The organism is Pseudoalteromonas sp. Angola-4 (assembly GCF_028599265.1).
Taxonomy (GTDB): Bacteria; Pseudomonadota; Gammaproteobacteria; order Enterobacterales; family Alteromonadaceae; genus Pseudoalteromonas; species Pseudoalteromonas atlantica.
On record NZ_JAQREK010000002.1, the window covers coordinates 173015 to 288357 of the forward strand.

The following is a 115343-nucleotide window of genomic DNA, read 5'->3' on the forward strand; positions in this document are numbered from 1 at the left end:
ATAATTGAACACGCTATAGGTAAAATGGTGAGCTTTAAACTGCCACAAAATAGCCAAACCATAATAAAGGTAAAACCAATGGCAATAGCAAAAAATAGCACCACACCTTTTGCCCCCTGAGCGATATCGCCGGCCATTTTGGCAAATCCAATAATATGAATACTGACTTTATCTGTACTTAAAGGCTCTCTTACTTGCGTTTCTAACTTATCTGCAAATGCCAGTGTATCTAGCTTTTGCTGAGTTTGCGGGTCGGTTTCTAGTAGCTGCGCGGTCACCATGGCACATGAGTAATCGCTGGCAATCATTCGCCCTACTACTTTTGCTTTTTCAATGTTTTCTTTAACTACCGCTAAACCTTTTTGGTCAGCTTTAAAGTTTGCAGGAATAATTGGGCCGCCAGCAAAACCATCTTCAACCACTTCGACAAAACGCGCACTGGGCGCAAAAATAGAGTTAACTAATGGGCGGTTTACACCAGGAATAAAATACAGTTGATCGTGTACTGCTTTTAATTGGGTGAAAAATTCGGGGTTAAAAATGTTACCACTGTCATCACACACCGAAATTAAAATGCTATTTGCTCCACCAAATTGTTTTTCGTGTTTGGTGTACACTTTCATGTATTCGTGATTTAGCGGAATATTTTTGTTAAACGAGGCGTCTAGTTCAATGTGAGTGGCTTTATAGCCTAAAAAACATGTGATTAGCGCAAAAGCGATCAACATGATAGTACGGTGTCTAAACACTGCCTTTTCTAAAAAATCTAAAAACGTATGCATTAAGGGTTCAACTCCTTCACTTTAATGCCATCTTCTGTTGCCATGACCAATTTATTATTAATTATTACGCCATCTAGAATAGCTTTACCATCGGGGCGTTGTTCATGTGTAAGTAAGCCGTCTTTTAAATGAAAGATCACACCACTATTTGCCAGCAGTAACCAATGCTCATTATTATAATTTATGATGTTATTAACCGTGGCCGTTTTAACATTTTCAAAATGCTGCCATTGTTGTTCATTTTTATTTTTAGCAAATACATTTCCTCTGAGCCCTGCCACAATCTCTTGCTGCGCATCTGATGCTACCGCAAAAAAAGAACCCGGGTAAATTTCATCAAGGCGTTGCCATGTTTGACCATTATCACTGCTTTTGGCCATTAACCCCATTTCACCGACTAACATCAAACCACTGTCTGTTTTTTCAATACGGTTAAAATGAGGCAGTATAGATGCTGTTTCAGCCTCGTAGCCTTGAGGGTCATTTTCTTTTAACTCATTCAAATACTCTCTGTCTTCACTAAACAGTAAAGAGTCTAAAAAGCGTTTATGCCAGTGCTTGCCGCCATCACTGGTTTGATAAAACATGCCATAAGCGCCAACAGCAAAACCATTTGAGTCATCTTCAAAGTAAATATCTAAACACGGCTTATCAAGCTCTGGCTTTGCTTGTTGTAATTGCCAATTTAAACCACCATCGGTGGTATTAATTATTGTGGCATCGTGCCCGCACGCCCACCCATGAGTTTCATTAGAAAAATCGACAGCCGTTAGCAATACCTGTGTAGGGACGCTTTGCGCTTGCTGCCATTGCTCAGCGTTTTTGCTTGTTATTACCGTACCGTGCTTACCTACAGCCACTAAACCTGCACCTGTATTCGTAATATCAGTTAGTAGGGTTTTATTTGCGTTGATTGCGCTAATAGCATACTGAGGAGCATCTTGTGCAATACTCGCACCGCTTATGATCAGGCTGGCATATACCAAATACTTCATAAATTTTAATCGCCTTGAACTGAAGAATTGTTTGTCTGTTTGCTGAGGAAAATCCTGCGTGTCGTATAGACAAACGCGATGAGAAAGAAAAAAGCAGCTAACGGGCTGTTAGCTGCATATTACGTTGTTATCTACCTTCACGGCGTAATGCGCTTGAAGTAAATTCGTTATCGTTAAACGACTCTGAAAAGTCGTACATTTTTTCTTGGTTATCTAAACCAATAGCTAAGTAACGGCGCGAATTTAAATCATGATACACTTCTAAGGTACTCCACTGCGTAGGTACTTCGTAGTAGTTTAAGCCATATGCCATTGCTACACGATAAAGCTGGTCGCGATTATCATAAATATCGGTCACTTGTACTTGCCAGCTATCTTCATCAATATAAAACACGCGTTTTTTATAAATATGGCGTGTATCATCTTTTAAGTTAGCTTCAACCACCCATACACGGTGCTTTTCATAACGCGTATGCTCTGGGTTAATGTGGCCTGGTTTTAAAATATCGTCGTACTCTAGTTTATCACTGTGTAACTTGTAGCTATTGTACGGAATATATAGTTCTTGCTTACCTTTTAACGTCCAGTTGTAACGGTTAGGTGAGCCATTAAACATATCAAAATCATCAGTAGTACGTAAGCTATCTGCGGCTGTACCTGGAGCGTCATATGCAACATTTGGTGCACGACGAACACGACGCTGACCCGAGTTATATGTCCACGCTTGGCGAGGCGTTAAAATTTGATCCATGGTTTCGTGTACAAGTAGCGCTGTACCGGCAAGGCGTGCTGGCTCTGTCACCTTTTGCTTAAATTTAAACAAAATGTTTGAGTCTTGAAGCTCTGCAGGGGTCGCTTTAGGATCTGAATATTTAACCAATAGTTGTTCATCAAAGCCTACATAGTTATACGAACCCGATGCGGTGGGTGCAGCTTGTCCACCAAAACGCTCTATTGATTGTCCACGATAGCGTAATAAGTGATTCCAAATAGCTTCTAAGCCAGATTTAGGAATAGGAAATGGAATACCAATTGCGGTATTTTTTATTCCGTTGCCACCTTCAATAAGCTCAGCCGTTGCAGCAAACTCTTTTGTTGCATCGTATACAAACTGTGGATAAGACGCAGAGCGGCGCGTTTCATAAACAGGCATTTTAAACGTATCTGGGTATGCTTCAAATAAAGCAATTTGACCAGGGCTTAAGTTAGCTTTGTACTTATCAAGGTTTGTTTTATCAATGGTAAACAACACTTTGTCCGCAGAATACGGGTCTAAATGGTGCATGCCTGGCTCATAACCTTCAGGTGCAGATGTAATACCGCCATTCCACGCTGGAATTGACCCATCAGCATTGGCTGCTTTTTCTGCGCCAAATGGCGTTAAGTCTTGTCCTAAACGTGCAACTTCTTCAGCGCTCATTTTTGCCATTGCCGCTGAACTTAAAAACATGCTACACAAAGCGGTAGCGATGAGGGTAGGTTTTTTAATCATACTAATATTACCCCTAAATTGAATATTTTAAATTGAAAGAAACGTAGTCACGATCTGAGAAAGTATTAATATCGCCACCACCCCAAAATGAGTTGTAGCTCACATCAAGTGACCATGCATTTTGGTAATTAAAGTTCATTGTTACACCCAACGATTTACGGTCTTCAATAAACAAGAACATAGGATCCGGGGTGTTACCGTTTACATCATGAGAAAATACAAATCGTGGAGAGAAGTTAATACCATTGTAAAGGTTAAAGTAATCACCTTTAGCAATTAAGCGGTAACCCCAAGATGAGGCCGTTGCAAACGACTTTTCTTCTGGGCCATTAGAAAGGCCTAGTTGTAATGTTGTGTAGTCAGTAGTGCCTGGGCCTGTGATCACACCGCTTCGACCTGTACCCGACACATTTAAACGCATTTCGTCGTAATCAGGCATATCATGAATTTTCACAGCACCTACTTCACCTACTACAGCCCAGCTATCAGCACCTAATGACGGGCCAAATAAATGTGTTGCAGTAAACTGAATTTGTGATGTGTCGCGTTCAATATAACCTTGTGCAACTTCACCTGCCGCTACAGAGCTAATCGCATCACCAAAACTCATTTGCGAAATACCCGCAAAGTCTGGGCGAATACCGGCAAGCGCCAATTGTTCAGGCATGGCGGTATAAAGTAGCTCTACATCATCAATTTGTAACGGTTCGTCTTTACGAAATGCAAACTCACCAGCAAACGCGGTTTCGCCAATTGTGGTGTTAAAGCTTAAACCGTAAAGTTTAATATCTTCTGGGTAATCATTTTCTGCTTTTGAAAACGCAACTAAATCTGCCACGTTGTCATCTGTAATTTCTGTTGTTGCAATCATCGCTAAATCTTGTGCGATGGCAGCTTGAGAAAAGTTAGATACACGACCAGAAATTAGCGGACGTCGACTATGGTAGTTAACGTGGTATAACGCCACTTCTGTGTCGTTCCACTCTGGTAAAAATACACCTAAACGTAAACCATATTGGCCGCCGTCATCTGGCTCTGTTTTACCGTTATCGCCTTTACCTTTAAGCGCAACTTTAGTTGGATGAGCTAAATACATGTTTGCAAGCAGGGCTTGGCCTTCAGCACTTGTTGGGTCAATACCCTGTGCAGCGGCTACCTGAGCAAAATTAGTATAAAGGTTATTAAGGCTGTCGGTTAAAAAGGCCATATCAATGTCAGGGTTTGAAGTAAAACCTAACTGTACATTTTGCTGATAGCCGTTTTCTGCTGCAAAGTCATTGGTAGAAAAATAAGTACCCGCAGCCGGTAGGCGTGTTTCATGCCATTGGTACTGATAAAAACCTTCTAAAGTAATATTTTCAGTGATCCCTAATGACGCCCAAAGCATACCTACAGGAATAAATGCTTCTTTAAGCTCAGCACCTGGCGCTTTTAAGCGGTCAATATCGACCGGGTTTACGTTAATACCATGAGAGATAAGTGTACTCTCACCCCAGTTAACTACTTGTTGACCAAGGCGAATTGACAGCGGGTTATTACCATCGTTTAAGTCAAAATTTGCCCAAACGTAGGCATCTAATAAACGAATGTCGGCACAGCTTTGCTCTTTTGTGTCGTCATCATCACATGGATCTACGCCTTGTCCTGAGGTTGGGTTAACGTAGGCTCTATCACCATCCATTAACTCAAAATCGTAAAAGTACATAAAACGTGTGAATAAGCCGTAGTTATCTTTACTAATTGAAAGGTCGTGTGTTCCTTTCAATAATTTTGAAAACGAATCACCGCTATCAAAATTAAGATTACCTGCATCGCCATTATTAGAGTAAGAGCCTGGTTGAGCCCAAACATCTTGAGAAGAATAAATTGTATTTAATGAAGGATTATACCCAGTCCAATCAAATGCAGGATTATTGCTTTTACCAATAATGTCGAAATCTCTGTCTTCAACACGGACGCTTTGACCATAGGAAAAAGTTGAGTCGAAGGTGACATCAAAGCCCCCTACCTCAAAATTTGCTGCATTCGCTGCTGCAGATAAACCTAAGCTTGCGGCTGCTAAACCTATAGCTATTTTGTTTTTAACAAAAAGCGATCTTCTTATCATTGTGTATCCCCCCTGTCGTGGGTAATTATGTGTGATCAAGTTATTGTTTTTAGTGTAATCTTAACGATAGAAGCGATTATAAAAAATTACAAATGGTCGCGTTCAATCAATTATTATATTTTTTGAGCTGACGTTTACGTATTGGTAAGACGTCATACCAGATAATTTATACACGTAAATTAACAATAGAACAAATTGAAATTAACAAAAAGATAATATTTTTATGTATCTATAACATAAAAACAGCAGGTTAGGCGATACGTTCGAGGCGAATAAATTTATTCTCGGGGGTAAGTAAAAGTCTAAAACGCCCTCTTATTCCTATAGATGAAATGTAAGGGCGTAAGTGCGAGGCGGCAAAACGTATTGTTTTACCGTTATCCTCAACCACTTGTACTGAGCTAAAACGACCATGGTAGTAGTCCATGCATTTGTTATAGCTCAGGTGTAAAGAGAAGTAATACTCAATCATTTAATTAAGCGCTTTTTCAACCTTTTCAAATAAATCAGCACTTAATCCTTCAAGGTTTGCTAAGCGTTGCAACTGTGCTTTCATTGCTTGAGCACGGGTTGTGTCAAAGCGTTTCCACGACATGAAAGGCGTTAACATTCTAGAGGCATTTTGCGGATTAATCGCGTTTAGCTTAATAAGTAAATCACCTAATAATGCGTAACCTTCACCATCTTTTCGGTGAAATTGTGCGGTATTAAAATGACTAAAGCTGCCCACTAATGCCCGTACACGATTTGGATTTGAAAAATCAAAGCTAGGATGCGCGTACAACGCTTTTATATTCTCAATAGCATCATCACCAGATTGCATAGCCTGCAGCGCAAACCATTTATCCATAACTAAAACATCATGACGCCACTGGCTATCAAAATGATCTAACAACGTTGTTCTTAATGGGTGTGATGCTTTTACTACCGCACTTAATGAAGCTAAAACATTGGTCATATTCGGTGAATCTGCCGATTCTTTAATAAAGCGGTCAACTTGCTCAGAAGGTATTTTAGCTAAGTAATGTAAACAAACACCTTTAAGCGCTCTTATAGCCACTGCATCTGCATTTATACTGCCATCATCTACTAACGAGCTGTAACAATGTAAAAGCTCATCAGATAATTGCTCGGCAATCTGTTGCTCAAACAACCTTGTGATCGTAATGATTTCGTCAACAGGAATTATGTCAAACTCAGTGGCAAAGGTGTCAAAGCTTGGCAGTTTTATAAGCTCTGCTACCAGTGCTAAATCGCCACTTTGTGTGCTTATTAACACACGGAGTGCATTAATAACGTTTTCACTTAATGTTGCGTGTTCAGGTGCATTAACTGCTTGCTTAACTGCATTAATAAATAATTGCTGCTGCGCATCCCAACGCGAAAAATCGCTGCGCGCAAAACGCATAATATGCAGTAAATCAGGTTCTGAATTTTGCTGGCTTAAAATACAGGGCGCAGAAAAATCTTCAAGTAGTACAGCCACTGGGCGAGCAGGTATTTGATCAAAGTAAAACGTTTGCGTTGGCGCAGTTACGTTAAGCACGTGGTCGCGTTTTTCACCTTGATAAGTAAGTGAAATACTTTGCCCATTTTCATCTAATAATTCGATGGCAAATGGAAGGTGAAGGCTCTTATTATCTGGCTGATTTAGCGGAGCTGATTGCTCAATTGTTAAAGTATAAAGTTGCTTATCGTGATCATAGTGCTGTGTTGCATTTAATCGTGGTGTACCAGATTGGCTATACCAACGCTTAAATTGCGTTAAATCTATGCCTGAAGCATCACTCATTGCAGCAACAAAATCATCACAGGTAACCGCTTGACCATCATGGCGTTCAAAGTAAAGCTGCATCCCTTTTTGAAAGTTAACCTCACCTAACAGGGTGTGCATCATGCGGATAACTTCAGCCCCTTTATCGTACACCGTTACGGTATAAAAGTTATTCATTTCGATAACTTTTTCAGGACGAATTGGGTGCGCCATTGGCCCCGCATCTTCACTAAACTGATGTGTGCGCATTACTTTAACGGCATCAATGCGGTTAAGTGCGCGTGAGCCTAAATCGCTACTAAATTCTTGGTCTCTAAATACTGTGAGCCCTTCTTTTAACGATAGCTGAAACCAGTCTCTACAGGTAACACGGTTTCCCGTCCAGTTATGAAAATACTCATGACCAACAATCGACTCTATCGTGTGATAATCTTTATCGGTGGCGGTTTCTTGGTTAGCCAATACGCATTTACTATTAAATACGTTTAGCCCTTTGTTTTCCATTGCTCCCATATTGAAAAAATCTACGGCAACAATCATGTAAATATCTAAGTCATATTCTAGGTTAAAGCGTGTTTCATCCCAATGCATGGCTTTTTTTAATGAGTTAATTGCATGTGGTGTTTTAGATAAATTGCCTTTATCAACAAATAACGCAAGCTCAATTTCGCGCCCACTTTTTGTTGTGTAAGTGTCTTTTAGTACATCAAAATCACCCGCTACTAATGCAAATAAGTAACTTGGCTTTTTAAATGGGTCTTGCCATTTAGCAAAATGGCGACCATCAGCTGTTTCACCGCTGTCAATTTGGTTACCATTTGACAGTAAATGCTTAAAGCTTTTATCAGCAATAATCGTCACATCGTACGTGCTTAGTACGTCAGGGCGGTCTAAAAAGTAGGTTATTTTTCTAAAACCTTGTGCTTCACATTGCGTGCAATACGCTCCACCAGATAGATACAAGCCTTCTAAAGAGGTATTTGTATCAGGAGAAATTTCTGTAACAATTTTAAGCTGGCATGTGTGAGGTAAATCATTAATGATTAGGTGCTCACCTTCAATCTTATAATTAGTATAAGCAACATTATCTACTTGCAGCTCCACTAATTGTAAGTCTATGCCATCTAACACAAGCGCTGAGTTTTGATTTGTTGTTCTTTTAAGTGTTAGAAGCGCCGTCACTTTTGTATTTAGTGGTTGTAAGTCAAAAGTGAGTTCAGTGTGCTCTATAGAAAAATTAGGCGCAGTGTAGTCTTTTAAGTATTGCACTTTTGGCTTTGCTGAAACAGTCATAGTTACTCCAACTAAAGCTCCTTAAAAAAGGAGCTATTTAGATTTAAGCAGGTTGCTTGGGTTCAATGCGTAAAATTTTAATGCCTACGTACGCATAAATAATGGCTAAGAAAGGGTTTATTAAATTAAAGAAAGCATACAAGGCATAGTCAAATGGGTTTATTAATAAAACGCTTTGCATGTACGCACCACAGGTATTCCACGGAATTAGCGGGCTTGTTATTGTGCCGCCATCTTCTAAAGTACGCGATAAATTAACGGGCTTTAAACCACGCTTTTTATATTCTTCTTTAAACATACGACCTGGCACTACAATAGCAATGTATTGATCAGCCGCTATTAAGTTGGTGCCCACACAAGTAGCAATGGTTGATGTAATAAGCGAGCCTGTGCTTTTTGCTATTTTTAAAATGCTCTTAACAAAAATATCTAATAAACCGGTTTTTTCCATAATGGCACCAAACATAAGAGCTGTCATGATCAGCCATGTTGTAGTTAACATCCCTGCCATACCGCCACCACTGAGCAATGAATCCATTTTGTCATCACCCGTGTCGATGCTAAAACCATCGAAAAAAGTCGTCCAAATAATTTTAAAATAACCAACCAACTCACCCTGAGAAAGGTCAATTTGTGTCGCAATTAAATCAGACTGAAACAACATTGCCCACACAGCACCAATTACAGCGCCAATTGAAATTGCCGGAAACGCTGGCATTTTTTTAATAGCTAAAACTAGCAGCACAATTAATGGAATTAACATTTCAAAGCCAATATTAAAGTTTTGCTCTAAAATCGCTGTTATTTCGTCAATCCTGCCGGCTTCGTTAGAAGCCGTTGCATTGAAGCCCATAAATATAAAAATGATTAATGCAATGACAAAGCTAGGAACAGTAGTCCATAACATGTGATGGATATGTTCAAATAAATCAGCTCCAACAACAGCCGGTGCTAAGTTAGTAGTTTCAGAAAGCGGACTGAGTTTGTCACCAAAGTAAGCCCCCGAAATAACTGCACCTGCCGTCACAGTTTGATCAAGCCCTAACCCGGTGGCCACCCCTAAAAGCGCCACACCTATGGTGGCAGCTGTGGTCCAAGAGCTACCTATACTCATTGCAACAATGCCACAAATTAAGCAGCTTGCGGCGTAAAACCAGCTTGGGTTAATAACCTGTAAGCCATAATAAATGAGCGTTGGCACGGTACCCGACAACAGCCAAGTACCAATTAAGGCACCCACCATTAATAAAATTAAAATAGCCCCCAATGATAAGGTAATACCTTCAATCATGGCTTCTTCAAGCTTTTTCCACGTATAGCCATTTTTTAGCCCTATTAATGCCGCAGCAAAGGTGGCAAATAATAACGCTATTTGGTTAGGACCTGATGACGAGTTATCGCCAAATAAATATACCGCTGCGCCTAAAAGGCAAATTAAAACAGTGATAGGTACAAGTGCATCAAAAAACGAGGCGGGTTTAATCGGTTTTTCTAAAGGCTTCAAAATAGTGACTCCTGCACACCACATATCGTGGCGTGGTTATTTATTATTTTTAGCGTATCAGTGCTTTTTTTAAGCCACAGTAATGTAACTCAATTTAGTAATTCGCGATTATAGCAATTTAGCGAAATTTAGGTAACAAAAAAGGCGCAAAAAGCGCCTTTTAAACGGGGTAAACACGTGTTTATTTTTTAGCGATGCGGCCAAAGTTAATGTAATCTTGAGTGATCAGTGCTGCCTCTTCTAAGAAAGGGTCAAGCTCTTCAATTACCTCAGGTACATCATCTAGGTTTTCTATTGGCTCTTTACCTAAACGCTTTAAACGCTCATTAGTGCGCGCTAGAGTACGTGCTTCATTTTCATCTTTTTCTTTAATACGGTCAGCTTCAACTAAAGAAATAGTTTTGCGGTCTTTCTCTTCATTGTAACGGGCAATATCATCAAATACGTAACCAAACTCTGGCTCTGACTTAATACGTACTTCGTGCTGTTTTTCAAGATAAGTGATTACAGGCGTTAAATTACCCTGCCTATTGTACTTAGCTCGTACTATGCTATCCCACGGCAATGCATTATCTTGCTTGCTCTCGCCCCATTCTGCTGGGTCTATCGCCGAAGGGAATGAAATATCAGGAATAACCCCTTTATGCTGAGTGCTGCCGCCGTTTATACGGTAAAACTTAGCAATAGTGTATTGTACGCTACCTAAGTCGTTGTCGTATAAATCGTACGCACGACCTAAGCCTTTGTGCTGCTGAACCGTTCCCTTACCAAAGGTTTGCTCGCCTATAATTACTGCGCGGCCATAGTCTTGCATTGCGGCGGCAAAAATTTCAGAGGCTGAAGCACTGTAACGGTCAACTAAAACAGTTAATGGGCCATCGTAGTAGGTAATTCCGTCACGGTCTTTTTGCTCTTCGATACGGTTATTTAGTGTATGAATTTGTACAACCGGACCTTGGTCAAAAAACAAGCCTGATAGCTGTGTAGCTTCATATAATGATCCACCGCCATTTTGGCGCAAATCAATAATAATACCGTCTACGTTTTCTTCTTTTAGTTTAGCTAATTCAACTTTAACGTCTTTTGAAAGATTGTTGTAAAAGCCTGGGATCTCAATAACACCAATTTTTGAAGTTAAATTTGAATAACTCGCTTCAAATACTTCAGATTTAGCAGCCCTATCTTCTAAGCGAATTTTATCACGGGTGATTTCAACTACTTTAGGCGTGCCATGTGCATCAGAGCCTTTAAGATACTGTAAACGTACCTTAGTGCCTTTAGGGCCTTTAATTAAATCAACTACATCATCTAAACGCCAGCCAATAACATCAACAAACTCTTTTTGATCTTGGGCAACACCAATAATTTTGTCGTCAGCTTTTAGCTGCTCTGTTTTATCGGCAGGTCCACCTGGTACTAAGCTACGAATAACGGTGTAATCTTCATCTGGGCTTAAAACGGCGCCAATGCCTTCAAGCTCTAGGTCCATATCCATCTTAAATTGTTCTGCGCGGCGCGGCGATAAGTACGACGTATGCGCCTCAATGCTTCGCGCTAGCGAGTTCATTACAATTTGAAATGCATCTTCTGAATTTGTTTGCACTAAACGTTTTTGTGCATTTTTATAACGCTTAGTAAGGACCTCTTTGATCCCTTCCCAATCTTTGCCTGTCATTTTTAAACGCAAGGCATCGTATTTAACGCGTTCACGCCAAATTTCATCAAGCTCAGCTTGCGATGCTGGCCATGCTGAATCTTCACGGTCAAAAAAGTATTCATCGTCTTTATCAAACGTCATTTCTTTATCGAGTAGTGATAAAGAGTAATCATAACGTTCAAAACGGCGCTTTAAGCTTAAGTTAAAAATATCAAACGTAAAGTCAAGCTTACCGGTGGTAATAGCATTATCAAAATCGTTGCGGTATTTTTCAAACGCTGCAATGTCGCTTGCTAAAAACACACTTTTGTTAAAATCAAGGGATTCGATATAACGATCGTACACTTTGCTAGAAAGCCCATCGTTAAATCGAACCGGTGTATAGTGTGAACGAGCAAATAAGTTAGCCACTCGTTTGCTGGCAGTGCCATGTTGACTTTCTTGTTTAAGTACAGGCAAGTCTTCAAGTTTTGCCGCTTCTACAGAAGCGAATAAAGAACCCGAAAACAGGGCAGCAACTAACGGAATGAGCGTAAACTTTTTACTCATACACAACTCCTTAATTTATTTACAACTTAAATAATGTATAAGCTGTCAGCTTTGGTTTTAACTTGCATGCCTGTTACTAATTCAACATGAACTTCGTCTTTGTTTACTTCAGTAATTACCGCATTTACAAGTGCTTGGCCAAGTTTAACCTTAACCTTGTTATTAACCTTGACCTCACTTGCAGGTAAAGGTTCAACTTTTCCTGAACGTTTAGCTGGGGCTGCTTTAGCTGGTTTGTTAGCTTGTGCATTGTTTTTGCTAGCGTGGGCTGGTTTTTTCTTGAAAGATTTAGAATCTGAATCTTGGCGTGGACGCTGTTGTTTTTTGCGTTTTGCCATTTTAGCACGGCTTTCTTCTAGTGCTTTTTGAGCGTGGTCAATGTGCTCTTGCTCAACTTTTTCACCTTGATTGCCATCAAGATCAATACGAAACTCTGACTTAGTCACAGCTTCTAAATAACGCCAGTTAGACGTGTATTTTCTAAGCGCTTGACGTACTTGAGTCTTACTTACTTTTTCAGACCCTTCGATACGCTCGGCAATATCTTTAAAAATACCGACTTTAAGCGGTTTAATACCGTCTTTTTGTTTAAAACATTGTGGAAATTCTTGATAAAGAAATTCCAGCACTTCATTAATATCTTTTAGCTTGTTTGTGGTTTCCATTTTAGAACCTATTTTTCACATCTTTTCATCAAGGGACGAGTCAACGTAGTGTATTACCCAGTCGATTAACTCTTCGAAGTCGGCTTCAAGTACAGCCAAATCACCTCGAAGGTGTTCCCAAATACCATTTATTATTTCATCGATTGATTCACAATCTAAATCATCTGGAAGTTTATCCCAGGCTATGTGAATCAAATCATTGAGCGTTTCCGCTACATGTTCTTCTTCCCCTTCCCAATCGCCTACATCTTGTACTGCGAATAGGTAGTCTTGAACATTTAGCAAGTCTTTCATTATAAGCTTGCCTCTAAGCATTTAACTAATGCTTCAAGACCTGCTTGGTCATCAGTATCAAATCGACCAATAGTTGGGCTATCGATATCAAGAACAGCAACTATTTTATCATTTTTCATGATAGGTACAACAATCTCAGAGTTAGACGCTGCATCGCAGGCTATGTGGCCATCGAACGCATGTACATCTTCGATTAGTTGAGTTTCTAACGTTGCTGCAGCCGTACCACACACCCCTTTACCAACAGGGATACGAATACACGCTGGATTACCTTGAAAAGGCCCAAGCACTAATTCACTTGGCGAATCCATAAAGTAAAAGCCCGCCCAATTTACATCTTCTAATGAGGTAAATAATAGCGCACTTACGTTAGCCATATTAGCAATGACATTAGATTCACCAGCAATTAGTGATTCAGTTTGCTTAACTAATGACTGGTAAAAATCGTGCTTTTGCATACCAAACTACTTCTTATTAAACAGACAGTAGCTAAAGGTACTCTTTGTCGTGAAAAATTGAAACCTTTTACAGGCAAAAAAACAGAAATAGCGCCGTTTTTCAGCACGCTTGATTAATATTTCTGCAATTATTTTTTTGATGTTTTACGCAGGCCAAATAAAAATAGTCCTGCGGCAAAAGCGGCCATTACACTATTAATTAAAAATATCTCGCCTGTTGTAGCACTGAGTAAATAACTAAATATTGCGCCACCGAGCAGCCCAAGAGTCAGTACACCTGAATAATTCACTTTTGCATACTTAAACATAAGCAAATAACCCGGTACGACAAAAGCGGCCATAGTAAGGCCAACAATATGTGCGTTCGCGATTGCACTCATCAGTAGTTGTAAAAAAATGGTAACCGCATCGCCATTCATAGTGAGCCCATAATAAAGGCCAAGTAAACTACCAACAATCACAGGGGATAATAAAGAAAGCGCGACACTTTTGGCTAGTTGATGTTTCATATAAGTTCCTAATTACACACTACAAACATTATCTTAAGCATGCACCAAGTTCTTAAGGTTAGAAACAGAGACTATGGTCGTAATTTATGATGGGAAAACAAGCACTCTTTAAACTGCTGTAACTAGGCATTTTAATTTTATAAAAATATACCTTAGCGTTTCTAGTAAGGGTATTTAACCCCCTTTGCAAGGTGTGATAATTTGAAGATTTAGTTTCTGCTGCGCTGTTTAATGAATGGTTTAATAAATGGTTTTGCTAACTAAAAGCAAACACACATTGAGCTGCCAGCCCACACTTACTTTGAGCTGCTTAGTCGCCTATAAGACAAAGTTCACTACCTTATAGGCGCAATCGTCAATAAAACCTAACCTTTAGATTGCAATATTAAGTACGTTCTTCAATTAATGACTGATTTACGCATAGCCAGCGTCGTAGGTATACAGCACAGCAAAGCTGCAAAAGTGATGATGTATAGTTAATTGTGTCAAAAGGTTGGAATACAAATAAAACAAACAACGTTATCCATGAGCATCATTGCACGATAAACAATAAGTTTTCTTGAAGGTAAATCATCCTTGAGCCACAACATACTATTTTAATTACCAATTTTAAAATCTAAAAAATAAAAGTAGTACATCAATACGTTAATAGCGGCTGATAGCAAACCAAAATGGGCAAATAAGCGAGGAAGCCTAAGGTGGCCTGATAATAAAGCGTAAAAACAAAAAAGCCCGCTAAAAAGCGGGCTTTAATATAATGGTGGAGAGATAGGGATTTGAACCCTAGATGGGCTACAAACCCATGCCGGTTTTCAAGACCGGTGCATTCGACCACTCTGCCATCTCTCCGAAAGTGCTATAAATTACAAGTAAGAGTGTACTCATAATTATTGTAATAAGGTGGTGGAGAGATAGGGATTTGAACCCTAGATAGGCTACAAACCTATGCCGGTTTTCAAGACCGGTGCATTCGACCACTCTGCCATCTCTCCGCACGGCCTGCATAATAGGGAAACCCATTGGCTTTGTGAAGCTTTTTTTTAAAAAAATTGTTTAAGTGTTTAAAAAACAATTAATTTGTTTAAAGATAAAACAAATAATTTCTTTTTGATGCTTTAATGAACTTTAATTAAAAAATAACACTCTATTGATCTACAAAGGTTTGCCCAAACATATAAGAGTTGGTAATCTAATTTTAGTTAAATTATCGAAACAAACATGTTTCACTTAAAGGAGCTCTACAATGGCATTTAATCATTCGTACAATACCGCTAAACCGGTAATGTCGACCATTGAAACAAACAAGGTACTTAAAAACACCTATTTCTTACTGGCCATGACATTAGCATTTAGTGCTGTTACGGCGGGTATTTCAATGGCATTACAATTACCTTACTTTATGGGAATTGTGTTCACACTGGTTTCGTTTGGTTTATTATTTGTTGTAAACAAAAAAGCAGACTCAGCCTCAGGTGTGTTTTGGGTGTTTGCTTTTACAGGCTGTATGGGCGCAGGCCTTGGCCCACTACTTAACTATTATGCGGCTATGCCTAATGGCCCTATGCTCATTATGCAGGCGCTTGGTTCTACTGCATTAATATTTTTTGGTCTATCGGCTTATGCATTAAACACTAAAAAAGACTTCTCATTTATGGGTGGTTTTTTAACAGTAGGCTTACTAGTGGTTATTGTTGCAAGCATAGTTAACATCTTCATTGGCAGCTCGCTAATGTTTATGGTGCTTAACGCTGCTGTTGTGTTAATTATGTCTGGCTTAATCTTATTTGATACTAGCCGTATTATTAATGGCGGCGAAACTAACTACATTCGCGCGACGGTCGCTCTATACTTAAACGTATATAACCTATTTACTTCTTTACTGCACCTTCTTGGCGCAAGTGATGACTAATTAAATAGTTCTGTTAAAATAGCCCCTTTATTGGGGCTTTTTTATTGGAATTGTTTTGGCGCGATTTGTTCTTTCTTTACATACTCCTCCTTCAGATCATGACTCAACGCAACGTATTATAAAGTTTGCGAATGCATGTTTAGCACAAGGCCACACCATAGATGCGATATTTTTGTATCAAAATGGGATTTATCACGCGTCAGCTCACTTTGAGCTAGCCTCTGACGAGCTGCAAATTCCTACGCAATGGCAACAACTTGCAGATAAAAACGTCAACTTAATGCTATGTATTACTGCAGCAGAAAAACGTGGCTTAAACACAAGCCAAACAGGTGTGTTTACTGTAGCCGGGCTTGCAGAATTTGCCATGCTAGCGAGTGATGCAGATAAATGGATACAGTTTAAATGAAAAACGTTTTAGTAATGAGCCAATCCAGCCCCTTTGATGAGCTTAATACCCGCGATGCCCTAGACATGGCACTAATATTTGCCGCAGTTGATCAAAATATTAGCTGGCTATTTAGCGGCCCTGCTGTGCTTGCTTTAAAACATAATCAATCAACACAGCAACTTGGTGTAAAAGATTTTTTTAAAAACATCAAAACGCTTGAAATCTATGAAGTAGAAAACATATATGTATGTGAAAAATCGTTACTCGATTATAACTTAAGCAAATCTCAATTAATTATTGATTCAACCAGCCTCAATTACACTGAGCAACAGCAGCTGATCGGCCAGCAAGATTTTGTGGTGAACCTATGAGTACATTACACATTTTTTCAAAGCCACTGGCTTATTACGACTCTACTCAGCTTGAAAACTTAATTAAATACACCGATAAAGTACTCCTTGTTGGTGATGCCTGTTATGCCGCTAAGCAGTATTTTCAATTAAACGATTCGCTATTGTTGCTTTTAGAGGATGCGCAGGCACGCGCAGTTAAACTAAGCTCAGGCCAAACACTTATTAATTACGATGAGTTTGTTGCCCTTACTCTATCTACTAACCAATCTATTACTTGGTAATCCATGCTTGAATTTAATAATCAACAAATCGACACTGATAAACAAGGCTACTTGCTAGATTACACCTTGTGGACAAAAGAGTTAGCCCCCATTATCGCCGAGCAAGAAAACATTATCTTGAGCGAACAACACTGGGAAGTGATTAATTTTGTGCGCAATTTTTACTTAGAATATAACACCAGCCCAGCAATAAGAATGCTTGTTAAAGCCATGGCTAAAGCGCTTGGCGAGGACAAAGGCAATAGTATTTATTTGTATAAATTATTTCCCAAGGGGCCTGCAAAACAAGCCACAAAAATTGCCGGCTTACCCAAGCCCGCTAGGTGTATTTAATGGCGAACAAACCAATGCATAATCGCGCAAGTAAAAGTACCACTAAACGAACCACGGGTAGAACTTACTCACGCAGTGCGCTCACTAAAAAATGTACAACTTCGCGTGAAATTAAACCCGCTATAGCGCCTAAAGATAGAAAAATTGTTTTATTTAACAAGCCTTACGATGTGCTTTGCCAATTTACAGACGATGCCAATAGAAAAACCTTGGCTGAATTTATTCCCATTAAAGATGTATACGCTGCAGGCAGACTCGACCGTGACAGTGAAGGCTTGTTACTTTTAACAAACTGCGGAAAGCTTCAAAATACCCTTACCGCACCGAATAAAAAAACCAATAAAACCTATTGGGTGCAAGTAGAAGGCGAGCCTAGTGAAGAGGCCATTAATGCCCTGTGTAAAGGTGTTGAACTAAAAGATGGGATGACCTTACCCGCAAACGTAAAAATTATTGACGAGCCAAAACTTTGGCCTCGCGTGCCGCCGGTAAGAGAGCGAAAGTCGATTCCTACAACGTGGTTAAGTATTACAATTAATGAAGGGCGTAATAGGCAAGTTCGCCGTATGACCGCCCATGTTGGGCACCCTACATTAAGGCTTATTCGCTACAGTATTGGCAATTACACGCTAGATGGCATAAACAGCGCACAGTACTGTGTTATAAAAGGTGAGGTAAATGCATAAACCCCATGTAACGGTGGCTGCTGTAGTAAAAAAAGGAGAGCGTTTTTTACTGGTAAAAGAGCGAGATAAATTTACTTCTAATATTTGTTATAACCAACCTGCCGGCCATTTAGAAGTAAACGAAACACTGGCTCAAGCAGCCAGTAGAGAGCTTTTTGAAGAAACAGGTTTGTCTCTAACGCCCACTGGCTTAATCGGTATTTATAACTTACATGCGGCTAATGGGCTGCATTACTTACGCTTTTGTTTTATGTTTGATGGCACTCAAATCACCACTGAGCCCTGCCCAAAAGATGCAGATATAATTAGTGCTAACTGGCACAGTTTAGGGGACATTAAAGCACTGCCTCTAAGAAGCCATTTAGTTTTAAAATGTATTGAAGACAGCCTAAACCGCCCTATTCAAGACGTAGACTTTATTTACGAGGATAATTAAACATCTGCGCTTTATATAATTCTCAAAGCTATATAAATAGTCCAAGGCTATAAATTAACTTAATGCTAAACAATTTCGTCCTTGCCTTTTTGAATAATAAAGTGCGCTGTCGGCGGCCTTAATAAACTCTTTTTGATCGCAACTATCCTCTTTATTAATTGCGTGAATACCCATGCTCAGGGTTAAGTAGCCGGTAAAGCTGTCTTCATGAGGGATGTGCAGCTCTTCAATTGCCTTTTGAATATGCTCAGCAATAAATAAGGCCCCTTGTTTATCGGTTTGAGGCAGCAATACAACAAATTCTTCTCCGCCATAACGCGCCACAAAGTCCTCTGTGCGGCTTACCGTACACGCTATTGCTTGCGCCACGTTATACAAACATAAATCACCTTCAACATGCCCGTAGCGGTCGTTAAAGAGTTTAAAGTGATCAATATCGATTAAAATAATTGCCAAATCGTCACCACACTCAACGGCTTTTTCGAACTCTTTACTTAGCTTTTCATCAAAACGACGTCTATTTGCTATTTGTGTTAGCGAATCTAAAAATGCCATGTCGCGTAAAATATTTTGATCTTCTAAACGCTTGGTCGCATCATTAAATACAGCTATATATTCATCGCCCAAATTGATTCCAGATACTTCCATAGTAATTGTATTACCGTTTTTACAAGTAACATGGTAATCATGCGCGGGGATGTCTTGCCCTGTTTCATTGCCAATTTCTAACGCCGATTGCCACGTTTTTTTCACGGCCTCTCGATAGTGAGGATCTGGGTATGCATTAACCCACCACTGCTCTAAGTTAGGTAAGTCATCAACGGTATAACCAAATACATCTATAAAGCGCTGATTAACTCTAATAATATCACCGGTTTTAGCACACACATTAGAGATAGGCATAGGCAAAATAGTAAATAAATGGGCGTAGTGGCTCATCTCGTGGCGCTTCATAGGATGATGCATTTTTTTAGAAAGGAAACTGTATGGCGCATCTTCTTTTTCGTGAGAAAGCGAATGCTCCATAGTTAATACAAAGTACCACTCGTTCCACCATTTTTGTGTTGTTTCAACTAACGCCACTTCAGATTGGTTAATTAAATCTAAAGATGCAGTAACTGAATCAAAAATAGCATCAACGGGGCTAGTCTGTTGAGAGTCTACGGGTACGCTGTGTTTAAATATTTCATGAAAAAGTTTGTAGGCAGATTGCTTAAACTCACTCGTCGGGTTTTCAAGTAACTGCTTTACATGAAAGCTTGAGTTAGTCGTATAAAACGTAATTAGGGTCGTAAGTTTTTTTACCTGAAAGGCGTAATTCATATATTCATTCCGTTGAAAATATTAAGGCAATAAAATGCAAATTTAATACAAAAATCTTGCCTGTTCCTTAATTGTACAACAAACACAAGGTAATACAGACGCTATTATTATGCGCTCAGACAATAATGGCACCGAAATATCTTTTTACAATGGCTTATTTAAATTTTTCATCATTTTTTATGTTAAATGCGTTTCAGTCTTATTTGCTATTTATTATATGAATAAAATAACTACAAAATCGTGTGTTTGCACCACTCCTCCCTTTAAGCAAAAACAAAATGCGTGCTATAATCGCGGCCTTTCCAAGTTAACAGCAATCTGTATAAGCGAAATTATTCATGAGCGAAAATAGTCACATTAAAGTCATCGTTGGTATGTCCGGCGGTGTTGATTCTTCTGTATCTGCATATTTATTACAACAACAGGGCTACCAAGTAGAAGGCCTGTTTATGAAGAACTGGGAAGAAGACGACAATGACGAATACTGTGCAGCCGCTGAAGATTTAAAAGATGCACAAGCAGTGTGTGACAAATTAGGCATCGAGCTTCATACCGTTAACTTTGCAGCCGAATACTGGGATAACGTTTTTGAGTACTTTTTAGAAGAGTACAAAGCGGGCCGTACGCCAAACCCAGATATTATGTGTAACAAAGAAATTAAATTTAAAGCATTTTTAGAATTTGCAGCACAAGCACTTGGCGCCGATTATATTGCAACAGGCCATTATGTTCGTCGTGAACTACGAGACGACAAATACGTTATGTGCCGAGGCTTAGACGATAACAAAGATCAAAGCTATTTCTTATATACCTTAAGCCATGAACACATAGGCCAAACGCTTTTCCCAGTAGGCGATATAGCTAAACCAGACGTACGCCGTATTGCAGAAGAGCAAGACTTAATCACCCATGACAAAAAAGACAGCACCGGTATTTGTTTTATTGGTGAGCGTAAATTTAAAGACTTTTTACAAAAGTTTTTACCTGCTCAACCAGGTGTGATTGAAGATACTGACGGCAACAACGTAGGTGAGCATGAAGGGCTTATGTATCATACACTTGGCCAGCGTAAAGGCTTGTTAATTGGTGGCATGAAAGAAGGCTCTGGCGAGCCATGGTACGTTGTAGATAAAGACGTTGAGCGCAATGTGCTCGTTGTCGGACAAGGTAAAGACCACCCTCGCCTATACAGCAATGGCCTAAACGCCAATCAATTACATTGGGTAGACCGTGTTGGTCCTCAAGGTACAACGCGCTGCACCGTTAAAACCCGTTACCGCCAAGAAGATATTAATTGTACCCTTCTCGTTGGGGAAGATGGTATGGCACGCGTATTATTTGATGAACCACAAAAAGCCGTTACACCAGGTCAATCAGCTGTATTTTATGCCGATGATGTGTGTTTAGGTGGCGGTATTATAGATTCGGTGATTAAGTAATGAATCAACACCAAGTCATGGCGCTTGCCGCCATGTGCCAAGTGGCTAAACAAGTACAAAAAATTGCGCAATACGGCAGCGCAAACGATTCAGACTTAGACGTGCTATTTACAAGTATTGTACAAACATCACCCGCATCGCCGGTTGATGTTTATCAAGGTACGCATAACTTGCGCGACGGCTATAAAACATTAATGGCGCAGCTTACTGCTGGCGCTCAAAAAGATGTTGAAATAGTTAAGTACGTAGGTGGTTTAATGCAGCTTGAACGTATTTTAAATAACGAGCCAAAAAGCTTAGCTGAACTTGGCCGTCGTATCGACGACATTCATCGTCGCTTAGATCACTTTGCCATAACCGATGACACCGTAGTTGCCGGTTTAGCAGATATATACTCGTCGGTGCTGAGCCCCCTTGGGCACCGAATTCAGGTTTATGGTAAACCCGAGTTATTAAAACAGCAGCAAACGCAAAATAAAATTCGTGCCCTTTTATTAGCAGGAATTCGCAGTGCTGTATTATGGCGACAAATGGGCGGTAAACGCCGTCACTTTTTCTTTGCAAAAAGAAAAATTCTCGCTATTGCAAAAACAAACATTTAATTATCGTTCAAAACTAAAATTTAGGAGTTATTATGGAGCTTTCAGCGTTAACCGCTATCTCTCCAGTGGATGGTCGCTACGGCAGCAAAACCACTGAACTACGCAGTATTTTCAGCGAATTTGGCTTAATCAAATACCGCGTAACCGTTGAAGTGCGTTGGTTGCAAGCCTTAGCTGCAGCAAGCGATATTAAAGAAGTACCTGCATTTAGCGAACAAGCCAATGCACTTTTAAATGCCATTGTTGATAATTTCAGCGAAGCAGACGCACAGCGTGTTAAAGACATTGAACGCACCACAAACCACGATGTTAAAGCGGTAGAATATTTACTAAAAGAAAAAGTAGCCGATAACAGCGAAATTAACGCTATTAACGAGTTCATCCATTTTGCCTGTACATCAGAAGATATTAATAACCTATCTCATGGTTTAATGCTAAGCGAAGCTCGTGATAATGTGCTCCTTCCATACTGCGACCAACTACTTAACGCTATAAAAGAAAAAGCCATTGAGTACAAAGCAGTACCTATGATGACGCGTACCCACGGCCAACCAGCTACGCCTTCAACAATGGGTAAAGAGTTTGCTAACGTATACATGCGTTTAAAACGCCAACGCGACCAAATCGCACAGGTAGAAATGCTAGGTAAAATTAACGGTGCTGTAGGTAACTACAATGCTCACCTGAGTGCTTACCCAGATTACGATTGGCATACGCACGCAAACAACTTTGTAACTAGCCTTGGTTTAACCTTTAACCCATTCACTACACAAATAGAGCCGCATGACTACATTGCCGAGCTATTTGATGCTATTGCTCGCTTTAACACTATTTTACTTGATTTTGATCGTGACGTTTGGGGTTACATTGCCCTTAACCACTTTAAGCAAAAAACCATTGCTGGCGAAATCGGCTCTTCAACAATGCCGCATAAAGTAAACCCTATCGACTTTGAAAACTCAGAAGGTAACCTAGGCTTAGCAAATGCTATATTTGCTCACCTTGCACAAAAACTGCCTGTTTCTCGTTGGCAGCGTGACCTTACCGACTCAACCGTTTTACGTAACTTAGGTGTGGGTATGGGCTACACGCTTATCGCGTATCAATCTACACTTAAAGGCGTAAGCAAGCTTGAAGTAAATGAGCAACGTTTACTTGATGAGCTTGATCAAAACTGGGAATTACTTGCTGAGCCAATTCAAACGGTTATGCGTAAATACGGTATTGAAAAACCATACGAAAAACTTAAAGATTTAACGCGTGGTAAACGTGTAAATCAAGAGATAATGGCCGACTTTATCGATGGTTTAGACCTGCCAGAGCACGCTAAAGTAGAAATGAAAAAACTAACACCTGCCAACTACATTGGCCGCGCTGTTGAGTTTATTGACGATTTAGTTTAAATACTAAATTGCGCATATAAAAAGCGAAAGGATAATCCCTTTCGCTTTTTTTGTACTAAAAATTATAGGCCAACTCTATGTACCAATTAAAAATAAACAACCTCTGTGAGCAAGAATTTTTAAACCAATACTGGCAAAAAAAACCGCTATTAATTAAACAAGGCTTTACAGACTTTCAAGACCCAATAGAGGCAGAAGAGCTTGCCGGTCTTGCTATGGAAGAAAGTATAGAGTCGCGAATTGTTACCAACCACAATGACGATTGGCAAGCATACCAAGGCCCATTTGAAGACTTTGAAAAATTAACTGAGCAACACGCTACTTTATTGGTACAAGCGGTTGATCATTGGCATAGCGATGCAGCACAACTGCTTCAGCCATTTAGGTTTATACCTAACTGGCGAATAGATGATTTAATGATCAGCTATTCAACCCCTAAAGGTGGCGTTGGTCCGCACCTAGATCAGTACGATGTATTTATTATTCAAGGCCAGGGTAAGCGTCATTGGCGTGTTGGCCTGCCTGATCCAACACTTAAACAATTTGCGCAAAATAAAAAACTACTGCAAGTTGAGCAATTTGAAGCCGTTATAGATTGTATTTTAGAGCCCGGCGATATTTTATATATACCACCTGGGTGCCCTCACGAAGGCTATGCAATAGAAAACGCCCTTAACTACTCGGTTGGATTTAGAGCGCCTAATCAACAAGACTTATTTTCTAGCTTTGCCGATCATGTTATTGATACCGACAGCGGCCAAAAACGCTATACCGATCATACTTTAGCCCTTAGGGACTCTAAAGGTGAGCTTTTACAGAGCGAAACCGATAAAGTTAAAACCCTTATGCAAGCGCTACTTAATAACGATGAGCTATTTAAGCATTGGCTTGGTAATACCTTAAGCCAAGCCAAGCACGAAATGGACTTAGCACCGCTCGAAGAGCCTATAACCTGCGAGCAAATGAGTGATTTAATAGCAAATAATGCAGAAGAATTTGAGCGTTTAGGCGGCGTACGTGCTATCTATCAGCAGCTAGAAGACACCCTATTATTAAGTATTAATGGCGAAAACTACCCGTTACCACTTTGCGACTTAAATGCCGTTAAACTATTAACAGATCATGATTATGTTAATACCGACGATTTAAACGCAGCGCAACCCAGCCTAGTTTTTATTCAAACCTTTACTACACTAGTTAATCAGGGGTTGTGGTTTAATTAGAGGTGCGCTATGGGCTATCAAATTAATAAGGTCGAGTGGGATAGGCAAAAAGACCAGCTACAACAAATACGTGAAAAAGTATTTGTGTATGAGCTACACATACCCAAACGAATAGAATTTGATAGCCAAGACAAACTAGCACACCATGTGCTAGTTACTCACAACAGTAACGCACCCGTAGCCACAGGTAGGCTGTGTACAGATGGCTTAATAGGCCGAATAGCCGTTTTACCCGCACACCGTAATCGCCACGTTTATACTTCATTACTTACTTTTATTGTTAATCTTGCCGCTAACGATGGGCACCAAGTTATCAGTATTAATTGTATTTTAAACGAAGTTGAGCGCTTTAAACGAAACGGCTTTATACAACAAGGCGGTGTTTTTATGGAAGCAGGTATACCTAGGCAGCGAATGCAATGCCAAGTGTCTGAGTTTGTCACTAAACCATTTACATTAGTACATTAAAAAGGGCCATTAATAGCCCTTTTTTACGTTTATACGAGCAATACCTTATTTTGGTTCATTAGCCCAAAGTTGCTCGTTTTCATGCATTTCGTATAAGCCGTGAGCACGGTTTATAAGTAAGTTAGCAAAGTCGACCTGGGTTTTATCACGCGCGCCAACACTCATTATTTGATCTGCTTTTAACTGCCATTGTAATGAAAAATAACGCATAGCATCGCGCGCATCTTTTGCTGCACTTACTTCTGCATGATCAGTAGGTAAGCGCCCTGTTATTACCCAGTAGCTCTTGCCATTTTGCGCTTTAAATTTCCACATAGCACACAATGGCGCTAAAAAGCGGCTGTCTTTGTCTATTACTGATTTAGGCATAATGCCTTTTTCTGCTAAGTATTTTTGGGCGTTTTGAAAACACTCGCGTTGCCAAGCAACCCGTTGTTGCTCTATTTGTGCTTGCTCTTGCGCTGTTAATGGTTTTTTTTCTTCTTGCTGCATTTTGTTAACCTTTACTGCTTTTTTTCTACACTCTAAGTGCATAACAAATAAGGTGCAAGCATAAAACACCTGCTTTGCACCTTAAATACACCATTTGATTTGTTTTTAATCACAATTGCGCTTAAGCAATAATAAATCGCTGTTATTTTATATTGTGATCAAACGAGCCTACATCACCTGGGAACACCACAGGCGATTCAATCCCGTCTTTGCTTATCGCTGCAACACCAAAATAGTAATTATCAATAACCACGTTTTTAAGTGTAGCTTTACTTACATTGCCCACATCTTGGCTAAATTGCCATTGCGGCTCACTGGTATAGCGCCAATAAATACGATAACCGGCAATATTATCATCATCTGAACTTTGCCACGAAAGCGTAGTGTCGGCCTTAACCGCGCCTTCAATTTTTACCTGCTTAGGGGGAGCTGGCGCCCAAGCCATTGAAGCCATTGTTACTGCGTTCAATGATGTAAGCTTTGCTGTGTAGTCAAAATCAACGCCATCTATGGTATCGCCATAGACCACACCATTTTCTGTACGTAAATCTTGATGTTGTCGGTCGTAATGCTCATTAGTTTCCATAATTCTGACTGCTGCAAAACCCGCATCGTTAAATGGTCTATGGTGCCCGCCCCGGCCAAACCTATCTAACCTGTAAACTAACATTGTATCTAAATTTGGAATATACCTATCGGCAATTGTATCTATATAGCGCGCTAAATTACGGCTCGCCGAATCGACTTCACCACCTGTAAAACGGCGCGTTCTTGCTTGTTGTTTCGTTTCTACTACACGCGTGCCTTCTGAGAAAATACGCGCCGTTGTATTGTCGGTAACGCCATTAATACCGGTAATGTTGCCAATCATGTCGTTATTTAAAACGCCATGTACTTGCCAATTGTGCTCTTGCGCATACGCTGTGAGTATTTTACCGCCAAATAAACCTTGCTCTTCGCCTGACAACGCTGCATACACAACTGAGCCATTAAATTTATGCTTGCTTAGTACACGTGCAGCTTCAATAACCCCTGCCACGCCTGAAGCGTTATCATTAGCACCCGGTGAATCACTGGTAAAGTCCATTACATCGCTCACCCGCGAATCAATATCACCCGACATAATAACCATTCGGTTTGGCTCAGTACTACCACGCTGAATGGCCACTATATTTACCACTTCAACAGGATTAGGAATTCGTTTTTCACCTGATATTGTGTCTTTAACTTCAATAACTTCTAGGCAACCACCACATTGCGATGATATTTTTTCAAACTCTTTTTTGATCCAACGCCGTGCAGCACCTATGCCCCGTGTATCTGACTTAGTTTCAGAAAGCGTATGGCGGGTACCAAAATCCACCAGCGTTTGTATGTCGCTCTCGATACGTTTAGCTGATACCTGCGCTGCAATATCATGTAGCTTTTGTTGTTCTTCATATTTTATGCTGGCATGAGCCTGTGCTGATAATCCTGCCGTACAAGCAAAGGCTAACGTACTCAATTTAATAAGTTTAGTGGTAATAGAAAAAGGGGTTTTGCGCATTATAAGCTCCTTATTTTTTACCTTACCATTACTCAACAACCTATTTAGTGCAACTATTTTGAGTTAAAGCTTTATACAAGTAAGCTCAACTGTAAAAATTAACCACCCTTAAGTACTCCTCTCTTTTAAGCAACCGAGCGTATTACAAACCTTGTTACATAAATACGCTATATATATAGCGTGTTTTCGTGGCAAACTAATGGGGTGTTTTATTTGTATTTGTAACCTATGCGCCAGCTTAAAGCCGACACTGTCTCTGCCAATTTAATAGCCTCTAGTAACAATCAATATGGGCCTATTTGTGTTTATCAAAATGCTGCCTATCGCTGGTTAACACTTGCCCAAAATGCGCAAAGCGATATCACTATTCAAGGGGTGATGAGCCTTAATAAGAATGAGCAATTACTGATTGCGGTTAATCAATGTATGCTGTTATTTTTACTTAAAACAGCTGAGCCACTACGGGTTTTAAATTTAGGTTTAGGTACTGCGGGCATTGAGCGAGCCATTCATTATTTACATAACAAAACGGCTTATATAAATAACTTAGCTGTGTTTGACAGTGTAGAAATAAACCCCGCGATGATAAGCGTTGCTAAGCACCATTTTAACTTGCCCGCTAATCATACAGTGCACTTACAAAATGCAGAGCTGTTTGTTGCAACGTGCACGCGCACATACAATGTCATTACAATTGATATTTTTAGTGGCGATGTACATCAAGACTTTTTATCTAACAGCGTATTTTGGCAAAACATACGTCGCTGCAGCGGGCTAAATGTGCAAATTATTATAAATTTAAACCCTAAAACAGGAAAAGAGCTCCAAGCTTTACTCGTCTTGTTTAGGCAACACTTTAGCTGTATTGCCCTTATAGAGTTTAACGAATACAAAAATATTGTCGTGATGCTTTCTCAGCAAAGCTTAGTGCACATTAATAAAGAAGAAATAGCCCATTCGCCATTATTTAAAACGTGGGCGCCCAGCCTTCACAGCGACATAAACAGCATTTACCACATAGAGTAATTTAGCGACCTGGTTCGTGTTTTTCATAGCACGGCAAATGGGTTTCTAATTGCTCCCAATTGGCTTTAGAGGTAACAAAATTATGCGACATTACCTGTTCAGCAATATCGTCATCTATCAACCCTAGGCGTATTCGCAAGCGAGATTTATCCTCTGCATTAGCACTGTAAATAGGTGAGCCACATGTTTTACAAAAAAAGCGCGCACGCCCAGGTTTGAAATTAAATTCAGTTAAATTATCTTCACCTTTGGTAAGTGTAAATTCGTGAGTGTTTACAAAACCATTAGTGGCAAAAGCAGTTCCGCTGTTTTTTCTGCATAGTGAGCAGTGACAATGAATAATTTGAGAAATAGCCCCTTTAATTTCAACACTTACCGCTTTACATAAGCACGTTCCAGTATACATATAATCCCTTTAATTATTTTTAATTGCGTGTTGTTAAGTATTTTACGCGTTTAAAATATAAACGTCAGTAGAATAGATAAAACACAATATTGGTTGACTAATTTACACCAAATTGGTTATATAGATTTTTAGCTTTAAAAATTAAAAGCCATATATTGGTTTACCAATTTATACACCTATACTTACATTAGTAAAAGAGGGATTATGCGCGTTAAATACAGCTTACTGTTAGTAGCCTGCTCAGGATTATTAGCCTGTAGCCAAAACAATCAAAACGCCCCCTCTGCAAAGTGGCTATTAGTAGATAACTTTGAACAACCGCTAAAAGGCTGGACAAAGGTTGACACAGACAATCAAACTCAACCTTATGTTGCTAACCCACAAGTAACTAAAATAGAAGTTGAGGACACAGCCAAAGGGATTAACCATTTTTTAATTAAAAAGCCTGCCGAAAATGGTATTGTCGGCAACCGCAAAGCCCTCAGCTATAAAAAGCTTCCAAAAACAGTGCCCGTTGGCGAAACCTACACTTTTTTTACCCGTATTAACGTTGCCTCTTTTCCAAATAACCATGCTTTTGGATTAAGTAACTTAGAGCCAGAGCAAATAAACGTTCATGGCTACGATGCCTTCGAAGCCACTCTACGAGTCACCGATAAAACCGAATCAAATGGGTTAGTCAATACCGGGGCGCTAATGGTCAAAACTGATAAAGGCTATAGTAATATCCAAAACTATGCACAAGCGCAATCGGCTAAACCACTTGATACAAACAGTTGGTACAACATTTGGTACGTTGTTAATAATGCATCGGTAAAAATGCAAGGCCAGCAATATAATGTATATGTACAAGGCGGCGAATTTAAAAACCAAACCTTAGTTTATAAAAATGCCACCTTTAGAATGAAACGCGAACGCCCACTTAGCTATTTTTTAGCTAACTGTAATACGGGCCCACATAAAAAGCCCTACGGAAATGGCGGTTTACGCTATGACGACATTTACATGATTAAAGGCGTAAACCTCACAAACCCTATTCGATAAAAGTAGCAGTGTAAATTAGTCGCTAAAGATCTACAGCGCGCCACTTAAATGGTATGATCCTTTTCTATTATTTGTCATTTAAGTTTATAAAATGTATCGATTATTCGAAAAAATGACCAGCGCATTTCCTGAGCAAAAGCCAACGCAGCCGCCCTCTACCTTATTTGCGTTTTGTCGTCATTACACTAAAGGTATGGAGCTGTCGTTAGTTTTAATGTCTGTTAGTGCTGCCCTGCTTGCCATTTTAGAAGTATCGTTATTTAGCTATATGGGCCAATTGGTTGATTGGTTGGGCACCTACACACCGCAAACCCTGTTTGAAGAGCAAAAAGCCGAACTTATAAAAATGGCAGTAGTGCTTTTAGTGGTATTGCCTATTGTGGTGTTTTTTCACTCGGCTATTTTGCACCAAGCATTACTGGGTAATTACCCTATGTCGATTCGTTGGTCGGCGCATAGATACTTATTACGCCAAAGTGTTAGCTTTTATCAAAACGAGTTCGCAGGGCGTATTGCCACAAAAGTAATGCAAACATCACTGGCCGTACGAGAAGCCGTAATGAAACTGCTCGATGTACTAATGTATATTGTGGTTTATTTTGGCGCTATGGTGTTTTTAGTTGCAGAAGCTGATTGGCGTTTAATGCTACCGCTTTTAGTGTGGGTAATTATTTATGCCGCCATTCAAATGTACTTTGTGCCAAAACTTAAAAAAATTGCCAGCTCGCAGGCCGATGCGCGCTCTGAAATGACCGGCCGTATAGTCGACAGCTATACAAATATATCGACCATTAAGCTTTTTTCGTACACACAACGTGAAGAGCAATACGCTAAACAAAGTATGGATGTATTTTTACAGCCTGTTTATAAGCAAATGCGTTTAGTAACCAGCCTTAACTTTGCTATTAATAGCCTAAATTACTTATTAGTATTTAGTGTGGCCGCACTATCCCTTTATTTATGGTCGTTAAGTGCAATTAGCGCAGGCGCCATTGCTGTTGCTGTTAGTTTATCGCTTAGATTAAATGGCATGGCGCAGTGGATCATGTGGGAAATAAGCAGCTTGTTTGAAAACATTGGTACCGCCACCGATGGCATGAAAACCTTATCTACGCCCATTAAAGTAGATGACAAACCCGATGCAAAAACGCTTAACGTTTCTAAGGGCGATATCGCTTTTTCAAATGTTCACTTTAACTACGGCAAAGCCGCTAACGAAACCAATCGCGGCCCGGTAATGAATGGCCTAAACCTACATATAAAGCCCGGTGAAAAAATTGGCTTAGTGGGTCGCTCTGGCGCTGGTAAATCAACATTAGTTAATTTACTGCTGCGCTTTTACGATACCGATTCGGGGACGATTAAAATTGATGGCCAAAACATTACCGATGTAAGCCAAGAAAGCCTTCGCCGCTATATAGCCATGGTTACGCAAGACACTTCCCTGCTTCACCGCTCTGTAAAAGATAATATTTTATACGGCCGACCCGATGCCTCAGAAGCCGAAATGCTCAGCGCTGCCAAGCAAGCTAAAGCACTCGAGTTTATAAGCGATTTAGAAGATAGCAAAGGCAATAAAGGGTTTGATGCTCAAGTAGGCGAGCGCGGAGTAACCCTCTCCGGTGGGCAACGCCAGCGTATCGCTATAGCGCGGGTATTACTTAAAAATGCACCTATTTTAATACTCGATGAAGCTACCAGCGCGCTCGACTCAGAAGTAGAAGCCGCAATACAAGCAAGCCTAGATGATTTAATGACAGGTAAAACTGTGATTGCCATTGCTCATAGGCTATCGACCATTGCGCAAATGGACAGACTTATTGTACTTGATGAAGGACGCGTTGTAGAGCAAGGCAGCCACGAAGCGCTCATTGCGCAAAATGGTATTTATGCTGGCCTTTGGGCACATCAAACCGGTGGGTTTATTGGTGTAGATTAAACTAAAAAGCAAAAGGGCTAATTACAGCCCTTTCGCTTTTTTATACTAACGGTTTAATAGCCTTTAACCGCATGATATTAAGCCATTAATCTTAAACCAATTAAAATTAGCATGACAATATTTGCTATAAAACTGATTAAAAAGAAGTACGTGCGTGGGCTTGGGTTTTTCTCTGTGGCTATAACGTAATACAGCGCCATATGAATTAATCGCGCTATTACATACACCCAAACACACATGGCAAATATAGGGCTTTGGTAATTTATAACAAATGCGAACAGCACAGTACCAATAAACAGCGCGCTGTTTTCTAGTGTGTTATGAAAAGTACGATGGGCTCTAAATATAAAACTGTCGTGCGATAAATCATCGCTAATTTTACCCGGTACAGCATTAGGCTGTTTAGCTTTGCTAAAGGTAGCTACCGACCACTGTACCACTAACATTATTAAGTAAACGTAAAACGCCATATAGGCAGAAAGCGCAACTTCAGTCATTTTTATGTCCTTAAAATTGTTTTAACTCAGTAGTTACAGCAAGTTTTAAGCCTAAAATAAGTTTATTATAATTAATAACTTATAATTTATAGGTTCAATAATAATGTAAAAGCTGCAAACCTATTTATAAATGTTACCCACGTATTAACTCCTTAACGTTAGCGTAATTGATACCACTGCGTGATCGGTTGTTAAATCGTCTCGTTCGTATTCTGGGTTTATTAAATGCCTGTCGTATGTATGATAATCACTCACTTCATAAAAGCTATCATCGTAACTTGGGTCAAATTCACACGAGAGTAAAATATAATCAAGTACCGTACTACTTGTTCCATAGTAATGGGTAGGGCTGCGATTTAATAACGGCGCCGAGGGGCCATTACTTTGTTGAGCATCTGCATGGCTGCCAGCGTTTTGCTGTGTATTGTGCGCCGTAAATTGGCTCATTTTTAGTGTTTTAAATAACTGCCATGCGTCATTTAAACAATATTTAGCAAGGTATGTTTTAACATCAAACGCTGGGGCAAATCGCAATGTATTCGTTAGTAAATGGCTCAACACGCCATCGGCAAGGTCGTTATTAAAATCGCCCATTAGCACCATAGGCTGTTGTGTAGTTTCGCGTCGAGCAATCATTTCTATCATTAGTAAAGTGGCTTCACTGCCGCGCTGAATGGTTGAGCCCCACGAGCCGGCCACATTTGCTTTTAGAGTGTCTATTATGTTTTTTTCGCTTGAGGGTGGCTCGGTTTTGGCTGAGCTAGTAGTACTTTCATCACTTTCAATCATGGCTCGTTTTGACTTGAAATGCACTACATAACAGTCGGTATTACCTACATGGGGTAATTTAATGGTGGCTCTTAACACCTTACGGCTAAACGTAAAATTACTATTAAGGCCAAGCATTTCAACAAGCTCGGTATTGTGCTTAACCGCAGTTATATCAACAATCTCAAATTTAGACGCTATAGCCACTACCGGGCGCTTAAAAATAAAATCATCAATCACCTCTGGCGTATCAACCACAGCAAAATATGTATAGCCTTGCTGCGCCATTAACGCCTTTAGCGATTCAATACTAAATACTTCTTGAAAACCTACTACATCAGGCACGTACTCATTTAAATAATCCACAATCCAGCGCTGTTTGCGTGCCCATTGCTCTGCGGTATAAATTTTTTCAAAATCGTAATACGCATTAGGCGGCTCAAGGTAGTTAAATAAATTAAACGTGGCTATTTTAAATTGCGTGTTTTTTACCACAGGCTCGTTTAAATCAGCGGCAGGTTCAGCCTCAAGCGTAGTGTGATGTAAAGTCGATTCAAAATTACTGATAACAATAGCCTAGCGAATAAAAGTGCATTAATTATACCCTAAAGGGTTTAAAGTTCTAAACCGTGAATTATTCTCAACATGCAAATAAAGCCCTTTATTTGCGCTATACTGCCCTCCTCGTTATTAGCGCACACATAGGTATTATGAACTACTCAAATTTTGGTACTAAATTTACACAACCCAACGGAATAACGCAGCTTATGGAAGATTTAGGCAGCGCTAACGCAAGCAATAATCCAAATATTGTTATGCTAGGTGGCGGTAACCCCGCACACGTACCACAGGTTAATGCCGTATTTTTAGATGAATTACAAAAGCTAGTAGCCAGTAATAAAGTATCGCAAGTATTTGGTTTGTACGACGGGCCAACTGGCAATGACGAATTTAGAGCGGCCCTTGCTAAACAGCTCAATAGCGAGTTTGACTGGGGCTTAACACCACAAAACATAGCACTGGGTAACGGCAGCCAAGCTAACTTTTTTGTATTGTTTAATATGCTTGCGGGCAAAATGAGCGATGGCACTAATAAGCGTATATTGTTTCCGCTTGCGCCTGAATACGTAGGTTACGCCGACCAAGGTTTATCTGATGATATGTTTGTGGCAATCAAGCCCGACATCGAAATTTTAAATACACCCAGTGGCTCTAAGCAGTTTAAATATGTCATTGATTTTGACGCGGTAGAAAACGTATTAGCCAACGATACCAGTATTAGTGCACTGTGCGTATCGCGCCCTACCAACCCAACTGGTAATGTCATTACCGATGAGGAAGTACGCCATCTAGACGCCCTTGCACACAAGTACAATATTCCCCTAATTATTGATAACGCCTACGGCGACCCTTTCCCGGGCTGTATTTACACCGATGCAAACCTTACGTGGAACTCAAACATTATATTGTGTATGTCGCTTTCAAAATTGGGCTTGCCAGGCCTGCGCACTGGTATTGTGGTTGCCAATAACGAAATAATTAAAGCCATTGGCCGTGTTAACGGCTCTATGGTGTTATCGCCTAACGCTATTGGCCCAAGCTTAGTAACCCGCTTAATTAACGAAGGCGAACTACTGCCTTTGTGTAAAAATACGGTATTGCCTTTTTATAAAAATAAAGCAGAGGTAGCCATAAACCTGTTTGATGAAATTTTTGCAGACTTGCCTGTTTATTTACATAAACTAGAAGGCGCGTTTTTTATGTGGCTATGGTTTAAAGACTCAAAAATAACCAGCGAAATGCTTTATCAAAAACTCAAAGAGCAAGATGTATATATAATTCCTGGGCATAACTTTTTTATTGGCATTGAAGATAGCTGGGAGCACAAACACCAGTGCGTACGCATTAACTACGCTAACGATGAAGCTACTCTCAGAAAAGGCCTAGAGGCTATTAAGTCGCTTATTATGTAGCGCTTATTATATAGCGCTTTAATTAACGGTTTACATCGTATTTTAACGTGGTGGTTAACGCTTAGCGTTAGCCACTGAGTTTTTTATTTAACCTACTGTTTAGGGGCTAACGCCTTGGTTAATAAGGCAAACAGCAAGCCACCTAAAGCACCTGCTAGTAACTGCAAATAAAATCCCCATCCACGAGCGCCCGCTATAATATGAATATTCATAATCGACTCAATCGCCACTAAGACCACGGCAAAAGCAGTGATACCCGATGCCACAAATAACGCCATGCTGTATTTTTTAAACTTTTTAACAAGTAACACAACAGCAAAAAAAGCGATAGCCAAAGCAATGGCAATAATAGCGCCATAGGTAGGTAATAGCCCTAACCAATCATCTAGCGTTAAATTAATACGGTCGCTTAAGCTGACCACTACACCCACATCAACTAATTGATTGACAACGTATTGGCTATGAAACAAGCTAGCAAGCGTAAAGGTAAATAACCAAGAAACTAAAAATATAGGGAGTAAACGTGTTAAAAATGGCATGGTTATCTCAACTTAAAGTAAAGCTTTTTTCTTACAGTAGCAAAGGCTTGCAATGTAAACAACGACTCTCTCAATTAGCGCTATGGCTGTTTGTAGGGCTTTTTGCATCTACCGCCAGTGCTGCTGAATTACCTAAAGAGCAATACAGTACTCACACAGTCGCTACAAAATTAAATTCGCCGTGGAGCATGGTTAAGCTACCAAACGGGTCATGGCTAATTACAGAGCGCGACGGCCACGTTGTTATTGTAAAAAACAATCAGCAAACTAGAGTAAATTTAAACCTTGAAGGTTTATACGTTGCAGGCCAAGGCGGCTTACTTGATATAGTGCTCTCGCCTAATTTTAACACAAGCAAAGAAGTTATATTTACCTACGCACAGGGCACAGCTGAGGCTAATCGCCTAGTAGTTGCAAAAGCCACGTTTAATGGTATCGGCTTTTCAACGCCTGTTATTATTTACACAGTAGCGACTGATAAAAATACCCCACAACACTACGCTGGCCGCGCCCTCTTTTTACCCGACAACACTCTACTGTTTTCAACTGGTGATGGCTTTGATTTTAGAGAGCAAGCACAAGTAATAACCAGCCAACTTGGCAAACTATTACGCATAAACCTAGATGGCACTATCCCAAAAGATAACCCATTTATTAATCACAAAAACCCCAATGCACACGCTGTTTACTCGCTCGGTCACCGAAACCCACAGGGCTTAGTGTATGATTACGATACCGAGCAAATTGTTAGCCACGAGCACGGCCCCGCCGGTGGCGATGAGTTAAATTACTTAACGCCAGCTACCAACTACGGCTGGCCGGTGATCACCTACGGTGACGATTATTCACAAGCACGTATATCTCCTTTTAGAGACTACCCCGGTATGCAAAAGCCAAGCGTAGATTGGACGCCATCAATTGCCCCGTCAGGCATGGCGTATTACGGCTCTAAACACGCCGCATTCCCTTTACTTGCACAACATGTGCTCATCACGACGCTTGTAGATAAAAAGCTCTACAGCGTTAATCTGGCTAATGGCGAATTCACCCAGTCACACATATTTCCAGAAGCAACAGGCCGATTAAGGGATGTGTATGTAACCACTGAGGGTAATGTAGCGATATTAATGGATGGGAAATATGCTGAGATGATGTTGGTAAAGCCAGAGTAGTTCACAAAGGGGATTAGAGGCGCTTCGCTATAATAGCGGCTTAAGGGAGCCGCTTTAATCACTCACAATCAGACAATGGTTCACTAATTGTCAGTGTATTAGTACCAAAATCTAATATAGCTTGGTATTTTCTAAAAAATGGAGAGCCTAATAATCCATGTATTGTATCGCCACCACCAGCGGCCTGTACATGGTCTAGGTTGAGTGATACAAACTCTGTACTTTGATACAATTGGCCTGCCAGTTCAAATTTTAAAACGTCTATAAAGCCCATTTCATGTTCGGCTGTACCTAAACCTGCGGCATTTTCTTCACTTACTTCTTCTTGTATTCCAAGCTTTTTAATACATGTTCTATCCAAAACAGATGCACCCGCCGCTGTATCTAAAATTAAACATACTGTATGCCCATTTATTTTAGCCTGAATAATTTGATGGCCTGTTTCTGTTACTTCAAATTGCAAGCTTGTGGTTTTAGCTAATTCCATAATGTTCCTTATTTAGGTTAATTGAAACACACTCTACTACAGTTACCTTCTAACACAACCTTATAAATAGTAAGTCGCTAGCTTGCACTTACACCCTTTTGTAGTTAAAACATGGCTGATATTTCTGAAGCTAAAAATACAAAAACTAATTTTCTTAAAGCCAATTAATTCACAAAGAGGGCTAGAGCCGCTTCGCTTTTAGAGAAATATAATAGCTTAAATAAAGGTGTTTTGAGCAAATTGCGACTTGATGTCTGAAGTCAAGATTTGACCCCTTTGTTTCCTTAAATTAGGTGCGCCGTAGGCGTCACCAAGATTTACTTGTTAAATGGCTGTGCAATGTGCTCGCTGGAAAGATTTAGGCAGCACTGGATTATTTTCGTACTTTTTACTATTTTTCCTAAGCTACCGAGCGAGTGTATTGCTAATCTTTTTGAGAAATCTAATAAGGTATCTGCGTAATCAACAGAATATTTTCTTCTCATTTCGCCGTTACTAAATTGATATTTAAATTGTTGGGTTCCTGAGTGAGTTAAACTATTTAAGCCCTTCCAATGATTCTTTTTAAAGTCACTCAACGATCCATTCAAGTGAGGCATTTCTTTTTCGATGTCAGAAATCATTTCTTGAAACGGAATATTTTTTTTAGGGTTTATTCTTGATTTAACACTGTCCTTTTTGTACTGCTGGACTTGTTTGTCTGTAGCACATGCAAATAACCATATTCCTCTAACATGAGCTTCAAATAATACGCGTAATAAAGCAGAAGCAGGGGTCAAGTGACCTAGCTGAACAAGATCAAATATTGCTCGTTGATTATCAAAAACAACATCATGGAGCATAACGCTTAATAACACGCGATCAGAACCTTCGACTTTCATCCCGTCAAGTACTTCCGAAATCTTGGTTCCTATTATATTTTCCATAATTTCCTATAACTCAGATGTATGGAGCCATTTAACGCCCATTTAAGGGGCTGATAATTGTTTGCTAAAATGTGCAGCGAAGAGGAACCGAGCGAACTGTTAGCAGCGCAGTCACGCTTTAAATTCTTGTTATGTTGTTACTCACAATACGCGTAAGTTTTCTTGGGTAGAGTACTTAAATATTTGCCTTTTTTATGCATGATTTTATTAAAGTATGGAAAGCTACTTTTAAAGAAAAGCTCTGAGCTATACCACCGATAAATTACGTCCATGAGCTGACCTATATTAGAATAAATGATCCTTAATTCAACATTACTTTGCAATGCTTCATAACAAACCAATTCAATTTGTTCAGCGATTCTAGCTGTTGCGCCATCATCGTCAGCGCCTTCACAAAATAAGTGGTCTAACGGAATTTGTTGTTCGATATTGGATGTAACATAATGACCTTTTTCGGCACCTGTAGATTCACTACTAGCTCGAAAAATTGATTTCCAATTATCGATATCATTTTCATTTAAGTTTTTATGGAATAACTCGAGTAGCTTTAAGCTATTTTCTAATTTTTTTTGCTTTTGGCTAGATTTATAAGTGAATAAAGCAATTGTAGCTCCAACACTAATAATACCTAAACGAACCCAATCAATTACTTCTACAGAAGCCATGATTACTCCATATTCGAATTAACAACTAACAACTTTGTATCCGACATTTGTCGCTTTATAAACCTACAAATGTCCAATTATTACTAATCATCTAATTTAACCAGCGAATAGACACATGTAAACAACTAGTTAGCTATCATCTAAATATACTGGATGCGAGAAAACACCAGAATGGTAGAAAACAGTAATATTGGACAAAAGGGTAATACACTAATAAATAACAAAACTTAGACTTTTTTCTTTCGCCTTGAACCTTTTACCTTTAAGTTTTTACCCACAAAAAAACCGCTGTTCGTTAAAACAGCGGCTTTTCTACTTATAGCTGATAGCTAAAAACTTACAGCTTGTATTTTAAGCTTTGCCAATCACTTCAAGGCCACCCATGTATGGGCGTAATACTTCTGGTACTATTACTGAACCATCGGCTTGTTGGTAGTTTTCTAGTATGGCTACGAGTGTACGGCCAACGGCTAAACCTGAGCCATTTAGTGTATGTAGTAACTCTGGCTTTTTAGCACCTTCACGGCGAAAACGTGCTTGCATACGGCGCGCTTGGAAATCGACCATATTTGAACAAGACGAAATTTCGCGGTAGGTATCTTGGGCCGGTAACCATACTTCTAAGTCGTATGTTTTAGCTGCGCCAAAGCCCATATCGCCCATACATAAAATTACTTTACGGTATGGTAGTTCTAGCGCTTGTAAAATTTGCTCTGCGTGGCCTGTTAGCTCTTCAAGCGCTTGCATTGAATCTTCTGGTTTTACTAGTTGTACTAGTTCAACTTTATCAAACTGGTGCTGGCGAATTAAGCCGCGTGTATCGCGACCGTAGCTGCCCGCTTCACTTCTAAAACACGGCGTGTGCGCAGTTAAGCGAATCGGTAAATCGCTTTCTTCGTAAATCTCATCGCGTGCGCTATTAGTAAGCGGTACTTCTGCTGTTGGGATTAAGCTAAAGCCAGCTTGTTGTTCACCGTCGTCGTTTACTAGGCCTAATGTATGGAATAAATCGCCTGCAAATTTAGGTAATTGGCTTGTACCGTAAAGGCTTGCGCTATTTACTAAGTACGGTACATACATTTCTGTATAGCCGTTTTTATCTGTGTGGGTATCTAGCATGTATTGCGTAAGTGCACGGTGCATACGCGCTACTTGGCCGCGCATTACTGTAAAACGTGCGCCACTAATTTTAACGCCCATTTCAAAGTCTAGGCCGTTTAGGTCTTGGCCAACGTCTACGTGATCTTTTGCTTCAAAGTCGTACTTTTTAGGCGTGCCCCAGGTAAGTATTTCAACGTTGTCGTCTTCATCAGCGCCTTCTGGTACTGATTCGTCTGGCAAGTTTGGTATTGCTAAAGCAATGTCGTTAATGGCGTTGAGTACTTCATCTTGCGCTTTTTTAGTTGCGTCTAATTCGCTTCCTAAATTTGCCACTGCGTCTAGTAGTGGTTGTGCGTCTTCGCCTTTTGCTTTTGCTTGGCCAATGGCTTTAGCACTGGCGTTACGTTGACTTTGAAGCTCTTGCGTTTTTACTTGTAATGTTTTGCGTTGTTCTTCAAGTTCTGTCACTTTTGCAACATCAAGCTCGTAGCCACGAGCCGCTAAGCGTGCTGCAGTTTGCTCAACGTCTTGTCGTAAATATTTAGAATCTAACATGTTAGTTTTTTAACCTTTTTGCATTACCAGCTGAAGGCCCAGCCAAGCCATAAAAATACAGATCATCACATTTAAGATGATATTGAGGGCCATTTTAATAAAGTGACCTTGTTGTAATAACAACAACGAGTCCATTGAGAATGTTGAAAAGGTGGTTAACGCACCTAAAAAGCCAATACCAATAAGGGTTTTAGCGGGGCTTGTGGCGATAATTTCTTTCTCTATCAAACCGTACAAAATGCCCATTAACAATGAACCCAGAATATTAACCGTCAACGTGCCAAAAGGGAATCCCCTACCAAGGAGTTTTAGCATGGTTTCGCTAATAAAAAAACGTAAACAGGCTCCTGAGGCGCCGCCAAGGGCGATCATCATATAAAGTTTAATCATTTTCGTATCGTTTAAGTGGGCTTTGCGCGTCGCGATCTTTTAAGTAATCAAGCTTTTGCTTAATTTTTTGCTCAAGGCCGCGATCGCTCGGTAAATAATAGTGTTTGTCTTGAATTTCTGGCGGTAAATATTTTTCACCGGCGGCAAAGGCGCCCTCTTCGTTATGTGCGTAGCGATACTCGGCGCCATAGCCTAAATCTTTCATTAGGTTTGTGGGCGCGTTTCGTAAGTGCTCTGGCACTGGGTAGCTTGGCTCGTTTTTGGCATCAGCTTTTGCTTGGTTAAATGCCATATAAACCGCATTACTTTTGGGTGCGCTGGCTAAGTATAAAGTGGCTTGTGCAATGGCGCGTTCGCCCTCGCTTGGGCCTACACGCTGAAATATATCCCATGCGTTTAACGCCACTTCCATTGCCCGTGGGTCGGCGTTACCTATGTCTTCTGTGGCAATGGCAAGTAAACGCCTTGCTACATAAAGTGGGTCGCCGCCACCGGCTAAAATACGGCAATACCAATACAGCGCGCCATCGGGTGAGCTGCCTCGTACTGATTTATGAAAAGCCGAGATTAAATCGTAAAATTCATCGCCGCCTTTATCGTATTTAGCTAAATGGGTTGGCAGTACTTGGCTTAATACGTGCTCGTCTACGTTGTATGTGCCGTTTTGCTCACTCGTTAAATCAACCGCTTGCTCAAGCAAGTTTAATACTTTGCGGGCATCGCCGCCGCTTGCTTGGCAAAGCGCCTGTTTGGCGTTATCGGCAATAACAATGTTTTTTTGGTTTAGTTGCTCATCTTGCTTAAGTGCGCGCTCTATCACTGTGTATAGGTCGCTCTCTTGTAACGACTTTAAAACATACACGCGTGCACGCGACAAAATAGCGTTGTTAAGTGCAAATGAGGGATTTTCGGTTGTCGCGCCTACAAATATAAAAGTGCCGTCTTCTATGTGAGGTAAAAATGCATCTTGCTGCGATTTATTAAAACGGTGTACTTCATCCACAAACATTAAAGTGCGTTGCCCGCGGCTTTGTAGGTTATCGTGCGCTTGCGTTACGCTGTCGCGAATATCTTTTACGCCTGCAGTCACAGCCGACATTTGTATAAGTTCGGCATCGGCGTGATTTGCAATAATTTGCGCAAGAGTGGTTTTACCCACCCCTGGCGGCCCCCACAAAATTAAGCTGTGGCAACGCCCTGCAACAATGGCTTGGTGCAAGGGTTTGTCGCTACTTAGTAAATGCTGCTGACCTATGTATTCGTCAAGCGTTGTTGGGCGCATACGTGCCGCAAGTGGGCGTACATCGGGCCCAAAGTTAAAGCCTAAATTATTCACCGTTACTCTGATCGTCTATTTCTACACCCTCTGGTGGGGTAAATTCAAAGGTGCTTGTATCAAGCGCGGTATTTACTTGTGCATTGTTAAAACTAAACGATGAAAGCTGACCAGAATTATCCGTCACAACTAACTTAGCAAGGCCTTGCTCGTTACCTGCAAAGGTAATATCAAGTTGCTCTACTTGGCTCTCTACGCCTTTATTTGGGGTTACACTAAAGCCAGAGTCTGTGGCTTGAACGCTGTATTTTTCCCACTGTGCGGGATCTTTTGAAGTAAGCAGTACAAACGGTGTTGAATCTATAAGGCTATGGGTATCCATAATAGTTACTTGCTCAGCAAAGCTATCGAAATAATAGGTTTTGTCACCATTTGATACAAATAAGGTATCGTCTGGGTTTGTTTGCTGCCAGCGGATCATCATAGGTTGTTTAAGGGCAATTGTGCCCTCGCCTTGCATAACCGCTTGGCCTTGCGGATCGGTTACGTTTTGAGAAAACTGCGCTTTAAAACTTTTAAGGGTTGCGAGTTTGTCTTGCAGTGCTTGGCTGTCATCAGCAAAGCTAGGCGTGGCAATTAAACTGCCAAGCACTAATAATAAAGTGTTTAATTTTTTCATTAATTTGCTCCATTAGGTACTAATACATCGCGAGCGCCGTTATGGCCTGGTGAACTCACGATACCCGATGTTTCCATTTGTTCTACTAGTCGTGCTGCGCGGTTATAGCCAACACGTAATTTACGTTGTACGGACGATACCGATACTTTGCCGGTTTCGATTACAAACGCAACGGCTTCGTCGTATAGCGGATCTGACTCTTCATCTGCGTTTTCACTGGTTTCACCTGGTAATAAAACATCTTCTGTGGCATCACCATTTAAAATTTCATCAATGTAATTAGGTTTACCGCGTGCTTTCCAATCGTTTACTACCGCATGTACTTCATGGTCGTCTACAAATGCGCCATGCACACGCTCTGGTACGCTTGTGCCTGGCGGTAAATAAAGCATATCACCCATACCTAATAGGTTTTCGGCGCCTTGTTGATCCAATATGGTACGCGAGTCTATTTTGCTCGACACCTGAAACGCCATACGCGTAGGTATATTGGCTTTAATTAAGCCGGTAATTACATCTACCGATGGGCGCTGTGTTGCAAGTACTAAATGTATACCTGCGGCACGTGCTTTTTGCGCAATACGGGCAATTAGCTCTTCAACTTTTTTACCTACAATCATCATCATGTCGGCAAATTCGTCTATTACTACCACTATGCTCGGTAGTTTATCTAACTCGTCTGGGCCTTCTTTCATGCCGTCGGTGTCTTTAAATAATGGGTCAAGAATCGGGTAACCCGCTTCTTTGGCCTCAAGTACTTTTTGGTTGTAACCTTTTAAGTTACGTACACCCAACGCCGACATTAATTTATAACGGCGTTCCATTTCGCCTACACACCAACGTAGTGCGTTAGCCGCTTCTTTCATGTCGGTAACAACTTCACACAATAGGTGCGGAATACCTTCGTAAACCGAAAGCTCAAGCATTTTCGGGTCAATCATGATCATACGAACATCATCAGGGCCCGATTTGTACAGTAAGCTTAATATCATTACATTAACGCCCACTGACTTACCTGAACCTGTGGTACCGGCTACCAGTAAATGGGGCATTTTACCTAAATCGGCACACACAGGTTGCCCTGCAATATCTTTACCTAACACCATGGTGAGTGGCGATGGATTTTGCTCAAATTTAGGGGCGTTAATTACCTCAGATAAACGTACAATTTCGCGGTACTTGTTAGGCAGCTCTATCCCTATGTAAGTTTTACCTGGGATCACCTCAACCACACGTACACTAATTGCCGATAACGAACGGGCTAAATCTTTTGATAAACCAGTAATTTTAGACACCTTTATACCCGGTGCTAAATCAAGCTCAAAACGTGTTACAACTGGGCCTGGGTATACGCCAACCACTTTTGCTTGTACGTTAAAGTCGAGTAATTTTGTTTCAACAAGACGCGACACGCTTTCAAGCTCTTCTTCCGATATCGGGTTTTTTGCTTTATCCGGTCTGTCGAGTAAATCAAGCGACGGTAATGGCCCTGGCGGTGGCTCTTTATCAAGTAGCTCTTCAAACTTTTCTTTTGCTGTTGGCGGTGGCTGATATGCAGGTTTTGGCTTAGGCATAGGCCTTGCTGGCGATACCACCGTGGTAACCGGTTTTTCAGGCTCAACAACTTGGCTTTGATCAAGCGCATTAAGTGCAGCCGCTGTATCCATTGGCTCATCGTCTATGGCGCTAAAGCCAATTTCTTGGTCGAGTATATCGTCTAGCTCATCAAATGGGCTGTAGTCATCACTAATTTGCGGTTCGCTAAAGGTAGGCTGCTCTTTAGTAATGGCTTTTTGCTTAGCTGGTTTTTTACTTTTTGCAGGCTCTTGTTCAAATTCTGATGATTGCTCGAGTGTGGTATCGCTTTGCTCATAATCGTCAGGGTCATCATTAAATTGCGCATCGGCTTGCACCGGATTTGCCGCAATACGCTCTCGTTGCATCCAACCTTGGGCGTAATTAGCAATGTAACGGTAGCCTCTAACCACTAAATCGCCGAGGTAGTCTACAAATTCAACCCACGACACACCGGTTAATAAAGTAAGTCCAGCAAAAAAGAAGCACAATAATAGTATAGAGGTACCGGTAAAGTTAAATGCCGGCATCATGGCCGATGCAATCACATCGCCCACTACCCCACCGGATGAAAAGTTATAAATATCATCAAAGTTAATGCTGCTGATTGCCGTAGCTGAGGTAATAAATAAAGCAAAGCCAATAACACGCAAAGCAAGTGTGGTGTAGTCGAGCTGTAAAATACGATGAGGTTGTTTAAACAGTAAATAGCCAAATAGTTGAATAGCGGCCGGCACTAAATAAGCAAGCCAACCAAATGACAGTAATAATATATCGGCTACCCAAGCACCGGCAGTGCCTGTAATATTTTTTACGTTTCTAAATTCACCCGTTTGCGACCACGCAGGGTCAGCGGGATCAAAGCTGATTAAAGCACATAAAATGAATATTGCCGCAAAGGTACTGATGATCAGCCCTGTTTCTAATAGTCTTTGCACACCGTTTAGGCGCATAACTTCCTATCCCTCTTTATTGTTCTATTGGCACTTGCTTGCAATCAAATACCTTAGCAGGAAATGCAATTTGATGCACTTTATCTTAATGTGTATGGCCTGATTATGAACAAGTTTTTATAAATTAGAGTGTGTTTATCTTTTGCGGTTAAATTTACGCAATGTAAGGGCGAATAATTACGCCGTCTTCACCTTTTACTTCTTCCATTACTACATAGGTGCGGCTTTCACTCACGTTTGGCAGCTTTAAAAGAATGTCGCCTAGTACACCGCGGTATTCTGACATATCGTTTACGCGTGTTTTTAATAAAAAATCAAAATTGCCCGATACCAAGTGACACTCTATTATCTCTTCGTGCTGTTTAACCGCCGCACTAAACTCATCAAATACGTCGGGCGATGTTTTGGTAATGGTTACCTCAACATACACAGATAAGCCTTGGCCAAGCTTTGCTGGATCAACCACCGCTTTGTAGCCAAGTATATAACCTTCACGTTCTAACTTTTTTACGCGCTCTAGACAGGGCGTGGCGCTCAGGCCAACTCGTCGGGCCAGTTCTACATTAGAAAGGCGTCCATCGTGCTGTAATTCCATTAAAATTTTACGGTCAATTCTATCTAATAACTGATGCATACACCCAACTAGTTTAATATTCTGTTTATTTTTATTATTTAGATGATAACACTGCCTAGCCTTTTAAAAAAGGTGAGACACACTGCCTTATGATGAATATAATAGTGAAAAATGTTAATCCGTTCTTAATAAGGCAAATTTTATGATTATTGGTGTACCTAAAGAAATTAAAAACCATGAATACCGTGTAGGTATGGTTCCTGCGAGTGTTCGTGAATTAGTAAATCACGGCCACCAAGTGATTGTTGAAACAGATGCAGGTATGGGCATTGGTTTTACTAACGAAGATTACACACAAGCTGGCGCTGAAATTTTAGCAACTGCAGCTGATGTTTTTGCAAAAGCAGACATGATCGTAAAAGTAAAAGAGCCACAAGCTGTTGAGCGTGCAATGCTACGCGAAGATCAAATTTTATTTACTTACCTTCACCTTGCACCTGATCTTCCACAAACTGAAGACCTTGTTAAAAGCAAAGCGATTTGTATTGCTTACGAAACAGTGACTGATGCACGTGGCGGCTTGCCGCTTCTTGCACCAATGAGTGAAGTAGCAGGTCGTATGTCTATTCAGGCCGGTGCACAAGCGCTTGAAAAATCTAACCACGGCCGTGGCATGTTACTTGGTGGCGTACCAGGCGTTGAAGCAGCTAAAGTAGTTGTTATTGGCGGCGGCATGGTGGGTCGTAGCGCAGCGCAAATGGCTGTTGGCATGGGCGCAGACGTTGTAGTACTTGACCGCAACATTGATGTACTTCGTGCACTAGACGCGCAATTTGGTAACAAAGTTAAAGCGATTTACTCAACGGCTGACGCACTAGAAAAACACGTACTAAAAGCTGACTTAGTAATTGGTGGCGTACTAATTCCAGGTGCTGCAGCACCTAAACTAGTAACAGCCGATCACATTAAAGCAATGAAGCCAGGCTCTGCAATTGTTGATGTTGCTATTGACCAAGGTGGTTGTATTGCAACTTCTAAAGCAACAACACACGCTGATCCTACATACATTGTTGATGAAGTTGTTCACTACTGTGTTGCTAACATGCCAGGTGCAGTACCACGTACTTCTACCTTTGCACTTAACAATGCAACATTGCCGTTTATTATTAACCTGGCAAACAAAGGTTACAAAAAGGCACTATTAGATGACGCGCACTTCTTAAAAGGCTTAAACGTAATTAAAGGCCAAGTAACTTACAAAGAAGTAGCTGAAGCGTTCAATATGGAATATGTTGACCCTCGTACTGCAGTAGAAAACGCGTAATTTTGCGTTTAGTCGTTAGGTGTTATTAAATAAAATAGTTACCTAACTACAAACAATAAAAAAGCAGCTAAATAGCTGCTTTTTTTGTATCTAAATTTCGACTATATAAATTAATTTATATAAAACGCTTAATTATAAAATCAACTTTTACGCGTTTAGCCTGACCAAGCAGCTTTTTAACCGGTTGCGGGTAATTTTCTACTGTTTCTAAATCATTTGGCCCAGTTAAACGGCGGCAGTGTTTTAAAATTTCCTGCTTTTCGTTATCTATGGCTTGCATAATACTTTGCTGTGGGTCTTCAATTAAAATACCGTTTTCGATATCAAGGCCCCATGCTCGCGGATTAAGGTTATGGCCGCTTAATAAGTGGCGTTGTCGGTCGGCGCAAATACCTTTTAAGTGAAACGAGTTACTCTCGTGCTTCCACAAATACACGTTTAAATTGCCGTTATCTATATGGCGCTTTTGCGATTTTACAAATTTATGCAAAATAGTTTCGTATAAATACGGGAGTGCACCAATTTTACTAAACGGCTCACTTGGCGGCAGATAAAAATCGTTCGCGGTTTTATCACCTACTACAATGGTTACTTGCTTACCTTGTTTTAATAATCGACGTAGTGAGCGCATAAGCGGCGCCGGAAAATTAAAATACGGTGTGTAAAGTACAAGCTCTTGCTCTGTGGTATCAAACAAGTTTTTAATTAATCGGTTAAGGCTATTATTACGACGCCCTAAACCTAAAAACAAACGCACACCGAGTGGGTCGGTATTGGGCGTAGTTGGGTTTGCATAACTGGCCGACTTTAGCTCGCGCATTAATTGCTTTTGTTCAAATTTAAAGTCTATTAAGCGCTTAAGCGGGCGTGTATCAATACGTGGCACGGCTTGCGAGCCTATTAGCTTAGACTCAATAAAATCAACCACAGAGTCGCACAGTGCTGCTTGGTCAACTAAAAAGTAACGGTCGAGCCTGTAGCGTTCGTTGTATTGTAAGTACACGTTATTTAAGCTGGCGCCGCTGTATAATAAAGTATCATCTACAACAAAACCTTTAAGGTGTAACACACCAAACAACTCTTTGGCTTTAACCGGTACACCGTAAACTTGTACGTTTGATTTAAATTTTTCTAAATAGTCACAATATAAACTTGCGTTACCGTCTGATTTTTTTGCACCAATAAGACCACGTTGAGCACGATGAAAATCAACCAACACTTTTATTTCAAGGTTGGGGTTTGCCAACGACACACAATGCAGCGCTTCAAGTATTTCGCGCCCTGCTTCGTCATCTTGTAAATAAAGTGCCGTAATGTAGATTCTTTTTTTTGCATTGCTAATTAAACGTAGCAATTGCGTACGGTACTCTTGTGCGTTGGTTAAGACGTTAACGTCTTTTGAAGTCAACCCAAATGCGGGTTTTTCCTGCCAAAATAACATAGTTGCCTATTCACTAAGGTCACATAATCTATCAGTGACAAATAAAATTAGGTAAAACATATCAAAAAAATACTAACGGGTCATGAATTAACGAAGCTTTGTTGCTCATCTGTTTGTTTTTTAGCCTTTACGCGGGCTTTTTTATCGTTCAAGACAAAGTCAGTACATAATATTGCACAGCTTTTAATTTTGTCAGAAAAAAATATTCACATAATTTGTTTACTTGTGCCTTGTTTTTCTTAGAATCGAAGCCATTAAGTTCAGTATTAAACGTTTAGGAAAAGATCATGACTGAAGCAAAACACTCTAAGTTACTAATTTTAGGCTCTGGCCCTGCGGGTTACACTGCCGCAGTATACGCAGCACGTGCAAATTTAAACCCCGTTTTAATTACCGGCATTCAACAAGGTGGCCAATTAACGACCACGACTGAAGTTGAAAACTGGCCAGGCGATGCGCACGGTTTAACAGGCCCTGCATTAATGGACCGTATGAAAGAGCACGCTGAGCGCTTTGAAACGGAAATTGTGTTTGACCACATTAATAAAGTAGATGTGTCTAAGCGCCCGTTCACGCTTACTGGCGACCAAGGTACTTACACATGTGATGCATTAATTATTGCCACTGGTGCATCGGCTAAATACTTAGGCTTAGAGTCTGAAACTAATTTTCAAGGTCGTGGTGTATCTGCATGTGCTACATGTGATGGTTTTTTCTATAAAGGGCGTAAAGTTGCCGTTGTAGGTGGTGGTAACACTGCTGTAGAAGAAGCACTTTACTTATCTAACATTGCGGATGAAGTACACGTTATTCACCGTCGTGATAGCTTCCGCAGTGAAAAAATTCTTGCTGATCGCCTTAACGAAAAAGCGCAAAATGGTAACGTAGTAATGCACTACAACCGTACGCTAGACGAAGTACTTGGTGATGACATGGGTGTAACTGGTGTACGCATTAAAGATACACAATCTGATGCTACCGAAGAGCTTGATTTAGCGGGTGTGTTTATTGCTATCGGCCATAAGCCAAACACCGACATGTTTGAAGGCCAACTAGAAATGAAAGACGGCTATTTAGTGGTTGAGTCTGGTCTTAACGGTAACGCTACACAAACAAGCGTACCTGGCGTATTTGCCGCAGGTGATGTGTCTGATCATATTTACCGTCAAGCAATTACGTCTGCAGGTACAGGCTGTATGGCAGCCCTAGATGCAGAGCGTTTCTTAGATAACCTATAAACGCTACAAAATTAATAAAGGCTGTTAGTTCAGCCTTTTTTTATGCCTAAAATATAGTTACACTTTTATGATAATTAATAAGTTAAGCCCTCTATGAGAAACCAGCTATACCAACTAAGTGAAACCGATATAGCATTTCCAAATCCCGAATATGCACTTACCTCCCCCGATGGACTGCTTGCCATAGGCGGCGATTTATCTGTAAAGCGCTTAAGTAATGCCTATAAAATGGGTATTTTCCCGTGGTTTAGCGAAGGTGAGCCCATTATGTGGTGGTCGCCAAGTGAACGCGGCATTGTAGAGCTAAATGACTTTCATATAAGTAAAAGCTTGCGTAAACATTTAAAAAAGCACCCTGTTAAAGTAACTGTTAACAATGCTTTTGCTGAGGTGATAGAAGCGTGCTGTGAGCAACGTATAGACACCGAAGGCACATGGATAACAAACGATATGTTAAGCGCTTATATTGCTGCACATGACGCTAATATTGCGCATAGTGTTGAAGTATGGCAAAACGGCGAACTTGCCGGTGGGCTGTATGGCATTATGCAAAATGGCGTTTTTTGTGGCGAGTCGATGTTTCATCATCAAACTAATTGCTCAAAACTGGCCATGTGGGCGTTAGTTAATTGGTTAAAACGCCATAACGCACATTTTATTGACTGCCAACTAGAAAACCCATATTTAACCTCTTTAGGCGCAAAAGTGATCCCTCGCTCAGAATTTTTGACTAAACTTAAACGAGCAAATGCTTACACCCTCAACTCAACCATGTGGCAACCACAGGAGTTAACAGCAATTTATGAGTGAACACATTCCTGCACGCGTTGGTCTTAGCCAAGAGTTTGCTTGTAGCTATTTACCTGACAGGCAAGAGCAATTATTGGTAATACTTGACCCAACCTGTTACAGCACGCATAAATTTGAGATGCTTTTATCGCTCGGTTTTAGGCGCAGTGGTAACCAAATTTATCGACCGCACTGCCCTTCGTGTAGCGCCTGTAACTCGGTGCGCGTGTTAGCCCAAGAGTTTACCCCTTCAAAGTCACAAAAAAGAAAACTAAATAAAGTAAAAGCAAACTTTGAAGTAAGATACACACGCGCTAAGCGCGAAGAATATTATCCACTTTATAGTAAATACATTTCAATGCGCCACAGCGATGGCACTATGTTTCCGCCTAACTTAGAACAGTTTCAAAGTTTTTTATTTTGTAGCTGGTTAGAAATAACGTTTATTGAGCTTTGGCATCAAGACACTTTAGTTGCAGTGGCCGTAACAGATTGCATGGATAACGCTGTCTCGGCTATTTATACGTTTTTCGATCCCGACTTTGAGCACTACAGTTTAGGGACTGTGATGATTTTACAGCAGCTCGAATTTGCCAAACAGCAAAATAAAGAATTTGTGTATTTGGGCTACCAAATCGATGAATGCACCAAAATGAAATACAAAACTCAGTTTTTACCCGCGCAAAAACACGTTAATGACCAGTGGTTGGCTATTTAATTTGCAAAAATGCCCGCTGCGCCTTTACTTATTGGCGTATTTTGGGCAAAATCTGCAGCGTTTAACTATTAAAGAGGTGTTACGCTAAACATGGCGAAAGAAGACGTAATCGAAATGCAAGGGACAGTCCTTGATACTTTACCAAATACAATGTTCCGAGTTGAGCTAGAAAATGGTCACGTAGTTGTGGCTCATATTTCAGGTAAAATGCGCAAAAACTATATCCGTATTTTAACCGGCGATAAAGTAACGGTAGAAATGACTCCTTACGATTTATCGAAAGGACGTATCGTATTCCGTGCTCGCTAAGTGCGTAAACGAGATTTAGTTTTTGGCTAGTGAATAACTAGCTTAAAGCGTTTATTAAATGTAATTGATGGTACTGACTAGCAATTACATTTAATAAACAAAAAACCCAGCTTTTGCTGGGTTTTTTGTTGCCTATAAAAAAGCACAAAAAAGCCCACGCGTATCGCGCAGGCTAGTTTTTATACCCATTCGCTTAATTTGCGGATTGGTATGATAAGTGAATACACTTATTTAAGCGGGTGTTAAATTACTTTCATAGTCAAAGTTAATTTTCTTATCTTTAACTGATACTTTAACAGTACCGCCATCAACCAGTTCACCAAAGAGTATTTCGTTAGCCAATGGCTTTTTAAGCTCATCTTGAATAACACGTGCCATTGGACGTGCACCCATTGCTTTATCGTAGCCTTTATCTGCTAACCACTCTCGGGCCTTAGAGGTCAGCTCAAGGTTAACTGACTTCTTATCTAATTGTGCTTGCAGCTCAACTACAAATTTATCGACCACTTGCAAGATAACGTCTTTTTCAAGGTGGTTAAACCAAATAATATTATCTAAGCGGTTTCTAAACTCAGGTGAAAATACCTTGTTAATTTCACTCATTGCATCGTGCGTATGATCTTGCTCGGTAAAGCCAATCGATTTACGTGTGGTTTCTTGCACGCCGGCATTGGTTGTCATAACCACCACCACGTTTCTAAAGTCGGCTTTACGACCATTGTTATCGGTTAACGTACCGTGATCCATTACTTGCAGTAATATGTTGTAAATATCTGGATGGGCTTTTTCAATTTCATCCAATAATACAACAGCATGCGGGTTTTTAATAACGGCTTCGGTAAGTAAACCACCTTGTTCAAAACCAACATACCCAGGAGGCGCACCAATTAAACGGCTTACTGCATGGCGCTCAACATACTCTGACATATCAAAGCGGATAAACTCAACGCCCATACATTTAGCAAGCTGTTTAGTAACCTCGGTTTTACCTACACCCGTTGGCCCCGCAAATAAGAACGAGCCCACTGGCTTATCTTCGTTTGCAAGCCCCGAGCGAGATAAACGAATCGCAGATGTTAGCGCGTCGATAGACTGATCTTGCCCAAACACTAACATTTTAAGATTACGATCAAGATTTTTAAGCGTTTCTTTATCGGTCGATGACACACTTTGAGCTGGGATACGCGCCATTTTAGCAATAATCGATTCAATATCTGATACACCAATGGTTTTTTTGCGTTTAGAGCTTGGCTGCAAACGCTGGTTGGCACCGGCTTCATCTATTACATCAATGGCTTTATCAGGTAAGTGACGCTCATTAATGTATTTAGCACTTAGCTCTGCAGCTGCTTTTAATGCTTTTTGCGTGTAACGAATACCATGGTGTTCTTCGTAACGCTCTTTTAAACCATTTAAAATTTTAGTGGTATCGGCCACGCTTGGTTCAAGTACATCAATTTTTTGGAAACGGCGTACTAACGCACGGTCTTTTTCAAAAATATTTTTGTATTCATTGTAAGTGGTTGAGCCCATACAACGTAACTGCCCGCTTGAAAGCAGCGGTTTAAGTAAGTTAGAGGCATCCATAACACCACCCGATGCAGCGCCTGCACCAATAATAGTGTGTATTTCATCAATAAATAAAATTGAGTTAGGTTTTGCTTGTAACTCTTTTAATAAGCTCTTAAAGCGTTTTTCAAAGTCGCCGCGGTACTTAGTACCGGCAAGCAATGCGCCCATATCAAGCGAGTAAACAACAGCATCGGCAATTACTTCAGGCACTTGTTCATTAACAATGCGGTACGCAAGGCCCTCTGCAATAGCCGTTTTACCTACCCCAGCTTCACCAACGAGCAGTGGGTTATTCTTTTTACGGCGACATAAAACCTGCACGGTGCGCTCTACTTCGCTGTCGCGCCCTACTAATGGGTCAATGTTACCGTCTTTGGCTTGGGCATTTAAATTAGTGGTAAAGCTATCTAACTTACTTGCCTCTTCGTTTTGAACCTCTTGTACTTCTTCATGAATATCGTCAGTGTCATCTCCTAACTCATCATCCGTTTTAGAAATACCATGAGAAATAAAATTCACTATATCTAAGCGAGAAATATCGCTTTTCTTAAGTAAATAAACCGCTTGGCTTTCTTGTTCAGAAAAAATAGCAACGAGCACGTTAACGCCTGTAACTTCGTTTTTACCAGATGATTGAACATGAAAAACCGCACGTTGAAGCACGCGCTGAAAGCCCAGTGTTGGTTGCGTTTCGCGTTCTTCTTCTAAATCTGGAATAACAGGTGTGGTTTCGTCTATGAATTCTAATAGTTCGGTTTTTAAACCAGAAATATCAACACCGCAGGCGTTTAGCGCTTCGCCTGCTGAAGGGTTATCTAAAAGCGCAAGTAAAAGGTGTTCTACCGTCATAAACTCATGGCGGCGTGTACGCGCTTCACGAAACGCGGCATTTAACGTTAGTTCTAAGTCTTTGTTTAGCATTGGCAACCCCTTACTGAGATAATTATTTTATACCACAACAATGAGATGATTGATCACCTAATTGGTATTTATTCCTGCTCACAACTACAAAGCAGTGGATGCTCGTTATCCCGTGCATAACGGTTAACTTGTTCCGCTTTGGTATGGGCTACATCGGCGCTAAATACACCGCATATCCCTTTACCTTTTTCGTGAACTTGTAGCATCACATCAGTTGCTCTATCGCTATCCATATTGAAAAACGTCATTAAAACTTCTATTACAAAGTCCATTGGCGTGTAGTCGTCGTTATTTAAAACAACTTTGTATTTTCGCGGTGGCTGCAGCTTTTGCTTTTCACTATCGCGAACTGTGTCGATGACACCTGAATCTTTCATACCACTCATAATTAAATATAGTCTTGTCTTTAGAACTCAAGCAAACTTGAATAAAAAATAAATTAAATGTTAAAAAAATACCACAAAACACTTGACTGACTGGCCAAATAAACTACAGTCAGAAGTAGATTGATTAATCCTTAGTCAGTCTAGCAAATTATACGGTTTAGAATAACTAAATTAGTCAACTTATAGAAGGATGTAGAAGTATGGCTTGTGGTAAAGTCAAATGGTTCAACAACGCCAAAGGTTTTGGTTTCATCGTAGAAGACGGCTGCGAGAATGATATTTTCGCTCATTACTCAACGATTGTAATGGACGGTTATAAGACACTTAAAGCTGGTCAGGATGTAACATTCGAGCTAGAACAAGGCCCTAAGGGCTTACACGCTAAAAACATTGCGCCTAACGGCGACATTTTAGAGTGATCAAAAATTTGTTCGACTAAAGCGAGCGACCTAATTTAGATCCTCGCTTAATTCCCCACTTACCATTCAACTCTCTTCTTATTACTAAATTGCTCCTGTACACGCTAAATTCAACCCTTTTCCTTGATTTTATTTTATATACCCCAATGTTCTAACAGTTACCTGCTAATTAAGGCTGTTCAAAAGCGCAAGCGCTAGCCCTTTTTAAACAAGCTTGTTACACTCTTGTTGCTAAATTACGCGGTTACATTTTAGCTTATGCTTTTACGCGGCTAAAATACGTGTACTTTGCAACCTATAAAAATCAGTTAGTCAGGTGTGACTATTCTGCCTTTTGGCATATTAAGAGTACCGACACCTAACAAACTGCTTGTTAACGCAACCATGCGCTAATGAGTTTCTTTGCATTGTTGAATACGGCCACTGCGGCCTACTATCTAGGAATGATGATGACATCAAAAATTATCTACACTAAAACGGACGAAGCTCCGGCGCTAGCAACCTACTCGTTGCTACCAATTATCCAAGCCTATACTAATGCGGCAGGTGTTGAAGTTGAAACTCGCGATATCTCATTAGCAGGTCGTGTAATTGCAAACTTCGCTGATTACCTTACTGAAGAGCAACGCATCGGCGATGCGCTTGCAGAGCTTGGCGAACTTGCAAAAACACCAGAAGCAAACATCATCAAATTACCAAATATCAGTGCGTCTGTACCGCAATTACGCGCTGTAATTAAAGAGCTTCAAGAAAAAGGCTACGCACTACCAGAGTACCCTGCTGAGCCTAAAAATGATGAAGAAGCTAAAATTAAAGCAACTTACGACAAAATTAAAGGCAGTGCTGTAAACCCAGTATTGCGTGAAGGTAATTCAGATCGTCGTGCACCAGGTTCTGTTAAAGAATATGCACGCAATAACCCTCATTCAATGGGTGCGTGGAGCAAAGACTCACAATCATACGTTGCAAGCATGAGCGAAGGTGACTTCTTTGGTTCTGAGCAATCTGTCACTGTTGATGCAGCAACTGATGTACGTATTGAGCACGTAGCGACTAATGGTGATGTGACTGTACTTAAACAAAGCACACCGCTAATTGCTGGCGAAGTAATTGATGCATCGCGCATTAGCGCAGCTAAACTACAAGCGTTTTTAGCAGCAGAAATTGATGCAGCTAAAGAAAAAGGCGTATTATTTTCGCTTCACATGAAAGCGACAATGATGAAAGTATCTGACCCTATTATTTTTGGTCATGCGGTAAAAGTTTTCTACAAAGACGTATTTGCTAAACACGGCGAGCTTTTTGAAGAGCTAGGTGTTGATGTAAATAACGGTTTAGGCGACGTTTATTCTAAAATTCAAACATTAGATGATGCTAAGCGCGAAGAAATTGAAGCAGACATTCAAGCGGTTTACGCTGAGCGTCCTGCTATTGCAATGGTTGATTCTGACCGTGGTATTACTAACTTACACGTTCCAAGCGATGTGATCATTGATGCGTCTATGCCTGCTGCCATTCGTTCAAGCGGTCAAATGTGGAACAACGACGGTAAACTACAAGACACTAGCTTTGTGATCCCAGATCGTAGCTACTCAAGCGTTTACCAAGCTACAATTGATTTTTGTAAAGAAAACGGCGCGTTCGATCCTACCACTATGGGTAGCGTACCAAACGTAGGCCTAATGGCTCAAAAAGCAGAAGAATACGGTTCTCACGATAAAACGTTTGAAGCAAAAGCGGATGGTTCTATTCGTGTTGTTGATGCAAATGGCACAACATTACTTGAGCACACTGTTGAGCAAGGCGATATTTGGAGAATGTGTCAGGTTAAAGACGCACCAATCCAAGATTGGGTTAAGCTTGCTGTAAACCGCGCACGTGCGACGGGCGTACCTGCTATTTTCTGGTTAGATGAAAACCGTGCTCACGATGCAGAGCTTATTAAAAAGGTAAACAAATACTTACCAGATCACGATACTGATGGCCTAGACATTCAAATTTTAGCACCGCTTGAAGCAACTTTATTCTCATTAGCGCGTATTAAAGAAGGTAAAGACACTATCTCTGTAACGGGTAACGTATTACGTGACTACCTAACAGATTTATTCCCAATTTTAGAGCTGGGTACCAGTGCTAAAATGCTTTCTATTGTGCCACTAATGAACGGTGGTGGCTTATTTGAAACTGGCGCAGGTGGTTCAGCACCTAAGCATGTTCAACAGTTCGAAAAAGAAAACCACTTACGTTGGGATTCGTTAGGCGAGTTTTTAGCACTAGCGGCTTCGCTTGAGCACCTAAGCGTGAATACAGGCAACAAAAAAGCACAAGTACTTGCTGATACGCTAGATAAAGCAACAGGTACGTTCTTAGCTGAAAACAAGTCGCCTTCACGTAAAGTAAAAGAAATTGATAACCGTGGTTCTCACTTCTTCTTATCTTTATTCTGGGCACAAGAGCTGGCTAAGCAAGACGAAGACAGCGAGCTTAAAGCGCAATTTACACAAATTGCGAGCGATTTAGAAACGCAAAAAGATCAAATCGTAAGCGAGCTTAACGATGCGCAAGGTCCTTCAATGGATATTGGTGGTTACTTCCAACCAAACGATGATGCAGCGTTTAAAGCAATGCGCCCAAGTGCAACGTTTAACGAAATTTTATCTAAATTAGTATAATTTTAGATTAAATTAAAAAACCGCTTACGTTTAAAGTAAGCGGTTTTTTTGTGTCTTTATTTTATATAAAAAGGCCGCTACTTTAACTTTAAAGTAGCGGCCTTAATAATTAACCTGAATTTTGGATAATTAAAGCTATATTAATTATTTTGTATATGCACGCGGCATAGATGATTCAGTGGTATAGCGCTCACGCAGTTTATCTTGGCGCGACTGCGTAGATACTTCTTCACCGTTAATAATCATTTTACTAACGTGCGAGCTTAGCTCAAACGGGTCGTTGCTCCACATTACTACATCAGCGGCTTTACCAACTTCAATACTGCCGGCGTTAATATTAAACACGCTCGCCACATTAGATGTAACGGCCTCTAATGCACCTTGTTGGCTCATTCCATATGATACGGCATTGCCTGCATCAAATCGAAGTTGATAAATATTATGACTGGCATCGCCGCCCACTGTTAAAATAACTTTTACCCCAGCTTTTTCAAGCGCGGCTGCGTTATCTAAACTGGCATGTAAAGAGTCAAAGCTTGAAGGTAAGCTATCCATAGCACTCATAATTACTGGTACTTGCGCTTTAGCAATCTGCTCTTTAACAACAACGGCATCTTGTGCGCCATTGAGTACTAAATTAATACCAAATTGCTCTTTAACTTTAAGTAGCTCAATAATATCAGCCGCACGAGATACACCCACTACAAGTGGCATATCGCCGCTAAGTACTTTAACCATTACTTTATCTTCAGTACTTGGGGTGCTGTCGTCGTCTTTTTTAGGCTTTTTAGCTGCTTTTGTTTGGTGCTCTTCAAGCTTATTAATTAGCGTTTGCAATGTAAATGCGCGCGAGCCCTTACTGCGCTCACCTAAATAAACCACTAATGCAGCTTGTTTTTGTATGTCGCCTTGTAAATCACCGCTTAAATCAACAACGCTTGCTAAGCCCGAAAAAATACTATCGCCACCATGCGGGGTAATTACATCGCGGGTTACACCGCCTTTACGTGCATACGGGATAAGGCTTGAGTGAGCGTTATAAGCAAGGCTTACATCAAAATCAATGCCTGCTTTTTCTTCGCCTGCATCGCGTGAGCCTGCAACTGCACTTACTTCCACTAAGCCAAGTTGATTAATGCTAGCAATAAAACCTGGGGTTACAATTTGCCCATTTGCATCAATAACTTTATCTGCTTGTACTTGCTGTGGATTAATAGCGGTAATTTTACCGTTATCCATAACAATGCTGGCGTTTTCTAAAACGCCTTGCTCGGTTGCCGTATGCAGCGTGGCATTAATAATTGCAAGCGATTGTGCATTGGCTGCACCTGAGGCTAATAGTCCGGCAGCAACCAGAGATAGCGAAAACGAACGTGATAAATTTTTCATTCTGGGCTCCTTATTGTTGGCCTAACATAAAATCACTTTGTGCTTGAAATGCGCTATCGTTTCTATCGTAAACTTTTGCGCCATCAATAAATACTTGTTCAGCTTTTGCGTAAACGCTAAATGGGTTTTGGTTCCAAATAACCACATCGCCTTGCTTACCTGCTTCAAGCGAACCAGTTTTATCTTCAATACCTAATGATTTAGCCGCGTTTGAGGTGATCCACTTAATCGCGTGCTGCTCCGAAATATCAAAGCCATTTTCGTTTGCACGGTACATTACTTTACCCGCTTCTTGGTTTAAGCGCTGAATAGTGGTGTCTGAGTCAGAATGCACAATGGCGCACGAATTTTTTACCGCATCAACAATAGCTACGTTTTCTTGAACCATGTCGTAGGCTTCCATTTTAAAGCCCCACCAATCTGGCCAAAGTGCAGCACACGAGCCATTTTCAGCCAATAAATCTGCAATTTTATAAGCTTCTACACCGTGATGGAACGTACCTGCGTGATAGCCAAATTCTTTTGAAAGGTCGATCATCATCGCCATTTCTTCAGCTTTATAACAGTGATTATGAATTAACACTTCACCTTCAATTACCGCGCGAAGAGTATCGTGCTTAATATCGCGAACTGGTGCTTCTGGGTTTAAACCTGCTTCATAATCAGCGTCGTACTTATCCCATGCACGTTTGTACTCTTGTGTTTCTGCCCATGCCATACGGTAACCGGCCATGTTACCCATACGGGTTGAAGGCAAAGTACCTTGGCGACCATATACCCGTTTTGGGTTTTCACCACAGGCCATTTTTAAGCCATTAGGCGCATCAGGAAATTTCATTGCTTGCATGGTATGCGCAGGAATGTTTTTAAGTGTTACGCCACGGCCACCAAATAAGTTAGCTGAGCCTGGTAAAATTTGTAGTGAAGTAATACCGCCTTCGCGCGCGCGGTTAAAGCCAGGATCTTGAGGCCATACAGAATGCTCTACCCACACCTCAGCAGTATTTGGGCTGGTCATTTCGTTTCCATCTTGATGAGACTCAACCGATGGGCTTGGGTAAGCACCTAAGTGAGAGTGTACGTCAATAATACCTGGGGTAACCCATTTGCCCTGTGCATCAATGGTTGCATCTGCATTGGCCGATAAGTCTTTACCTACTTGTTGTACTTTACCATCAACAAGTAACACATCGGCGTCATCTAAGCGCTCGCCAGTGCCAGTTAGTACTGTTGCATTGGTAATTAATGTGCTTTTACTTGCAAGCGGTGTGTAGGTGCTTGGGTATGGGTTTTTATTAATGGTGATTTTTGCATCTTGTGGGCCGTTTTCTTGGCAACCAACAAGGGCAGCAGCTAAACCAACTGCTAACAATGAGGGAGCAAATTTTTGCATGTTGTTAGGTTCTCCTGTTTTTTTGCTACTTTAGCTAAAGCGGCGTAATAAAGCTAAAAAAACAGGTAAAAAAGCGATTAAATGAGTTAAACGGCTGTAATTATTTTTTTATATAATTGTTATACAGCTTTTCAAGTGCGCCTGCGGTTGTAAGCGATGGGTCTTTGTTTATAAAGTGTTTTACTGTGCGAGTTACAAAGTCTGAGTTTTGCTTATGTTGCTTAGCAAAATCCTTAATTAATGTATTGCCATCGCTTGCTGCTGTTACTTTATCATGGCGATGACGATACTGGCTAAGTGCTCTATTAAAGTCGCCGTTATAATCCTCTACCAATATTTTATAAAAGTCACTTTTTTGAACTTTAAGTACGTTAATACAGTAATTTAATGCCTCTTTAAAGTCGGTAAAAACGCTCCCTTCTACATCAAACTCTTTGGTTTTTTCGCGTACGGTCACGCGGGCTTCTTCGGTGGCATATGTAAAGCCTGTAAACGCTAAACGCTCAGATGCCTCTTTACCTAATTTCATACCCGCTTGAATGCTATGCGCAAATTCGTCACTCATTTCGCTTAATTCGTTTTCTTCCCACATGTTATAAACACGCAGCGCCTTAGCGTACTTATTAGAGAGCTTTTTTTTAAGTTTTGTAAAACGCTCATCTATCGTCATTAGCCTTTCATTATGCAATAAGGCATGGCACTCATAACACGCGGCAATAGAGACAAAGTCAGCCTCTTCGCCTAAATCAATAATGCTCTGTAGCATATGTAACGGCGGGCAATGATCGCGCTCTGTGGCTTCGCATCCACAATAAAAACATTGGTTAAAATGCTTGTGTTCGCAGGCATACGCTTGCTGGTAATAGCTGGCTAACGTTTTCCTCACTGGTTCTCCTAAAAATTAAGCGCGTAAATAATGGGGGCGATAATAGCAGGCTGAGAAAATATGTCAGTAGCTATAAAATAATTTTGCCTAAGTGTGTCAAAAAACACATTTATTAGGGCTTAAATTCAGTCACCTAGCTTAAGTGTGTATTTTTAAACATACCTGCTTACACCTTGTTGCGTTTGGTTAACAGCTTTTTAGTTTGAATCGCTCAATAATAAAGCTGAACCACAAACAATGAGGACTAATTATGAACACGTTAAAAGCTACTTTATGCACAACAATGGTACTAGGCGCAACTTTACTAATTGCAAAACCAGCATTAGCCACCCAATTTGTCGCGGCCGATTCATCGCCAGGTACACAGGCTTGTATGGCTGTTGCAGCTAATAAATCGTACGTAGTACGTAAAGCGTCACGGGATTTAAATATAAGCAAAGCGGTAATGAGCAAAAAGCTGCACTGTAATAACTTATCAATGGGCGACTTTGTTACTTTGTATAATCTTGATAAAAGCGCAAATTATTTAAATATTGATACCAGTACTCGCACATCAATTAAAGACTTAGCTAAATCGTACAACCCAGAAAAAGTAATCATCACAGGGCCAAAATAGTATGGCGTTAACACAAAATTAAGCCTGCTTTGTAAGCAGGCTTAGTTATTAAATAATGGCCGCAATTAAGCCAAATAAACCGCCAAACACACCGCCCCATACTACTAGCCAACCTAAATGCTCACATATCATAGTTTGCATAATGTCTTTAACCATTTTTGGGGTGAGTTCATTTAAACGCTCATCAACTAATTTAAGTACCGTAGCATGTAAGCTTTGTGCGCTATTCCCTTGCGATAACGTATCGTTTACTAGCACTTTAAAATCGTCTGTTTGGCTAATTTGCGCAAGTGATAGCTGCATTTTTTCAATAAACTTTTCTCGCATTGGCTCTACAGCCGCTGTGCCACCAAACATACCTAACATACTGCCAAACTGTGATTGCTCTATTACTTGAAGTAAGTTGTCGAATGCAGGATTTAAATCAACCTTAGTAATAATGCCCTCAAAGTCGATATTAGGTTGTGCTTTGCTAAGTAGGTTATTAATTTTTTGCTCAGAGAAAAACTCAGTCAAAATTAAATTACGAATAGCCACTTTAAAACTTTCAAATTTTAGAGCAATAACACCCGAGCCGTATAGTAAAGGTACTTTTTCAAATAACATATGAACAGCCAATAAGTTTGTGACAGCACCAGATAGCGCAAATAACCCCACCGATAACACAATAGCGTGGTTAAAAAAGTAGCCTATAACTACACACAAGACAGCAAGCAAATTGGTGATAAAACTTTTGTTCATTGTTACTCCATTAGCATTTTTTATATCGTTAATTTTACAACGATTAGTTTGTTAAATTAATACTTTTTTGCCATAGTTTAAGTATCTGTTTAAAAGGCGAGCAATTGATATGTGGAAAACAGTAAACGAGCACATTAGCCAAGCCATTCATTATGACTTTAAACATACTTACAAACGTCAGCTGCAAAGTACAAATACCGATAAACTCTATCAACTCACCGATGGAAAACACAATTACCTGGTTAAAATTGCCCTTAAAAGCGAACTAGATCGTCTAGAAAGCGAAGCGATAGGACTTAAGCAGCTCACCCAAAATAGTGTTTTTATGGTGCCCGACTGCATTGTAACAGGTGCTAATATTGAATTTTCGTTTATTGTACTTGAATGGTTAGTACTTGATAAACAGCCCCATACGCATTGGCACGATATGGGTAAACAACTGGCTATGCTGCACCAAAAGCACGACCAAGCAATGTTTGGCTTTGATGTAGATAATTACCTAGCCACCACCGTGCAACCAAACCAATGGCACAAAAAGTGGGACTTATTTTACGCAGAAGAGCGCATAGGCTGGCAACTGCAACTATTAGCCGAAAAAGGCATTCAGCTTGTAGAGCCTGAGCTATTAATTAATTTGGTAAAAGAGCAATTGCACAGCCATATTGTGGAGCCCTCTTTAGTACATGGCGACTTTTGGCGAGGAAATATGGGCTTTATTAAAAATGTACCGACCTTATTTAATCCCGCATGTTATTACGGAGACCGCGAGGTAGATATTGCAATGAGCGAGCTATTTGCCCCCTTACCTGTTGATTTTTATAACGCCTATAACGCGCAATACCCATTAAGCGAAAACTATAAAAAGCGCAAAGCAATATACCAACTTTACCCTATTTTAAATCACGCAAATATATTTGCAGGGCACTACCTTACTCAGGCTAAGCAGCATATTGATGAGCTGCTATCGCTTTAAATAATAACGCCTCATAAGGCGTAAAATAATTGTCATAATCGTTGCTTCAGCACTATATTTAAAAAGGATGTTATTTAGGCTCAATACCTTGTTGTTTAGTTCAGTTTTGAGCCATCAAGTTGTTGCTAGTATAACTGCACAACTTAATTAATGCGTATCAACAAGTTAATTCTTACCTTGGTACTATTGGAGTGATTATGAAAGATTTTTTATCACAACGTATCACGTGCCCACACTGTGGCAACCACATACACCTAGACATTGACGCAAGTATGGGGGATCAAGACTACGTAGAAGAATGCAGTGCCTGTTGTAACCCTATTCATTTAAACATGCACATAGACCATGCTCATAAAAAATTAGAGTTACACATAGACAGCGACGATGAACAAATTTTTTAGCCTTGGTGGCGTAAGTAATTTTCTACCGTGTTAATAATGGTATAAGTTTGCTGATCGACTTCTATATTTAGTTCATCACCCACTTGAGCGTTACCTAAATTTGTAATGGCCAGCGTTTCGGGGATCAGGTGTAACCAAAAACCCTGCTCGTCAATTTCGCCCACGGTTAAACTTGCGCCATTTATCGCTACAAAGCCTTTGTACAAAACATACTTTTGCCATTTTGTAGGTAAGCTTAACTGAATTTTACAGTTATTTTGTTGCTTAACTATTTGCCCGATTTGGGCAGTGCAGTGAATATGCCCCGATACAATATGCCCACCTAATTCAGTACCAAAGGTTACTGAACGCTCATAATTAACTAAACTACCTAGTGCAAGCTTGCCTAAATTAGTTAGTAATAGTGTTTCATCAATTACATCAAAATGTACTTGCGCCACTACATCGTGGTTACTTAATTCAACTTTAACCACCGTTAAACAACAGCCATTAATTGCAATGCTCGCGCCTAAATCTAAATGTTTAACGTATTCATCACCTACCGATACAACCAAACGTAAAACCCCTTCAGTATGCGTAGTAGATACAACAGTAGCTTGAGTTTGAACGATTCCTGTAAACATAAAATCACTTAAAATTATTACAAAGTGCTAGTTTAACGTATCAACTCGTAAAATCATTCACTACAGTGATTTTTATTTGAAACACAATCGATTACAATTGCGCCCTGTTTTATCAAATAGCTGTTTTTATGACCTTTAGTAGCTGGGAAGCCAAACGTTTAATCACCCTTGCCGTACCTGTATTTTTAGCACAAGTAACACTCGTTTTAATGTCGGTGGTCGACACCATTATGGCAGGCCAAGTAAGCCCAACAGATTTGGCTGCGCTGTCGATTGCAACCGGTATATGGAACCCGTTATTACTGGCGCTGCAAGGTATTTTGCTCGCGTTAACCGGTATTATTGCCCAATTTGCGGGCGCTAACGATAAAAAAGGTATTAGCCATTATTTTCAGCAAGCTCTGTATTTAACCGCTATTTTAAGCGCAATTGGTTTTGGTATAGCTAACCTAGCCGATATAGTCATTTTAAAGCTCGATACAACCCCCGCTATCGCAAGCCTTGCGTATGACTATATCCATTTTGTGAAATGGGGAGCCTTTGGCTTTTTAATTTTTACCGTTTATCGCAATATGACCGAAGGCATGGGAATGACAAAACCCGCTTTTTATATCAGCTTGCTGGGCCTTGGCGTTAATATTCCGGCTAACTATATTTTTATAAATGGTTTATTTGGCTTACCAGCCTACGGCGGCGCTGGTTGTGGCATTGCTACGGCATTGGTACTAACTGTAATGGCTGTTGCACAAGTGACATATTGCCAGTTTAGTAAAAAAATTGATGCAAAAGCCCTGCTGGCAAATTTTGAAAAGCCCAATATTAAAACCATTGGGATTATTACAAAATTAGGTATACCCATTTCATTGGCCACTTTTTTTGAAATTACGCTATTTGCATGTATACCTTTATTTATTGCACACTTAGGTGCTGTTGCTGTGTCGGGTCATCAAATTGCGGGAAGCGTGACCGCGTTATTATTTATGATGCCACTGAGCTTATCTATCGCCATTAGTATTCGTATTGGTAATTTATTTGGTCAAAACCATTTAAGCCAATTAAAAACTGCTATATCAACCAGCTACATATTAGCCATTGCTATTGCGTTATTTTTAGCTTTTATAACCTTTATTGGCCGCGATTTAATAAGCCAACTTTACACCGACAGCCCAGCCGTTATTGCATTAGCGACCTCAATTATGATTTTGGCATGTATTTATCAAATACCTGATGCACTTCAAGTCGCTGCGAACGGCATTTTAAGAGGTTTAAAACACACGCAGCCTATATCGTATATAACGTTTATATCTTACTGGTTAATCGGTTTTGCTTTAGGCTACGTATTGGGAAGAACAGATTTAATTGTGCCCGCCATGGGGCCGCACGGTTTTTGGATAGGTATTATTTTTGGTTTAACCGTTGCTGCTGTATGGCTTATGTTCACCGTTAATAAGCGATTAAAGCAGGCGCCATTTGTATAAAAAAGCACTAACATTAATACCAAGCAAAACATGGTTAAGTTGTTTATTAGCTGTGTGTTGCGCCGTGCTTGCTGGGTGTTCAAAAGCGCCCAGCAACACTTATCACACATACATAGCACGCTTAAGTAATACACTTGAAGCCCAAGCCCCCGGTTTAAGTAAACCTAAAGCAATTAGCCCGCTTTTACCCCCTAACACGCTTTTAAACACCACCACTATTAGCTTGATTGAACTTGCCAGCTTAAGCCATTGTAAGCTCAGCTTACTTATTAGTGAGCACAACAATCAGCTAGGTAAAACGGCCGGACATGCCGGTGTTTTAAAGTATCAAATAGAGTTTGTGCAAAATGCACAGCAGTGCTTAAGCACGCTTGAGCCTAACTCAGCAGTTTATAAAACCCTATTAAAAGCAAAAACACATAAAGAGCAAACACTAAACCACTACTTTAATTTAATGTTGTATAACGAATTTGAGCTAAAAAACACGTGGCAAGCTAGCAGCTCAGAGCTTTCTGCTTCCCCTGCAGGGTTTAGCGACACGGTAGCGGCCATGCAGCAGCTTGCACTCATAAAACAACACATACTCAATAAACACTACTTAAAAATTAACTCCGCAGACATTTTTAACGCGTTAGAGCAGCTGAATAAGTACCGTTTTAACCAATTACTCATTTATTCTGCACGGCTGCAAATAGCGTTTAATAATTCAGCCACGCGATTTATCGAATCGCAATCCATCGATGAAATATGCCCAGCAGGAAAAAATAAAAAAATAGCCACTATCGTCAGTAACGTGTTTCAAAAGTATTTCCTTAAAGAAATACAGCCTTATCAGGCTAATTTAGCAGGCTACCTTGAAACACTTTTACCTTTGTATAACCAACTGTGGTTTGGCCAAGCCATAACAAATAAGCAAATAAATACTTTGATAGCGCTGGATTCACAAAACAATCTACTAAACCAGCTTAAAGGCTCAGCCAAAAAACACGTTACCTGGTGGCAAAACTTTTATAAAACGTGTGAAATCAGCCCAATATGAATAAAAAAACGGCAAATAAACGTAAAAGCAACAAACTTGCTTGATTCACCACTCACCACGCTATATATTAGCGGCCGCTGATAATTAAATTTATCGCATCTTAATTAGGTAATACGACCGTAGCTCAGTTGGTTAGAGCGCTACCTTGACATGGTAGAGGTCGGTGGTTCGAATCCACTCGGTCGTACCAAATTTATTCTTCCCTTTGAATAAATATAATTAAGATACTATTTGTACGACTGTAGCTCAGTTGGTTAGAGCGCTACCTTGACATGGTAGAGGTCGGTGGTTCGAATCCACTCAGTCGTACCAAAACTATCCTACCCCTCCGAATAAATATAATTAAGATACTACTTGTACGACTGTAGCTCAGTTGGTTAGTGCGCTACCTACTCTCTATGCCCACGCCGAAATCGGTGGTTCGAATCCACTCAGTCGTACCAAAACTATTCCTCCCTCTGAATAAATATAATTAAGATACTACTTGTACGACTGTAGCTCAGTTGGTTAGCGCGCTACCTGCTCTCTATGCCCACGCCGAAATCAGTTGTTCGAATCCACTCAGTCGTACCAAATTTATTCATTCCACTGAATCAATTTTATTAATCTATTCCTATTAATAGTTAAACCATAACGCAATTGGTTAGCGCGCTACCTACTCTCTATGCCCACGCCGAAATCGGTGGTTCGAATCCACTCAGTCGTACCAAAATTATTCCTCCCTCTGAATAAATATAATTAAGATACTATTTGTACGACTGTAACTCAGTTGGTTAGCGCGCTACCTACTCTCTATGCCCACGCCGAAATCGGTGGTTCGAATCCACCCAGTCGTACCAAATTTATTCTGACTTCTTTGAATAAATTATATTTAAGAATCCCTATATGTACGAATGTAGCTCAGTTGGTTAGCGCACTACCCACCTTAAATCCTAACAAATACTGCAAACACCCGCAGTGTTTATAAATTCGTTTAAACAAAAACGCCCTCGTATTACTTATTTATTAATGCAGTTTGTTATTTAAAGCCAAATTAAGCCATTACTTAAAGGCGATAATTTTGTTTGATTTATATACTATTTATTTACAATTTGATTATAATCGCTTAGTGGGTTTTTAAAGTGAGTTTAGGTATGGTGCGGGTTGGTATATTAACAGTATTCTTTTTCTGTGCTTTGTTTAGCCCGCTAGCATATGCTTATACACTTAATAACAACATTACCCTAGAGGATGATAACCTGTGGCGCCCTGTCATAGCATTCAATACGTCTCCTTCTGCACAGCAAATAATTACATCTTATAAAAACGCTAGTGAAACGAGTAACCTGCTCGGTAAAAGTGGCGCTGTAATAACAAAAATTGCGCTAAATAACCCCACCACTGGAGATTGGTATGTGTTGCCCCAAGCCAATTTTATCGACGTTGGTTTAGCCTATTGGCAAACCGAACAGGGAGATATAGTTAAGCTTGCTGATTTTTCGCAGTCTCACGTTAATCAACCGGCTATTTTAATGCATGGACAAGCATTTAAATTGCCCTTTTATGCGCCAAGCAGTGGCTATTTATGGATATATTTAGAAGCCAAACACTATCCAACGCCAGTTGATTTAAGTATTTTAAGCGAAGGTGCATTTTTGCATCAACAGTTTTATATAAACTCATTAAGCCTTATTACTATTTCTGTCATGCTCACTTTAGCAATGATGGCCTTTGTAATGTTTTTAAGAGTAAAGCAAAAAGTGGCCTTGTTTTGTGCTGGGTATGTCGGTTTGCACGGTCTTGGCTGGGCGTTTGCTTCGGGCGCTGTAAATACAATTTATGCCAGCCCCTCTTTTAATAAACATTACTTAGGGATTTATTTATTTGCCTTTGCTGTGAGTTGCGCAGCAGCATTTACCTACTACCTGTTTAACTTCGATAAAGAAAAAGCCAATAAGCTTGGGAGTGCTTTAAAATACTTTACCGTTAGTGCATTTGTATGCGGTATCTGCAGCCTATTTATGCCCTTTTATTTAGTGTTTTATATCGCGCACTTTTTAGCAGCCGTATGGGTTATGCTTAGCTTAACCACTGGGTTTGCCATGCTTAGCCTGAACGATTTTAGAGCCAAGTATTTTTTATTTGGAAATATGCTCTATAGCCTGTCATTATTAGTATACGTTGCATTTCATTTTGATTTAATAAATGCGACCTCATCAGAAATACTTGTGCTGTTAGCCTTAGCAATAGATTGTGTGTGTATTGTGCTGTCTTTGTCTGAGTGGCTAAAGTTAAAACAGCATGAATTTAGTACCTTGTTACATGAATCTCGCTTTGATCCTCTAACCCAAGTAGGCAACCGACTACTATTAAATGATGAGCTGATTAAACTTGCACACAGTGCTTACATCATTGTGTTTATAGATTGTGATGGAATAAAAAAAATAAACGATGCGCTTGGGCACGCTAAAGGTGATGCGTTTTTAATTAATGCAGCAAAATTAATGACACAGTATCTAGCGCAAGACGGCACCGTATTTAGAACCGGGGGCGATGAATTTATTTGGTTATGTAAAGTCAAAAACAAATCACACCTTCCCCAACTAAAAACCACACTTACCCAAAAGCTCACCGCATTACATCGCACTATTCAACAACAATGGCCGCAATCAGGTATTAGTTATGGCATAGCATCTAGCGATGAGTGCCAAAGCCATACCGAGTGTTTAACCTTAGCGGATCAGCGCATGTATAACTTAAAATCAGCCCATAAACTTAAAGCAAGTTAAGCTAATAACCTTCTCAACCACCTTTTTCGCCACTTACCGCCTTTTATTTTACTCGAAGCCTCTGCTAGGTACGCTCATGTATTCGCCAATAACTTCATGCACGTGTGTCGCCCTTTGTTCGCGAGTATGAAATTTATTAAACAGTGTAATAGTACAAAACAAACAAGAACAAAGTTATAATGGCGCTAATTTGTCAGGCGAATAAAGCTATAAATAACACGATTAAATTACACCAATAGGAGTTGTACATGGAACATATTATTTCGGGCGTGGCTAAGTTTCAAAAAGAAGTTTACCCATCAAAAAAAGCAGCGTTTCAAAAACTAGCCAATGGTCAAAACCCAGAAGTGTTATTTATCACCTGTGCCGACTCGCGTATTGATCCAAACTTAGTGACTCAAACTGAACCCGGTGAATTATTTATTTGTCGTAACGCGGGCAATATTATCCCGCCACATAGTAATCAAACCGGCGGTATGACAGCCTCAATTGAATTTGCGGTGGCTGCACTGGGCGTATCACACATTATCATTTGTGGGCACTCGGATTGTGGCGCAATGAAAGGCGCTATAAATACTGAAGGTTTATCAAGCTTACCGCACATTAAAGAGTGGCTTGGCCACAGCCGCGTAGCAACTGAAGTTGTAAAAGAAAAATGCGGTTGCGCAGAGCTAAACAATAACGACCACCTAGGCTTAGTAATTGAAGAAAACGTAGTACAACAACTACAGCATATAAAAACACACCCTGCTGTGGCTGCAAAAATTGCAACCGGTCAAGTTAAGCTACACGGCTGGGTATATGATATAGAATCTGCAGAAATTAAAACCTACGATGAAGCAACGGGGAGCTTTAAACCTGTTGAAGATACCGATGTAGAAACCCTAGCAAAACAAAGCAAGTAAAACCGCTTTACAGTATTAATGCACTTAGTGTTATTTTCATCTCAAATTAACACTAAGTGCATTTTTTATTTATAGCCTAAACGCTTATCCCTAGTTTTTAGTTAACGGCACAAATGCACTTTTATTGGCTAAGCATCACATTGTAGCCTCATTTTGTGCACTCCCATAGTGCTGGCACCGCACCAAAACAACTCAAATATGCGTAAGTAAAACCATTTAAAAGTAATGTAGCTATTAAAAAACAAACACTTATAAAAATGGCCGTGTTTTTGCTTATATGATAACCATACCGTTCGTTATTGAAACGACACACATTTAGGTTGTTATGACCACAGGCAAAGAAGCCCGCTCGCAGTTGCATTAATTTGTAACTGTGGCGGGCTTTTTTGTTTTTAAATTAAACCGTCATTGAGGGGATACCAATGCAAACACCAACAAAAATACTCATTATTGGTAATGGGATGGTTGGGCACCATTTTGTAGAGCAAATGCGCCAAAGCGACGCTAACGCGCACATTACCGTACTGTGTGGAGAAGCAAATTTAGCTTATGACCGTGTTTACTTATCCAGCGTGTTTGATGGTAAAACAGCCGCCGATTTAGCCCTAACCACCTTTGATAATTATCAGCAGTTAAATATAAATGTGCATACTAACCAGTGGGTTAATGAAATAGATAAAACAAACAAGGTAGTTAGCACTCAAACCGGTGATAAATTTAATTACGATAAACTTATTTTAGCAACAGGGTCGTACCCGTTTGTGCCGCCAATTAAAGGGAATGACCAACCCCATTGCTTGGTTTACCGTACCCTAGAAGATTTAGAGCAAATAAAAGCAAGCGCTGCACAAAGTAAAAGTGGCGTAGTGATAGGTGGCGGCTTATTAGGGCTTGAAGCAGCCAATGCAATTAAGCAACTTGGGCTTGATACTCATGTAGTTGAGTTTGCACCCCAACTTATGGCGGTACAACTTGATGAACAAGGTGGTACGCTGTTAAAAAACAAAATTGAAAAACTGGGCGTGAGCGTGCATACCGCTAAAGCCACCAGCGAAATAGTAAAAGGCGAAACGAGCCGTTACAGATTAAATTTTTCAGATGACACGTTTTTAGAAACCGACTTAATTTTGTTCTCGGCCGGTATTCGCCCATACGATGAGCTTGGCAAAGTAGCCGAACTTGAATTAGGGCAACGTGGCGGCATTGTAATAAATAACCAATGCCAAACATCAAACCCTGATATATATGCTATTGGCGAATGTGCCTTGTGGGACAAAAAGCTATTTGGCTTAGTCGCCCCGGGATATAACATGGCTCGCGTGGTTGCAAGCCAACTTACAGGCGGCGAACTTGAGTTTTTAGGCGCCGATATGAGCACAAAATTAAAACTACTCGGGGTAGAGGTAGGCTCAATTGGCGATGCCCACGCTAAAACCCCCGATTGCAAAGAGCTAATTTATCAAGATCCTATTCGTGATTGTTATAAAAAAATTATTTTAAATGAGGCAGGCAACAAGTTATTAGGCGCAGTGCTTGTTGGCGATACTAGCGATTACGACACACTGTTGCAGTACATGTTAAACGACATGGAATTACCCGCACACCCTGAGTGCCTCATTTTACCTGATAGCGAAGGAGCACCTGTTTTAGCGGGAAATGCCCTGCCCGATACCGCCACTATTTGTTCGTGCCACAATGTAAGCAAGGGCGACATTGTGGGTGCAATTGATGGCGGCTCATGCGATTTATCTGCAGTTAAAGCTTGTACCAAAGCCGCCAGCGGCTGTGGTGGTTGTGCCGCATTATTAAAATCGGTAGTCGACAGTGAACTTCAAAGCCGTGGGGTTGAAGTTAACAACCATGTGTGTGAACACTTTGCTTTTTCGCGCCAAGAGTTACTGCATTTAGTAAAAGTAGAAAGCATTAAAACTTTTGATGATTTGCTCGCTAAACATGGCAGCGGTCATCACGGCTGTGAAATATGCAAACCTGCAGTGGCCTCTATTTTAGCTTCAACGTGGAATGAGTTTATTTTAGAACCCGCTCATGTTGGCCTGCAAGATACCAACGACACTTACCTTGCAAATATGCAAAAAGATGGCTCTTACTCTGTCGTTCCCCGTATAGCGGGTGGCGAAATTACCCCCGACAAACTTATTGTTATTGGCCAAGTTGCTAAAGATTTTAACCTCTATTGTAAAGTCACAGGTGGGCAGCGTATCGACTTATTTGGCGCACGCCTTGAAGAGCTCCCTATTATTTGGGAAAGACTTATTGCAGCCGGTTTTGAAACCGGTCACGCTTATGGTAAATCGCTCAGAACCGTTAAATCGTGTGTTGGCAGTACGTGGTGTCGCTATGGCGTACAAGACAGTGTTGGGCACGCGATTGCGATTGAAAACCGCTACAAAGGTTTACGCGCCCCGCATAAATTTAAAATGGCCGTATCGGGCTGTACCCGCGAATGCGCTGAGGCACAAAGCAAAGATATAGGCGTAATAGCAACCGAAAATGGCTGGAACTTATACGTATGTGGAAATGGCGGTATGCGCCCGCGCCATGCTGATTTATTTGCTACCGATTTAGATACCGAAACACTCATTAAATACATTGACCGCGTGATCATGTTTTACATTAAAACCGCCGATAAACTGCAGCGCACCTCAGTGTGGATGGAAAATTTAGAAGGCGGGTTAGATTATTTAAAAAGCGTAGTAATAGACGACAGCCTAGGTATTTGCCATGAGCTTGAAACGCAAATGGCGCTTATAACTAAAACTTACGCCTGCGAATGGAAAAAAGCAGTCGAAAGTCCAGAGGCCTCAAAGCGGTTCCGCCAATTTATTAATAGCCCAGATGCCGATAGCAATATTTTATTTGTACAAGAGCGCAACCAAATTCGCCCTGCCACTGAGTCTGAAAAACGTAACCAGCAAAATTCGACAAACCGTATCCCCGTAATGGAAATTGAGCAGGAGCAAGCTGATGTATTGGCATAAAATTGGAACAACCGACGACCTAGTTGCTAATAGTGGCGTATGCGCATTAGTAAACAACCAGCAAGTGGCCATATTTTATGTTCCACAAAATAGCGAGCCTGTGTTAGCCATTAGCAACTACGACCCGATAGGCAAAGCCAATGTACTATCGCGCGGCATTATTGGCTCTATTGATGGAAAATTAGTAGTGGCCTCCCCTTTGTATAAGCAACATTTTTGTTTAAATACCGGCGAATGCCTAGAAGCAGAGGCAATACAGCTCCCCGTATTTGAAGCCAAAATAGACAATGGCAATGTCTTTGTTAGTGCTGAGCCTAAAGCCATTACAGCGTTAGCATAAGGAGTAATAAAATGAGTGTTCTTTCCTATTTTTCGGGTATTGACAGCCCATGGCTAAACAAGTTTGTTAATAAACTCACTCAAGATGCAAAGCACAAAGCTAAACACCAAAAAAACGGCCACGTGTATTTAATAGGGGCAGGCCCGGGCGATGCTGAGCTTATAACTGTGAAAGCGCAGCGCCTGATTGCAGCAGCCGACTTGGTATTATACGACAGCCTAGTTAGTGAAGCGCTTTTAAATACATTGCCTAAACATGCGCAGCGAGTGTATGTAGGTAAACGCGCAGGTAAACACTCTATGCCACAAGCTGCCATTAGTGCCTTATTAGTAAAATACGCACAACAAGGGTTTAAAGTTGTTCGTTTAAAAGGTGGCGATCCGAGTATTTTTGCGCGCATTAATGAAGAAGCCAACGCCCTATCAGAGCACAATATTAATTTTGCTATTGTCCCAGGCGTTACCACGGCGTGTGCAGCCTCGGCTTATACCGGCATACCGCTTACTGCTCGCGATGTGGCCCGAAGTGTTACATTTTTAACGGCGCAATTTGCCGATCCTAATAAACTCCCTAATTGGCACAACTACACCTATGTACAAGGCTCTAACAACCCCACGCTAGTCGTCTATATGGGATTAGGACGTTTAAACGCATTAAGTACTGGTTTGCAATCGGTTGGCTGGCCTAAAACAACCCCTATCGCATTGATAGAAAATGCCACCACCAACAAGCAAAAAATAATAACCAGCACGCTTGGGCAAATTACTAGCGAGAGTGCGGTGCACACATTAACGGGCCCTACGCTAATTATGGTTGGCGAGGTAATAAATCATCAAATGGCTATCAGCCCAGCGTTGCTGCAATGTAGCAACGTATAAATTCCCCCTCTGGTGTTTGCTCTGTGCAGTTTACAGAGTAAACACTTTTTTCCCCTCGTTCATGAAGGGCGCAATCGAGTGCAAAAACAACTATTTTTGCACCAAAAAGGTTTATTCCTGTAATAAGGACAGATAAGTTAAAATGGGAACAAATAACAAGTATGGCTTTAAGCGGCTGTTTTAATTTAATTTTAAATTCAATCGAAAATTTTTTAAATGATTGGAACAGTGGTTGCACTTTATATACAAAAAAGTGTGGAACAAGTCCTATGTTATCAAGCAATCCTCTCACAAAACAGTTTTTATTAGCAGCAAAATACCAAGAGATTCATGCCTTAAAACAGCTTCAAAAAAGCTGTGCATCGCTTACTAAACTGGGCGATTTTATACATCAGTTACAAAAAGAGCGCGGCATGAGCAATATTTATTTAGCCTCTAACCGCAAACGTTTTGCCTCGCAGTTAAAACAACAAATTAGCTTAACAGAGCAAACCCAAACGCAGTTTTACCACTCAATTAAAACGACCTTTATTACCGATAACGCCGACACGGGCCACACCCGTTTGTACAATTTAATTACCCATAGTTTGCAATCGTTAGAGGCGCTGCCAGAGCTGCGACAACAAATAGCAAATCAAAAAATTACCCCAGTGCATGCAACTCAATCGTATACACAGCTTATTTCGTGTTTGCTAAATATAATTTTAGAAGCCGCCGATGGCGCAAGCGACCCGCGCGTTACACGATTGCTAGTGGCTTATTTTAATTTTATGCAAGGTAAAGAATACGCCGGACAAGAACGTGCCTGTGGCGCGCAAGCGTTTGCATCAAGTAAGTTTACCGTGGAGCAAAAACAACAGCTTGCTCATTTTGTTCAACAACAGCATCACAGCTTTACGTTTTTTAACGAATACGCCGACGAACACGTATTAAAATGCTATCGCTCGTTAACTGATCACCCCGTAAATAAGCAAGTGGATCAGCTACGCGGGCTTTTACAAAATTTAGATGACGAAAATGCGCAGCCGCTTTCTCAGCTTAGTGAGGTGTGGTACGAGGTAACAACAACGCGTATCGATATTATGCACAAAATTGAGCAAAACCTCAGTGACTACCTTATTGACTCTGCAGCAATGCAAATTGCTCAGGCGCAGCGCACTTTAAATTCAAATAAACAGGTTATAAGCAGCCTTGAAGAACAATACATGCCAATGACCGACGGCCAGCTCGCGTTTAAACAAAATACCCCCCAAAATACCGCTGCTAATAAACTCAATAGTAATAAAAGCATGTACGACTTAATCATGGAGCAAAGCCAACATATTAAGCAAATAAACCAGGCTTTAGTTGATGCTAAACGGGTAATAACAGAGCAAAAAATAATACATCAGGCAAAGTATATTTTAATAGAGCAGCTAAGCCTTAGCGAAGAGCAAGCTCATAAAAAGTTGCAAAAGCAAGCAATGGACTCGCACTGCTCGCTTTATAATATTGCGCAAAAAATTGTAGAGCTAAGCGATTAACATCGGGCGTGTGGTTAGCGCCCAAAACCGCCTTAAAGTAAGGGTTTTAAAAAGCGGTTTTTACGAGGTAAGTAATAATCGTCGTAATCAAGCGACACAATAATGCGCTCTGCTTTGCCAAGTAGTTCGCTGCGAGGGATCAAACCAATAACACGCGAGTCAGCACTGTGATCGCGGTTATCACCCATTGCTAAATAATAATCTTCAGGAATAGTTATTTTATTAAAACCCGATAGCTGCGAAGGCGTATGCGCAACACGAATCGTGTGTTTGTGGCCATTTAAATCTTCTATTTTATCTAAAGAATCAATATTGCTTTGCAAGTTATTGTATTTAAGTTTAACGCCATTAATTTCTAGCTCGTTGTTATAAAGCGCTACCGTATCGCCTGGCACACCAATTACGCGTTTAATTAACCGGTTATCAGCAGCTTGTGAGTCAAATACAATAATATCGCCTGTTTGTGGGTCGGCCAATTTAACTAAAGGAATATGCGTAAAAGGGATGCGTATATCATAAGCCATTTTATCGGTTAATATTCTGTCGCCTTCTAAAATAGTGGGTTTCATCGAGCCTGTCGGTACTTCATACCAATCGGCAACTGCGCTTCTAAACACGCTCATCAGCGCAATAAATAAAATTAATGAACGGTTATTTTTCCAAAATTTATAAAGTGGCTTCATACCTAGTCCCTACCTATCATAAGTAATAGTATGACTAGCTTAATACAGAGCAGTTCAATGAATAATGTAACAAAAAGTGTGGTGATTTTAGGTAGAATTACCAAGGCTTATGCCTTGGTAAGGGGTAATTTGTGAAGCTTATTGCTGGTTTAGCTTGTCTTTCGCTTCTTTTACTTTTTCAAAGTCTAGGCCGAGTTCGTCGGTGGCTTCTTTAATTAAGTGCGGCTGAGTCATCACCACGGCCATTAACTGCTGTAGTTTTTCAGGCGGAATACCAAGCTCTTGTACTAATGCCATTGCCATCATTGGGTTTTGTGTAAAGGCTTCGAACAATGCTTTTACTTTTTCGTCGCTTACATTGTGCTCTTTAAGTATTGCTAGTATTGGGTTCATTTTTAACCTTGTGTGTTTTGTACGTATTTTATATTTACTAAATTATATTAGCTGAGCCATGCATTAACAACGCCAACACACGCCTCAGTGTTACATTGGGTGGTTATTCTACAAGTAATACCACTTTACCGGCATTTTCATTACGCTCTAAAATAGCATGCGCTTCGTTAGCATCGCTCCACGGTAGTGTTTTATACACGTTAAAGTCGTACTTTTTAGTAGCAATATCATTGTAAAAACGCGCAACTAGGTCATCGCGTAATTGGCGTTTAAACTCAATGCTACGGTTTCTAAGTGTTGATGCATGAAACGAAATACGTTTACGTAATAGCGCTGCAAAATCAACCTCAGCAAAACGCCCATCTAAAAAAGCGAGCATAATAATTTGGCAATCCATGGCAGCAATAGCCGCATTTTTATTTAAATAACTGCCCGATACAGGATCTACAATTGCATTTGCTAAAAGCTCATTTGCTTGCATATATTCTACAAAGTCAGTAGTTTTGTAGTTAATGGCATGATCGGCGCCAAGGGCTTTTGCATGCTCGCATTTTTCATCTGAGCCGGCAGTTATAACCACCGTTGCACCTGCACTTTTAGCCATTTGAATAGCCGCACCGCCTACACCACTTGCCCCTGCATGAATAAGCGCTGTTTGGCCTTGTTGTAATTTACCAAGTTCAAAAAGCGCACCAAATGCTGTTAGGTACACTTCGCTAATAGCTGCACCTTCTACCATGGTTAAATCATCTGGCAATACCATTAATTGTTTAGCATCTATGGCAACGTACTCGCTGTAAGCCCCGCCTGCGCACAAGCTAAAAATACGTTTATTAAGCCAGCTTTTATCAACATCAAAACCAAGCTCAACCACTGTGCCTGCGCACTCTAAACCTAAAATGGGGCTATCCCCAGTTGGTGCTGGGTATTTACCTTGGCGCTGCATGCAATCAGCGCGATTTACACCTATAGCAGACACTTTTACTAGCACTTCGTGGCTTTTTAAAACCGGTTTATCGGTTTCACTAAATGCAAGGGTGCCACCCTCATGAGAAATATATTTCATTAATGCTCCGTATTTAGCCTTTTAATTAGGGCCTGTTAACCTTTCAGGATTAAAATTTGTTCAATCTAGGGGCCATTTAATCGCGGCGCGAGGTTTGTAACCTAGTGGGCTAAGTAAAAGCCGAGCAAAGCTTCCGCGTCCTGCTCACGCCCCTTACCTACATCCATGTAGGCAACAAAGAGTAAATAGCCTCTAGGCAGAAACCCTTCGGGCAGCGCCTGTTTGGCATTTATGCTACGTTATCGCCTATTTATGGGGAACAACCACACTACATAGGCTCTGCCTTGCCTAATTACCACACAGACGGCTGCAAATTTAACCTCGAAAGATAAACAGGCCCTAGCTAGACATGGGGTTAGTTATTTTTATTTAAACCGCCAGCTTTGTTTATACGGGTATACGTCAGGTAAAAAGCCTGATTTAATTTGTTGTTGGCAAGCTTGCCAAAAATCAGCTAAAAACAGATCGTTATGTTCGCCGTTAAAATAGTTAAATGCCGTTTCGTTTGCGCTAAAAAACACCTTAAACTGACTGGGGAAAATATCGTTTTCTGCTATATCAAAATAACTGTTGGCGCTTAGCTCCTCTAGGTCGTTTTGTGCGCTAGGTACATCTCTAAAGTGGCAATCAGTCAATGGGCAAATTTCATCAAAGTCGTAAAAAACAACGCGCCCCCAACGGGTTACGCCAAAGTTTTTCATTAGCATATCGCCTGGGAATATATTTGCGCCGGCTAAGTCTTTAATCGCTTTACCGTAGTCGGTCATAACCTGTTGTAATGCTTTGTTAGAGCAGTGATTAATGTATAAATTAAGCGGCGTCATTTTTCGCTCAACATACACATGCTTTAAAATAAGCGCCTTACCCGATATGACCATGCTGCTGCCAATTTGTGCCTTCATTTGCTTAAGTAACTCGTCGCTAAAGCGACTGAGGTCGAACGCTAAATACCTAAATTCGTGTGTATCTACTAAGCGCCCTACGCGGTCGGCTTGCTTTACAAAGTTGTACTTGGCTTTTACTTGCGCTTTGGTGGCTGTTTTTGGTGCACTAAATTTATCTTTTATTACTTTATAAACGTAGTCTAGCCCTTCAATGGTAAATACCAGCATAACCATGCCCGGTGTACCTGGGGCTGTCACGTATTTAAAATTAGTAGGGCTATTTTTAGTGGTATCAACTTTGTAACGATAAAACTCTGTTTTAGCGTGCTTAATAAAGCCAATGGCGTTAAATAACTCAAAGCGTTTTTTATGAGGCATCAGCACGCTTAAGTAATCTACATAGCGCGCGGGTTGGTCGGTATCAACCATAAAATAGGTACGAGCAAAACCAAACAGTAAACTTAACTGATCGGCGCCCATCATTACGGCATCAAGCTTTAACCCTTTATTAGTATTTAATATGGCGATAGCAAAAGGCATATTATCGCCATTTTTAGCGATACAGCGCCCTATTAAGTAACAGGCTTTATTTCTAAAAAATAATGAATTTGCGTATTCTATAAACCCGTCGTTTAAATTTATAAGCTCATACACTTGTTTGCATTGCTGCTTTGCACCGGCCATTAACGTTGTTTGCAATGCCTGTAAATCGGCGTCTAAATGACTAAAAGGTACTCTAAAAGCTTGGCGGGTAATGAGCGTTTTGACAGCGTGGTTAAACCCATCTTTAAACGATATTCTCCTTACTAAATTTTCATACGAACGCGGCTCGCTTCTGTATTTTGCTTTTAATACAAACAAATGTACGGTTCGAATTTTTTTATCGTCCCAAATTGCACCAAAGGTAGAATTAAAAAAGGTATGCGCTATGGGTTTGTTTTCATGATTTTGCACCATATCGCCGTATATATTTTTAGCTAGCTGCCAAGTTTGCGGACAACTCAGTTCAGAGTAAGCAATAACTCTCACAGCTTCACTGACATTTTTTACTTCCCGTTCGTACACTTGTAAGCGTTCGCGCATGGCAGTTTGCACATCGTGATATTTTTGTTGTTCAAACCGGCTTTGCGCACCTAGCGTAATATTTAAAAACTGCGCAAACATTGCTTCAAAGCCTGCAAAAACAGCGCGGGCCAACTTAGTAGCAATAACTTGCTGTAGCGCATTATTGGTTTGATTAGTTAACGATTTTGACATGGTTACAACACTTTTATTTTTACCACTTATAGCGGTTATTTTTTATTAATTGTTTACACCTTAGCAAGCAGGCTTTAATTTAGGTAATTAATAAAGCATATAAATAAAATTGATCATATGAATATACGTAACGTCGATCTCAACTTATTAGTGTACTTAAATGTGCTCATTGATGAAAAAAGTGTTTCAAAAGCGGCTAACAAACTCGCACTAACACAACCTGCCATGAGTAACGCACTTAAACGATTACGTGATTTATTTGACGACCCGCTACTTGTACGCGCCGCAGGCTCTATGACCCCCACCAGCAAAGCACTTAGCTTAAAGCCTGAAATAGAGTCTCTTTTAAAAATGGCAGAGGCGATTACTCAGCCCAGTGAGCAATTTAACCCAGCAACGGCAGAGGTGACTTTTAGAATAATGGCAAACGACTACATGGAGTCGACCTTAATTGCCCCCTTTATTACTGAGCAGTTAACTAAAAACCCGGGGGTTAATTTTGATGTACTGAGTCCAAGCGATGTAAACCTGCAAGATATGGAAAAAGGCACTATTGATTTAGCTATAAACCGTTTTAACGGCTTGCCTCGCTCGTTTCATCAAGCCAGTGTTTGGCGCGATAATTACTGCTGTTTAACCCACCCTAAAAATACCTTTTTACAGCATTCAAGCCTTGATGATTACCTACTAAAAGAACATATTTGGGTAAACCGTGCAGGCTGGGGGCCAGAAGCTGCCGTTACCAATAAGTCTGGCAAGCAAAAGCTAGGCTGGGTAGATGAAGCACTTTGGCAGCTAGAACAAACACGTAAAATACGGGTGTTTACACGCCACTACATGATTGCAAGTTTGCTATGCCAATCAGAGCAACTTATTGCTACTTTACCGCGCAGGCAGGCTAAATTATTAACCACACATACCGATTTAGTCATTAGCCCAGTACCGTTTCAAATAGTCCCTATTGAGGTAAAAATGATATGGAGCCCACTACTTCACCATGCTCCCGCACACCAGTGGTTACGCCGTGAGTTGCTTGAGTTTGCTAAAACAATTGCGGATAGGTAGTTAGTAATTTTCTTTAATTTAAAATTCTGATTACAGCTCAAAATGTATTAAAAAAGATTTAAGGAAAATCACTATCAACATTGATTACTCCAATTATTCACTTAAAGAATTACATGAAGCACTAGAAACTATTGATGCAAACAAATACCCGCAAAGATACAAACATCTAATAGAAGAGCTAAACAACCCAAAGAGAGTGGACCCTAAGGTTATAAAGCAATTAGAAATAACAGAGCAAAACTCAAAGAAAGAAACCAAAGCATACGTAACTATTTTACTAGGGTTGTTTTTCATTCTATGGAGCTACTTTACTTATAATGATGGCGTTATACATAATAAAGGAGGGGAACGGGTAATTGCTTCTATCGAATCGAGCCCTAAAAAATTCTATTTTTTTATTTTTGGTGCAATAGGCTTAGGGTGTATAACCGTCGCGCACGGTATAGAAACGATAGTAAAACAAAAAAAAGCGCTCAAAAATAACAATTATGAAAAATAAAAAAGAATATCCTTACCTATGCGAAAGCCGCCTTAGCTATATTTATAGATGTATAAAATGTGGCGCATTTATTAAAAAAGGAATGCACGTTTGCTATCGGTGTGAACATGTTTTTTCTAAAGAAGATGTTGATATTATGATCAAACAGTATCGTAAAAATTATAAGAAAAACTGGCATCATAAACTTTATTTTGTCGTTTTTATCACAACTATTATATGCGCATTGCTCTTTTAAAAATAAAAAAGCGCCAGGGTATTCAACTTTGGGAAAATACCATGGCGCTTTTGAAATCGTAGAAATAGGAGTGAACCCTACCCTTTATATTTAGCAACCTTGATGCCAACCCACCACAAAAATAAAAAACTTTAAAATCAAACACCTAATCAAATTATGCTTTTAATTATTATTTAGTGTGTCCCAGTTTTGTGCATTTTTATAGGTTTTTGCACCACTTTAAATAAGCATGCTAAGTGGTTTTTGGTTAGCTGTCATTTACTATTGATAAAATCAATATCAGTTATTGAAAACAACAATTTCATTAATAATACACTTAGCGCTAAAGTGAAGTTAAGCCAACAAACTAAGAGTAATGATTATGACAACATCAAGCTTCACACAACAAGACGGGTTATTTATTGATGCTAATTTACATCAGTTTATTACCCAACAGTTATGCACTAAAACCAATGCAGCTGAGACATACCAAGCACTTGCTACCTTGGTTGATGAGTTTGGTTGTAAGTGCCGTAAAACAAAGCACCAACCCGATGACATTTTAGAAGTAGATACGCTACTGCATGCGTACCAGCGTAAAAACCACCCGCTTTGCCATGTAGATGCACAAACAACCGAGGCAGTACTTGATGAATACTGCTGCCAAGTACCGGCTATTATTGTAGTTGCATTAATGGATACGCTTAGCGGTACTCAGTGCGATGAACCTAATGCACACGATATTTACCACCGCGCTGCACAGCTTACTAATCGCCCATGTGTACACAAGGCAAAAACAGCCACAGCGGCCTAATAATGGAGTTGCTTAAAAATACTCGATAACCTTTTGTGCAAAGTCACTGCAGCTTAGGGTTGTCGAGTTATTAATATTTTGCGTTAAATCAAAGGTTACATTACCGCTTTTGAGTGCTTGTTCGAGCGCTTGTTCAATCAGCGTTGCCGCCTCATCCCAGCCCATAAACTTAAGCATTAAAACGGCACTTAAAATACTGCTACTTGGGTTTGCTTTGTTTTGCCCTGCTATTCTCTCAAACGTGCCATGGGTTGGCTCAAAAAATGCCACATCGTTATTTAAATTAGCAGCCGGCATAATGCCCACTCCGCCAACTTGTGCGCTGAGCATATCAGCTAAAAAGTCGCCATTTTGGTTTGTGGTTGCTACCACATCAAATTGCTCTGGGTTCATTAAACATTGTTGCAGCATGTTATCGGCTATCACTTCTTTAATAATTAAAGGCGATTTATTAGCGCGTGCTATTTCAAGCCAGCGCCCGTTTTCGTGTGGGGTAGCGTTAAACTCATTTTGGGCTAAGGCAAACCCCCAACGTTTAAAGGCACCATCGGTAAATTTAAGTACATTCCCTTTATGCACAAGCGTTAACGATTCGCTGTTATTTTTAAGGGCGTAATTAATTGCATAGCGTACTAGGCGCTCGGAGCCTTCTTTAGATATATTTTTTATACCTATGCCACACTCTTGAGAAAACCTTAGGCGCGTTACTCCCATTTCTTCACATAAAAAGTCGAGCATTTTCTCGCTCTCTACGCTGCCAGCTTGCCACTCTATTCCTGAATATACATCTTCGCTGCTATCACGCAGCACTGTTATGTTAGTTAAAAATGGATTTTTTAATGGCGATGGCAACGCACTTAGCCCTTTAACAGTGCGCATATTTACAAATAAATCCATCTCGTGCCTTAGCGCCACATTTAATGAGCGAAAACCGCCGCCAAGAGGTGTAGTTAGCGGCCCTTTAATTGCTATTTTACACGCACGTACTGCGTTAATCGTCTCCTCTGGGAACCAATCGCCATCATATAACTTTGCTGCTTGCTCGCCGTTATATACTTGCATCCAGTGAATTTTTCGCTCCTTTGCATAACAGTGTGTAATGGCATTATTCACCACATGCTGCATGGCCGGTGTGACCTCTTGCCCAACCCCGTCACCATTAATATAAGCAATAATAGGATTTACAGGCACATGCCATTGGCCTTTGGCATCAATAGTAATATTTTGTCCGTGCTCAGGAATTTTAATATGCTGATAAGCCATGGTTAATACCTATACTAAAAATAGTGTTACCTAATTAAATCATGCTTGATTGAGCATGTATGCAATTTGCTTTTTATAATTGATATTAGTTAAAAAAATAACGAATAACATGTGCTTAATTACGTAAATAGTGGGTCTAGTATCAAGCGCGTATTTAGGAGGTATAAATGAAATTATTTTGGCTGTTATTGCTATTAATGTGCTCTTTAAAAGCCTCAGCTGTTGATGTGGTTATTCATAATTTAGACGCACTGACTACTAAGGGTCAAAAAACGGTAGTTACTTGGGTAAATCAAAGCCTTAAAAAAACACAAAATACCTTAGGCCCATTACAACAAAGCACCCTCCCTATTTATTTAAAGCCACAATATTTTGCTTTTGAACCCGTGCCATGGGCTAGCATAAAACGAAATAATCCCGATGGATTAGAGCTGCATATTGACCGCTACGCAAGTTTAAATGCATTTACAAAAGATTGGACGCTTTACCATGAGCTTTCACATTTATATTTGCCACTACTGCCTTACTCTGGCTTTTGGTTAAGCGAGGGGTTTGCCAGTTACATGCAAAACGTAATAATGCGCAACAGCGGTGTCATTAGCCAAGCGCAATTTGTTCAGCGCCTAAACGCAGGGTTTGATCGAGCACGCTTACAAACTAAAACAAAGCAACAGCCACTTAATAAACTTTCAAGTGATATGTGGAAGCAACGTGCACAACAGCGGGTTTATTGGACAGGAGCTGCATTTTTTGTAGAAGCCGATCTAGCCCTTCACAAACAAGGTAAAAGCGTTGCCGCTATAATAAAGCAATACCAACTATGCTGCAGAGCTGCGCGCACAAGTGCTAAAACGCTCATAAAAGAGCTAGATAAGCTCTCACGCAGTAGTATTTTTACTACCTTGTACGCGCAATATAATACGCGCACTGACTTTCCTGTTATTACTAAAACGCAGTTAAATACACTTTAAGTACTTTTAATAAGTGCGCAATACTCATCATATGCTTTTACATTGTAATTAGTAGAGTAAGCATTCATAAAACCATGTAAAAACGGTGTTTTGTTACACGTAACTTGGCTTTTACTGGCTAAAGCACTTATCACTTCATCTACATTAAAATGCATTTCGGTATGTGGAAAAATAAACGTACAAGGTACTTTTGCCGCAATATCTAAATGATTTCTAATTTGTGAAGGGTAAAAGCCAATGAGCTTTTTTAGGTGTGGATTGCCTGTTAATAACTGTGCGCGCCACGCGGCACTTGCGCCTGCACTAAACCCTATACAGGCTGTTGGCTCTGTAAGGTTATTAAATACATTTAAGAGCTTAGCTACATAATTGTCATGGCCACAGGAATTTATAAATTTATTATAATAATACTTTTCACTATCAAGGGGTTGCAGTTCTCCTTTGTAGGGGTCTATAACCTCTGTATTGCCTTGCATAATATCTAACAACCTCACTAAAGGTGCTGTTACACCATAAATATCGCTGACTATTATGTAATTCATACTTACCTTTTTAAGGTTAAAATCCATGCGTTTAAGCAGTTGATAAAATTAAGTATAAATAATTTTTAAATAAATAGCTTGCACACATTTTTTATTTAGGTTACCTTTCTTCTCTGGTTTTAAAAACCACCGCGGTTAACCTTTTTACCCTGATCCAGTAAGCCCCGCAAAACGTATATTTTAAAGCTAAGTTATTGTACGGCGAGAACCCCTATTAATACCTTGATGATTTTTTTAATATCATCGCAAAAGTGTCATAAAGATCGTCAACACTGTAATGAAGCTAAACACAACATCGTTAATTTATTAACTGCATTTGGCTATAAAAATAGCGCAGAGTAAATAACAAGAATAAAGTGAGTTTTATTATGTCTTATAAATACAATGGATCTATGATCCAAATTGCCCATCCGGTGCAATCAATTTCTGTAAACAAACAACGTGTTATTTTTAGTGATACACAAGGTTTGAAAAACGCAATGTTTCAAAAAGCAAGCGAAGCGCGCGAATTTGTAAAATGGTTAAAAGCCAACTAATCATTGCGAGCAATTAACTGCTTAAGCAGTTAATGTTAATAAAATGTGCCAGCTTTGTAGCTGGCATTTTACTTTGTTGCACTTAATTGACTACAATAGCGATACTTTCATTGTTTTAGGTAGTTGTAGTAATGCTCCGTGCATTTTTGTGTATCACCTTATATTTAAGCATTTCTTCAGTCAGTTACGCCAATACGATTAACTGGCTAACACACGACTTTGCGCCCTATTACATTTTAAATGGAAAATACCAACACCAGGGGCGTGATGAAAGCGTTATAACCTTACTCGAGCAACAACTTGAGCACATCACGTTTAATCGCCTTGTTATCCCCTCTGGCAAAGTTACGCAAGAACTGGCCAACAAATCGGCCACACATTGTGCCCTATCACTTTATAAAAATGCATTTAGAGAAAAGTTTATTCACTTTAGCGAGCAAAGCTCAACCACGGGCCTTTCACCTTCCATTGCTATGCATAAAGGTTTAGCGCATTCACTAGAAGTGCCTAACTCAGAGCCGGTGTCGTTGCAGGATTTACTAGCAGAAAAAAAACTCACGTTAGGTGTATCTATGAACCGCTCATACGGCGAGCAACTCGACAGTGTAATAAATAACACCCCCGATGTTGATATTGTTATTCGGCCAACGCGCAATAGTTTAGCCAGCCTTACCTATATGCTTAATTTAAAGCGCTTAGATATTTTATTAGGTTACCCAAGTGAGCACCATTACTTAGCTAAATCTATGTACTTTGAAGAAAACCTAACTCAGCGAGCGATTGTTGAAGCGCCACCGTTAAGTTATGGCTATATTGGCTGCACTAAAAATGAGCAAGGAGCTAAAAATATTCAACTATTAGATGAGCAATTAAAAAAAATTAAGCAAACCGAGCAATACCATCAAGTAATGTTACGCTGGTTACCCCCACATTTAAAACCCTTGTTAGAATCAAGAATTCACGCTACAAAAAATAAAAACGCCACTAAATAAAGTGGCGTTTTTATTTAATCTACGCTTTATTATTTACGCACACCTTCAATAGACAGCCCAATATCAACATGGGTAGACGCTGGGCCTAAATTATAATCAATGCCGTAATCGGTGAGTTTTAAACTGGTTTCGCCCTCAAAACCAGCACGGTAGCCACCCCAAGGGTCTTGCCCTTCACCTACTTTATCCATTTCAAACGTAATGCGTTTAGTTACGCCATGTAAAGTAAAGTCGCCCGTTACAGTGGCTGTATCATCATCGGTAAATTTCACATTGGTGCTTTTAAATGTTGCTGTTGGGTATTTATCTACATTTAAAAAGTCTTTACCGCGTAAGTGTTTATCACGCTCAGCATGGTTAGAGTCTAAACTTGCAGTATCTATATTTACTAAAATATTAGACCCTGTTTGCGTTTTAGCGTCGTAACTAAAGCTGCCATCAAAACGGTTAAATCGCCCGTGTAGCCAGCTGTAGCCTAAATGCTTAATTTTAAAGGTAACAAATGCATGCGCCCCTTGCGTATCAATTACATAATCTGCTGCATTTGCAGTGGCCGATAACATCATTACACCCGATAGAGCTGCACTTACTAGTCGTTTTTTCATGTTAGTATTCCTTTGGTTTGATCATTCTTGTTAAGGTTTTATCTTTATCAATAAAGTGGTGCTTTAATGCCCCCAGTGCATGCAAAACAGCCAAGCCAATTAATGTACACGCACCGTAGTAATGAATTTTTCCGGCAATATCGGCTTGTCCATCAAAGTTATAATCCAGAGCTGGTACATTAAATATCGAAAAAACGGCGATTGCTCTGCCATCGGCGGTAGAAATCAAATAACCCGCCACTACAATGACTGCTAAAATTAGGTACATAACAATATGCGCGGTATTTGCAATGTGGTTTACTGTTTTATTTTGACTAAGGGGGCGAGGTTTGGGGCTGAATACGCGCCACAAAATTCTAAAAATAAGCACTGCGGCGAGCGTTATACCTATACTTTTATGTAAATCCAATGAGCCTTTATACCAGCTATCGTAATAGGTTAGCTCAACCATGTATAAGCCCAAGCCAAATAAACCAAACACGGTCAAAGCCATCAACCAGTGTAAAATAATGGCAATAAGGCCATAAGATGTGGGCGTATTTTTAAACATGTGGGTTCCTCTAAATTCAATAATTTAAGAATATAGAGGGTGAAGAAAAACTAAAATAGCGTATACAAACAGCATCTGTGCATATACGCACATACAACTTGAGCTACAGGTTTTTGCTAGTTAGCTATTAGGCGTGTCGGTAAGGTTTATGTAAATTAAGCTATCAGGTGAGACTTGCAAACAGCTAATTAAGCCTTCTTTTATAAGCTCAAGCATAGCAATAAAGCTAACCACTACACCGCTTCGCCCTTCACTAAGGGTGAATAAATCGTTAAACGGCAGCGCTTTTTTTGCGTTACTCAGCTGGGCTAAAATTTGGCTCATCCGCTCACGGGTAGAGAGGATTTCTGCTGTCACTTGGTGATGCTCAAATGTTTTGGCGCGCGCCATCACGTCGCTCAGTGCTAACATTAAATCTTTTAACTCAAGCTCTGGCAGGTTTTGAGCGGTATTTTCAATAACCGGCATAGTTGCATGTGCTACGAAAATATCACGGCCTACACGGGGGATGGCATCTATATTTTCGGCTGCTTTTTTAAACTGCTCGTACTCTTGTAAACGCTTGATCAGTTCTGCGCGGGGGTCTTCCTCTTCTTCGAGCTCCTCGTGCACAGGCAATAACAGACGCGATTTTATTTGTGCCAATAACGCTGCCATTACTAAGTACTCACCGGCAAGCTCTAACTGAAACTCACTCATCATTTCTACATAACTGACATATTGCTCAGTAATGCTAAAAATAGAGAGTTCGAGCACATCTAACTTGTGCTTTTTTATTAAATACAGCAGTAAATCAAGCGGTCCTTCAAAGGTTTCCAAAATAATTTCAAGTGCATCGGGCGGAATGTATAAATCTTCAGGTTTATCTACAACGGCTTTGCCATGCAAAAAAGCCAGTGGCAGCTTTTGCTGCACTGGCTCACTTTGAGTCTTTTTTTCGCCCTGTGTTGAATCACTCACCAAGGTTACTCAAACGGGCTGGTATCGCCACACCCTACACGTAAAATGTGAATATCGTCTTCTGATAGGTCAATAACCGTGGTTGCTTGCTCTGCAAGGTGTCCGCCGTCAATAATTAAATCTACGTGTTTATCTAAACGCGCTAAAATTTCATCTGGATCTGATTCTGTAAACTCTTCTCCAGGTAAAATTAACGAACACGACATTAACGGCTCCCCAAGCTCTGCAAGTAATGCACATGCAATTGGATGCTCTATAACGCGCATACCAATGGTTTTTTTCTTATCGTTTAATAACCGCTTTGGCACCTCTTTTGTGCCTTTAAAAATAAAGGTGTATGGCCCTGGCGTATTATTTTTAATAAGCCTAAACATTAGGTTATCTACACGGGCATAAGTTGCCAGCTCAGATAAATCACGGCATACCAGCGTAAAGTTATGGTGTTTTTCTATTCCACGAATACGCTCAATGCGCTCTTTTGCTTGCTTATTACCGAGGTTACACCCTATCGCGTAGCCCGAATCTGTTGGGTATACAACAACCCCGCCCTGTTTAATAATATCAACCGCTTGGCTAATAAGTCGTGGCTGTGGGTTTGCTGGGTGAATATGAATTAATTGACTCATGATAATGCTCCTTCTTGCCCTTCCCACACTTGCCAAACCCCTTGGCAGTCTTTGGGTAAGTATAAGTTTTTACCTAGCTCTAAATAACTAGTTGGAAAATGAAAGTCAGAACCTTGCGAGCACAGTAAACCGTACTCTTGGCTCAATTGCCCTAAAAATTGGCGTTCAGTAGGCGCTTGTTGCGGCTGCGCAACTTCCATGGCATCGCCCCCGTCACTTTTGTATTGCACAAGTAACTTACGTAACCATTTATTAGACATTTGATAACGCCCTGGGTGTGCAAGTACCGCAACCCCGCCTGCAGCATGAATGGCGCTAATGGCTGTTTGCATATCACACCAATTGCTTGGAACATAACCTGTTTTGCTGCGCCCTAAGTATTTTTTAAATACCCCAGGAAAATTTTTAGCAACGCCTCTTTCAATCAATGCACGCGCAAAATGGGCACGGGTAATTTGGGCGTTTTCTGCCAGCGCCTTGGCTTGCTCGTAAATGCCATCAAAACCGTTTTTTGCCAGCCTTTTGCCAATTTCAATGGCGCGTTCATCACGCTTTTGCTGCTGCGCCGATAACAATGATGTAAGGGCATTGTTGTTTATATCAATATTTAGCCCAACAATATGTATTTCAAAGCTTTCCCACTTGGTAGAAATTTCTACGCCAGATATAAGCTTAAGCGGTAAGTTTTCTGTTTCGATAAACGCTTTTGCCGGCGTAATAGCAGCCACAGTGTCGTGATCGGTTATTGCAAACACATCAATGTTTTTTTCTACGGCGCGGTTTAATAATTGCTCAACTGTTAAATGTCCGTCTGAATGCGTTGTATGGCTGTGTAAATCGTATTTTATCAAAAGAAAACTGCTTAAATTTAAGGGTAATAGATGTTTATATAAGTATAACAACTTTTTTGACTAAATTGTTTTAAATAAACACTTGACACAAAAGCGCTAAATACGTTTTACTGTAGCCACTTTAAGACACATTAAGAATTAATAAAAATGATCAATTCAATTCAACACACTATTTGGTGGTGGCACTCATAATTTTTGGGTGATGAATTGTCGTGTCTAGCAAATATTCAAAACCCGCAACTATGCGGGTTTTTTTATAACTAAATTTTACGTATTTAATTTTTTATTTTGAGGCAAAAAAACATGAATAACGGTCTTACTCTTACACATCGTTGGTGGTGGCGCCTGATATAGCGGGACGGTAATGATCTGTTTGTAATTTAGATATCGTTATTCAAACCCCGCATTGCAAAAGCATTGCGGGGTTTTATTTTTTGAGGGAATGAGGTTTGATTTTTAGTCATATAACTACCACACCAGGCGAAGTTACTAGCATAACGCAAGTGCGCGACTACATTAGTAGCCCACTTGCACTTTATGCAGCACTTGATAAGCCTAATTCGCTACTGCTTGAATCAGCCGAAATTGATTCTAAAGACAGTGTCAAAAGCTTAATTTTAGTTGACTGCGCGCTGCGCATTGTTTGCCAAGGTAAAACCGTCACGGTAAGCGCACAATCTAATAACGGTAAACAGTTACTGCCGTATTTAAGAGCCAATGTACAAAGCTGCGATGCAACCTTAACCGACACAAGCCTTACTCTTGTTTATAAAGGCGGCTCTAATGACATTGACGAGGCAAGTAAACTGGTTGCCGATAATGCATTTAGCGCACTACGCACCTGTATAAACAGTATCAAAAGCACCACCGAAAACCCGTTTTCGGTATTTTTAGGCGGTGTATTTGCCTACGACATGGTGGCTAATTTTGAGCAGCTAAGCGACGTACCCGATGGCGAAAACACCTGCCCAGACTACGTATTTTACTTAGCCGAAACCTTAGTGGTTATCGACCATCAAAAACAAACCACCGAGCTTATTGGTAATGTGTTTAATGGCCCAGACGTACACGCTAATTGTTTTGAGGTAGGTAAAGAACTAGAACGATTAAATGCCCTATGCGATAAAGCAGAAGAGTTTAGTGCGCCTATGCAAACAGGCACCTGCGATGTAAGTGTTGATATAAGCGATGAAACTTACTGCGAGCAAGTGGTTAAGCTTAAAAAGAACATCGTTGATGGTGATATTTTTCAGGTTGTGCCTTCGCGTACGTTTTCACTGCCCTGCCCTGATTCGTTGCACGCATATAGCCAGCTTAAAAAGCAAAACCCAAGCCCTTATATGTTTTATATGCGCGATGAAGAATTTGCTTTATTTGGCGCCTCACCTGAGTCTGCGCTTAAATACGAAGTACAAAGCAAACAAGTTGAAGTTTACCCTATTGCCGGTACTCGCCCTCGTGGAAAATTTGCCAATGGCACAATCAACCCAGATTTAGACAGCCGTATAGAGCTTGAACTAAGAAACGATCAAAAAGAGCGTGCAGAGCATTTAATGCTGGTTGATTTAGCTCGTAACGATGTGGCACGCATTAGTGTAGCCGGCACGCGCCATGCAAAAGAGCTATTAAAAGTAGACCGCTACTCGCAAGTAATGCACTTGGTTTCTCGCGTGGTGGGCACATTAAAGCCTGAGCTTGATGCACTGCACGCTTACCAAGCGTGTATGAACATGGGCACGCTAGTAGGCGCTCCTAAAGTACGTGCCGCCGAACTTGTACGCCAAACCGAAGGCAAACGCCGTGGCAGCTACGGTGGCGCAGTAGGCTATTTAACAGGCGATGGTGCAATGGATAGCTGCATTGTTATTCGCTCAGCATTTGTTAAAAATAATACCGCGTATGTGCAAGCAGGTGCCGGTGTCGTTTACGATTCTGATCCACAAGCCGAAGCTAACGAAACCCGCGCTAAAGCCCAAGCGGTGATCACCGCCATAAAATCGACTTATGAGGCGGTATAAAATGAGCACAGCAAACCCAATGAAAATATACTTTTTAGATAACTTTGATTCGTTTAGCTACAACCTTGTTGATGAACTAACCATGCTGGGCTGTGAGCTTGTGGTATACAGAAATAACATAAGCGCAGAGGTTATTTTTAATAAAATGCGCCAAGAGCCTGGGCAAGTATTATTAGTGCTTTCGCCAGGACCTGGTGCACCCAGTGATGCAGGTTGCTTAATGGAATTAATCGAACTGGCTAAAGGTCACTTCCCCATGCTGGGCATTTGCCTAGGGCAACAAGCACTTACACAAAGTTATGGCGGAGTAATTGGCCACGCTGGCGAAACCGTACATGGTAAGTCATCAATCATTAATTTAAACCCGCATCCGGTGTTTGAAGGAATGGGCAACACCATGCCCGTAGCCCGTTACCATTCATTAATGGCAACCAAGGTACCTGAAAATATTGAGGTAATTGCACAATTTGACGATATTCCTATGGCCATATATCACCACGACGATAAAGCGTTAGGTTATCAATTTCATCCTGAGTCAATACTTACGCCAAATGGTGCAATGCTACTTCAACAAAGTGTTGCGTACTTAACGCGCACCAACTAATAGAGGACATTATGAGTACCCAAGCACAAGAGACCATAAATGTTCAATACGCTATTGAGCAACTTATTCAAGGCAAGTCGTTAAACTATGCCCAATCAAACGCATTATTTAACCAAATAATGCAAGGTAACATGAGCGAAATAGAGCTCACTGCATTGCTAATCAGCCTTAAAATAAAAGGCGAAGTAAGCGATGAAATTGCCGGCGCTGCAGCGTCAATGCGAGAAAACGCCGTTGCCTTTACAACCGCTAGCACGCAACTTGCCGATAGCTGCGGCACCGGGGGCGATGGCTCAAACACGATTAATATTAGTACTACCGCTGCGATTGTTGCAGCTGCCGCGGGTATTAATATGGTAAAACATGGTAATCGCAGTGTATCGAGTAATTCGGGCTCTGCTGATTTATTAAAAGCACTGGGCATTAATATTGATATGAGCCCAGCACAGGCTGCACATTGCCTTGAACAAACCCATTTTACCTTTTTGTTTGCACCGCATTATCACAGTGGTGTACGCCACGCGATGGGCGTACGTACTGCGCTTAAAACACGTACCATTTTTAATATTTTAGGCCCACTTGCTAACCCTGCTGCACCACACGTGCAATTACTGGGTGTTTACGATGAGTCTTTATGTATGCCAATGGCGCAAACACTTAAAACATTAGGCACTAAGCGCGCGATGATAGTGCATGGTTCTGGCACTGACGAAATAGCCCTGCACGGCCCAACTAACGTAGTTGAGCTAAACAATGGCGAAATAACGCAGTACACATTAAACCCAAGCGACTTTGACCTTGCAAACTATTCACTTGAACAACTAGCCGGTGAAGGCCCACAATATAACGCAAATGCTAGCCTTGCTATTTTACAAGGTAAAGGCAGTGATGCGCACAATGCTGCAATCGTGGTCAATGTGGCTGCACTTTTATACCTAAGCGGTAAAGTACAGTCATTAAAAGAAGGCGCACAGCAGGTACAAACATTACTAAGTTCAGGCAAAGCCATGAACACATTAAATGCAATTATTGAGGTAAGTCATGGCTAATGTATTAGACAAAATTGTTGCTGATAAAAAACAAGAGCTAATAGAGCGTAAAGCCGCGCGCCCACTAGAGAGCTTTAAACACCTAGCAGTGCCAACTAGCCGCAGCTTTTATAAAGCGTTAGCAAAGCCGGGTACGCAGTTTATTTTAGAATGCAAAAAAGCATCTCCTTCAAAAGGGCTAATAAGAGAGCCGTTTGATTTAACCGAGATCACCTCTGTTTATAAAAAGTATGCTAGCTGCATGAGCGTACTTACAGATACTAAATACTTTCAAGGTAGTTTTGATTATTTAGAGTTTGTACGTAGCCAAGTAGAGCAACCACTTATTTGTAAAGACTTTTTTATTGATGAGTACCAAGTTTACATGGCACGTATTTATGGCGGCGATGCTATATTACTAATGCTTTCAGTGCTTGATGATGAACAATATAAAGCGCTACATGCAGTTGCCGACTCGCTTAACATGTCGGTATTAACCGAAGTAAGTAACGAAGAAGAAGTGCACCGTGCCCTTGCACTTGATGCGCAAATTATTGGTATTAATAACCGTGACCTTCGCGATTTAAGCACTGATTTAGCAACCACCGAAAAGCTACGTAAACTCATCCCACAAGATAAAGTGGTTATCTCAGAGTCAGGTATTTACACTCATCAAGATGTTAAACGCCTAGCGCCATTATGTGATGGCTTTTTAATTGGCAGTTCTTTAATGGCTGAGCGCGATTTAGAACAAACCTGCAAAAAAGTGATTTTAGGTGATAACAAAGTGTGCGGTTTAACCCGAGCACAAGACGTACAGGCCGCTTACAACAACGGCGCAGTGTACGGTGGACTTATTTTTTACCCTAAGTCGCCTCGTTATGTTGATTTAGATTGTGCGATTGAGCTGAGCCAAAGTGCGCCACTTAAATTTGTCGGTGTTTTTGTTAATGCAAGCCCGCAGCAAGTGGTACAATACGCGCACGAACTAAAACTTGCCGCAGTACAATTACACGGTCAAGAAAGTGACGATTACATTGCCGCATTACGTACACAGTTACCTAAAGGTTGTGAAATTTGGAAAGCACAGGCAATTAAAGATACATTGCCAACCCCAGCTACGGGCGTAGACCGCCATCTTTATGATACCCACAGCGATACACAAGCCGGTGGTACAGGTAAAGCATTTGATTGGGCAGTACTGCGCGACGCAACAACCCCCTTTATGCTAGCGGGTGGCTTAAATCCAGACAATATAAAAGACGCGCTTTCTCAAGGTGCCCTAGGCCTTGATTTAAATTCAGGCGTTGAAGAATCTGCGGGTAAAAAGTGCCCTATCAAATTACAAAATGCTTTTACAAGCATCAGAAATTATTGAGGTTATAATGCAAAATCCAGCTTATTTTGGCGAGTTTGGCGGTATGTTTGTACCTGAGCTACTTGTCCCTGCGCTTAAGCAGTTAGAGAACGAATTTAACAAAGCACAAAAAGACCCTGAATTTCAGGCTGAGTTTACAAAATTATTAAACGAGTATGCCGGTCGCCCTACGCCGCTTACATTAACGCGTAATTTAATTAAAAACCCTAAAGTAAAACTTTACCTAAAACGTGAAGATTTACTGCACGGTGGCGCACACAAAACCAACCAAGTACTTGGTCAAGCGTTGCTAACTAAACGTATGGGTAAAAAAGAAGTTATTGCCGAAACTGGAGCGGGCCAACACGGCGTGGCAACAGCCCTAGCCTGTGCATTACTTGGCTTAAAATGCCGAATTTATATGGGTGCTAAAGACGTTGAGCGCCAACAGCCTAATGTATTTAGAATGAAATTAATGGGCGCAGAAGTTATTCCGGTAACCGCCGGCTCTGGCACATTAAAAGATGCGGTAAACGAAGCGCTACGCGACTGGTCTGCAAACTACCAAGACGCTCACTACTTACTTGGTACCGCTGCGGGTCCTCATCCATTCCCAACAATTGTACGAGAGTATCAAAAAATCATTGGTGAAGAAGCTAAACAACAAGTGTTAAAAGCAGAAGGACGCTTACCGGATGCCGTACTAGCCTGTGTTGGCGGTGGCTCTAATGCCATTGGTATGTTTACTGACTTTATTGACGAGCCAAGTGTAAAACTTATTGGTGTAGAGCCTGCAGGTAAAGGCCTAGATACCCAGGAGCACGGCGCTACAATTTGTAAAGGTACAAAAGGTATATTGCACGGTACCTATACGTACATTATGCAAAATGACGATGGCCAAATTGAAGAGTCATACTCAGTATCTGCCGGCCTTGATTACCCAGCAGTTGGACCACAGCACGCGTTTTTACACGAAACAGGCCGTGCTCAATATGTGGGTATTACCGATACAGAAGCCCTTGACGCGTTCCAAGCACTTGCTAAAAACGAAGGGATTATTCCAGCTCTTGAATCAAGCCATGCCCTTGCTTATGCGCTTAAATACGCCGAAGAGCAAACAGAAGAAAGCATTTTAGTGGTTAACTTAAGTGGCCGTGGCGATAAAGATTTAACCCACGTACACAGCGTTTTATCACAAGGAGGTCAACTATGAGCCAGTTAAATACAGATCGTTACGGTAAAACCTTTGCTGCACTTAATGAGCAAAAACAAGGTGCATTTGTACCATTTGTTACCATTGGCGACCCAGGTAAAGAGCAAAGTATTGCCATCATTAAAAGTTTAATTGATGGCGGCGCGGATGCACTGGAGCTAGGTATTCCGTTTTCAGACCCAATCGCCGATGGCCCCGTTATTCAAGCGGCGAATATTCGTGCTCTCGATGTAAACATTAACACGCAAGATTGCTTTGATATTATTAAAGAAATACGCGATTACAATGCAGATATTCCAATTGGCTTATTATTGTATTCTAACCTTGTGTTTAAACGCGGTTTAGAAACATTTTATAAAGATGCTAAAGCAGCGGGCGTAGACTCTATTTTAGTTGCTGATGTACCACTGCATGAGTCTAAAATGTTTAGAAAAGCAGCCATGGCAAACGGTGTAGACCCAATATTTATTGCCACACCCAATGCCGATGACGATACTCTGCGCCAATGTGCATCTTACGGCCGTGGCTACACGTATTTATTATCGCGTGCGGGTGTTACCGGCACCGATACTAAAGCGCAAATGCCAGCGGGTAACATAGTAACTAAGCTAAAAGAATACCATGCAGCCCCTGCTTTATTAGGCTTTGGTATTTCTACGCCCGATGATGTAAAAGCCGCTCTAAATGCCGGTGCAGCTGGTGCTATTTCAGGCTCAGCCGTTGTTAAAATTATTGAAGCCAACCTTAATGATTTAGACGCGATGACAACGCAGTTAAAAGCGTTTGTAGCTGATATGAAAGCGGCCACCGCACTGTAAAAGCTTAAAATTTACGCATTAAAAAAGGGCATTTTAAATGCCCTTTTTTATTAAGCTCTACACTTAGTGAGCTTGATGCTTACCTTCTAAAATTTCTTCAATAAATTTTGCATTAAATGCTTCTAAATCTGCAGGGCTGCGGCTTGTTACTAAACCTTGGTCTACACTCACCTCTTCATCAACCCAGTTTGCACCAGCATTGATTAAATCACTTTTAATGCTTGGGAATGATGTAACGGTACGGTCGCGTAATTTATTAATTTCGGCAAGTAGCCAAGGAGCATGGCAAATAGCTGCAACGGGTTTGTTTTTCTCAGCGCCAAAAAAACCGTCTATAAACGCTTTTGCGTGCTTATCTTGGCGTAACGTATCTGGGTTAAATAAGCCACCTGGCAGCATGAGCGCATCGTAATCCCTGGCACTGGCATTTGTAACAAGTTTATCTACGCTTACTTTGTCGCCCCATTTATCTTCATCCCAGCCGGTGATTTCACCCTCTTTTACCGACACAATATCGATATCGGCGCCAGCATTAAGTAAAGCATCACGTGGAGATAATAGCTCACTTTGCTCAAAGCCATCGGTGGCTAAAATAGCAATTTTTTTGCCTTGTAAACGAGTGCTTGTTTGTAATGTAGACATATAGATCTCCTTATTGCGTTTAATAAATTGTTTCAATCACCCTATTAAAAGCATAACCGATGCCAATTTTAACCTATTGAAAATAATGGATAATATAAATTAAAGCTGTCAAAGCTATGTAAATCATTTAGAGGGTTTGAACAATCTACATAGCTTAATTTAAAGTGCGTATTAAAAACCAGCACACAAGCTTTGCTTACAAGATGAAGTAGTAAGGCATTAACTAAAAACTGGGTATTTATTTTGTAGACGCACCCTATTAGCGGGGTGCGCCGAACTATAATTTTATGATTAATAGCGCTAACTAAACCTAAAAAGGTAACCGGGCTATTAGCAAGTATTGGTTGCAGGAACTAGTCGCTGGTACTGATCACTGGTACCGGTCAATGCAAGTTGCTATTTAAAGGAGATCTTTTAATGCTTTGGCTGGTTTAAATACGGGTTTGTTAGCGCCTTCTATTTCAATGCTTTCGCCTGTTTGTGGGTTACGGCCAGTGCGCGCTGGGTAGTAGCTTAAAGCGAATGTACCAAATCCATTAATTTGCACTTGGTCGCCTTCAGATAACGATTTAGTAATTACCTTTTGTAAGCTAGTAAGGGCTGCTTGTGTGTCTTTTTTTGTTAGTTCACTGCGTTTGGCTATTTGGGCAACAAGTTGTGCTTTGTTCATTGTAGGCTCCTAAATGCACACTTAATCAGTGTTGGTTAAGTGTGGGAATATGATGATGGATAATTAAAGCCACGCAGGCTAAGGCTTACAGGGCAACAAGTCAACCTTGTAGTTGCCTAGTGTTATGTGGTAAAAACTTCCCTGACTTCTTTTTGTATAATTTAGGTAGTATATGCACGCATTGATTGAATACATCCCGCTAATATTATTTTTTGCGGTATTTAAATTAGTTGATATTTACTGGGCAACAGGCCTTTTAATGGTCACTACGCTTATTCAAGTTGCGTATAGCTACTTTAAGCACGGCCATGTACCTGCCCGCCAATGGCTATTTTTTGCTATTGCAGCGGTGTTTGGCACATTAACCTTAGTACTCCACGATGAGCAGTATATAAAATGGAAAGCCACGTTAATTTACGCCGGCCTAAGCCTTACCTTATTAATTAGCCGCTACGTGCTGAATAAAAATCTTGTTAAAAAAGCCCTTAGCTCAATCCTCGAAAACGCCAACGACTCTAAACAGGCGATTGAAGTACCTGAGCCGGTGTGGAATAAGCTTAACTTAATGTGGGTTGCCATTACCGCAGGTATTGCAGTGCTGAATATTTACATTGCGTATAATTTCTCACTCGATTTTTGGGTTAACTTTAAAGTGTTTGGTTTAATGGCCATTACCTTTGTGAGTATTTTAATCACTATTTTTGCTTTGTATAAGTACTTCCCAGATGAAGAAGAACCCGCAAAGTAAAACACCTTCGTCATAAAAATGTCGTCTTTGCTTGATAGCGTGTAAAAAAAATCAATCAGAGACGACCTTGAACGCCAATCAATACCGCTGGTTTGAATTTACCCTAATATTTGTTTTATTGCCTTTAATAGGCTTTACCCTTCGTAGTTACCTAGCTAACTGGCTAATACCCGCACTGATTGTTTTAATGAGTGTGTGCTGCATGTTATTACTGAACGACCCTCACTTTAAGCGTTTTAGACTCACAAGCCTGGGGCAGTTTTCTGCGGTAAAGCGCCGTTTATTTAGTTTCTTTTTTTTAGGAGCGCTTTTTTCAGGCGTGTTTTACGGCATTATTCACCAAGAAAATTGGTTTAGTATGCCGCTGCACTCATTTTATAACTGGTTACTTTTACTGCTTCTATACCCGCTGCTGTCGGTATTACCACAAGAACTAATTTTCAGAACCTACTTTTTTCATCGTTATAAACGCATTATGCCCAAAAAAAGAGTGCGTATAGTGGTAAGCGCAACGGTGTTTGCCCTTGCCCATATTGTATATGCCAATTGGGTGGCTGTAGGCTTAGCATTTTTAGGCGGGTTATTATTTTCGTTTACCTACGCGCAAAGCCGCTCAACCATAGTGTGTGTAATTGAGCATAGTTTATGGGGATTGTGGATGTTTACACTGGGGATAGGCAGTTCATTAGACTCAGGAGCTATCAGCTAACAAGCTAACAAGCTAACAAGCTAAGCCGCTATTTTAAAAACAAAAAAGCCGCGTTAATACGCGGCTTTTAGCAACTTTTTTATAGCCTAAAATCCAAATAACTTAAAGGCAAAAAACTTAGTCGCTACTGTGTTTATAAATATGGCTAATAAAATAACCGGAATAAACGTAGAAAGCGAAAAGTTAACGTATTTCTCCATAAAGCTACCGGCGTAATTTGGTGAGCCTTGGCTTAACTCATCTGTTAGGCGCGCTTTTTTCCAGCGGTACATAACAAATAAACACACCATTAAACCATTCAGTGGCAATATAGTGTCGTAAAATACATCATAAACAATATCAAAAAAGCTTTTATTACCGCTGCCGTAACTAGTAAACGACGTTAAGCTATCAACCATACCAAAAGACATAGTACACAATATAGTTAATACACCGGTGGCTAGCGTTAAAATACCTAAAGCTTTTTTACGGCTGATCCCTTTGCGGTCGCTAAGGGTCGCTGTAGGTACTTCTACAATTGATACAAGCGAAGTAATCGCTGCAAAAAACACTAATAAAAAGAACGAAAACGCCACTGCAGACGCACCAAAATAACCAATGTCATTTTGTAGTGCTAATAAAATTTTAGGTAAGTATACAAATATCATCGATACAGACGAGTCAGAAAGTGCGGCTGGGTCGGTATTAGGATCAAAACTAAATATTGCCGGTAACACCATTAAACCGGCAACAAATGCCACTAATGAGTCGGTAATAGCCACCATTTTAGCACTGCCAACAATGTCATCTTTTTTAGATATGTAAGAGGCGTACGTCATTAAAATACCCATACCTAGCGATAGTGAGAAAAACGCTTGGCTTAGTGCACCATTAAGCACGCTGGCGCTCATTTTAGAAAAATCAGGAATAACATAATATTTAACACCAGCCATGGCGTTATCAAGCGTTAATACATACGCTACAAGGGCAAGCAACATAACAAATAAAGCCGGCATTAAAAACTTAGCGGCTTTTTCTATGCCTTGTTTAACCCCACCCAATAAAATAAGGTTAACAATAATAACCACCACAGCCATGTAGCCAAAAACAGTGTAGCTATTTATAAAGCTGCCAAAATGGCTCGGATCTGCCAATGCATCTAAATTACCCATGGCGGTTTGGCTTAAGTAACCAAAAATCCACACGGTAATAACCATGTAAAATACGGCAATCATAAACGGCGTTAATACAGCCAAAAAGCCTGCAAACTTCCATTTTTTGTCGTTATTTGCCAGCGCTTTGTACGAACCAAGTGGATCTTTTTGCGCGTTACGACCCATGGCCATTTCAGCCATCATTACTGGTAAACAAATAAAAGCAACAAACAAAGCGTATACAAGTAAAAATGCACCACCACCATTTTTAGTTGCCGACACAGGAAAACCTACTAAGTTGCCAATACCCACTGCCGAACCTGCTGCAGCCAGTATAAAGCCAAGACGGGAGCTAAAATGCTCTCTATTATTGCTCATGTATTAACCTTGTTATTTTTAAGTTATTCAAGCGACTCTACCAGTGTTGTGCCGCGCTTTTCAAGCAATTACACACTAAAAATAATTAATAACTGTAAACCTAGCTTTAACGGTAATTTGTTCACCAACTATCAACGTTGTGCTAGTATTTGCGTTATTAAACTTAACATTTTTTTGAGAATTACTATGTTGTACATGATTTATTCAACCGACGTTGAAAACAGCTTACCGCTTAGAAAAGAAGTCCGTCCCGCCCACTTAGCACGTTTAAGCGAACTCGACTCTCAAAACCGTTTATTTGTTGCCGGCCCACTGCCTGCAATCGACAGTGAAGACCCGCAAGATGCTGGATTTACAGGCTCATTAGTCATTGCCGAATTTGATTCACTTGAAAAAGCACGTGAATGGGCAGCCTCTGATCCATACGTTGCAGCCGGCGTTTACGCAAACACCGTTGTAAAACCATATAAAAAAGTATTACCAGCGTAACGAACACCCTGAATTTAAAACGTTATTTAATTCAGGGTTGGTTCACTGCTAATTAATTAAGCTGGCGAACGTAAAAGCGCATATTGGACGTTTTTACTTGAGTTTTAGTAGCTTAGTTAATTAGAATAGCTGGGTTTGATCTAGGAGTTCCCGTCATGCGTGTATTATTAACCCTTGGTTTAATTGCCTGTATTAGCGTCAGTGGCGCCGTACACGCAAGTTCGACTGTTACCAAAGCAGTTAAAAAAACTGAGATCAGCAAAAAGAAAGCCGTAATACTTGCAAAAGAAGAAACTGACGGTAAAACCTTAAAAATTACAGAACAAGCAAAATTTTATACTGTACGTATACTCAAATCTGACGGCCACGTCGTTGATTTACATATAAATAAAAAAACCGGCGAAGTGAAAAAGGATTAGCAAATGCGAATTTTAGTTATAGAAGATGATTTACACTTAGCAGACAACCTACGTAATGCTTTAGAGAAAGAACGTTACAGTGTTGATTTATGTCACGATGGCGAAGCTGGCCTATTCCATATTACAGAATACCCGCTAGATATGGCGGTGGTTGATTTAGGCTTACCAAAAATTGACGGTATTGAGCTAATCAATAAAGCACGTGCACAAGGCGTGACTATCCCTATTTTAATCTTAACGGCGCGCGACCGCTGGCAAGACAAAGTTGAAGGCCTAGATGCAGGTGCCGACGACTACTTAACCAAGCCGTTTCATGTTGAAGAATTAATTGCGCGTTGTAATGCACTTATTCGCCGCAGTGCGGGTAAAGCAAACCCAGAAATGACAGCAGGTCCAATTAAAATTCATACTCGCTCGCAACAAGTTTGGGTTAACGACAAAGAACTTAGCCTTACTGCTTATGAGTACAAAGTACTTGAGTATTTAATGGTTAACCCGCAAAAAGTAATTTCTAAATCAGAACTTACTGAGCATATTTACGACCAAGATTTCGATCTTGATTCTAACGTTATCGAAGTATTTGTACTTCGTCTGCGTAAAAAATTAGACCCTGAAGGCACATTAAACCCAGTAGAAACACTACGTGGGCGTGGTTACAGGCTTAAAAGTCAGTGGTAGCATCGCAAATATCGCTTAAAATAAGGCAAGGATTTATCCTTGTCTTTGTTTTATTGGTGGCACTGCCTATTTTGTTTTACTCGATTGGTAAAGCGTATTACGCCTCATTAGTCGAAACCACCGAAAAAAATCTAGAAGCCCACTTATACTCCCTTATTTCTGAAGTCGACTTTACTGAGCGCGGCATTATTATGCCCAGCACAATTTTAACGCCTGAGCTTAATAACTTAAATTCAGATACCTACGCCATGATTTACCGCGATGATGTACCTGTTTGGCACTCAGAGTCGGCTGTAAACGTAAACTTTAAACCCGAGTACATAGAGCCTAAAGCAGGTGCGGCCGACTTTAGACGTGTGGTTTACAACAATGCGGTTTACTGGCAATTAAGCCTAACGGTCATTTTAAATAATATTGACCAATCTGAACAGGCACGTTTTATATTACTCAAACGAAACGATGCATTGCTAAGGTTAATGGATGGCTTTAAGCAAACCCTAGTCGATTGGATGTTTATAATGGGTATTGCGATTGCCGGTTTAATGGCAATTGGGTTTATTTGGAGCGGCCGGCCGTTACAACGTCTTGATAAAGAAATAAAAGCCATTGAGTCGGGCGATATTCAAGAAATTAAAGGCTTATACCCTGTAGAGCTGCAAACAATTAAATCAGACCTAAACTTATTACTAGAGTCGCAGCAACGTCAAAAAGAGCGCTACAGAGCCTCTTTAAGTGACCTAGCGCATGCATTAAAAACACCCCTTGCGGTATTAAAATCAAGCCCGCTTGCTAATGATGCCGATGCCCAAGAGCAACTTGATAGAATAAATGTGATGATCGAGCATCAGTTAAAGCGTGCAGCTACTGGCGCCTCAGATACATGGAAAAAGCAAACTCCAGTTAAACCAGTGGTTGATTCTATTTTAAGTGCAATGGCCAAGGTATATCGCGATAAAGACATTATATTTAATTGCACCGTGACCGATAAAGATTACTTTTTAGGTGACCAAACAGATTTAATGGAGTTACTGGGTAACTTAATTGATAACGCTTGTAAAGCGTGTCGCTCGCAAGTAGAAATACAAGTTATTCAAAGTAAAACACTGTGCATAGGCATTAGTGACGATGGACCCGGTGTACCCGAGGATAAACGCGAGTCTTTATTAACCCGTGGTACCCGCCTTGATACTTACGAAAGCGGCCATGGTGTTGGTATGGCGATAGTCTCGGACTTGGTCAAATCTTATAACGGACACTTAACGATTAATAAGTCGGACACCTTGGGCGGCGCACAATTTATTTTAGAGTTTAATTACAATGATAAAAAATAGCCTTTTAATTACACTTGCGAGCCTATTAGCACTAAGTGCTAATGTCAGTGCGCAAGCACAGTGTACGCTTGAGCAAAACGCAACGCCAAGCCAAACTAAACGCTATACGCAGTGTTTAGACACCCAAATAAATCAGGCTAAATACAATCAGGGTACTTGGGTTCAAAAACGTAAATATGAACTCACTAAATTAGAAGAGCAAAGCGGAAATACGCAAATACTGATGTTGTTTAAGCGCAGCGTCGACAACCACCAAAAGTATATTGAAGCAAGCTGCCAATGGCGCTATATATTAAAACTGCCAAATGCCAGCCAAGCTGCTATTGATTACAAATTATGTGAACTTGCACTTATTGAACAGTTTACTCAAGTGCTTAAAAAGCCACTTTAAACGGGGATTAACACCCATAAAAAAAGCGATTAATACTGTGTATTAATCGCTTTTTTTGTATCAATTATTTAATCAAATACGCAATTTTAAACTATGAAAACCAATTGATATTATTTATCGTCTATCGACTCACCAGTACCAAGTAGCGTGGCAACCCAGCGCCCTTCATCACTTGCCTCTAGGGCTATTTTAACAATCATGGTAAGAGGTACCGATAGCAACATGCCTACAGTGCCTAATAACCAACCCCAAAATATTAACGACAAAAACACCACCAAGGTAGAAAGCCCAAGCCCTTTACCCATAAATTTAGGCTCTACAATGTTACCCATTACCGTATTAATAATTAAATACCCTGCACCTACAAGCCCGGCTGTTAATGGTCCTTGTGTGATCAGTGCTAACAATACAGCCGGTACTGCAGCAATAATAGAACCTATATTAGGAATATAATTAAACATAAAGGCCAACACGCCCCACAGCACAAAGTAGTCAACATCTAAAATCCATAAATAAAATGCTGCAATAATACCGGTGGCTAAACTCACTAATGTTTTAATTGCCAAATACGAATTAATAGAAACCAAAAAACGGTCAATTTGCTCCATTTTTCTATCTGGGTCGGCAAGTGCCATATGAATTTTTTTGCTTAATGCTGGCCCTTCAAAAAGCATAAACACCACAGTTAAAATTATTAAAAACATGTTCGCCATTACGCCACCTAAGCCGGTAAGCATATTCGTGGCTACATCGACCATTTTACCTGGGTCAAACATAGAGAGAATTTGATCTCTATCGATTAAGATATTGTATTGCGATGCAAGATCGACCAGCCAAACAAACTCTTCTTGTAACTGGGCTTTATATTCAGGAAGTTGCTGAGAAAAGTCGTTAACTGATTGTCCTACAAGGCCGCCTAAGCTTACACCTAAGCCCACAATGATAAGCACCACAATAACAACAGAAACCCCTTTAGGGATCCGATAGCGACCAAAAAATGTGATCAGCGGGTTGCATACAATGGCAATAAACGCCGCCAAAATAAAGGGAATAATAATAACACTTGCGGCCTTAATACCGGCTAATACAACCACCAGGGCTGCAAATATTATTAAGCTTTTATTTACGCCAGTTAAACTTGCCAACGCGCCAATCCTTTTCTTATGAAATTCGCTTTAGTGTAAGGCAAAAACTAATTAAATGAAATATTTACAAAGTGATCGTTGTTTTTTAGTTAACGTAATAATTTGCATTAAGATAGTTTAAATAGTATACATTTTAAACAAATCGAACACTTAAAATTGGTAAGATTTTTATGCATATTTTTTTTACAGGCGCTACAGGCCTAATAGGTAAACACTTAACGCCTTTTTTGCTACATCATCATAAAGTAACTGTACTGAGCCGAAATAAAACCAAAGCCCATGTATTACTTGGTCATAATATTGATGTAGTAAGCACGGTTGATGAGGTTAATTTTAACCATGTTGATACTGTGATTAATTTAGCCGGCGAACCTATCGTCAACAAACGCTGGACGCAGGCACAAAAACAAACAATTAAAAACAGCAGAATAAACCTTACCACACAAATCAGCGATGCTATTTTAAATTGCAGCACGCCCCCTGCTACATTTATATCTGGTAGTGCCATTGGCTATTATGGCCGCCAAGGCGATACCCCCGTAGATGAGGACACCGACGATGTAAATGATGAATTTAGCCATCAGCTATGTAAAGAGTGGGAGCACGCGGCACTAAAAGCGCAAAGTGATAAAACACGGGTGTGTTTATTACGCACGGGAATTGTACTTAGCAAAAACGGCGGCGCTTTAAGTAAAATGCTTCCTGCGTTTAAATTTTTTGCAGGTGGCCCCATTGGTGATGGGGAGCAAGGTATGTCGTGGATTCATATTGATGACATGATCCAACTGATTTTATTTATTATAAAACACACATCGCTTTGCGGGCCAATTAATGCCACTGCACCCGCCCCGGTTAGCAATAAAGCGTTTAGCAAAAGTTTAGGTAAAGCATTGTCTCGCCCTGCGGCCCTAACCATGCCAAGCCCTGTGTTAAAAGTGTTAATGGGTGAAATGTCTGATTTGCTCACTACTGGGCAATATGTAATACCCAAAAAAGCGTTAGCGCATAATTACCGTTTTCATTTTACGGATATAGATTCGGCTCTGAGAAGTTTAATAAAGTAGGTGTATTCAGCATAGATACACCTACTAAAGGTTATAAAAATACTACTTTAAGCTAGGTTACTGTAATTAATATAAGCTTTAGTATCTAGTCTCCATTAAAATAGTCGTTTTATAATAAAAGAACCTTTCTATGCTGCACTTACCAACCGTTATAAGCCTTTCTTTTATTTTAAACCTTATAATTGGGCTGTATTTTATCTCTATTTATCAATATAAAAAACAAACTAGTTTTTTATATTTTGGCCTAGCTTGTACCACCTTTACATTCGCCATACTATGCGCAAGCTTACGCATGATCATTGCATGGCCGTTTATTACCCATTACTTTGCCAGTTTATTTATTATTGCTTGCCCACTTTTTTTAATTATGGGATTAAAAGCACTCAGCCCTTTAAATAAAAGCATATGCAGGCAAGTTAGCTATTTACTCATCATGGCTGCGGTTTTTTTACTCGTAGTTTACAACACCGCAGCAGAGCAAATATTGGTTAGTTTAACTGTGGCAGGGTTATTTTTGTATGCCTCGTATATTGTTTTAAACACCCGCTTTATAGCAAAATTACAACAACGTATGCTACTGCTTTGCCTATTACTGCACGCACTCGTTATGCTAATACAGGGAGTTTTATTACTGTTTCCGTTTTTTACTGCGCTCAACTTTAATTTTGCCTCTGTTTTGCAATTTACTTTGGCTGTACACTTAATACTTGCCACTAGCGCCGCCCTATTGCTGCCTTTTTTAGTGTTTGCCAATACAGAGCATACGCTCAACTCCCTTGCTAATCGCGACCCATTAACCCAGCTATTAAATAAACGCGGTTTAAATGCAGTGGCCAATACGTTATTTAATAAAAATAATGCCGAGCATCCCCTTAGCATTATTATGGTCGATATAGACTTTTTTAAGCGCGTTAACGATGAATACGGACACGATGCAGGTGATGAGGCAATTAAATGGGTTTCGCAGCATATTGCAGCGCTTTTTTCTAACAGCGCAGTTACCGCACGTGTTGGCGGCGAAGAGTTTGCAATTTTACTTAGCCACTGCACTTTAAATGAGGCACAGTGCGCGGCAAACACCCTCAGAAAAAACATTAAAAACAAGCCCTTTAGCTATTACGGCAACACCATTTATTTAAGAATAAGCGCTGGAGTGGTGTGCAGCGATACTCAAACAAGCTCTTTTAAATCGCTACTTAGTGCGGCAGATAAGCGCTTGTATATTGCTAAAACCACAGGACGCGACAAAGTTATATATGAATCTGCACAAAACCCTTTTATAAATAGCAAACCGGTTTGCACATAAAAAAGCCCTTCAATTGAAGGGCTTTGACATACACACTAAAACAAAATGATTACTGACATTTAAGCCCAGCAGAGTCTGCCTTATTAGGCACAAACTGAATGTTTGCTACCGACACTGAGGTTTTGCTGCTTGCATGTAAACTAAACGGGCTTGTAAGGCTTGCAAAGTCTACGCCTTGGTTCGCAAAACAACGTAAGTCTACCGACACCGACTGCCATTTATTTTTGATTGATTGATCAACCATTTTACTCAAGGCAATCGCACCACCACACTCACCTGAACAAGTCATAGCAAGGTTTACGTCATCGGTTAGTGGCTCATTGAGTTTAATATCAAAACTAATAACGCCATTAGCCTCTAAATACGTAATGGTATCTTCTGCAAAGCTTGTGACTATTTCAGCACTTGCCTTTTGCTCGCCACTAAAATTAAATTGGCGCGCGTCTTCTTGAACTGTTTTATCCTCAGTACGGTATTTAAGTGAACCTAGTTGATGAGTACTGCTTGATACATCTAATAGCTCATCGCCAGATTTAAGTAATAAACGCCACGGAGCAACCGGTGCGCCAACTAAAATATCCATACTAGTGAGTGCTGAGTTATCTAATTTAGAGTCTTCGTCTAAATTATCAGCCAATACATTTTTATCGCCATAAGTTAAACCAAAGCCGTACGGTAATAATGGGCTGTAATCGTCATCGCCTTTATTAACCGTTGCTTGTACTGCTGTTTTAGGCCATGAAAACGAAAGCTTGCCGCTAAAGTCATGTTGAATACTGCCATCTTTACCTTTTAAAATAACATCGGCAATACCGCCGCCTTCTGTACCTGGCAGCCATGCTGCAACAAATGCATCTGAGGCATTTAATTCACTGTTAACCCACATAGGGCGACCGGAAATAAATACCGATACAACCGCAATACCCTGCTCTTTTAACGACTTTAATAACGCGAGCGATTTTTTATTACCACGCTCAAATTCAAGGTTATCTCTATCGCCATGGCCTTCTGCATAAGGCTCTTCACCAAATACCACAACGGCTACATCTGGGCGCTGCTCATATGAGCCATCCACGCTTAAAATGGCACGACCACCCGCCTCAGTAATTTGTTTTTCAAGACCTGCGTAAATAGACGTGGCACCAGGAAAATCAGCATTTTTGTTATTTGTCCCTTGCCAAGTAATACTCCAACCACCCGACTGCTTACCTATGTTATCGGCTCCATCGCCGGCAATAAGTACAGTTTGGTTTGCATCAAGAGGCAAAATATTGTTTTTGTTTTTAAGTAAAACAAGTGATTCACGTACTGCTTGACGCGCAACTTCGCGGTGCTGCTGCGCACCAATTAGCTCAGTTTTACCCGAAAACTGACGCTTAGCCGGACTTGGTTTATCAAATAAACCGGCACGCAATTTAACGCGTAAAATTCTACTTACTGCATCATCAATGCGCGACATGCTGATTTCGCCAGCTTTCACTTGCGCTATGGTGTTTTCGTACAGCGGCTTCCAAGCGCCCGTTGGCACCATAAAAATATCAAGCCCCGCGTTAACAGCCTGTGCACAGCTTTCGTTTGTACAGCCTTCAATTTGACCGTGGCCGTTCCAATCCCCTACCACAAAACCATCAAAGCCCATGCGGGTTTTAAGCACATCGGTTAACAGGTATTTATTGCCGTGGTTTTTAACCCCATGCCAGCTATTAAACGATGCCATAACCGACTGACTTCCCGCCGATAAGCCACCTACATAACCTTGGGCATGTATATCAAACAAATCTTGCTCACTGTCGATATTATTACCTTGATCATCGCCATCGACTGTGCCGCCATCACCTAAAAAGTGCTTAACGGTACTAATAACACGTTTATCACTTAAAAAGTCGCCATCGGCCTTGCCCTGTAAACCATTTACAATTGCGGCTGAATAATCACGTACTATTTGAGGATCTTCTGAATAACCTTCATAGGTTCTGCCCCAGCGGTCGTCACGCACAACTGCCACTGTAGGTGCAAATACCCAATCAATACCCGTTGCCATTACTTCAACCGCAGTGATAGCTGCTATTTGCTCAATCAATGCAGGGTTGTTTGCCGCACCTAAACCAATATTATGCGGAAATAAGGTCGCGCCAATTACATTATTGTGACCATGTACCGCATCGGTGCCCCACATTGTGGGTATTTTACTGCCATCGATAGAATCATCTACCGACGCCTGATAAAAATCTTCAGCCAATTTTACCCAGTCCATTGGTGTTGCGTGTTTATCACCATTAGGAAAGGCGCCGCCCCCATTTAGGTATGAGCCAAAGCCATATTTGCGCATGTCTTCAACGGTAATATCACGAATTTCTGGTTGAATCATTTGAGCTACTTTTTGCTCAAGTGTCATCGTTTTTAAATAATCTGCTATTTTGGCTTCAATTTCTGGGTCTTGTTTTACGGCAATATTAAGTTTTGGCCAAATTTTCTCTGTTTTAGACAACGCATTATTAGCTTCAGGAGTGGTTGTCGCGTCATTTGAACAAGCCGCTAAAATGCCTAGTGATGCAATTAATGAGGCACGTGCTATTTTATTAAGTGAAAAAGGGGTTTTCATTATAGAGTCTCCTGAGCTTGAACTGGTTTGCTTCCGCTTAAACCATAAAACGCGATAAATAAGTAACAAAAAATAGGTAAAACATACGAAAGTTGAACACCCACACTATCAGCAAGTGCACCTTGTAAAAGAGGCACTATTGCACCCCCTACAATCGCCAAGCACAAAATACCAGAGCCTTGTGCGGTATGCTTACCAAGGCCATTTAACGCTAAACTAAAAATAGTTGGGAACATAATAGAATTGAATAAACCAACCAGTAGTATTGACCACATTGCTAATTGACCCGACGTGCTCATGGCAATAACCACCAAAATAATAGCCATACTTGCGTTAAAGCCCAGTACTTTACCTGCGGGTAATTTTTGCATTACCGCTGCACCAATAAAACGCCCCACCATAGCTCCACCAAAATAATATGTGATGTAGTGAGCGGCAACATGCTCTTTTAATCCAGCAATATTTTCTTGTGCTAAAAAGCTAACTAAAAAACTGCCAATCGCAACCTCTGCACCTACATACATAAATATACCCACAGCACCGAGTGTTAGGTGGCGGTATTGCCATGCACTACCTTCAATTGTCTCTGACTTTTCAGCGGCTTCTTTTTGCTCATTCATTATGTCTGGCAATTTAAGCCATGCAAAAATACCGGCTAGTAAAATAAGCATGCCTGCTAATAGTAAATAAGGAAGTTGTACCGACTCTGCATTTTGTGCCGGTGTTAAAAACGCTTCAGAGGCAGAGTCAAGAATCAAAAATGCACCAAATGTAGGGGCAACCGTTGTGCCTAGCGCATTAAATGCTTGCGTTAAGGTAAGGCGAGAAGACGCTGTTTTAGGGGCGCCCAATAAACTTACATAAGGGTTCGCAGAAACCTGCAATAAGGTAATACCGCTTGCCAGAACAAATAAAGCAAACAGAAATACTGGGTAATTATGTAGCGCCGCGGCTGGGTAAAAAAGTACACAACCACATGCCGCTATAAGTAACCCCACTACAATGCCTTTTTTATACCCTAATTTTTTAACTATATAGCCACTTGGCAGTGACATTAAAAAATAAGCGCCGAAAAAACAAAACTGAACCAGCATTGCCTGAACATAAGTTAGGTTAAACACCGCTTTTAAATGCGGGATTAAAATATCATTTAAGCAGGTAATAAATCCCCACATAAAAAATAAAGTAGTTAAAGATGTTAATGCAAAACCATAGTTTTTATCTTGGTAGTTTTGCGACTGTGTGTGTGTCGTCAGTGGTGCTGAACTGGCCATGGGCTCTCCGCAATTTATTATTATAAATTAATGCAAAAGTCGTTATTAAAAATTGCCGTGTAACCCAGCAACATTAAAGAGTTGACCTTCGTATCAATTAACACTAATCTAAAAATGTAAGCGCTTTCACGTGTAATTAAATACGAACATGTAACATATTTCAACAAGTTTTATTTTTTTATAAACGCGCCCTTACGCTTCATCGCAGTAAATACAGTGGCTATTTATGCATTTAAGGTTTAAAAAGGTTTGTTACTAATGACAAAATTATCGTTACCATCTCATTCACCTCTATTAACAAAAAACTTTGTTTATGGTGTGGCTACGGCATCATTTCAAATTGAAGGCGGGTATGAGCATCGCCTACCCTGTATATGGGATACCTTTTGCGATACACCCAACAAAATAGCCGACAGCTCAAATGGGCATGTTGCCTGCGATCATTACAACCAGTGGCAAAACGATATTGAATTAATAGACTCGCTTGGCGTAGATGCGTATCGACTTTCTATCTCTTGGCCGCGCGTTATTACCTTATCGGGCGAGCTAAACCCTGAGGGCGTAAAGTTTTATACTAATATTCTTAATGAGCTTAATAAGCGCAACATTAAAGCGTTTGTAACGCTATATCACTGGGATTTACCTCAACATTTAGAAGACAAAGGCGGCTGGTTAAATCGCGACACAGCTTATGAATTTGCTCGCTATGTAAAGCTTATTAGCCAAGCATTTGGCGAGCGGGTATTTTCGTACGCGACCCTAAATGAGCCTTTTTGCAGTGCCTTTTTAGGCTACGAAGTAGGCATACATGCCCCAGGTTTAGTGGGCAAAGAGTACGGTAAAAAAGCGGCGCACCATTTATTGCTCGCCCATGGTTTGGCAATGGATGTGTTAAAGCAAACCTCGCCTAATACTCAAAATGGTATTGTGCTTAATTTTACACCTTGCTACCCATTAACGCAGTCAGCAGAGGATATTAATGCAGCTCGCTACGCCGATGATTATTTAAATCAATGGTATATGAAACCAATAATGGATGGCCAATACCCAGAAATTATAAAACAGCTTCCTAGCAATCAGCAGCCTGAAATCCACCCAGGCGATATGGACATAATTTCACAATCTATTGATTACTTAGGTATTAATTTTTATACGCGCCAAGTATACAAAGCGCATCCTAGCGATGTATACGATCCACTTGCTCCACAAGGCCCTTTAACCGACATGGGCTGGGAAATTTACCCGCAGTCGTTTACCGATTTACTTGTAACGCTTAATAACACCTACACCTTACCGCCTATTTATATTACCGAGAACGGCGCAGCTATGCCCGACACCATTAAAAATGGCGAGGTAAACGATGTAGATCGCCTAAACTATTATCATAACCACTTAAATGCCGTGCACGATGCCACAGTGCAAGGGGTTAATATTATTGGTTACTTTGCGTGGAGCTTAATGGATAATTTTGAATGGGCTGAGGGCTATTTAAAGCGCTTTGGCATTGTTTACGTTGATTATAAAACTCAGCAACGTACTATAAAAGCCAGTGGCCAAGCTTATAAAAGCTTGATACAAAGCCGCAAATAGCCAATAAAAGCTATTCGATTAATCGCATAAATAAAAATCAAAAAGCGAGAACCTAACATCATGATAAGTGTAAAAGAAAAAATAGCCTATGGCCTTGGCGATACGGCAAGTAATATTATTTTTCAAACAGTTATGATGTTTTTAATGCTTTACTACACAGATGTAGTAGGGCTTTCTCCTGCGGTGGTAGGCACCATGTTTTTAGTGGTTAGGTTGTTTGATGCCATCACCGACCCAGTTATGGGCAACTTAGCCGATAAAACCCAGTCGCGCTTTGGCCATTTTAGGCCCTATTTATTGTGGCTTGCCCTGCCCTTTGCGCTTATTAGTATTTTAGCTTTTACCACGCCAGAGCTTGAAGGCACCGATAAAATTATTTACGCCTTTACTACCTACACCTTGCTTATGGTGGCGTATACCGCCATAAATATTCCTTATTGCGCATTAGGTGGCGTGCTCACAAACGATGTAAAAGAGCGTGTTAGCGTGCAATCGTATCGTTTTGTGTTTGGTATGTTAGGCGGCGTTATTGTTGCGGGCTGTACAATGCCAATGGTTGAATACTTTGGCCAAGGCGATAATGCCAAAGGCTACCAATACACCATGACGGCAATGAGCTTGCTTGGCTTAGTGTTATTTTTACTGTGTTTTTTTGGTACCAAAGAGCGCGTAGAGCAACCGCCTGAGCAAAACCTGTCGTTGTTTAAAAGTTTAA

General features: G+C 40.5%; 110 protein-coding genes and 5 tRNA genes (2 of these 115 running past the window's edge). 60 read left to right on the plus strand and 55 right to left on the minus strand.

Going from position 1 to position 115343, the window contains the following annotated elements; all coding sequences use genetic code 11:
* The 14 genes from PSH48_RS03185 to PSH48_RS03250 all read right to left on the minus strand — a co-directional run.
* Positions 1–782, minus strand: partial view of an efflux RND transporter permease subunit gene (locus tag PSH48_RS03185; RefSeq protein WP_096041646.1) — the beginning only. 1540 nt of this gene lie to the left of the window's left edge; 782 of the gene's 2322 nt are visible here — the first part of the coding sequence; the start codon lies at positions 780–782; its stop codon lies off the left edge, out of view.
* Positions 782–1777 (minus strand): WD40/YVTN/BNR-like repeat-containing protein, encoded by a 996-nt coding sequence (locus PSH48_RS03190; protein WP_273610888.1) that lies wholly within the window; start codon positions 1775–1777, stop codon positions 782–784. Before PSH48_RS03190 ends, PSH48_RS03185 begins: the two co-directional genes overlap by 1 nt.
* A 127-nt stretch (positions 1778–1904) precedes the next feature.
* Entirely contained in the window at positions 1905–3269 is a 1365-nt protein-coding gene (locus PSH48_RS03195; protein WP_024033529.1) for a DUF1329 domain-containing protein, read from the minus strand.
* 13 nt (positions 3270–3282) lie between these two features.
* Positions 3283–5376, minus strand: a complete 2094-nt coding sequence (locus PSH48_RS03200) for a DUF1302 domain-containing protein (RefSeq protein ID WP_004586707.1) — start codon at positions 5374–5376, stop codon at positions 3283–3285.
* A gap of 250 nt (positions 5377–5626) precedes the next feature.
* Positions 5627–5848, minus strand: coding sequence for a DUF2835 domain-containing protein (locus tag PSH48_RS03205; protein ID WP_024033528.1), 222 nt, complete (start codon positions 5846–5848; stop codon positions 5627–5629).
* Complete coding sequence (gene pepN, locus PSH48_RS03210) at positions 5849–8443, minus strand: aminopeptidase N (protein ID WP_273610889.1); 2595 nt, start codon at positions 8441–8443, stop codon at positions 5849–5851. It lies immediately after the preceding gene.
* Positions 8444–8486: 43 nt separating this feature from the next.
* Positions 8487–9947 carry a Na+/H+ antiporter NhaC gene (nhaC, locus tag PSH48_RS03215; RefSeq protein ID WP_171036153.1) on the minus strand — a complete coding sequence of 487 codons (1461 nt, stop codon included), beginning with the start codon at positions 9945–9947 and terminating at the stop codon, positions 8487–8489.
* A 181-nt stretch (positions 9948–10128) separates the two neighbouring features.
* Positions 10129–12153, minus strand: coding sequence for a carboxy terminal-processing peptidase (gene prc, locus PSH48_RS03220; RefSeq protein WP_126007209.1), 2025 nt, complete (start codon positions 12151–12153; stop codon positions 10129–10131).
* Between the two features lie 26 nt (positions 12154–12179).
* The gene (proQ, locus tag PSH48_RS03225) at positions 12180–12818 is read right to left on the minus strand and encodes an RNA chaperone ProQ (protein WP_004586712.1); all 639 of its coding nucleotides are present in this window, start codon (positions 12816–12818) and stop codon (positions 12180–12182) included.
* Between the two features lie 15 nt (positions 12819–12833).
* Positions 12834–13112 (minus strand): hypothetical protein, encoded by a 279-nt coding sequence (locus PSH48_RS03230; RefSeq protein WP_004586713.1) that lies wholly within the window; start codon positions 13110–13112, stop codon positions 12834–12836.
* Positions 13112–13570: a GAF domain-containing protein gene (locus PSH48_RS03235; protein WP_004586714.1), complete on the minus strand. Its 459-nt coding sequence runs from the start codon at positions 13568–13570 to the stop codon at positions 13112–13114. Before PSH48_RS03235 ends, PSH48_RS03230 begins: the two co-directional genes overlap by 1 nt.
* Positions 13571–13698: 128 nt before the next feature.
* A complete protein-coding gene (locus PSH48_RS03240; protein WP_024033524.1) occupies positions 13699–14079 on the minus strand; it encodes a hypothetical protein in 381 nt (126 codons plus the stop codon).
* A 758-nt stretch (positions 14080–14837) separates the two neighbouring features.
* A tRNA-Ser gene (locus PSH48_RS03245) sits at positions 14838–14928 on the minus strand.
* 52 nt (positions 14929–14980) lie between these two features.
* A tRNA-Ser gene (locus tag PSH48_RS03250) sits at positions 14981–15071 on the minus strand.
* Positions 15072–15322: 251 nt separating this feature from the next.
* On the opposite strand from PSH48_RS03250, the gene PSH48_RS03255 reads away from it, so the two are divergent.
* From PSH48_RS03255 to PSH48_RS03285, 7 genes are read left to right on the plus strand one after another with little or no spacing between them, the layout of a single operon-like run.
* On the plus strand, positions 15323–15988 hold the full coding sequence (locus PSH48_RS03255; protein ID WP_004586716.1) for a Bax inhibitor-1/YccA family protein: 666 nt from the start codon (positions 15323–15325) through the stop codon (positions 15986–15988).
* Between the two features lie 55 nt (positions 15989–16043).
* Positions 16044–16397: a sulfurtransferase complex subunit TusD gene (tusD, locus tag PSH48_RS03260; protein WP_004586717.1), complete on the plus strand. Its 354-nt coding sequence runs from the start codon at positions 16044–16046 to the stop codon at positions 16395–16397.
* Entirely contained in the window at positions 16394–16750 is a 357-nt protein-coding gene (gene tusC, locus PSH48_RS03265) for a sulfurtransferase complex subunit TusC (RefSeq protein ID WP_055253730.1), read from the plus strand. Before tusD ends, tusC begins: the two co-directional genes overlap by 4 nt.
* Entirely contained in the window at positions 16747–17013 is a 267-nt protein-coding gene (gene tusB, locus PSH48_RS03270; RefSeq protein ID WP_273602638.1) for a sulfurtransferase complex subunit TusB, read from the plus strand. Before tusC ends, tusB begins: the two co-directional genes overlap by 4 nt.
* A 3-nt stretch (positions 17014–17016) precedes the next feature.
* Complete coding sequence (locus PSH48_RS03275; protein ID WP_004586720.1) at positions 17017–17346, plus strand: TusE/DsrC/DsvC family sulfur relay protein; 330 nt, start codon at positions 17017–17019, stop codon at positions 17344–17346.
* Complete coding sequence (locus PSH48_RS03280; protein ID WP_273610890.1) at positions 17346–18032, plus strand: pseudouridine synthase; 687 nt, start codon at positions 17346–17348, stop codon at positions 18030–18032. Before PSH48_RS03275 ends, PSH48_RS03280 begins: the two co-directional genes overlap by 1 nt.
* Positions 18025–18468 carry an NUDIX domain-containing protein gene (locus PSH48_RS03285; protein WP_273610891.1) on the plus strand — a complete coding sequence of 148 codons (444 nt, stop codon included), beginning with the start codon at positions 18025–18027 and terminating at the stop codon, positions 18466–18468. Before PSH48_RS03280 ends, PSH48_RS03285 begins: the two co-directional genes overlap by 8 nt.
* 54 nt (positions 18469–18522) lie before the next feature.
* Here PSH48_RS03285 and PSH48_RS03290 read toward each other — a convergent pair whose 3' ends face one another.
* Positions 18523–19791, minus strand: coding sequence for a sensor domain-containing diguanylate cyclase (locus PSH48_RS03290; RefSeq protein ID WP_273610892.1), 1269 nt, complete (start codon positions 19789–19791; stop codon positions 18523–18525).
* 338 nt (positions 19792–20129) lie between these two features.
* Here PSH48_RS03290 and mnmA point away from each other — a divergent pair, with 338 nt between their 5' ends.
* The 5 genes from mnmA (at position 20130) to PSH48_RS03315 (ending at position 24926) form a co-directional block, all read left to right on the plus strand.
* Positions 20130–21230 carry a tRNA 2-thiouridine(34) synthase MnmA gene (gene mnmA / locus PSH48_RS03295; RefSeq protein ID WP_004586724.1) on the plus strand — a complete coding sequence of 367 codons (1101 nt, stop codon included), beginning with the start codon at positions 20130–20132 and terminating at the stop codon, positions 21228–21230.
* Positions 21230–21832: a high frequency lysogenization protein HflD gene (gene hflD / locus PSH48_RS03300; protein WP_004586725.1), complete on the plus strand. Its 603-nt coding sequence runs from the start codon at positions 21230–21232 to the stop codon at positions 21830–21832. The genes mnmA and hflD overlap by 1 nt, the downstream gene beginning before the upstream one ends.
* 32 nt (positions 21833–21864) lie before the next feature.
* On the plus strand, positions 21865–23235 hold the full coding sequence (gene purB, locus PSH48_RS03305) for an adenylosuccinate lyase (RefSeq protein ID WP_273610893.1): 1371 nt from the start codon (positions 21865–21867) through the stop codon (positions 23233–23235).
* 77 nt (positions 23236–23312) lie between these two features.
* Positions 23313–24458: a cupin domain-containing protein gene (locus PSH48_RS03310; RefSeq protein ID WP_273610894.1), complete on the plus strand. Its 1146-nt coding sequence runs from the start codon at positions 23313–23315 to the stop codon at positions 24456–24458.
* Positions 24459–24467: 9 nt separating this feature from the next.
* The gene (locus PSH48_RS03315; protein WP_029772652.1) at positions 24468–24926 is read left to right on the plus strand and encodes a GNAT family N-acetyltransferase; all 459 of its coding nucleotides are present in this window, start codon (positions 24468–24470) and stop codon (positions 24924–24926) included.
* A gap of 45 nt (positions 24927–24971) precedes the next feature.
* Here PSH48_RS03315 and PSH48_RS03320 read toward each other — a convergent pair whose 3' ends face one another.
* Complete coding sequence (locus PSH48_RS03320) at positions 24972–25418, minus strand: DUF4826 family protein (protein ID WP_029772653.1); 447 nt, start codon at positions 25416–25418, stop codon at positions 24972–24974.
* Between the two features lie 142 nt (positions 25419–25560).
* Complete coding sequence (locus tag PSH48_RS03325; RefSeq protein ID WP_273610895.1) at positions 25561–26964, minus strand: M28 family metallopeptidase; 1404 nt, start codon at positions 26962–26964, stop codon at positions 25561–25563.
* A 228-nt stretch (positions 26965–27192) separates the two neighbouring features.
* On the opposite strand from PSH48_RS03325, the gene PSH48_RS03330 reads away from it, so the two are divergent.
* On the plus strand, positions 27193–27990 hold the full coding sequence (locus tag PSH48_RS03330) for a hypothetical protein (protein WP_273610896.1): 798 nt from the start codon (positions 27193–27195) through the stop codon (positions 27988–27990).
* Between the two features lies 1 nt (position 27991).
* On the opposite strand, the gene PSH48_RS03335 is transcribed toward PSH48_RS03330, so the two are convergent.
* Positions 27992–28396, minus strand: a complete 405-nt coding sequence (locus tag PSH48_RS03335) for a GFA family protein (RefSeq protein ID WP_273607545.1) — start codon at positions 28394–28396, stop codon at positions 27992–27994.
* A gap of 204 nt (positions 28397–28600) precedes the next feature.
* Between PSH48_RS03335 and PSH48_RS03340 the strand changes: the two genes are divergently transcribed.
* Together PSH48_RS03340 and PSH48_RS03345 are read left to right on the plus strand one after the other, a co-directional pair.
* Positions 28601–29440 carry a hypothetical protein gene (locus PSH48_RS03340; RefSeq protein WP_273610897.1) on the plus strand — a complete coding sequence of 280 codons (840 nt, stop codon included), beginning with the start codon at positions 28601–28603 and terminating at the stop codon, positions 29438–29440.
* A 91-nt stretch (positions 29441–29531) separates the two neighbouring features.
* Positions 29532–31379 carry an ABC transporter ATP-binding protein gene (locus tag PSH48_RS03345; protein ID WP_273610898.1) on the plus strand — a complete coding sequence of 616 codons (1848 nt, stop codon included), beginning with the start codon at positions 29532–29534 and terminating at the stop codon, positions 31377–31379.
* 77 nt (positions 31380–31456) lie between these two features.
* On the opposite strand, the gene PSH48_RS03350 is transcribed toward PSH48_RS03345, so the two are convergent.
* Both PSH48_RS03350 and PSH48_RS03355 read right to left on the minus strand, forming a co-directional pair.
* Positions 31457–31876 (minus strand): MAPEG family protein, encoded by a 420-nt coding sequence (locus tag PSH48_RS03350; RefSeq protein ID WP_029772660.1) that lies wholly within the window; start codon positions 31874–31876, stop codon positions 31457–31459.
* A gap of 144 nt (positions 31877–32020) precedes the next feature.
* Positions 32021–33139 (minus strand): endonuclease/exonuclease/phosphatase family protein, encoded by a 1119-nt coding sequence (locus PSH48_RS03355; protein WP_273610899.1) that lies wholly within the window; start codon positions 33137–33139, stop codon positions 32021–32023.
* 215 nt (positions 33140–33354) lie between these two features.
* Here PSH48_RS03355 and PSH48_RS03360 point away from each other — a divergent pair, with 215 nt between their 5' ends.
* Entirely contained in the window at positions 33355–34617 is a 1263-nt protein-coding gene (locus PSH48_RS03360; RefSeq protein ID WP_273610900.1) for a valine--pyruvate transaminase, read from the plus strand.
* Between the two features lie 92 nt (positions 34618–34709).
* Here the strand turns inward: PSH48_RS03360 and PSH48_RS03365 are convergent, their stop codons facing one another.
* On the minus strand, positions 34710–35156 hold the full coding sequence (locus tag PSH48_RS03365; RefSeq protein WP_054982602.1) for a hypothetical protein: 447 nt from the start codon (positions 35154–35156) through the stop codon (positions 34710–34712).
* On the opposite strand from PSH48_RS03365, the gene PSH48_RS03370 reads away from it, so the two are divergent.
* Entirely contained in the window at positions 35141–36328 is a 1188-nt protein-coding gene (locus PSH48_RS03370) for a PQQ-dependent sugar dehydrogenase (protein WP_273610901.1), read from the plus strand. The genes PSH48_RS03365 and PSH48_RS03370 overlap by 16 nt on opposite strands.
* Positions 36329–36386: 58 nt before the next feature.
* Here the strand turns inward: PSH48_RS03370 and PSH48_RS03375 are convergent, their stop codons facing one another.
* From PSH48_RS03375 to lrp, 9 genes are all read right to left on the minus strand, one after another.
* Complete coding sequence (locus PSH48_RS03375) at positions 36387–36815, minus strand: retropepsin-like aspartic protease (RefSeq protein ID WP_273610902.1); 429 nt, start codon at positions 36813–36815, stop codon at positions 36387–36389.
* Between the two features lie 317 nt (positions 36816–37132).
* Positions 37133–37741 carry a DUF6988 family protein gene (locus PSH48_RS03380; RefSeq protein ID WP_198401368.1) on the minus strand — a complete coding sequence of 203 codons (609 nt, stop codon included), beginning with the start codon at positions 37739–37741 and terminating at the stop codon, positions 37133–37135.
* Between the two features lie 137 nt (positions 37742–37878).
* Complete coding sequence (locus PSH48_RS03385) at positions 37879–38406, minus strand: hypothetical protein (RefSeq protein ID WP_064385100.1); 528 nt, start codon at positions 38404–38406, stop codon at positions 37879–37881.
* Positions 38407–38757: 351 nt separating this feature from the next.
* A complete protein-coding gene (serS, locus tag PSH48_RS03390) occupies positions 38758–40062 on the minus strand; it encodes a serine--tRNA ligase (protein WP_273610903.1) in 1305 nt (434 codons plus the stop codon).
* A gap of 9 nt (positions 40063–40071) precedes the next feature.
* Positions 40072–40452, minus strand: a complete 381-nt coding sequence (gene crcB, locus PSH48_RS03395) for a fluoride efflux transporter CrcB (protein WP_004586743.1) — start codon at positions 40450–40452, stop codon at positions 40072–40074.
* Positions 40445–41788 (minus strand): replication-associated recombination protein A, encoded by a 1344-nt coding sequence (locus PSH48_RS03400; protein ID WP_273610904.1) that lies wholly within the window; start codon positions 41786–41788, stop codon positions 40445–40447. Before PSH48_RS03400 ends, crcB begins: the two co-directional genes overlap by 8 nt.
* Entirely contained in the window at positions 41781–42407 is a 627-nt protein-coding gene (lolA, locus tag PSH48_RS03405) for an outer membrane lipoprotein chaperone LolA (protein ID WP_273610905.1), read from the minus strand. The genes PSH48_RS03400 and lolA overlap by 8 nt, the downstream gene beginning before the upstream one ends.
* Complete coding sequence (locus PSH48_RS03410) at positions 42407–44935, minus strand: DNA translocase FtsK (RefSeq protein WP_273602653.1); 2529 nt, start codon at positions 44933–44935, stop codon at positions 42407–42409. Before PSH48_RS03410 ends, lolA begins: the two co-directional genes overlap by 1 nt.
* 154 nt (positions 44936–45089) lie before the next feature.
* Complete coding sequence (lrp, locus tag PSH48_RS03415; RefSeq protein ID WP_004586747.1) at positions 45090–45569, minus strand: leucine-responsive transcriptional regulator Lrp; 480 nt, start codon at positions 45567–45569, stop codon at positions 45090–45092.
* Positions 45570–45711: 142 nt separating this feature from the next.
* Between lrp and ald the strand changes: the two genes are divergently transcribed.
* A complete protein-coding gene (gene ald / locus PSH48_RS03420; RefSeq protein WP_273610906.1) occupies positions 45712–46833 on the plus strand; it encodes an alanine dehydrogenase in 1122 nt (373 codons plus the stop codon).
* 115 nt (positions 46834–46948) lie between these two features.
* Here the strand turns inward: ald and pssA are convergent, their stop codons facing one another.
* A complete protein-coding gene (gene pssA / locus PSH48_RS03425) occupies positions 46949–48274 on the minus strand; it encodes a CDP-diacylglycerol--serine O-phosphatidyltransferase (RefSeq protein WP_024033490.1) in 1326 nt (441 codons plus the stop codon).
* Between the two features lie 287 nt (positions 48275–48561).
* On the opposite strand from pssA, the gene trxB reads away from it, so the two are divergent.
* The 4 genes from trxB to infA all read left to right on the plus strand — a co-directional run bounded on the left by trxB (position 48562) and on the right by infA (position 51328).
* Entirely contained in the window at positions 48562–49512 is a 951-nt protein-coding gene (gene trxB / locus PSH48_RS03430) for a thioredoxin-disulfide reductase (protein WP_024033489.1), read from the plus strand.
* A gap of 93 nt (positions 49513–49605) precedes the next feature.
* Positions 49606–50322, plus strand: a complete 717-nt coding sequence (gene aat / locus PSH48_RS03435) for a leucyl/phenylalanyl-tRNA--protein transferase (protein ID WP_138579863.1) — start codon at positions 49606–49608, stop codon at positions 50320–50322.
* Positions 50315–51019, plus strand: coding sequence for an arginyltransferase (locus PSH48_RS03440; RefSeq protein ID WP_273610907.1), 705 nt, complete (start codon positions 50315–50317; stop codon positions 51017–51019). The genes aat and PSH48_RS03440 overlap by 8 nt, the downstream gene beginning before the upstream one ends.
* Positions 51020–51109: 90 nt before the next feature.
* A complete protein-coding gene (gene infA, locus PSH48_RS03445) occupies positions 51110–51328 on the plus strand; it encodes a translation initiation factor IF-1 (RefSeq protein WP_002962494.1) in 219 nt (72 codons plus the stop codon).
* 231 nt (positions 51329–51559) lie between these two features.
* Here the strand turns inward: infA and clpA are convergent, their stop codons facing one another.
* Together clpA and clpS are read right to left on the minus strand one after the other, a co-directional pair.
* Entirely contained in the window at positions 51560–53821 is a 2262-nt protein-coding gene (gene clpA, locus PSH48_RS03450; RefSeq protein WP_004586753.1) for an ATP-dependent Clp protease ATP-binding subunit ClpA, read from the minus strand.
* 68 nt (positions 53822–53889) lie between these two features.
* Complete coding sequence (clpS, locus tag PSH48_RS03455) at positions 53890–54198, minus strand: ATP-dependent Clp protease adapter ClpS (RefSeq protein ID WP_004586754.1); 309 nt, start codon at positions 54196–54198, stop codon at positions 53890–53892.
* A gap of 209 nt (positions 54199–54407) precedes the next feature.
* Between clpS and cspD the strand changes: the two genes are divergently transcribed.
* On the plus strand, positions 54408–54626 hold the full coding sequence (gene cspD / locus PSH48_RS03460) for a cold shock domain-containing protein CspD (protein ID WP_004586755.1): 219 nt from the start codon (positions 54408–54410) through the stop codon (positions 54624–54626).
* A 449-nt stretch (positions 54627–55075) separates the two neighbouring features.
* The gene (locus PSH48_RS03465; RefSeq protein WP_273610908.1) at positions 55076–57298 is read left to right on the plus strand and encodes an NADP-dependent isocitrate dehydrogenase; all 2223 of its coding nucleotides are present in this window, start codon (positions 55076–55078) and stop codon (positions 57296–57298) included.
* Between the two features lie 144 nt (positions 57299–57442).
* Here the strand turns inward: PSH48_RS03465 and PSH48_RS03470 are convergent, their stop codons facing one another.
* The 3 genes from PSH48_RS03470 to PSH48_RS03480 form a co-directional block, all read right to left on the minus strand.
* On the minus strand, positions 57443–58687 hold the full coding sequence (locus PSH48_RS03470; RefSeq protein ID WP_096041612.1) for an amidohydrolase family protein: 1245 nt from the start codon (positions 58685–58687) through the stop codon (positions 57443–57445).
* Between the two features lie 10 nt (positions 58688–58697).
* On the minus strand, positions 58698–60080 hold the full coding sequence (locus PSH48_RS03475) for an amidohydrolase (RefSeq protein WP_273609225.1): 1383 nt from the start codon (positions 60078–60080) through the stop codon (positions 58698–58700).
* A gap of 100 nt (positions 60081–60180) precedes the next feature.
* Positions 60181–60966: a hypothetical protein gene (locus PSH48_RS03480; protein WP_273610909.1), complete on the minus strand. Its 786-nt coding sequence runs from the start codon at positions 60964–60966 to the stop codon at positions 60181–60183.
* A gap of 250 nt (positions 60967–61216) precedes the next feature.
* Here PSH48_RS03480 and PSH48_RS03485 point away from each other — a divergent pair, with 250 nt between their 5' ends.
* Positions 61217–61582, plus strand: a complete 366-nt coding sequence (locus PSH48_RS03485; RefSeq protein ID WP_054982616.1) for a DUF3718 domain-containing protein — start codon at positions 61217–61219, stop codon at positions 61580–61582.
* A 48-nt stretch (positions 61583–61630) separates the two neighbouring features.
* Here the strand turns inward: PSH48_RS03485 and PSH48_RS03490 are convergent, their stop codons facing one another.
* Positions 61631–62323, minus strand: coding sequence for a DUF445 domain-containing protein (locus PSH48_RS03490; protein WP_273610910.1), 693 nt, complete (start codon positions 62321–62323; stop codon positions 61631–61633).
* Between the two features lie 109 nt (positions 62324–62432).
* On the opposite strand from PSH48_RS03490, the gene PSH48_RS03495 reads away from it, so the two are divergent.
* Positions 62433–63296: a fructosamine kinase family protein gene (locus PSH48_RS03495; RefSeq protein WP_273610911.1), complete on the plus strand. Its 864-nt coding sequence runs from the start codon at positions 62433–62435 to the stop codon at positions 63294–63296.
* A gap of 197 nt (positions 63297–63493) precedes the next feature.
* Positions 63494–63697 carry a CPXCG motif-containing cysteine-rich protein gene (locus tag PSH48_RS03500; protein WP_004586763.1) on the plus strand — a complete coding sequence of 68 codons (204 nt, stop codon included), beginning with the start codon at positions 63494–63496 and terminating at the stop codon, positions 63695–63697.
* Here the strand turns inward: PSH48_RS03500 and PSH48_RS03505 are convergent.
* Positions 63694–64320 carry a riboflavin synthase gene (locus PSH48_RS03505; RefSeq protein ID WP_024033478.1) on the minus strand — a complete coding sequence of 209 codons (627 nt, stop codon included), beginning with the start codon at positions 64318–64320 and terminating at the stop codon, positions 63694–63696. The genes PSH48_RS03500 and PSH48_RS03505 overlap by 4 nt on opposite strands.
* Before the next feature lie 128 nt (positions 64321–64448).
* Here PSH48_RS03505 and PSH48_RS03510 point away from each other — a divergent pair, with 128 nt between their 5' ends.
* From PSH48_RS03510 to PSH48_RS03560, 11 genes are all read left to right on the plus strand, one after another.
* On the plus strand, positions 64449–65798 hold the full coding sequence (locus PSH48_RS03510; protein ID WP_024033477.1) for an MATE family efflux transporter: 1350 nt from the start codon (positions 64449–64451) through the stop codon (positions 65796–65798).
* Positions 65791–66837, plus strand: a complete 1047-nt coding sequence (locus PSH48_RS03515; RefSeq protein WP_273610912.1) for a DUF3080 family protein — start codon at positions 65791–65793, stop codon at positions 66835–66837. Before PSH48_RS03510 ends, PSH48_RS03515 begins: the two co-directional genes overlap by 8 nt.
* Positions 66838–66950: 113 nt before the next feature.
* A tRNA-Val gene (locus PSH48_RS03520) sits at positions 66951–67027 on the plus strand.
* Positions 67028–67072: 45 nt separating this feature from the next.
* A tRNA-Val gene (locus tag PSH48_RS03525) sits at positions 67073–67149 on the plus strand.
* A gap of 46 nt (positions 67150–67195) precedes the next feature.
* Positions 67196–67280 (plus strand) — tRNA-OTHER (locus PSH48_RS03530).
* A gap of 678 nt (positions 67281–67958) precedes the next feature.
* Positions 67959–69605 (plus strand): sensor domain-containing diguanylate cyclase, encoded by a 1647-nt coding sequence (locus PSH48_RS03535; protein ID WP_273610913.1) that lies wholly within the window; start codon positions 67959–67961, stop codon positions 69603–69605.
* A 248-nt stretch (positions 69606–69853) separates the two neighbouring features.
* Complete coding sequence (locus tag PSH48_RS03540; RefSeq protein WP_273610914.1) at positions 69854–70510, plus strand: carbonic anhydrase; 657 nt, start codon at positions 69854–69856, stop codon at positions 70508–70510.
* A 422-nt stretch (positions 70511–70932) separates the two neighbouring features.
* Entirely contained in the window at positions 70933–73509 is a 2577-nt protein-coding gene (nirB, locus tag PSH48_RS03545) for a nitrite reductase large subunit NirB (RefSeq protein WP_138576794.1), read from the plus strand.
* Positions 73496–73849 carry a nitrite reductase small subunit NirD gene (nirD, locus tag PSH48_RS03550; protein ID WP_024033472.1) on the plus strand — a complete coding sequence of 118 codons (354 nt, stop codon included), beginning with the start codon at positions 73496–73498 and terminating at the stop codon, positions 73847–73849. Before nirB ends, nirD begins: the two co-directional genes overlap by 14 nt.
* Before the next feature lie 11 nt (positions 73850–73860).
* Positions 73861–74727 (plus strand): uroporphyrinogen-III C-methyltransferase, encoded by an 867-nt coding sequence (gene cobA / locus PSH48_RS03555; RefSeq protein WP_273610915.1) that lies wholly within the window; start codon positions 73861–73863, stop codon positions 74725–74727.
* Positions 74728–74996: 269 nt separating this feature from the next.
* Complete coding sequence (locus tag PSH48_RS03560; RefSeq protein WP_029771678.1) at positions 74997–76250, plus strand: nitrate regulatory protein; 1254 nt, start codon at positions 74997–74999, stop codon at positions 76248–76250.
* A 32-nt stretch (positions 76251–76282) separates the two neighbouring features.
* On the opposite strand, the gene lepB is transcribed toward PSH48_RS03560, so the two are convergent.
* The 4 genes from lepB to aceK form a co-directional block, all read right to left on the minus strand.
* Positions 76283–76933: a signal peptidase I gene (lepB, locus tag PSH48_RS03565; protein ID WP_004586775.1), complete on the minus strand. Its 651-nt coding sequence runs from the start codon at positions 76931–76933 to the stop codon at positions 76283–76285.
* A 138-nt stretch (positions 76934–77071) separates the two neighbouring features.
* A complete protein-coding gene (locus tag PSH48_RS03570) occupies positions 77072–77326 on the minus strand; it encodes a DUF2999 family protein (protein ID WP_004586776.1) in 255 nt (84 codons plus the stop codon).
* A gap of 103 nt (positions 77327–77429) precedes the next feature.
* Complete coding sequence (locus PSH48_RS03575; protein ID WP_138684949.1) at positions 77430–78392, minus strand: zinc-binding dehydrogenase; 963 nt, start codon at positions 78390–78392, stop codon at positions 77430–77432.
* Between the two features lie 365 nt (positions 78393–78757).
* Entirely contained in the window at positions 78758–80533 is a 1776-nt protein-coding gene (gene aceK / locus PSH48_RS03580; RefSeq protein ID WP_273610916.1) for a bifunctional isocitrate dehydrogenase kinase/phosphatase, read from the minus strand.
* Positions 80534–80650: 117 nt separating this feature from the next.
* Here aceK and PSH48_RS03585 point away from each other — a divergent pair, with 117 nt between their 5' ends.
* Positions 80651–81598, plus strand: a complete 948-nt coding sequence (locus PSH48_RS03585) for a LysR family transcriptional regulator (protein ID WP_273610917.1) — start codon at positions 80651–80653, stop codon at positions 81596–81598.
* Positions 81599–82693: 1095 nt separating this feature from the next.
* A complete protein-coding gene (locus PSH48_RS03590; protein ID WP_004586781.1) occupies positions 82694–83125 on the plus strand; it encodes a hypothetical protein in 432 nt (143 codons plus the stop codon).
* Between the two features lie 12 nt (positions 83126–83137).
* Here PSH48_RS03590 and icd read toward each other — a convergent pair whose 3' ends face one another.
* The gene (icd, locus tag PSH48_RS03595) at positions 83138–84388 is read right to left on the minus strand and encodes an NADP-dependent isocitrate dehydrogenase (protein WP_004586782.1); all 1251 of its coding nucleotides are present in this window, start codon (positions 84386–84388) and stop codon (positions 83138–83140) included.
* Between the two features lie 167 nt (positions 84389–84555).
* On the opposite strand from icd, the gene PSH48_RS03600 reads away from it, so the two are divergent.
* Positions 84556–85359 carry a M61 family metallopeptidase gene (locus tag PSH48_RS03600; RefSeq protein WP_273610918.1) on the plus strand — a complete coding sequence of 268 codons (804 nt, stop codon included), beginning with the start codon at positions 84556–84558 and terminating at the stop codon, positions 85357–85359.
* On the opposite strand, the gene PSH48_RS03605 is transcribed toward PSH48_RS03600, so the two are convergent.
* The gene (locus PSH48_RS03605) at positions 85356–85901 is read right to left on the minus strand and encodes a dienelactone hydrolase family protein (RefSeq protein WP_126007355.1); all 546 of its coding nucleotides are present in this window, start codon (positions 85899–85901) and stop codon (positions 85356–85358) included. The genes PSH48_RS03600 and PSH48_RS03605 overlap by 4 nt on opposite strands.
* Positions 85902–86269: 368 nt before the next feature.
* Between PSH48_RS03605 and PSH48_RS03610 the strand changes: the two genes are divergently transcribed.
* Positions 86270–86437: a hypothetical protein gene (locus PSH48_RS03610; protein WP_024033460.1), complete on the plus strand. Its 168-nt coding sequence runs from the start codon at positions 86270–86272 to the stop codon at positions 86435–86437.
* 131 nt (positions 86438–86568) lie between these two features.
* Positions 86569–87429, plus strand: coding sequence for a transporter substrate-binding domain-containing protein (locus PSH48_RS03615; protein WP_273610919.1), 861 nt, complete (start codon positions 86569–86571; stop codon positions 87427–87429).
* A gap of 29 nt (positions 87430–87458) precedes the next feature.
* On the opposite strand, the gene PSH48_RS03620 is transcribed toward PSH48_RS03615, so the two are convergent.
* From PSH48_RS03620 to rnm, 5 genes are all read right to left on the minus strand, one after another.
* Entirely contained in the window at positions 87459–88034 is a 576-nt protein-coding gene (locus PSH48_RS03620) for a YceI family protein (RefSeq protein ID WP_024033458.1), read from the minus strand.
* Between the two features lies 1 nt (position 88035).
* Positions 88036–88584, minus strand: coding sequence for a cytochrome b (locus tag PSH48_RS03625; RefSeq protein ID WP_273610920.1), 549 nt, complete (start codon positions 88582–88584; stop codon positions 88036–88038).
* Positions 88585–88704: 120 nt separating this feature from the next.
* On the minus strand, positions 88705–89544 hold the full coding sequence (locus tag PSH48_RS03630) for a segregation and condensation protein A (protein WP_004586788.1): 840 nt from the start codon (positions 89542–89544) through the stop codon (positions 88705–88707).
* A gap of 5 nt (positions 89545–89549) precedes the next feature.
* The gene (locus PSH48_RS03635; RefSeq protein WP_273610921.1) at positions 89550–90170 is read right to left on the minus strand and encodes an L-threonylcarbamoyladenylate synthase; all 621 of its coding nucleotides are present in this window, start codon (positions 90168–90170) and stop codon (positions 89550–89552) included.
* The gene (gene rnm, locus PSH48_RS03640) at positions 90167–91021 is read right to left on the minus strand and encodes an RNase RNM (RefSeq protein WP_004586790.1); all 855 of its coding nucleotides are present in this window, start codon (positions 91019–91021) and stop codon (positions 90167–90169) included. The genes PSH48_RS03635 and rnm overlap by 4 nt, the downstream gene beginning before the upstream one ends.
* Positions 91022–91470: 449 nt before the next feature.
* On the opposite strand from rnm, the gene PSH48_RS03645 reads away from it, so the two are divergent.
* From PSH48_RS03645 to trpA, 6 genes are read left to right on the plus strand one after another with little or no spacing between them, the layout of a single operon-like run.
* Positions 91471–93039, plus strand: a complete 1569-nt coding sequence (locus PSH48_RS03645; RefSeq protein ID WP_055255700.1) for an anthranilate synthase component 1 — start codon at positions 91471–91473, stop codon at positions 93037–93039.
* Position 93040: 1 nt separating this feature from the next.
* Positions 93041–93643 carry an aminodeoxychorismate/anthranilate synthase component II gene (locus tag PSH48_RS03650; RefSeq protein WP_004586792.1) on the plus strand — a complete coding sequence of 201 codons (603 nt, stop codon included), beginning with the start codon at positions 93041–93043 and terminating at the stop codon, positions 93641–93643.
* Positions 93644–93654: 11 nt separating this feature from the next.
* Positions 93655–94692, plus strand: a complete 1038-nt coding sequence (gene trpD, locus PSH48_RS03655) for an anthranilate phosphoribosyltransferase (RefSeq protein WP_024033453.1) — start codon at positions 93655–93657, stop codon at positions 94690–94692.
* Positions 94685–96049, plus strand: coding sequence for a bifunctional indole-3-glycerol-phosphate synthase TrpC/phosphoribosylanthranilate isomerase TrpF (gene trpCF, locus PSH48_RS03660; RefSeq protein WP_273610922.1), 1365 nt, complete (start codon positions 94685–94687; stop codon positions 96047–96049). The genes trpD and trpCF overlap by 8 nt, the downstream gene beginning before the upstream one ends.
* A 7-nt stretch (positions 96050–96056) precedes the next feature.
* Positions 96057–97241, plus strand: coding sequence for a tryptophan synthase subunit beta (gene trpB / locus PSH48_RS03665; protein ID WP_138576822.1), 1185 nt, complete (start codon positions 96057–96059; stop codon positions 97239–97241).
* The gene (gene trpA, locus PSH48_RS03670; RefSeq protein WP_004586796.1) at positions 97238–98059 is read left to right on the plus strand and encodes a tryptophan synthase subunit alpha; all 822 of its coding nucleotides are present in this window, start codon (positions 97238–97240) and stop codon (positions 98057–98059) included. The genes trpB and trpA overlap by 4 nt, the downstream gene beginning before the upstream one ends.
* 63 nt (positions 98060–98122) lie before the next feature.
* Here the strand turns inward: trpA and PSH48_RS03675 are convergent, their stop codons facing one another.
* Together PSH48_RS03675 and PSH48_RS03680 are read right to left on the minus strand one after the other, a co-directional pair.
* Complete coding sequence (locus PSH48_RS03675) at positions 98123–98701, minus strand: type 1 glutamine amidotransferase domain-containing protein (protein ID WP_273586835.1); 579 nt, start codon at positions 98699–98701, stop codon at positions 98123–98125.
* Between the two features lie 400 nt (positions 98702–99101).
* Positions 99102–99371: an HU family DNA-binding protein gene (locus tag PSH48_RS03680; RefSeq protein ID WP_004586798.1), complete on the minus strand. Its 270-nt coding sequence runs from the start codon at positions 99369–99371 to the stop codon at positions 99102–99104.
* Positions 99372–99543: 172 nt separating this feature from the next.
* Between PSH48_RS03680 and PSH48_RS03685 the strand changes: the two genes are divergently transcribed.
* Both PSH48_RS03685 and PSH48_RS03690 read left to right on the plus strand, forming a co-directional pair.
* Positions 99544–100119, plus strand: a complete 576-nt coding sequence (locus tag PSH48_RS03685) for an inner membrane-spanning protein YciB (protein WP_004586799.1) — start codon at positions 99544–99546, stop codon at positions 100117–100119.
* A gap of 67 nt (positions 100120–100186) precedes the next feature.
* Complete coding sequence (locus PSH48_RS03690) at positions 100187–100828, plus strand: CPBP family intramembrane glutamic endopeptidase (RefSeq protein ID WP_024033448.1); 642 nt, start codon at positions 100187–100189, stop codon at positions 100826–100828.
* An 86-nt stretch (positions 100829–100914) separates the two neighbouring features.
* Here PSH48_RS03690 and PSH48_RS03695 read toward each other — a convergent pair whose 3' ends face one another.
* Positions 100915–102339, minus strand: a complete 1425-nt coding sequence (locus tag PSH48_RS03695) for a sodium-dependent transporter (protein ID WP_054982639.1) — start codon at positions 102337–102339, stop codon at positions 100915–100917.
* A gap of 186 nt (positions 102340–102525) precedes the next feature.
* Here PSH48_RS03695 and PSH48_RS03700 point away from each other — a divergent pair, with 186 nt between their 5' ends.
* The 5 genes from PSH48_RS03700 (at position 102526) to PSH48_RS03720 (ending at position 105647) form a co-directional block, all read left to right on the plus strand.
* The gene (locus PSH48_RS03700) at positions 102526–102828 is read left to right on the plus strand and encodes a YciI family protein (protein WP_054982640.1); all 303 of its coding nucleotides are present in this window, start codon (positions 102526–102528) and stop codon (positions 102826–102828) included.
* A 155-nt stretch (positions 102829–102983) separates the two neighbouring features.
* On the plus strand, positions 102984–103247 hold the full coding sequence (locus PSH48_RS03705; RefSeq protein ID WP_024033445.1) for a PepSY domain-containing protein: 264 nt from the start codon (positions 102984–102986) through the stop codon (positions 103245–103247).
* 3 nt (positions 103248–103250) lie between these two features.
* The gene (locus PSH48_RS03710) at positions 103251–103925 is read left to right on the plus strand and encodes a response regulator transcription factor (RefSeq protein WP_004586804.1); all 675 of its coding nucleotides are present in this window, start codon (positions 103251–103253) and stop codon (positions 103923–103925) included.
* Entirely contained in the window at positions 103919–105256 is a 1338-nt protein-coding gene (locus tag PSH48_RS03715; protein WP_004586805.1) for an ATP-binding protein, read from the plus strand. Before PSH48_RS03710 ends, PSH48_RS03715 begins: the two co-directional genes overlap by 7 nt.
* Complete coding sequence (locus tag PSH48_RS03720; protein ID WP_029772701.1) at positions 105243–105647, plus strand: hypothetical protein; 405 nt, start codon at positions 105243–105245, stop codon at positions 105645–105647. The genes PSH48_RS03715 and PSH48_RS03720 overlap by 14 nt, the downstream gene beginning before the upstream one ends.
* A gap of 110 nt (positions 105648–105757) precedes the next feature.
* Here PSH48_RS03720 and PSH48_RS03725 read toward each other — a convergent pair whose 3' ends face one another.
* Entirely contained in the window at positions 105758–106792 is a 1035-nt protein-coding gene (locus PSH48_RS03725; RefSeq protein WP_024033443.1) for an AI-2E family transporter, read from the minus strand.
* A gap of 170 nt (positions 106793–106962) precedes the next feature.
* On the opposite strand from PSH48_RS03725, the gene PSH48_RS03730 reads away from it, so the two are divergent.
* Positions 106963–107856, plus strand: coding sequence for a TIGR01777 family oxidoreductase (locus PSH48_RS03730; protein WP_064385002.1), 894 nt, complete (start codon positions 106963–106965; stop codon positions 107854–107856).
* Between the two features lie 292 nt (positions 107857–108148).
* Positions 108149–109162 (plus strand): GGDEF domain-containing protein, encoded by a 1014-nt coding sequence (locus PSH48_RS03735; protein ID WP_273610923.1) that lies wholly within the window; start codon positions 108149–108151, stop codon positions 109160–109162.
* A 49-nt stretch (positions 109163–109211) separates the two neighbouring features.
* Here PSH48_RS03735 and PSH48_RS03740 read toward each other — a convergent pair whose 3' ends face one another.
* Both PSH48_RS03740 and PSH48_RS03745 read right to left on the minus strand, forming a co-directional pair.
* Complete coding sequence (locus PSH48_RS03740; RefSeq protein WP_273610924.1) at positions 109212–111764, minus strand: glycoside hydrolase family 3 protein; 2553 nt, start codon at positions 111762–111764, stop codon at positions 109212–109214.
* A complete protein-coding gene (locus PSH48_RS03745) occupies positions 111764–113038 on the minus strand; it encodes a sugar MFS transporter (RefSeq protein ID WP_024033438.1) in 1275 nt (424 codons plus the stop codon). Before PSH48_RS03745 ends, PSH48_RS03740 begins: the two co-directional genes overlap by 1 nt.
* 258 nt (positions 113039–113296) lie before the next feature.
* Here PSH48_RS03745 and PSH48_RS03750 point away from each other — a divergent pair, with 258 nt between their 5' ends.
* Positions 113297–114628, plus strand: coding sequence for a GH1 family beta-glucosidase (locus tag PSH48_RS03750; RefSeq protein ID WP_273610925.1), 1332 nt, complete (start codon positions 113297–113299; stop codon positions 114626–114628).
* Between the two features lie 60 nt (positions 114629–114688).
* On the plus strand, positions 114689–115343 hold the 5' end (the start) of the coding sequence (locus tag PSH48_RS03755) for a glycoside-pentoside-hexuronide (GPH):cation symporter (protein ID WP_273610926.1). The gene runs 674 nt beyond the window's last position; 655 of the gene's 1329 nt are visible here — the first part of the coding sequence; it begins with the start codon at positions 114689–114691; its stop codon lies beyond the right edge, outside the window.

Coding starts and splice junctions, on each gene's coding strand:
- PSH48_RS03615 (WP_273610919.1), top strand. CDS start 86,569: ATGCTCCGTGCATTTTTGTGTATCACCTTATATTTAAGCATTTCTTCA.
- PSH48_RS03585 (WP_273610917.1), top strand. CDS start 80,651: ATGAATATACGTAACGTCGATCTCAACTTATTAGTGTACTTAAATGTG.
- PSH48_RS03570 (WP_004586776.1), bottom strand. CDS start 77,326: ATGAACCCAATACTAGCAATACTTAAAGAGCACAATGTAAGCGACGAA.
- PSH48_RS03310 (WP_273610894.1), top strand. CDS start 23,313: ATGTACCAATTAAAAATAAACAACCTCTGTGAGCAAGAATTTTTAAAC.
- clpA (WP_004586753.1), bottom strand. CDS start 53,821: ATGCTAAACAAAGACTTAGAACTAACGTTAAATGCCGCGTTTCGTGAA.
- cobA (WP_273610915.1), top strand. CDS start 73,861: ATGAGTGTTCTTTCCTATTTTTCGGGTATTGACAGCCCATGGCTAAAC.
- PSH48_RS03285 (WP_273610891.1), top strand. CDS start 18,025: ATGCATAAACCCCATGTAACGGTGGCTGCTGTAGTAAAAAAAGGAGAG.
- pepN (WP_273610889.1), bottom strand. CDS start 8,443: ATGACTGTTTCAGCAAAGCCAAAAGTGCAATACTTAAAAGACTACACT.
- PSH48_RS03510 (WP_024033477.1), top strand. CDS start 64,449: ATGACCTTTAGTAGCTGGGAAGCCAAACGTTTAATCACCCTTGCCGTA.
- PSH48_RS03465 (WP_273610908.1), top strand. CDS start 55,076: ATGACATCAAAAATTATCTACACTAAAACGGACGAAGCTCCGGCGCTA.
- PSH48_RS03335 (WP_273607545.1), bottom strand. CDS start 28,396: ATGTATACTGGAACGTGCTTATGTAAAGCGGTAAGTGTTGAAATTAAA.
- PSH48_RS03365 (WP_054982602.1), bottom strand. CDS start 35,156: ATGCCATTTTTAACACGTTTACTCCCTATATTTTTAGTTTCTTGGTTA.
- prc (WP_126007209.1), bottom strand. CDS start 12,153: ATGAGTAAAAAGTTTACGCTCATTCCGTTAGTTGCTGCCCTGTTTTCG.
- cspD (WP_004586755.1), top strand. CDS start 54,408: ATGGCTTGTGGTAAAGTCAAATGGTTCAACAACGCCAAAGGTTTTGGT.
- PSH48_RS03590 (WP_004586781.1), top strand. CDS start 82,694: ATGACAACATCAAGCTTCACACAACAAGACGGGTTATTTATTGATGCT.
- PSH48_RS03360 (WP_273610900.1), top strand. CDS start 33,355: ATGAACTACTCAAATTTTGGTACTAAATTTACACAACCCAACGGAATA.
- PSH48_RS03410 (WP_273602653.1), bottom strand. CDS start 44,935: ATGCGCCTAAACGGTGTGCAAAGACTATTAGAAACAGGGCTGATCATC.
- lrp (WP_004586747.1), bottom strand. CDS start 45,569: ATGCATCAGTTATTAGATAGAATTGACCGTAAAATTTTAATGGAATTA.
- PSH48_RS03735 (WP_273610923.1), top strand. CDS start 108,149: ATGATCATTGCATGGCCGTTTATTACCCATTACTTTGCCAGTTTATTT.
- trpD (WP_024033453.1), top strand. CDS start 93,655: ATGAGTACCCAAGCACAAGAGACCATAAATGTTCAATACGCTATTGAG.
- trpA (WP_004586796.1), top strand. CDS start 97,238: ATGAGCCAGTTAAATACAGATCGTTACGGTAAAACCTTTGCTGCACTT.
- PSH48_RS03540 (WP_273610914.1), top strand. CDS start 69,854: ATGGAACATATTATTTCGGGCGTGGCTAAGTTTCAAAAAGAAGTTTAC.
- PSH48_RS03485 (WP_054982616.1), top strand. CDS start 61,217: ATGAACACGTTAAAAGCTACTTTATGCACAACAATGGTACTAGGCGCA.
- PSH48_RS03240 (WP_024033524.1), bottom strand. CDS start 14,079: ATGAAACATCAACTAGCCAAAAGTGTCGCGCTTTCTTTATTATCCCCT.
- lolA (WP_273610905.1), bottom strand. CDS start 42,407: ATGAAAAAATTAAACACTTTATTATTAGTGCTTGGCAGTTTAATTGCC.
- PSH48_RS03325 (WP_273610895.1), bottom strand. CDS start 26,964: ATGCGCAAAACCCCTTTTTCTATTACCACTAAACTTATTAAATTGAGT.
- PSH48_RS03635 (WP_273610921.1), bottom strand. CDS start 90,170: ATGAGTCAATTAATTCATATTCACCCAGCAAACCCACAGCCACGACTT.
- nirD (WP_024033472.1), top strand. CDS start 73,496: ATGTATTGGCATAAAATTGGAACAACCGACGACCTAGTTGCTAATAGT.
- trxB (WP_024033489.1), top strand. CDS start 48,562: ATGACTGAAGCAAAACACTCTAAGTTACTAATTTTAGGCTCTGGCCCT.
- pssA (WP_024033490.1), bottom strand. CDS start 48,274: ATGTTATTTTGGCAGGAAAAACCCGCATTTGGGTTGACTTCAAAAGAC.
- PSH48_RS03710 (WP_004586804.1), top strand. CDS start 103,251: ATGCGAATTTTAGTTATAGAAGATGATTTACACTTAGCAGACAACCTA.
- PSH48_RS03740 (WP_273610924.1), bottom strand. CDS start 111,764: ATGAAAACCCCTTTTTCACTTAATAAAATAGCACGTGCCTCATTAATT.
- PSH48_RS03330 (WP_273610896.1), top strand. CDS start 27,193: ATGCGCCAGCTTAAAGCCGACACTGTCTCTGCCAATTTAATAGCCTCT.
- PSH48_RS03610 (WP_024033460.1), top strand. CDS start 86,270: ATGTCTTATAAATACAATGGATCTATGATCCAAATTGCCCATCCGGTG.
- ald (WP_273610906.1), top strand. CDS start 45,712: ATGATTATTGGTGTACCTAAAGAAATTAAAAACCATGAATACCGTGTA.
- PSH48_RS03190 (WP_273610888.1), bottom strand. CDS start 1,777: ATGAAGTATTTGGTATATGCCAGCCTGATCATAAGCGGTGCGAGTATT.
- clpS (WP_004586754.1), bottom strand. CDS start 54,198: ATGAAAGATTCAGGTGTCATCGACACAGTTCGCGATAGTGAAAAGCAA.
- PSH48_RS03495 (WP_273610911.1), top strand. CDS start 62,433: ATGTGGAAAACAGTAAACGAGCACATTAGCCAAGCCATTCATTATGAC.
- PSH48_RS03255 (WP_004586716.1), top strand. CDS start 15,323: ATGGCATTTAATCATTCGTACAATACCGCTAAACCGGTAATGTCGACC.
- tusB (WP_273602638.1), top strand. CDS start 16,747: ATGAGTACATTACACATTTTTTCAAAGCCACTGGCTTATTACGACTCT.
- nirB (WP_138576794.1), top strand. CDS start 70,933: ATGCAAACACCAACAAAAATACTCATTATTGGTAATGGGATGGTTGGG.
- PSH48_RS03730 (WP_064385002.1), top strand. CDS start 106,963: ATGCATATTTTTTTTACAGGCGCTACAGGCCTAATAGGTAAACACTTA.
- PSH48_RS03275 (WP_004586720.1), top strand. CDS start 17,017: ATGCTTGAATTTAATAATCAACAAATCGACACTGATAAACAAGGCTAC.
- PSH48_RS03625 (WP_273610920.1), bottom strand. CDS start 88,584: ATGTTTAAAAATACGCCCACATCTTATGGCCTTATTGCCATTATTTTA.
- PSH48_RS03500 (WP_004586763.1), top strand. CDS start 63,494: ATGAAAGATTTTTTATCACAACGTATCACGTGCCCACACTGTGGCAAC.
- PSH48_RS03290 (WP_273610892.1), bottom strand. CDS start 19,791: ATGAATTACGCCTTTCAGGTAAAAAAACTTACGACCCTAATTACGTTT.
- PSH48_RS03475 (WP_273609225.1), bottom strand. CDS start 60,080: ATGCAAAAATTTGCTCCCTCATTGTTAGCAGTTGGTTTAGCTGCTGCC.
- mnmA (WP_004586724.1), top strand. CDS start 20,130: ATGAGCGAAAATAGTCACATTAAAGTCATCGTTGGTATGTCCGGCGGT.
- PSH48_RS03350 (WP_029772660.1), bottom strand. CDS start 31,876: ATGACTGAAGTTGCGCTTTCTGCCTATATGGCGTTTTACGTTTACTTA.
- PSH48_RS03720 (WP_029772701.1), top strand. CDS start 105,243: ATGATAAAAAATAGCCTTTTAATTACACTTGCGAGCCTATTAGCACTA.
- PSH48_RS03575 (WP_138684949.1), bottom strand. CDS start 78,392: ATGAAATATATTTCTCATGAGGGTGGCACCCTTGCATTTAGTGAAACC.
- serS (WP_273610903.1), bottom strand. CDS start 40,062: ATGTTAGATTCTAAATATTTACGACAAGACGTTGAGCAAACTGCAGCA.
- PSH48_RS03205 (WP_024033528.1), bottom strand. CDS start 5,848: ATGATTGAGTATTACTTCTCTTTACACCTGAGCTATAACAAATGCATG.
- PSH48_RS03340 (WP_273610897.1), top strand. CDS start 28,601: ATGCGCGTTAAATACAGCTTACTGTTAGTAGCCTGCTCAGGATTATTA.
- PSH48_RS03385 (WP_064385100.1), bottom strand. CDS start 38,406: ATGGCTTCTGTAGAAGTAATTGATTGGGTTCGTTTAGGTATTATTAGT.
- PSH48_RS03200 (WP_004586707.1), bottom strand. CDS start 5,376: ATGATAAGAAGATCGCTTTTTGTTAAAAACAAAATAGCTATAGGTTTA.
- trpB (WP_138576822.1), top strand. CDS start 96,057: ATGCAAAATCCAGCTTATTTTGGCGAGTTTGGCGGTATGTTTGTACCT.
- trpCF (WP_273610922.1), top strand. CDS start 94,685: ATGGCTAATGTATTAGACAAAATTGTTGCTGATAAAAAACAAGAGCTA.
- aceK (WP_273610916.1), bottom strand. CDS start 80,533: ATGTCAAAATCGTTAACTAATCAAACCAATAATGCGCTACAGCAAGTT.
- PSH48_RS03230 (WP_004586713.1), bottom strand. CDS start 13,112: ATGAAAGACTTGCTAAATGTTCAAGACTACCTATTCGCAGTACAAGAT.
- PSH48_RS03675 (WP_273586835.1), bottom strand. CDS start 98,701: ATGTCTACATTACAAACAAGCACTCGTTTACAAGGCAAAAAAATTGCT.
- hflD (WP_004586725.1), top strand. CDS start 21,230: ATGAATCAACACCAAGTCATGGCGCTTGCCGCCATGTGCCAAGTGGCT.
- PSH48_RS03620 (WP_024033458.1), bottom strand. CDS start 88,034: ATGAAAAAACGACTAGTAAGTGCAGCTCTATCGGGTGTAATGATGTTA.
- PSH48_RS03705 (WP_024033445.1), top strand. CDS start 102,984: ATGCGTGTATTATTAACCCTTGGTTTAATTGCCTGTATTAGCGTCAGT.
- PSH48_RS03490 (WP_273610910.1), bottom strand. CDS start 62,323: ATGAACAAAAGTTTTATCACCAATTTGCTTGCTGTCTTGTGTGTAGTT.
- PSH48_RS03505 (WP_024033478.1), bottom strand. CDS start 64,320: ATGTTTACAGGAATCGTTCAAACTCAAGCTACTGTTGTATCTACTACG.
- PSH48_RS03235 (WP_004586714.1), bottom strand. CDS start 13,570: ATGCAAAAGCACGATTTTTACCAGTCATTAGTTAAGCAAACTGAATCA.
- PSH48_RS03650 (WP_004586792.1), top strand. CDS start 93,041: ATGAGCACAGCAAACCCAATGAAAATATACTTTTTAGATAACTTTGAT.
- lepB (WP_004586775.1), bottom strand. CDS start 76,933: ATGAAGCCACTTTATAAATTTTGGAAAAATAACCGTTCATTAATTTTA.
- PSH48_RS03685 (WP_004586799.1), top strand. CDS start 99,544: ATGCACGCATTGATTGAATACATCCCGCTAATATTATTTTTTGCGGTA.
- PSH48_RS03440 (WP_273610907.1), top strand. CDS start 50,315: ATGAGTGAACACATTCCTGCACGCGTTGGTCTTAGCCAAGAGTTTGCT.
- PSH48_RS03280 (WP_273610890.1), top strand. CDS start 17,346: ATGGCGAACAAACCAATGCATAATCGCGCAAGTAAAAGTACCACTAAA.
- PSH48_RS03315 (WP_029772652.1), top strand. CDS start 24,468: ATGGGCTATCAAATTAATAAGGTCGAGTGGGATAGGCAAAAAGACCAG.
- PSH48_RS03605 (WP_126007355.1), bottom strand. CDS start 85,901: ATGAATTACATAATAGTCAGCGATATTTATGGTGTAACAGCACCTTTA.
- infA (WP_002962494.1), top strand. CDS start 51,110: ATGGCGAAAGAAGACGTAATCGAAATGCAAGGGACAGTCCTTGATACT.
- PSH48_RS03750 (WP_273610925.1), top strand. CDS start 113,297: ATGACAAAATTATCGTTACCATCTCATTCACCTCTATTAACAAAAAAC.
- tusC (WP_055253730.1), top strand. CDS start 16,394: ATGAAAAACGTTTTAGTAATGAGCCAATCCAGCCCCTTTGATGAGCTT.
- PSH48_RS03195 (WP_024033529.1), bottom strand. CDS start 3,269: ATGATTAAAAAACCTACCCTCATCGCTACCGCTTTGTGTAGCATGTTT.
- PSH48_RS03560 (WP_029771678.1), top strand. CDS start 74,997: ATGTTATCAAGCAATCCTCTCACAAAACAGTTTTTATTAGCAGCAAAA.
- PSH48_RS03380 (WP_198401368.1), bottom strand. CDS start 37,741: ATGGAAAATATAATAGGAACCAAGATTTCGGAAGTACTTGACGGGATG.
- PSH48_RS03345 (WP_273610898.1), top strand. CDS start 29,532: ATGTATCGATTATTCGAAAAAATGACCAGCGCATTTCCTGAGCAAAAG.
- proQ (WP_004586712.1), bottom strand. CDS start 12,818: ATGGAAACCACAAACAAGCTAAAAGATATTAATGAAGTGCTGGAATTT.
- PSH48_RS03745 (WP_024033438.1), bottom strand. CDS start 113,038: ATGGCCAGTTCAGCACCACTGACGACACACACACAGTCGCAAAACTAC.
- PSH48_RS03680 (WP_004586798.1), bottom strand. CDS start 99,371: ATGAACAAAGCACAACTTGTTGCCCAAATAGCCAAACGCAGTGAACTA.
- aat (WP_138579863.1), top strand. CDS start 49,606: ATGAGAAACCAGCTATACCAACTAAGTGAAACCGATATAGCATTTCCA.
- PSH48_RS03695 (WP_054982639.1), bottom strand. CDS start 102,339: ATGAGCAATAATAGAGAGCATTTTAGCTCCCGTCTTGGCTTTATACTG.
- crcB (WP_004586743.1), bottom strand. CDS start 40,452: ATGATTAAACTTTATATGATGATCGCCCTTGGCGGCGCCTCAGGAGCC.
- PSH48_RS03375 (WP_273610902.1), bottom strand. CDS start 36,815: ATGGAATTAGCTAAAACCACAAGCTTGCAATTTGAAGTAACAGAAACA.
- PSH48_RS03470 (WP_096041612.1), bottom strand. CDS start 58,687: ATGAAAAATTTATCACGTTCGTTTTCGCTATCTCTGGTTGCTGCCGGA.
- PSH48_RS03600 (WP_273610918.1), top strand. CDS start 84,556: ATGAAATTATTTTGGCTGTTATTGCTATTAATGTGCTCTTTAAAAGCC.
- PSH48_RS03320 (WP_029772653.1), bottom strand. CDS start 25,418: ATGCAGCAAGAAGAAAAAAAACCATTAACAGCGCAAGAGCAAGCACAA.
- icd (WP_004586782.1), bottom strand. CDS start 84,388: ATGGCTTATCAGCATATTAAAATTCCTGAGCACGGACAAAATATTACT.
- PSH48_RS03700 (WP_054982640.1), top strand. CDS start 102,526: ATGTTGTACATGATTTATTCAACCGACGTTGAAAACAGCTTACCGCTT.
- purB (WP_273610893.1), top strand. CDS start 21,865: ATGGAGCTTTCAGCGTTAACCGCTATCTCTCCAGTGGATGGTCGCTAC.